The sequence below is a fragment of the Streptomyces sp. NBC_01171 genome (assembly GCF_045039805.1).
Lineage (GTDB): Bacteria > Actinomycetota > Actinomycetes > Streptomycetales > Streptomycetaceae > Streptomyces.
This window is the reverse complement of record NZ_CP108609.1, coordinates 6,319,180-6,433,059: the sequence shown is the minus strand read 5'-3', so window position 1 is coordinate 6,433,059 and position 113,880 is coordinate 6,319,180. Positions and strand designations below refer to the sequence as shown.

The window sequence follows — 113,880 nt, the reverse complement described above, 5'->3', positions numbered from 1 at the left end:
CTCGAGGTTCTGGGCGAAGGTGTAGGCGTTCGGGTCGTCGGAGTAGTAGCCGACGTGGCTGCCGATCGGTGTCAGGCCGTGGTCCCTGGCCAGGCGCCTGAGGCGCGCCAGGGTGATGGGGCCGGCCGAACCCTGGGCGTAGCCGGCGAACTCGATCTCGTCGTACCCGTACTTCTCCAGTTCGGCGAAGACGGGGGCGAAGCCGAGGGTGCCGACCTTGTCGCGCAGGCTGTAGAGCTGGATGCCCAGGCGGCCGGGGGGCAGGACGGGACGGCCCCGGCCGGTGACGGGCGCGGGGGCGGTGGTCGCGGCCGAGGCAGGACCGGCCGTACCCAGCAAGGCGGCGGCCGTGGCGCCGGCGGCGACGCCCAGCATGCCCCTTCTGGTGAGGCGGTGGGTCAGTTCGGGGTCATTGTGCGAAATGCGGCTCATGCGGGAACTCCGGGGTGTGGGAGGGCGTTGTCAGTGGTGAGTGCTTCACTGGGGACCAGGCACACGTGACGGGTCTCATGACGCTCGTCAGGTGAGGCCGGCGAGTCGGAGCAGGAGTGATTTCACATCGGTGGCCGCGACGCGGTCGCCGACGGCACGGGGGGTGGAGCAGATGAGGAGCGGACCGTCGTCGTCGCTCGCGGGAAGGCGGCCGTGGCTGCCCCGGATAGGTGACGGGTCCAGGGGTACGACCGCCATCCGGTAGCGCAGGCCGAGCTTCTTGCGGGCCAGCGCGGCCGCCGCCTTGACCTTGACGTAGGGGTCGAGGGGGTCCATGAAGAGTTCGACCGGGTCGTAGCCGGGTTTGCGGTGGATCTCGACGAGCCGTGCGAAGTCGGGTGCGCGGGCGTCGTCGAGCCAGTAGTAGTACGTGAACCAGGCGTCCGGCTCCGCCACGGCGACGAGTTCGCCCGCGCGCGGATGATCGAGCTGGTGGGCCTTCTTGCCCTCCTCGTCCAGGAGTTGGGCGATGCCGGGCAGGCCGGTGAGGGCGGCGCGGGTGGCGTCGAGGTCTTCGGGGCGGCGTACGTAGACGTGGGCGATCTGGTGGTCGGCGACCGCGAAGGCCCGTGAGGCCATCGGGTCCAGGTACTCCATGCCGTCCTGCTCGTGCACCTCCAGCAGGCCGGCGCGGCGCAGAGCGCGGTTGATGTCCACGGGCCGGTCCACGCGCGTGATGCCGTACTCGGACAGGACGACGACGGTACGGCCCTCCGCGCGGGCGTCGGTCAGGAGGGGTGCGGCCGCGGCGTCCAGGTCGGCGGCCGCCTTGAGGGAGCGCGCGTCGTCGGGGCCGTAGCGCTGGAGGTCGTAGTCGAGGTGGGGGAGGTAGCAGAGGGTCAGGTCGGGGCGGCGGGTGCGCTGGATGTGGCGGGTCGCGTCGATGATCCAGCGGCTGGAGGCGAGGCCGGCTCCGGGGCCCCAGAACTGGAAGAGGGGGAACGTGCCGAACTCGGCGGTCAGTTCGTCGTGCAGCTCGGGAGGGCGGGTGTAGCAGTCGGGTTCCTTGCGGCCGTCGGCGTAGTAGACGGGACGGGGGGTGACGGTGAAGTCGGTGTCGGCGCCCATGGCGTACCACCAGCAGATGTTGGCCACGGTGTAGCCGGGGTGGGTGCGGCGGGCGGCGTCCCAGAGTTTGTCGCCGGCGACCAGACCGTTGTGCTGGCGCCACAGCAGGACGTCACCCAGCTCACGGAAGTACCAGCCGTTGCCGACGATGCCGTGCTCGTCGGGCGTGGTGCCGGTCAGGAAGGTGGACTGGGCGGCGCAGGTGACGGCGGGCAGGACCGTGCCGAGGTGGGCGCGGGAGCCCTGGTCCGCGAGTGCGCGCAGGTGGGGCGTGTGAGCGAGGAGGCGGGGGGTGAGACCGACGACGTCCAGGACGAGCAGCGGGGTCGGGCGGCCTGGCGCGGGCCGGGGCGGGGCCGCCGGGTGGTCGGTCATGGCAGCTCCTTGAGGCCGAGGTCGGTGAGCAGGTCTCTGGCGAGGGAGAGTTCGGCGGCTATGCCGTCGGTGAGCTGGGCGCGGGTGCGGGGCCGTAGTTCCGTGGGGAGGGCGTGCCAGGTGTAGGTCTCGACCTCCAGGTGGCGGGTGAGGGGGTGCGGGCCGCCGACGAGCCGGGTCAGGGCGGTGGCGAGGACGGGGAGGGTTGAGGTGAGGGGCGCGGCGGGGGCCGCGTGCAGGGGGACGTGGACGTGGGTGCGCCACGGGGTGGAGTCGGGCAGGGCGCCGTTCTGGAGGGCCTCGCCCAGGTCGTCGGTGCCCTGTCGGCCCGTGGCGGTGAGGGTGCGGGTCTGGTGCAGGAAGCGGGGCTCGTCGAACGCGGTGAGGGCTTCGCGGACGTCCGGGCGGTGGGGGTGCTCGGCGTGGAGTGCGGCGGAGAGCTGGGATTTGACGATGGGGACGCCTGCGTGGGCGACGGCGTCCAGGGCGGTGCCGGGGTCTTCGAAGGAGGTGGCGAGGTGGCAGGTGTCCACGCAGATGCCGATGCGGGGGTGGGCGATGTCGGTGAGGGGGGTGCGGGCGTCGGCGGTGGTCTCGATGACGCAGCCGGGTTCGGGTTCGAGGCCGATGCGGAGGGAGCGGCCGGTGAGCTCCGCGAGGGCGTCGAGGCGGTCGCCGAGCGTGCGCAGGGCGGTCAGGGCCGTCTCCATGCGGGCGGGTGTGGCGACGGTGCGCCAGGCGAGCGGCAGGGTGGAGATGCTGCCTTCCACGATGTCGTCGGGGAGGAGGCCGGCGAGGATGCGGGCGAGGGCCGTGGTGTGGCGCAGGCGTTCGGGGTCGGCCCAGTCGGGTTTGTACACGCGGTACTTGACCTGCTGGGAGCCGAAGCCTTCGTACGGGAAGCCGTTGAGGGTGACGACCTCCAGGCCGCGCCGGTCGAGTTCGGCGCGGAGGGCGGCCAGTGCGCAGGGGTCGTTCTCCAGGGCGAGGGCGGCGTCCTTGGCGAGCCAGAGTCCGATGCCGAGGCGGTCGCGGCCCAGGCGGCGCCGAATGGGCTCGCAGTGGTCGCGGAGCTGGGCGACGACGGCTTCGAGGGTCTCGGCGGGGTGGACGTTGGTGCAGTAGGCGAGATGGACGAGGGAGCCGTCGGGGTGGCGGAAGCGCACGGGTCACTCCTGTCCGGCGGGGGCGGCTTCCTTGGGGGCGCCGCGCAGGATGGTGTTGCCCTCGTGGGTGGCGTCGGTCGCGGCGACGTCCAGGTCCAGCCGTCCGCTGAGGCCGTAGAAGGCGACGGGGTTGCGCCACAGGACGCGGTCGACGTCGTCCTCGGTGAAGCCCTCGGCCAGCATCAGGTCGGCCACCTTGCGGGTCTTCAGGGGGTCGCTCCTCCCCCAGTCGGCGGCGGAGTTGATCAGGACCTGTTCGGGGCCGTGGGCGCGGAGGACGGCGACCATGCGCTCCTCGTCCATCTTGGTGTCGGGATAGACGGAGAAGCCGAGCCAGCAGCCGCTGTCCTTGGCCTCCTTGACGGTGGTCTCGTTGAGGTGGTCGAGCAGGACGCGTTCCGGGGCGAGCGCGGACTCCCGGACGGCGTCCAGGGTGCGGCGCAGGCCGGCGGCCTTGTCGCGGTGGGGGGTGTGGACGAGGGCGGGCAGGCCGTGGTCGGCGGCGAGCTGGAGCTGGGCGGCGAGCGCGGTGTCCTCGGCCGGGGTCATCGAGTCGTAGCCGATCTCGCCCACGGCGACGACACGGTCCTTGACGAGATAGCGGGGCAGTTCGTCCAGGACGGGCGTGCAGCGGGGGTCGTTGGCCTCCTTGGGGTTGAGGGCGAGGGTGCAGTGGTGGGCGATGCCGTACTGGGCGGCGCGGAAGGGTTCCCAGCCCAGGAGGGAGTCGAAGTAGTCGAGGAAGGAGGCGGTGGAGGTGCGGGGCTGGCCGAGCCAGAAGGCGGGCTCGACCACGGCGCGGACGCCCGCCGTACGCATGGCCTCGTAGTCGTCGGTGGTGCGCGAGGTCATGTGGATGTGGGGGTCGAAGAGGCGCATCAGGACTCCTTGCCGTGGGAGGCGCCACCCTCGGGCGCGGGGCGCGGCGGGGCTGCGCCGGGGTCGGTCAGGGCCAGGACGTGGTGCAGGTCTGCGGGGACGGAGCGGCCCGCGGCGGTGCGTTCGGCGGCGAAGTCGGCCAGCATGCGGGCGAGTTCGGCGTCGCCGTGCGCGCGGGCGGCCAGTTGGGCGACGCCGGTCACGGGCACGCCGGTGAACAGGCACTTCAGGATCGCGTGCCGCCAGAGGTGGGCGCTCAGATGGCGGGCGGCGTAGGGGCCGAGGGCGGCGGTGAGGAGGCGGGTGTCGTTGGTGCGGAGGGCGTCCTCGACGAGGGGGAGGGCTTCGGGGCCCGGTACGAGGTGGGGCAGGGCGTGCAGGACGGCTCGGCGTTCGTCGGCGGTGCCTCGGTGGTAGACGCGGGTGAGGTCGGCGGGGGTGGGGTGGGCGGCTTGGAGGATGAGGACGCGGGCGGTGTCGGCGTGAGGGGGGCCGCAGCGGCGGGCGGCTTCGGCCAGGTGTAACTCCGTGGTGGGGGTGATGCCTTGGGCGGCGTCGGCCAGCACTCGGTCCAGCCAGTCTCGGGCGGGGGGTGTGAGATGGGGGCGCAGGTCATCCGGGAGGGGGCTCGTGTTGACGGGGGCCGGGGTGCTCGGGGCGGAGTGGGTCATGCGGTGGTCCCTTCCGTGGGGGCGGAGGGCTCGGGTGAGGTGATCGGGGTGGTGGCGGGGGCTGCTGAATCGTGCGGGCTGCTACGGCAACGGAGGGCTGAGGGGGGTGGAGGGGACGGCGTCGAGGAACGCCGAAGTCGGGGCCGACGACGCCTGGCCGCTCAAGGGCGCGGAGGAAACCGGGCGGGCGGCGGCTGTCCTGAGAAAGGGCAGGGAGGTTTCGGCGTAGTGGGGGCCCGCGTGGGAGTGGCGGGGCAGTTCGACCACAGTGAGGGCGTTGTAGCCGGTGGCGGCCAGCGCCGCGAGGACGGCGGGGAAGTCGATCTCGCCGTCTCCGAAGGGCAGGTGTTCGTGGTGACCGCGGCGCATGTCCTCGATCTGGACGTGGCGTAGCCAGGGAGCGGCGGCGCGGACGCAGTCGGCGGGTGGGACGGGTTCGAGGCACTGGCAGTGGCCTATGTCGAGGGTGAGGCCGAGGTGGTTGGGGTCGCCGAGGGCGTGGCGCAGGTGGTGGAAGTCGGCGAGGGTGGCGAGGAGGTGGCCGGGTTCGGGTTCGACGGCCACGGGGATGTCGGCGGCGGTGGCGGCTTCCAGGACGGGGGTGAGTGCCTCGGCCAGCCGGTTCCAGGCCGTTGCCTCGTCGGTGTCGGGCGGGAGGGTGCCGCTGAAGCAGTGCACGGCGTGGGCGCCCAGGTCGGAGGCCACCCGTACGGCTCGGAGCAGCAGGTCGGCGCGGCGGGACCGGTCGGCGGGGTCGGGGTCGAGGAGGGAGGGGCCGTGTTTGCGGCGGGGGTCGAGGACGTAGCGGGCGCCGGTTTCCACGGTGACCTCCAGGCCGAGCGCGGCCAGGCGGCGGCCGACCTGGCGGGTGCGGGCGGCGAGGTCCGGGGCCAGCGGGTCGAGGTGCATGTGGTCGAGGGTGAGGCCGACGCCGTCGTAGCCGAGGTCGGCGAGGAGGGCGAGGGCGTCGTCCAGGCGCAGGTCGGCCAGGCCGTTGGTGCCGTAGCCGAAGCGGAGGGGTGCGGGGCCGGGCTGCTCGGCCGGCTGGGGCGTGGGCGTCATGTCAAGCTCACCTTCCTGGCGAACCGGGCGGCCAGGGGGGCCAGGGCCGCGGTGATCAGTGCGCTGGCCGGGGCGCCGGCGCGGGCGGAGAGCGCGGCCTGGAGCGGGATGGTGGCTCGGATGCCGCCGCTGACGGCTCTCTGGGTGAGCGGGGGTGAGGGGTTGAGGGCGGCGTGGAGGTACGGGCGGGCGGCGGTCGCGGCGTAGGCGAGGGCGAGGGCTACGCGGAGGGGGTAGGCCGGTCCGCGTCCCGTACCGCTCAACTGTTGTGCGCCTAGCGTGACTTGAGCATGGCCGGACCCTCGACCCAGGCCGAGTGCCAAGGCTCCCGTGGAGGCGAGTGCCGTCAGGGCGGTGAGAGGGGAGCCGCCCTGGGTCTCGTGGCGGGAGACCGTGGTGAGGGCCAGGGTGTGGGTGCCCAGGAGGGCGGCGGAGGAGAGTGCGGGTCGGACGCCGCCGGACGTGGTGGCGGCGCCGAGCAGGAGGTCCAGGGCGCGGGCCGTCGCCATCGCGGCGGGGCCTGCCTGGGTGCGTTTGAGGCCCAGATCGTAGGCCCATACCGTCGCGGCGAGCGGCGTGGCGACGGCGAGCGCCGGGCGGCCGGCCCGCGCGGCGAGCGCCAGGCCGGTGGCGGTCAGGGCGCAGGCCGCGGTGAGTGCGGTGGCGGGGCGGATGCGGCCCGAGGGCAGGGGGCGGTGGGGGCGTTCGGCGGCGTCTTCGGCTCGGTCGGCCCAGTCGTTCAGGGCCATGCCCGCCTCGTAGAGACAGAGGGAGGAGGAGATGGCCCACAGGGTGCGAGGGCCGGGGCGGCCGGGAACCGTGGCCGCCCCCGCCAGGACGTCACCGGGGACGGTGAACAAGGCTGGTAGGCGCAGGAGTTCGACCCAGGCGGAGACACCACCACGCCCCTCCCCCGTCACCGCGTCTCCCCCACCCGCAGCCGAGCCGCGAGGTCGCCCAGGGCCGCGTACTGCTCCCCCAGCCCCGCAGCACCCTCCCCCACCGGGTCCTTGAAGTAGAACCCCAGCTCACCCACCGCCCCCGACACTCCCGCCTCGCGCGCCCGGAGCATCAGCCGGGCCAGGTCCAGCACCAGGGGTGCCGCGAGGGCCGAGTCGCAGCCCTGCCAGATGGTCTGGAGGATCATGCGGGTGCCGAGGAAGCCGTCGAAGGCGATGTGGTCCCAGGCGGTCTTCCAGTCGCCGAGGGCGGGGACGTCGTCGATGTGGACGTCGCCCTGGACCGGGGTGCCGAGGGTGTCGGCGAGGACGCGTTCCTTGCCCGCGTTCTTGGCGGCGGCCGCGGCCGGGTCGGCCAGCGCCGCGCCGTCCCCGCCGCCGAGCAGGTTGGTGCCGGACCAGGCCCGGACCGCGAGGGCGCGTTGGGCGAACATCGGGCCGAGTACCGAGCGCAGGAGGGTCTGGCCGGTCTTGCCGTCCCGGCCGGCGTACGGCAGGCGGCTCCGCGCCACGGAGGCGGCCAGGGACGGGTGGTGAAGGCCGGTGGAGGGGGTGAAGTTGACGTAGGGGCAGCCGGCGCGGAGGGCGGCGGCCGCGTAGAGCGAGCTGGGCGGGAGAGTGTCGCCGTCGGCGACGGGCTCGGTGGAGGCCACGTTGAGGACGACCGTTCCGGCCGGGGCCCGGCGGGCGGTGAAGTCGCGGATGTCGGCCGCGAACGCCTCGATCAGCTCCTGCTCGTCGCGGTCGTCGTGCGGGAGCGGGCCACCGGGGACGATCTCTGAGTCGGCGGCGGTGAGTTCGGCGGTCACCGCAGCGGGGAGGCCGTGTGGGAGGACGCCGCCCGCGGCGAGTTCCTCGGCGCGTTTCGGCAGCGGGCAGTCCAGTGTGTCGTGGCCGCCGAAGACCAGGGAGGACAGCCCCGGCAGGCCGCAGTCGGCGAAGAGGGCCGTCTCCGTGAGCATGCCGGTGGGTGGATGCAGGCCGGCCGACATCGCGGCGCAGCCCGCGACCACGGTGGTCGCCACCGAGCCTCGGGCACCGATGAGCCAGACGCCGGCGGGGCGGGACGTAGACATGGTCGGCCTCCTTGTGGACGTACTGATCAGGGACGGGAGACGGCGGGCGGGAGTACGGCGTCCCCCGCCCGCCGCCGCTTCAGCGCCCCCGCACCGGCAGTTCCTTGATCCGGACGTCGCGGAACGACACCTGGTCGTCGGCACCGTGGTTCTGGATGCCGATGTGGCCGTCCCGCAGGCTGCGGACGGGATCGGTGTTGGTGAAGTCGTTGACCGGGACCCCGTTGAGCCAGATCCGCAGGCGTTCGCCCTCGACCCGGATCTCGTAGGTGTTCCACTCCCCCGGCGGGTTCAGCGCGCGGTCCCGTGCGGCCAGGTCGGCGGACCGGAAGCCGTACACCGAGCCGGTGGTCTTCTCAGGGACGTCGGTGGCGTCGATCTGGACCTCGTAGCCGTTGTCCACGGCGGACCAGGGGTCGTCCGAGGGCGGGAAGCCGACGAACACGCCCGAGTTGCCGTCCCCGGTGATCCTCCAGTCGAGTTTCAGGGAGTAGGAGGAGAAGCCGGCGTCGGCGTACCAGAGCAGGCCCATGCCGCCCGACGAGGTGAGCGTGCCGTCGTCGGACAGGGTGAAGGAGCCCGGTCCCGCCTGCCGCCAGCCCTTCAGCGACTCCTCGGTGCCGTCGAACAGGCGGCGGTAGCCGTTCTCCGGGCGGCAGTCGGCCTGGGCGGCGCCGGTGGCCCAGCGGAGGCCGCCGAGCAGGTGGGCGCGGAAGGCGGCGTCGGCGTAGGACTCGCGGGTATGGCCACCGCCGGTGTAGAAGGCGCGGCCGCCCTGATAGGTCTGGCACCAGGCGATCGGGTGGTCGCCGTCCATGGTGCCGCCCGTGTACGAGGACTCGTCCAGCGAGGCCAGGACGTGGGCGCGTTCGCGCGGGTTGGAGCGGTAGTTGTACCACTCGTCGGTGCGCTCCCACCGGCCGGGCAGGCCGGCGGTGGCCGGGTGGGCGTGGTCCTCGACCACGACCGTGGCGGGCTGGATCGCGGGGTGCGAGTCGAACCAGGCTCCGGCGAGACCGCCGTAGAACGGCCAGTCGTACTCGGTGTCGGCGGCCGCGTGGACGCCGACGTAGCCGCCGCCCTGGCGGATGTAGCCCTCGAAGGCGCGCTGCTGGGCGGGGTCGAGGACGTCGCCGGTGGTGGAGAGGAAGACAACGGCGTCGTAGCGGCGCAGGTTGCGGGTGGTGAAGGCGGTGGCGTCCTCGGTGGCGTCGACCGTGAGGCCGTCCGTCGCGCCGAGCTGCTGTACGGCCGCGATGCCGTCCGGGATGGAGTCGTGGCGGAAGCCGGCGGTCTTGGAGAAGACCAGGACCCGTCCGGTCTCCGTGGGCTTCGCGGCGGCCGGGCCGGTGACGCAGCCGAGCAGCAGTGCGGCTCCCAGGGCCGTGGTGGTGAGCAGGCGTGTGGTGCGCATGGGGTGCCCTCCGCTCAGCCGGTGGTGAAGGTGAAGTCGTCCATGTCGAAGAGGGCGCCGGTGCCGCCCTTGAAGACCAGGAAGAGCGTGGTCGTGCCCTTCGGCGCGCGGGACAGGTCGGCGCTCACGTCCTGGAAGGTCTCCCAGCCGCCGGTCACCGGCACGGTGGCCTTGCCGAGCAGGGTGCCCTTGGCCGATCCGGCGCGGATCTCCAGGCTGCCGCCGACGCCGCCGGAGGAGACGCGGGCGGTGATCTTCTTGGCGTTGCCCAGCGCGTAGGGGGTGAAGGAGATCCAGTCGCCGTTGTGGATGTCGCCGACGGTCTTGCCGCCGTGGGCGGTGTCCTTGGACTGGAGGGTGACGCCGGAGGAGTCGGTGTAGTGCTCGGCCTGGCGGTGGCGGGGCTGGGCGACGTTCTGGTCGTGGGAGGTGAGCGGGGCCTGGCCGCCGCCTCCGGTGTCGGTGTACTCGGCGTCGAACACGCCGAAGATGTCCTCGTTCTCGTCGTGGCCGCCGTCGGCGCTGGTCTGGATGGTGCCGGAGCAGCCCTTGGCGGAGGTCAGCGGGTGCCCGTGGGTGTCGTGGCCGAGGATGAAGTGCACGGTGACCTGGGAGCAGTCGATGTCCTGGCCGTCCTCGGGGTCGGTGACCTTCACCGTGAAGGGGACCGCGTCACCGAAGCTGAACAACTGCCCGTCCTGCGGGAGTTGGAGGGTGACGGTGGGTGCGGTGTTGCCGACGACGACACGGACGGCGGCGCTGCCGGTGCGGCCGGAGGGGTCCTTGGCGGTCAGGGTGGCGGTGTAGGTGCCGTTCTGCCGGTAGGTGTGGGCGGGGTTGGCGGCGGTGGAGCTGGTGCCGTCGCCGAAGTCCCAGTGGTGGGTGAGGGCGTCGCCGTCCTGGTCGGTGGTGCCGGCCGAGGAGAAGCGGACCTTCAGCGCGGCCTGCCCGGAGGTCCTGTCGGCGGCGGCCCGGGCGACGGGCGAGTGGCCGTCGGTGGCGTTCTCGATGCGGTACAGGGCGGAGTTGTCGTCGCCGCCGAACCAGGCGGTGCCGTAGTCCAGGACGTACAGGGCGCCGTCGGGGCCGAAGGCCATGTCCATCACCTGGGTGCCGGTCCAGGGGAAGGCGTTGATCGACTGCACCGCGCCGTCGGCGCCGGTCTCGATGCGCTTGATCCAGCGGCGGCCGAACTCACCGGCGAAGAAGTCGCCGTCGTACGCCTCGGGGAACTTCACCGGTGAGTCGAGGGCTGGGTCGTAGTGGTAGACGGGGCCGCCCATCGGGGACTCGGAGCCGTCGCCGAACTCCGGTACGGACGCGCCGTCGTAGGGCAGCCACGCCGCCTGGGCCGGGGGCAGGTCGGTGAGGCCGGTGTTGTGCGGGGAGTCGTTCCTGGGGGCGGCGCAGTCGAAGGCCGCGCCGGAGGTCTTGGTGGCGAAGTCGTAGTCGACGTAGGCGTCGTTCTTGCCGGTGCAGTAGGGCCAGCCGAAGTTGCCGGGGCCGGTGACGCGGGCGAACTCGACCTGGCCGCCGGGCCCTCGGGCGGGGTCGGCGGCGCCGGCGTCGGGGCCGTAGTCGCCGACGTAGAGGACGCCGGTCTCCTTGTCCACGGTGAAGCGGAACGGGTTGCGGAAGCCCATGGCGTAGATCTCGGGGCGGGTCTTCGCGGTGCCGGGGGCGAAGAGGTTGCCGTCGGGGACGGTGTAGGAGCCGTCGTCCCGCACCTTGATGCGCAGGATCTTGCCGCGCAGGTCATTGGTGTTGCCGGCGGTGCGCTGGGCGTCGAACGCCGGGTTGCGGTCGGCGCGTTCGTCGATGGGGGTGAAGCCGTCGGACTGGAAGGGGTTGGAGTCGTCGCCGGTCGACAGGTAGAGGTTGCCGTCCCGGTCGAAGTCGATGTCGCCGCCGACGTGACAGCAGATGCCGCGCGAGGTCGGCACTTCCAGGATCTTCTTCTCGCTGGCGGTGTCCAGGGTGCCGTCGGTCTTCAGGACGAAGCGGGAGAGCCGGTTGACGCCGTCGAAGGGGGCGAAGTCGGCGGCGGTTCCGGTCTCGGGGGCGTCGCCGGGCGGGGTGTCCATCGGGGGCGCGTAGTAGAGGTAGACGAACCGGTTGTCGGTGAAGTGCGGGTCGACACCGACGCCTTGGAGACCCTCCTCGTCGTGGGAGTACACGGCGAGCCTGCCCGCGGTGCGGGTGGTGCCGGCGGCGTCGGTGAGGCGGAGTTCGCCGTCGCGGGAGGTGTGCAGGACGGAGCGGTCGGGCAGGACGGCGAGGCTCATGGGCTCGCCGACCTCCGCCTCGCCGCGGGCGAGGGTGACCTGCTGGAAGTCCTCGGCGGCGGCGCCGCTGCGGTCGGCGGCGGCTGCGCCGGGTGCGGTGAGGGCGGGGGTGGCGCCGATGAGGAGCGCACCGCAGGCGAGGGCGAGGGCGGTGCGCAGGCGTGGCCGGCGGCTTGGGGTACCGGTGGGGCGGTCGTTCCCGTGCACGGATGCCTCCAGAAGAAGCGGGTTGTACGGGCGGGTGGGGGTGCGCCGGGATGCGCCGTCATCCCGGTGGGGAGAGTCAGTGGCCGAACGCCGCGTCGAACGAGGCCGACGGCGGGTCGAAGTCGTACGCCTTGAGGCGGGCCAGGGCTTCGGGGGCGCCCTGGAGCCGGTCCATGCCGGCGTCCTCCCACTCGACGGAGACGGGACCCTGATAGCCGATGGAAGCCAGCATCCGGAACACGTCCTCCCACGGGACGTCACCGTGCCCGGCCGAGACGAAGTCCCAGCCACGACGCGGGTCGCCCCAGGGCAGGTGGGAGCCGAGCCGGCCGTTGCGGCCGTCCAGGCGCTTGCGGGCCTCCTTGCAGTCCACGTGGTAGATCCGGTCCCGGAAGTCCCACAGGAAGCCGACGGGGTCCAGGTCCTGCCACACGAAGTGGGAGGGGTCGAAGTTGAGACCGAAGGCGGGCCGGTGTCCCACCGCCTCCAGGGCGCGCTGCGTCGTCCAGTAGTCGTAGGCGATCTCGCTGGGGTGGACCTCGTGCGCGAACCGCACGCCCTCGGCGTCGAAGACGTCCAGGACCGGGTTCCAGCGCTCGGCGAAGTCCTGGTAGCCCCGCTCGATCATCGTCTCGGGGGCGGGCGGGAACATGGCGACGAGGTGCCAGATGGCGGAGCCGGTGAAACCGACGACCGTGTCCACGCCGAAGGCGGCGGCCGCCCGGGCGGTGTCCGCGATCTCGGCCGCCGCCCGCTGCCGTACGCCCTCGGCGTCGCCGTCGCCCCAGATCCGGGCGGGCAGGATCGCCTGGTGGCGTTCGTCGATGATGGCGTCACAGACGGCCTGGCCGACCAGATGGTTGGAGATCGCCCAGCACTTCAGACCGTACTTGTCGAGCAGGGCATGCCGGGAGGCCAGGTAGCCGGGGTCGGCGAGTGCCTTGTCGACCTCGAAGTGGTCGCCCCAGCAGGCGAGTTCGAGTCCGTCGTAGCCGAAGTCGCGGGCGAGGCGGCAGACCTCCTCCAGCGGCAGGTCGGCCCACTGGCCGGTGAACAGGGTGAACGTACGCGGCATGGCGGGCCCTCCTCGGAACACGGATTCAGAACACGATCGGGGTGTAGACGGAGTTCTTCGCCGCGCTCTCCTCCACGGCGGCGAGCACCCGCTGGACCTCCAGGCCGTCGGCGAACGACGGGACGGGCCTGCGGCCCTCGGCGATGGCGTGCACGAGGTCGCGGGCCTGGTGGACGAAGGTGTGCTCGTAGCCGAGGCCGTGGCCCGGCGGCCACCAGGCGTCCAGGTAGGGGTGATCGGGCTCGGTCACCAGGATGCGGCGGAACCCCGCGTGCGCGCCCGGCTCGGTGCCGTCGTGGAAGGACAGCTCGTTGAGCCGCTCCAAGTCGAAGGCGAGGGAGCCCCGTTCACCGTTCAGCTCGATCCGCAGGGCGTTCTTGCGGCCGGTGGCGTACCGCGTCGCCTCGAAGGAGGCCAGCGCGCCGGAGGCGAACCGGCCCGTGAACACGGCGGCGTCGTCCACCGTGACCGGGCCCGAGCCGCCCTCCGACAGGGGCCGCCTGCGCACGAAGGTCTCGGTGAGCGCGGACACCCCGGCGAGCTTCTCCCCCGCCAAGTACTGGGCGACGTCGATGACATGGGCTCCCAGGTCCCCGAGCGCGCCCGAGCCGGCCGCCTCCTTGCGCAGCCGCCAGGTCAGCGGGAACTCCGGGTCCACCAGCCAGTCCTGGAGATAGCTCACCCGGACGTGGCGCAGGGTGCCGAGCCTCCCCTCGGTGATCATCCGCCGGGCGAGAGCGATGGCGGGCACCCGGCGGTAGTTGAAGCCGACCATGGCCAACTGGCCTCGTGCGGAGGCCCTTTCCGCCGCCTCCGCCATGGCCTCCGCCTCCTCGACGGTGTTGGCCAGCGGCTTCTCGCACAGCACGTGCTTGCCGGCCGCGAGCGCGGCGAGGGCGATCTCGGCGTGGCTGTCTCCGGGGGTACAGATGTCGACCAGATCGACGTCGTCACGGGCGATCAGCGCACGCCAGTCGGTCTCGGTGGCCGCCCAGCCGTGGCGCTCGGCGGCGGCGCGGACGGCGTCGGCGTCCCGGCCGCACAGCACGGACAGGACCGGTTCGCGGGGCAGGTCGAAGACGCGGCCCGCCGTGCGCCAGCCCTGGGAGTGGGCGGCGCCCATGAAGGCGTAGCCGACCATCCCGATGCGCAGCGGCGGCTTGCCATCAGGGCCGGGACGGGTGACGTCCGTGCCGGTCCCCTCCCCTGCTGAACTCTGCGGCTCTGCCATGCGGTGGGTCCTCTCCTCGTCCTCGTACGGGGTGCCGTGCGGGTGGGGCGGGGGCCGGTCACCGGAAGCCGGTGGACATGTACCGGTCGACGTTGTCCTTGTCGACGACGGCGGAGTAGAGCGTGACGGAGGCCGGGATCTCGTACTCGGCCATGCCGCCCACGCCCTTGCCCTGGCCGAGGGCGCGGGCGAGGTCGATGGCGGAGGCGGACATGGTGGGCGGATAGAGGACGGTGGCCTTCAGTACGCCGTCGTCCCGCTTGATGGCCTGGAAGGCGGAGAGCGCGCCGGCGCCGCCGACCATGAGGAAGCCGTCCCTGCCCGCCTGTTCCACGGCGCGCAGCGCGCCCACGCCCTGGTCGTCGTCGTGGTTCCACAGGGCGTCGAACTTACGCTGGGCCTGGAGGAGTTGGGCCATCTTGGCCTGCCCGGACTCCACGGTGAAGTCGGCCGCCTGGCGGGCCACCTTGCGGATGTTGGGGTAGTTCTTCAGGGCGTCGTCGAAGCCCTTGGTGCGCTGCTTGGTCAGCTCGAGGTTGTCCAGGCCGGCCAGCTCCACGACCCGGGCGTCGGGGGTGTCCTTGAGCTTCTCGCCGATGTAGTGCCCGGCGTTGAGGCCCATGCCGTAGTTGTCGCCGCCGATCCAGCAGCGGTACGCCTGCGGCGTGTTGAAGACACGGTCGAGGTTGACGACCGGGATGCCGGCCCGCATGGCCTTGAGGCCGACCTGGGTGAGGGCCTTGCCGTCGGCGGGCAGCACGACCAGGACGTCGACCTTCTTGTTGATGAGGGTCTCGATCTGCCCGATCTGGGCGGCGGTGTCGTTGGAGCCCTCGGTGATCTCCAGGGTGACGTCGGAGTAGGTGCGGGCGCGGCGCCTGGCGTTGTCGTTGATGGCGTTGAGCCAGCCGTGGTCGGCCTGCGGGCCGGCGAAGCCGATGGTGACGTGCTTGCCGGGCTTGTCGTCGGCGGGCCTGTCCTCGGCGGCGGTCTTCTCTTCCTTCGGCTCGTTGCTCGTGCATCCGGCGAGGAAGGCTCCGGCGCCGACGGCGGCGGTGCCGAAGAGGAGCCCTCTGCGGCTTGTCTGGGGTGTCGGTGCGGTCGGTCGCATGGCGGTGAACCCTTTCCTCAGGTCGTGCTCGCGGTACGGCGCTGGACCAGCACGGCGGCGACGATGATCGCGCCCTTGGCGATCTGCTGGACGTCGCTCTGCAGGTTGTTCAGGGCGAAGATGTCGGTGATCGTGGTGAAGATCAGCACGCCCAGCACCGAGCCGGTGATGGTGCCCCGGCCGCCGCTGAGCAGGGTGCCGCCGATGATCGCGGCGGCGATCGCGTCGAGTTCGTAGAGGTTGCCGTTGGTGTTCTGGCCCGATCCGGCCAGGATGATCAGCAGGAAGGCCGCGATGCCGCAGCACAGTCCGGAGAGCAGGTAGAGGTAGAGGCGCTGGCGGCGGACGTCGATGCCGGCGAGGCGGGCCGCCTCCGCGTTGCCGCCGACCGCGACGGTGCGGCGGCCGAAGGTGGTGCGGTTCAGGACGAGCCAGCCGATGACGGTGACGACGGCGAAGACCAGGACCAGCGGCGGGATGCCGAGGACGTAGGCGTCGCGTTCGCCGAGGCTCAGGACCGAGTCGACGGTGACGATCTGGGTGCGTCCGTCGGTGATCTGGAGCGCGAGTCCGCGTGCCGAGGCGAGCATGGCCAGGGTGGCGATGAAGGGGACCATGCCCCCGTAGGCGACGAGCAGGCCGTTGACCAGGCCGCAGCCCACGCCGACGGCGAGCGCCGTGAAGAGGATGCCCGCGAAACCGTACTCCTGGGTCGCCACCGTGGTCGCCCACACCGAGGCGAGGGCGACGATCGCGCCGACGGAGAGGTCGATGCCGCCGGAGGTGATGACGAAGGTCATGCCGACGGTGACGACACCGATCACGGACGCCTGGGTGAGGACGAGTTGGAGATTTCGGGTGTCGAGGAACTCGTCCGGCTTGGTGACCCCGCCGATCACGACGAGGACGGCGAGGACGCCGAGCAGGGAGAGGGTGCGGACGTCGGCGCGGGCCGCGAGCGTGCGCCAGGCGGGGGGCCGCGCGGTGGTGGGCGCCTTGCCGCTGTCGTACCGGGGCGGGGAGACGGGCTGCGTCATGACGCCGGGCTTCCTTCCATGACGAGGTCGAGTACGCGGTGCTCGTCGAGTTCGCGGGCGGGTGCCTCGTGCACGACGTGGCCCTCCCGGAGCACCAGGACGCGGTCGGCGAGGCCGAGGACCTCGGGCACCTCGCTGGAGACCAGCAGCACGGCGAGGCCCTCGTCGGCGAGCCTGCGTACCACCGCGTACAGCTCGGCGCGGGCGCCGACGTCGACGCCCCGGGTTGGCTCGTCGAGCAGCAGCACCCGGCAGCCGCGCAGCAGCCAGCGGGCGAGGACGGCCTTCTGCTGGTTGCCGCCGGAGAGGGTGCGGACGGGGACGCCCGGGTTGTCCGGGCGCAGGGACAGCTCCCGGGTCGCGGCGCGCGCGGCGCCCAGCTCGGCACGCCGGTCGATCCAGCCGACACGCGCGAACCGGGAGAGGGTGGACACCGAGACGTTGCGGGTGACGGACTCCAGCATGAGCAGGGCCTGTGCCTTGCGTTCCTCGGGGGCCAGCCCGATCCCGGCGCGCACGGCGGCCCGTACGCTGCCGGGCCGGATCGGCCGGCCGCCGACCAGGACGTGGCCGGTGTCGGGCTTCCGGGCGCCGTAGACCGTCTCCAGGATCTCGGAGCGGCCGGAGCCGACGAGCCCGGCGATGCCGACGATCTCGCCGGGCCGCACCACGAGGTCGAGCGGGTCGAACTCACCGCTGCGGGCGAGGCCGTGTACCTCCAACGCCGGTTCGCCGAAGGAGGGTTCGGCCGGGCGCGGCGGGAAGACGTACTCGACGTCGCGGCCTGTCATCAGGGTGACGACCTCGCGGGTCGGGGTGGTCTTCGCGGGCAGTCCGCGGGCCACCGCCCGGCCGTCCTTCAGTACGGTCACGCGGTCGCCGATGCGGCGGATCTCGTCCAGCCGGTGCGAGATGTAGACGACGGCGACGCCCTCGGCGGTGAGTCCGGTGACCACGCGGAAGAGGTTGTCGACCTCGTCGGGGTCGAGCGCGGCGGACGGCTCGTCCATCACGATGAGCCGTACGTCGTGGGACAACGCCCGTGCCATGGAGACGATCTGCTGCTGCGCGGCGGACAACTCCCCGACCAGGCGCCCCGGTTCGATCTCGGAGTGTCCGAGTCTGCGCAGCAGCGCGGCCGTGGAGGCGCGTGCCGTCCGGCGCCGAACGACGAATCCGGCCCTGGTGGGTTCGTGGCCCAGGTGGATGTTCTCGGCGACCGACAGGTGCTCCACCAGGTCGAGTTCCTGGTAGATGGTGGCGATGCCGAGGCGCATCGCGGCCATGGGCGAGCGGAGGGTGACGGGTTCGCCGCGCCAGTGGATGGTTCCGGTGTCCGGCTGGTGGGCGCCCGCGAGGACCTTGATGAGGGTGGACTTGCCCGCGCCGTTCTGGCCGAGCAGGCAGTGCACCTCGCCCTCCTGCACGTCGAGGTCGACACCGTCGAGTGCCCGGACGCCGGGGAACGCCTTGGTGATGCCGGTCATGCTGAGCAGGGGTGGTTCTGGTGCCATGTGGATTCCCCTCGGCGGGCGTGCGGGCCTGTTTCAGGGCGGTACGCCGGCGGGTCGGGCGGACCGGGGCAGAGCGGAGCGGAGCGGTGGCGCTGTTTCCTGCGGGCCGTCCGGCGGGGTGCCGGACGGCGTGGTCACGCTGGGGAGAACAGGTGGTCGCTGATGAGGCGGGCTCCGCCGATGACTCCGGCGTTCTGGCCCAGCTCACCGAGCACGATGGGCAGGTTGCCGGTCGCCAGCGGCAGCGACTGGCGGTAGACCTGGGTGCGGATCGCGGCGAGCAGGGTGTGACCGAGGCCGGTCACACCGCCGCCGATCACCACGAGAGAGGGGTTGAAGAAGCTGACCAGGCCCGCGATGACCTGGCCGGTGCGGGTGCCGCCCTCCCGGATGAGGTCGAGCGAGACGGTGTCGCCGGCGGCGGCCGCGGCCGCGATGTCGACGGCGCTCAGGGTGCCGTGCCTCTCCAGGCGGGAGGCGAGTTCGGCCGAGAGCCCCTGGCCGGCCGCCTCCAGGGCATCGCGGGCGAGCGCCGCGCCGCTGAAGTGGGCCTCCAGGCAGCCCCGGTTGCCGCAGGCGCAGGCGCGGCCGTCGGGTACGGCCTGGATGTGGCCGATGTCGCCCGCGCTGCCCGTGGCCCCCCGGTACACCGCACCGCCGACGACGATGCCGCAGCCGATGCCGGTGCCGATCTTGACGCAGAGGAAGTCGGCGGCCGTGCGGGCGACGCCCGCGTGCTGCTCCCCCATGGCCATCAGGTTCACGTCGTTGTCGACCATGACGGGGCAGCCGAGTTCCTGGCTGAGCGCCTCCCGCACGGGGAAGCCGTCCCAGCCCGGCATGATCGGCGGGGCGACCGGCACCCCTTCCGGGAAGCGGACGGGGCCTGGTACGCCGATGCCGGCGCCGTCGAACCCCTCCACGAGTCCGGAGGAGCGGAGTTTGGCCGCCATGGCGAGGACGTGCTCGAAGACCGCGACCGGGCCCTCGCGTACGTCCATGGACTGGTTGAGGTGGCCCAGCACCTCGAGTTCGGCGTTGGTGACGGCGACGTCGACCGAGGTCGCGCCGATGTCGATGCCGAGGAAGCGCAGGTTCGGGGCGAGCCGCAGATTGTGGGAGCGGCGCCCGCCGCGCGAGGCGGCGAGTCCGTCGGCCACGATGAGCCCGGTCTGCAGGAGCCGGTCCACCTCCACGGCCAGCTTGGACCGGGACAGCTCGATCTGGTCGCCGAGCTGGGCGCGGGAGTTGGGGCCCTCGTCGCGCAGCATGCGGAGCAGCCGGGCCTGGTGGGCGTTGGCGGGTCGTGCCGTCATGCGTCTCACGAGTCCCTCCCCGCCTCCGTACCGGCTGTCTGTCGCGTTCTTTCGGGTGGAACGTAGCAGCGGCTGCCGAGGCTGGGAAGAAGTAGCGCGGGAATTCGTGCTCACTTTCTCCACTCACAGGACAAAGGTCGGGGGCGTCAGTGGGCGTGGTGCGCCGCGGTGTGGTGTCCCGTGTGGCCCGGTACGGTGCCGTCGGGCTTCGCCACCAGGAACAGACCCGCCATCCCCATGTCGGAGTGGCTCTGGACATGGCAGTGGTACATCCACGCGCCCGCGCCGACGTGTTCGCCCGCGATGACCTGGAAGCCGAAGGAGTCGGCGGGCCCGGTGATCTTGTTGTCCACGATCCGGCTGGGATCGTCGGGGCCGGTCAGCAGGCCCGTGCGGTTGTCGGCCCAGCGGTGACCGTGCATGTGGAAGGTGTGGTAGTACTCGCCGTGCGTGATCATGATGATCTCGACGCGATCGCCCACGGTGGCCTCGAAGTTGGGCGTCTCCCCTGCCGTCCTGTTGTTGATCGTCATGTCGTTGAAGACGATCGTGAACTGCTTGTCCGGCAGGAGGTCGCCCTTCCGGCGCACGACGACCGGGCCGTACAGCCCCTTGCGGATGCCGCCAGTTCCGTGGTCGGTGCCCACGACGTGGTCGTGGTAGTGCCAGTAACCGGCGCTGCCCGCCTGCCAGGTGCCGTCCTTGCGGCGGCCGGGGGCATGGGTGCGCCAGGTGTAGGTGCGGGTGCCGCCGGGTTCGACGTGGCTGTGGGTCATCCGGGTGCCGTCGTTGGCGATGTCGTAGTCGACGCCGTGGACGTGGAGGCTGGCGTCGGCGTCGGTGAGGTTCTCGAACTCGATGTGCAGGGTGTCGCCCTCGACCAGCTCGATGAGCGGGCCCGGCACGGTCGCCTTGCCCTTCTCCAGGCCGTAGCCGAGCTGTCCGCCCGGCAGTTTCTCGGCGTAGAGCTTGAGGTGGCGCACCTGGCCGCCGACCGGGGCGGTGGGCGGTGCGGGTTCCGCCGCCGAGGGGGCGGAGGCCAGCGACAACGTCGCCGTACCGGTGGCGGCGACCACACCGCCGGCCAGCAGCCGTCGCCCGAAAGTCCTTCTGTCCAGAGCCATACCGGTCTCTCCAGTCCTGTGCGGAGTGCTGTGAGGAGACGGGCGGGGGCGGGCCCCCGGGGACGGCCACGGTAGAGGCGCACCACCCGTTTATCCACACCCAGGACAAAGTTGGTGAGATTCCGTCCGTAGCTATTGGCGGGTCGTCAAAAGGCGTCTAGCTTCTGGCGCTGTTGCTGAGACCACGGAGGGTGGGTGACCCATGCAGAGCGCACCACATCACCGGTCGAGATCCCGGCGGGCAGCGGCGGCGGCCCTGGCGGCCGGAGCCCTGGCGGCATCCCTGCTGAGCGGCGGCACCGCCGCCACGGCCAGTCCGTACCCGGAGCCGAAGGCGTCGGCGCTGCCGTCGCCGCCGGGCGGCAAGAACGTCAAAGTGCTCGTCTTCCACGCCTCGACCACCGAGGAGTCACCGACCGTCGACGCGGGTATCGAGGCCATCGAGTCCATCGGTCTGACCGGGCCTGAGGATCAGCGATTCAAGACCGTGGCCACGGACGACGCCTCGGTCTTCACCAATGAGAAGCGGCTGGGCACCTTCAACGCCGTGGTGTTCCTGACCGGCGGCGGGGACGTGCTCGATCCCGAGCAGGAGGCGGGTCTCGAGGCGTACCTCAAGGCCGGCGGCGGCTTCCTCGGCATTCATGACGCGGCGAGGACGGAGCCGTACTCCGACTGGTTCACCGGTCTGATCGGCGCCCGTCCCGCGAGCGCGAGCCCGGCCGGCGTACAGCGGGCCACCGTGGAGATCCCGGACCGGAGTCATCCGGCCACGAAGAGTCTGCCGCTGGAGTGGAAGCGGCCCGACAAGTGGTTCAACTGGGCGAGCAACCCGACCGGCAAGGTGCACACCGTCGCCAAGGTCCGGGAGAGCAGCTACCAGCCGGGGACCGGCGCCAACGGTGTGGACCACCCGGTCTCCTGGTGCCGGGACTACTCCGGCGGCCGGTCCTTCTACACCGGCATGGGCGGCACGGTGGAGTCGTTCGCGGAGACCGACTTCCGCGACCATCTTCGGGGCGCGCTGCTGTGGACCACCCGGCTCTCGCGCGCCGACTGCAAGGCGACCATCGACGCCAACTACTCGGCGGTGCGCGTCACTCAACCGAACCAACCCGGCCGGCAGGACCAGATCGGTGAGCCGCACGGCCTGGTCGTGGCGCCCGACGGACGGGTGCTGTACATCGGCCGGGGCGGCGGCACGAACGAGGCTCCGGTCGTCACCGACTGGAACAACCCCGACATCGGCAAGGGCGTCGGCCAGATCCACGTCTACGACCCCGCCACTAGGAAGGTCACGCTCGCGGGCGCCCTCACCGTGTTCGGCAACAAGGGCGGCGGCGACGAACTCACCAAGGTCGAGGAGGGGTTGCTCGGCATCGAGCTGGACCCCGGCTTCGAGTCCAACGGCTGGGTGTACCTCCACTACACCCCGCACTCCGGCCTCGACCGTGACAAGCAGGTGGCCGAACGCCGCGTCTCCCGCTTCACGTTGGACCGCACCACGAACAAGCTCGATCTGACGTCGGAGAAGGTCCTGCTCAAGTGGCCTGTCCAAGTGCACAGTTGCTGTCACGCGGGCGGCGGTATGGCCTGGGACTCCAAGGGCAACCTCTACATCGCCACCGGTGACAACAACTCGTCCGGGTTCAGCGACGGTTACTCGGGCAACAACCCGCAGCCCACCTACAAGGGCCTCTCCTTCGCCGACGCCCGCCGCACCGCGGGCAACACCCACAACCTCAACGGCAAGATCCTGCGCATCCACCCGGAGCCGGACGGCACGTACACGCTGCCCGAGGGCAACCTCTTCACCGGCAAGGAGCAGGACGAGGGCGGCGGTAAGACCCGCGGCGAGATCTACGTCATGGGCGTACGGAACCCGGCGCGGATCTCCGTCGACAAGAAGACCGACATCCTCTACGCGGGCTGGGTCGGCCCCGACGCGGGCGCGCCGAGCACGACGTGGGGACCGGCGAAGTACGACACGTTCGCCGCGATCACCAAGGCGGGCAACCACGGCTGGCCGTTCTGCATGGGCAACAAGCAGCCCTACCGCGACCGCAATCTGCCGGACCCGACCAAGCCGCTCGGCTGGTACGACTGCGACGCCCCGAAGAACGAGTCGCCGAACAACGACGGCCTGGTGAACCTGCCGCCCGTCACCGGCAACACCATCTGGTACTCCCCGCAGGGCGGCGCCCCCGACTTCCCGCGCGACGCGGCGGGCGTGCCCAGCTACAAGAACGAGGAGGCCACCTACCTCCTGCCCTGGCTCAAGGGCGGCGGCCAGGCCACCATGGACGGCCCGGTCTACCGCTACGACGCGGCGAAGGCCGGTGCCGGGGCGTGGCCGGAGTACTGGGACGGCAAGTGGTTCGTCGGTGACTTCTACGACGCGGACAACCCGCGCCACGCGGTGCTCACCGACCCGAAGACGGTCGGCAAGGGCGGCCTGCCCGTCACGGCGGAGTCACTGAAGAAGATCATCCCGGTCGGGCAGGGCGGCATCCGCAACCTGATGGACTGGAAGTTCGCGCCGGACGGTTCGCTCTACGTCCTTGACTACGGCCGCGGCTTCTTCACCTCCGACTCCCAGTCCGCGTTGTGGCGCGTGACGTACACCGGCGGCGAGGCGACCCCCGCCGCGAAGGATCTGGCCAGGAAGGCGGCACAGTGAGACATCGACCTCTCCGCCTGTACACCGCGCTGCTGGGCGCGCTGCTGCTGATGCTGGGGCTCACCTCGACGGCCGCGTACAGCCGGGACGGCGACCGCGCGGCGGCCCAGGTGCTGACGTGGACGGCGAGTTCCCGCACCGACCAGTACGCGAGTTTCCCGACGACGGCGGTGGCCGGCGCGGCGACCCTCGTCTTCGAGAACAGCACCGCGACCGGCAACGACATCGGCATGCCGCACACGCTGACGTTCGACGTGTCGGACCCCGAGTACAACCACGACGTACCGGTGAACATCCTGGCCAACCCCGGTGACGACAGCGGCGGCAAGCACACCGTCGACGTGACGCTGACGCCCGGCCGTTACCGCTACTTCTGCAGCATCCCCGGCCACGGCCAGATGCAGGGCATCCTCACGGTGACCGAGCCCGGCGGCGAGGACACCACCGCGCCGACGGCCTCGGCGAAGGTCGAGGGGCAGCGGAACGCCGACGGCGCCTATGTCGGGTCGGCCAAGGTCACGGTGTCCGCGTCGGACGACGCGTCCGGGGTGAAGTCGATCGAGTACGCGGTCGGCGACGACGGTCCGTGGCAGGCGTACACCGCGCCGGTGGTGGTCGACCAGGTCGGCTCCCACACCCTGCGCTACCGGGCCACCGACCAGGCGGGCAATGTGGCCGCCGAGAAGTCCGTGACCTTCAGCGTGGTCGCCCCGCCGACGGACGACACCACCGCGCCGGAGACCTCCGCGACGGTGAGCGGCGAGAAGGACGCCGACGGCAACTACCTGACGATGGCCACGGTGACCGTGACGGCCTCGGACACCGGGTCGGGCGTCAACACCATCGAGTACGCGCTCGGCGCGGACGGCGCCTGGCAGCCGTACACCGCGCCGGTGATGGTGCACGAGGTCGGCTCGCACACCGTGCGCTACCGGGCCACCGACAAGGCGGGGAACGCGGCGGCGGAGAAGTCCGTTGCCTTCAAGGTCGTGGCCCCGCCCGCCGAGGACACGACCGCGCCGGAGACGTCGGCGACCCTCAGCGGCACCCGGAACTCGAACGGCGCCTACGTCACGAGTGCCAAGGTGACGGTCAACGCGTCGGACTCCGCGTCCGGGGTGGCCCGGGTCGAGTACTCCCTCGACGGGGGCCCGTACCTGGCGTACTCGGCGCCCGTCGTCGTGGACCGGCTCGGGTTCCACACGGTGGCGTACCGGGCGACGGACAAGGCCGGTAACACCTCCGCGGCCAAGAACGTCACCTTCACCGTCGCGCAGGGCGGTGGCGTCCCGGCGCCGGCCTGTCCCGAGTACGACGAGCGGCTCACGGTCATCGTCGGCACCGTGGACACGGGCGTGCCGAACCGGCTGACCCGCAGCCGGTGCACGATCAACGAGCTGATCGAGGACGAGAAGGACTGGTCGTCGCAGGCGCTGTTCCTCAAGCACGTCGACGGCGTACTCGACCGGCTCCTCGCGGACAACGTCATCGACCAGCGCGAGTTCAACAAGATCACCAAGGCGGCCAAGCAGTCGAAGATCGGCAAGCCCGGCCAGACAGAGGGCTACCGCGACCTGTTCGACGGCACTCAGGCGTCCCTGTCCAAGTGGGAGCAGGTCGGCGGCGGGCAGTTCACCCTGACCGGCGACGGCGCCCTCACCAGCAGCACGACCGTGCCGGGCATGGGCATGCTGTGGTTCCCGGAGCGCAAGTACGGCGACTTCTCACTGAAGCTCCGGTTCCGCGACGACGCTCCGGGCACGGGCAACGCCAACGGCGGGGTGTTCATCCGGTTCCCCGACGTCCACAACCACCCCGAGGAGTCCCGGCCCGAGTGGGTCGCCATCAACTACGGGCACGAGATCCAGATCCTGGACAGCCCGACCGGCGACATGTACAAGACGGGTTCGGTCTACGGCTTCGACCGGGTGGGTCTGGGCGGGGCGGGGGTCACCCCGAAGGGCACCTGGAACGACTACGAGATCCGCGCGGAGGGCCAGCACTTCACGATCCTGCGCAACGGTGTCGTCATCAACGAGTTCGACAACGTCGGGGGCCAGGTCTTCACCCCGCCCCGCGCGGGTGACCCCGGCACCGACGGCCGGCGCTATGCGACGGGGTACATCGGGCTCCAGGTGCACAGCACGTCGGACGTGATCTCGTACCGCGACATCCGGATCAAGGAGTTGTAGGCGACGGGACCGTGGGTCCTCACCGCTTCGGCGGTGGGGGCCCTTCTCGCTTGCGAGCCGCTTCTCTGAACGTCCGGGAACTCCCGTGCAGGGCACGGGCATTGAGGGTCATGGCCAGGTCAAGCCGTTCCCGCGCGTTGGCCACATGTTCACCGCCCTCCTCTGACGCGTCCCGCCCTGATGGGCGGAGAGTGAGCGGCGGCCCGGCTTCCCGGCCGGGCGGACCGACACTCCGCCGGAGCGCCCACCGCGCTCAAGAAGGGATGACCATGGCCGAGTTGACCCGCCGTAGAGTCCTGGGGTCGGCCGCGGGCGCGCTGGGTGGCGCCGCGGCTTTATCCCTGCTGCCACCGAGCGTCCAGAAGGCCGTCGCCGCCGGACCGCCCAAGGGCGGTTCGCTGCGCGACATCGAGCACGTGGTCCTGCTGATGCAGGAGAACCGGTCGTTCGACCACTACTTCGGCACCCTCTCCGGGGTCCGGGGCTTCGCCGACCCGCACGCCCTCAAGCTGGACAACGGGCGCAGCGTGTTCTACCAGCCCGACGCGCCGAACCCCAAGGGCTATCTGCTGCCCTTCCACCTCGACACGCACTCGTCCAGTGCCCAGGCCATCCCGTCCACCAGCCATGCCTGGTCCGTGCAGCACCGGGCGTGGAACAACGGCAAGATGGACCAGTGGCTGCCCGCCCACCGCGCGGCCGACGGCGTCAACGGCCCCTATGTGATGGGCTATTACACGCGCGAGGACATCCCGTTCCAGTTCGCGCTCGCCGAGACCTTCACCATCTGCGACAACTACTTCTGCTCGGTGTTCGGGCCGACCTGGCCCAACCGGCTGATGTGGATGACCGGTTCGATCGACCCCGGCGGCACGAAGGGCGGTCCGGTCATCAAGAACTCGGCGCCCGAGCCGTACCAGTGGACCACCTACGCCGAGCGGCTCCAGGCGGCCGGGGTGAGCTGGAAGGTGTACCAGCAGGACGACGACTACGGCTGCAACATGCTGGAGCAGTTCGCCGCGTTCAAGAACGCCGCTCCCGGCTCCGAGCTGTACGAGCGCGGAGTACGCCCGCAGCCGGAGGGCACCTTCGAGGACGACGCCCGCAACGACCGGCTCCCTGCGGTGTCCTGGATCATGCCGACCAGCTTCCAGTCGGAGCACCCGGACTATCTCCCGGCGGCCGGCGCGGACTTCGTGGCCTCGAAGATCGAGGCGATCGCGTCCAACCCGAAGGTGTGGCGCAAGACCGCGTTCATCCTCAACTACGACGAGAACGACGGCCTGTTCGACCACGTCCCGCCGCCGGTGCCGCCCGCGGGGACGCCGGACGAGTTCGTGCAGGGGCTGCCCATCGGGGGCGGCTTCCGGGTGCCGGCGATCGTGATCTCGCCCTGGACGGTGGGCGGCTGGGTCGCCACGGAAGCCTTCGACCACACCTCGGCGCTTCAGTTCCTGGAGCACTTCACCGGCGTGGAGGAGCCCAACATCAGCGACTGGCGCCGTTCCACCTTCGGTGACCTCACCAGCGCCTTCCGCTTCCGCTCCGGCCGCCCGCGCCCGCCGCGCCTGCCGGACGACACCGCGGAGCAGCTCGAGAAGGCGAAGGAGGAGGTGGCCACGCTGCCGAAGCCGACGCTGCCGGGCGCGGACCAGACCTTCCCGCGCCAGGAGCACGGGCGCCGACCGCACGTGTGAGCGATCCGGGCCGGTGCCGTTCGCGGTACCGGCCCTTCAGTACACCGGGTCGCCCGGCGCCACGCGGTGCGTCTCCAGCTCGCCGTCGGCCAGCAGCTCCTCGATCAGTGCCTCGCTGCCGCCCACATAGGTGCTGACCAGGTCCACGTCCCCGCCCACGCACCAGGCCCGGTCCTGCGGCCACCACAGGTCGGGCAGCTCGGCGAACTCGTCCCACGCCACCGGCGACACGGCGTCGCTGAGGGGTCCGGCGAGGAGCACCTCGCCCCGGTACGGGGTCTCGAAGGTGGGGAAGCGGGAGAAGTCCCACCGCCCGTACCCCTCCCACAGGCCGAACCAGCACCGGTCGGCGGTACGGGTGTGCCGGGCGAGGACGGGGATCAGCGCCTCGGCGACAGCGGGCGGCGTCGGCCCCTCCGCCGGATGCTCGTCCCAGACACCGGGCAGGCCGTACTCGGAGGCGTTCTGGTAGTCCCGGTCCATCCCGGCCACCTCGTGCCAGCCGACGTTCGGCACCACCGTCCGCCCGCGAGCCGCCGCCACGTCCCGCCACCGCACCGGTCGCTCCTCCAGTGCCGCGGGATGCAGAATCCGTACGTAGGCATCGAACCCCGGCACGGCGACCCCGGCCACCGTGCAGGTGTGATCGTGCCCGACGAACCGCTCGGTGAGCCGGCGGGCGGGCGCCAGGTCGGCGGCCTGGACGCGCAGGCGTCCGTACAGGTCGGGTGCGGGCCTCTGGCCCAGCGAGGGGTAGTCGTCCACTGTCGGCAGTCTGCCCCACCGGCGCGCTCAGTGCTCGACCGCCAGGGACAGCAGGGCCGCCGCCGCGCAGGCCGCCGCGAGGGCGAGCCACACCGGGTCGTACGTCCCGAACGCGTCGCGGGCCGTGCCGGCGAGGAACGCGGCCAGGGCGGCGCCGAGTTGGTGGGTGGCGTTCGTCCAGCCGAAGACGATGGCGCTGTCCCCCTCCCAGTGCACACGGCACAGGGCGATGGCCGGGGGGACGGTGGCCAGGTCCAGGAGGCCGAAGAGGACCACGAAGGCCAGCATCGGCGCCCGCACGGTCGCTGTCATGATCAGCGGAAGGACGAGCAGCAGCAGTCCGCGCAGCGCGAAGAAGACGGCGAGGAGCCTGCGGGCGTCCAGGCGGTCGGTGAGCCGGCCGGAGGCGACCGTGCCGGCCACGTTGAACACGCCGATGCCCGCCAGCAGCGTGGACGCGGTGGTCACCGGCATGCCGTGATCGTGGGCGGCCGGGGCGAAGTGGCTCCACATGATGCCGTTCGTGGACGCCCCGCAGACGGCGAACGCACCGGCCAGCAGCCAGAACGGCGCCGTCCGCCCGGCCTCCCTCAGTACCGTGAAAGTGCGCCGGGCCGCACCTGGCACCGGTGCGGGTTTGGCCACGAACCCCCCTTTGCCGTAGGGGTGTTGGCCGAGGTCGGCGGGGTGGTCGCGCAGTACGAGCACCACGAGCGGGATCACCGCGAGCGCGGCGAGGGTGAGGGTGACCAGGGCGGGGCGCCAGTGGTGGTGGTCGATGATCCAGGACAGTGCGGGCAGGAACACCATCTGGCCCAGCACGCTCGCCGAGGACAGCAGGCCGGTGACCAGGCCCTTGTGCCGGGCGAACCAGCGGTCGGTCACCGCCGCCCCGAGGGTCATCGACAGCGCCCCGGTGCCCGCCCCGACCAGGAGCCCCCAGAGCAGGGTGAATTGCCAGGCGGCCGTCATCGCGGTCGTCAGCCCCACCCCCGCCGCGACCGTCAGCAGGGCGGCCGCCACCACGCGCCGCACCCCGAACCGGTCCAGCAAGGCTGCCGCGTAGGGGGCGGTGAGACCGTAGAGGACCATGTTCACCGACACCGCCAGCCCGATGGACCCGCGCGACCAGCCGTAGTCGTCGCGCAACGGGCCCTGAAGGATGCCCGGCAGCGTGGAACAGGCGCCCGCGACGACGATCGCGGTGCCGGTGACGGCCACGACCCACCAGGCTCGGTGACCGGCAACGGATTTCGGAAGAACCTGAGTTGCCTCGCTCATGGTCATCCATGCTTCGCCGCGCCCGACCGCCCTCACCACTGACCGTCCGGACAGCAAGTGAAAGAATCCGGTCATGGACGGGGAGAGGCGGCACCAGGTGGTCGTCCTGGTGCGCGCCGGGCTCATTCCGATGGAACTCGGCATCGTGCACCGGCTGTTCACCACCGCCACCGACCCCGACGGTCGGCCGCTGTACTCGGTGCGCACCTGCGCGACCGTGCCGGGCGTGGTGGCGACGGACACCGACATCGGGATTCAGGTCCCGTACGGGCCGGAGATCCTCCGGGAGGCGGACACCGTCGTCGTCCCCGCCGCCGTCGAGGACTACCGGCCGCAGGAGCGCGGGCGGCTCGACCCCGAGGTGCGGCGGGCGCTCGCCCTCGTGCCCGAGGGGGCGCGGCTCGCGTCGATCTGCACGGGAGCGTTCGTGCTGGCCGCCGCCGGGCATCTCGACGGGCGGCGGGCCACCACGCACTGGAAGTCCTGCGCCGAGCTGGCCGCGCTGTACCCGGAGGCCGAGGTCGATCCCGGTGTGCTGTACACCGACGACGACGGGGTGCTCACCTCGGCGGGGGTCGCCTCCGGGGTCGACCTGTGTCTGCACATGATTCGTAGCGATCACGGGGCGGAGGTCGCCAACGCGGTCGCCCGCGACACCGTCGTGCCACCGCACCGGGAGGGCGGGCAGGCGCAGTACATCGAGCGGCCCGTACCCCGGGAGTCCGCCCCCTCCCCCACGGCGGCCGCCCGTGCCTACGCCCTGGAGCACATCGGCGAGCCGCTCACTCTGGACGACCTCGCCCGACGCGCCGGGATCAGCGTGCGCACGCTCAGCCGCCGTTTGCGTCGGGAGACCGGCGCGACACCGATGCGCTGGCTGGCCGAGCAGCGCCTCGACCATGCCCGGCGGCTCCTCGAACGCACCGACCACCCCGTCGACCGTGTCGCCGCCGACGCGGGGTACGGCACCGGTACGGCGATGCGGCTGCACTTCCGGGAGGCGCTCGGCGTTTCACCTCGCGCCTATCGGAACACCTTCCGCGTCAGGAGCGGGCCGACTCCGTGAGCCGGCGCAGGGACGCCTGGCCCGGCGGGCCCCAGGTCGGTTTGCCGCCTGGGCTTCCCTGGTCGCCCGCGTGGCCGATGCGGATGCCGGCCAGGGCGCGGAGGATCGCCCAGCCGCGGGCGCGGCGGAGGGTCGCGGGGTCCGGGGCGGGGCGGTAGGCAGTGTGGAAGCGGTCGAGGGCGCCGTCCGGGAGGAGAATCCATGCGGAGGCGAGGTCGAAGGCGGGGTCTCCGGCGAAGAGGTCGCCGAAGTCGATGACGCCGGAGAAGGTGCCGTCGATGGTGAGGATGTTGGCGGGGTGCAGGTCGCCGTGGAGCCAGAGGCGGGGGCCGGTCCAGCCGGGCGCGGCGGCCGCGTCCTCCCAGACCGCGCGGACGGCGTCGGGGTCGTGGACGAGGCCCAGTTCGGCGGCCCAGGCGAGCGAGCCGGCGAGGGCTTCCGCGTAGTCGGCCAGGCGGCCCCCTCGATCCCGGCCCACCGGTGCCTGCTCGGGGGCGGGGCGGTGAAAGGCGGTCAGGAAGGCGGCGAGGGCGTCGGCCGCCTCCTCGGGGCGGGTCGCCGGGGCACGGTCGCCGGGCTCGCCGGGTACCCAGGTGGTGACGAGCCAGGGTCTCGGGAAGCGTGCGGAGGGTTCACCGAGGCGCTGTGGCACGGGGACCGGGAGGGGCAGGCCCTCCGCGAGAAGGGGCAGCCAGGTGTGTTCCTTGCGCAGCAGCGCATCCGCCGACTCGGTGGCCCAGGGCAGGCGCACGGCGAGGTCGTCGCCGAGCCGCCACACCTGGTTGTCCCAGCCGAGCGCGCCGAGCTTCAGGGGGCGTTCCGCCAGGTCGGGGTGCTGCTCGCGCAGCAGATCCCGGATCAGGTCCGCCGTGATGTCCGTCCCGGTGACTGTCATGGGGAGCCACGGTAGCGCTTAGCCCGGATGCCGGTCCGGGATGCGCGCCCGCGCGGTCGCGCCCCAGGATTCTGATCATGCGGAACTCCACTGACACCCCGTCCTGTCCCCGCTACGCACGGCACGGTGGTGCCCGGCATGCCATATCCGCGGCGGCCCTCTGCGGTGTCCTGCTGGCGGTGACCACGGCCTGCGGGGACCCGGGCACCACGTCCCGCTCCGGCGGTGTGGCGGGCAACGGCAACCCGGCCGTGTCCGGCTCCTCCCGCCCGACGACCGCCGGCGGCGTCCCCGGCGTCGGGGAGCGGATGGGCAGGCAGATCCCGGACGACACCCGGCAACTGGTGGTCGTCTACGGCGACGACCGGGACTCGGCCGAGGGCACGGCCGTGCTGTACGAGAAGCGGGGCGCCCAGTGGAAGCAGTCCGCGAGCTGGCCCTCGCACAACGGCCGCCGGGGCTGGACGACGGACCATCAGCTCGACGACGAGCGCAGCCCTGTGGGCGTCTTCTCCCTCACCGACGCCGGGGGCACCCTGCGCAGCCCCGGCACCAAGCTGCCGTACTGGTACGACGACCACGCCTACGCCGCATCGGTGGTGGACCCGGACGACGAGGCGCACGCGCACGACTTCGACTACGTCATCGCCATCAACTACAACCGGATCAAGGGCACTCCGCCCTATGACTGGAGCCGGCCCGAGGGTGTGGAGAAGGGCGGCGGCATCTGGCTGCACCTGGACCACGGTGATGGCACGTCGGCCTGTGTGACTGTCCCGGAGGCCGGCATCAAGACTCTGCTGGGCGCCCTCGACCCCGCCGACCGTCCGATGGTGGTGATGGGCGACCGCGAACGCCTCAAGGGCTGAGCGGAACCCATCCGTCACACGCGTATCGGCCGTGGCGATTCGGCCACGGCCGCGCGGAGGCCCGGCGCGTTGAGTCCTACGGCGCCTTTCCGGGGCTCCCGGAACGACGGCGGTCGATGCGGACTCCGCTGCGGCCGAAACACGTGTGTTCGATATCGGTCTCCCTCTCGTTGACTCCGGTGCCGCACCTTCACCGGACTTCGCAACCTGAGGAGACGCGCAGTTGAGCACATCCACCCGCACCGTCCCACCGCCCGCACCGGCGGAGATCAACTACTCCGGGCACTACTCCGTCAACCCGCTGGGCGAGGCGAGCTTCCGCAGCCTGTGCGCCCAACTCCCGCGTGTGCTGGGCCGGATCACGGCCATGGCGTGGGCGATCGACCGCCGTGCCGTACTGCTGCTGCTCGCGTGCCAGGTGGCGACCGGGGTGTCGGCCGCCGTCCTGCTCACCGCCACGGCCCGGGCCATGACCCCGCTGCTCGGCGCGGGCGCGATGGCGGACCGGCTGCGCGCGGCCCTCCCCGCGCTGGTCGTCGTCGCCTGCGCGAGTGCCACGGCCCGGACCGCGCTGGCCGTGGCCCGCTATGCCGAGCGCCGGATCACTCCCCGGCTGATGACCGCCACGGACACCACTCTCGTCGAGGCAGTCTGCCGGGTGGAGGCGGCCGCCTGCGCGGTGGACGGTTTCTCGGACCGGCAGGAAGCCGCCGAGATGGGCGTGACGCGTACGCAGGTCATGGTGATGGACGCCCAGCGGTTCACATCGGCCCTGATCCGGATGGTCACCGCGGGCGCGGTCGTCACCGTGCTCAACCCGCTGGTGCTGCCGCTGCTCCTGCTGGCCGTCGCCCCGGCCGCCGTCGGCGCGGTCCTCACCGCGCGGGTGGACTACGACATCCACTACGCCAACATCGCGGACCGCAACGTCCGGGGCATGACCCGCTGGTGGGCGACGACCCCGAAGTACGGCGACGAGGTCCGCGCCAACGGCATGACCGACTACCTCCTGTACTGGTACCGGGCCCTGTCCGAGCGGGTCGACCGGCGCACCCTGGCCGCCGCCCCGAGGACGCTGCGGATCGCGCTGCTCTCCTCCTTCGCCGGAGGCGTGTTCCTCACCGCCACCTGGGGGATGCTCGCCTGGCTGGCCGTCACCGGCCGGGTCGCGCCGGCCGTCGCCGCCACCGCCGTGGTCGCGGTGCAGACGACGCTCTCCGCGCTGTCCCAACTGGTCATGGAGGGCGCGGCCGTCTTCCACACCAGCCTCTACCTCGGTGACATGCAGGCGTTCTTCGACCACGCCGCCGAGCGGGCGCCCAGGCGCGGGGGCACGGTCGTCGAGGCGCCGGTGGAGGAGATCCGGTTGGAGGAGGTCAGCTACCGGTATCCGGGCAAGGACAGGCCCGCCGTGGACGGGGTCTCCCTGGCGCTGCGGCGCGGCGAGATCCTGGCGGTCGTGGGGGTGAACGGCTCCGGCAAGAGCACCCTGACCCGGCTGATCACCGGTATCTACCTGGCGGACAAGGGCCGGGTGGTGTGGAACGGCACCGATCTCGCGACCGCCGATCCGGCGACCGTCTGGGACAACACCGGTCTGGTGCCGCAGATCTTCGCGCAGTGGCCCCTCCGGGTACGGGAGAACGTCACCCTCGGCCAGCCCCGCAGCCATGACGACGGCCCGGTGTGGGACGCGGTGGAGGCCGTCGGCATGCGGGAGGCGGTGGAGGAGCTGCCCGCCGGGCTGGACACGCTGCTCGCCCGCGAGATCTTCGGCGGCACCGAGCTGTCCGGGGGCCAGTGGCAGCGGCTCGCCTGCTCCCGCGCGCTGTACCGCCGTCCGCCGCTGCTGATCCTGGACGAGCCCACGTCCCAGATGGACCCGCACGGCGAGCACGCCATCTTCGAGCACATCAAGGCGATCTCCGCCGACCGGATCACGATCGTCATCACCCACCGCCTGGAGAACACCAGGATCGCGGACCGGGTCGTCGTCATGGACCAGGGCCGGGTCACCGAGCAGGGCACGTACGACGATCTCGTCCACGCCGGCGGCACCTTCGCCGACCTCCTGCGGCTGTCCCAGGACCGCTGAGCGCTTCGGCGCGGGTCCCCGGCCGAAAAGGGGGAACGCGTCAGGCGGAACGGACGGGCCCGTCGCGCCGGAGCGGGCGGCGGGCCCGGCAGGGACAGCGCGCGGTGCGAGCCGTGCGGCGAGGAGGCGACATGGGTGGCGACGGCAACAGCGCCTACGGCCACAAGCAGTTCAAGCGGTCCAAGAGCCATTTCACGGACCGGATCACCGCCGACGGGCGGGACGGCTGGCCGGTGGAGTCCGGGCGGTACCGGCTGGTGGTCTCGCGGGCCTGCCCGTGGGCGAGCCGGGCGGTGATCTCGCGCCGGCTGCTCGGGCTGGAGCGGGCGCTGCCCATGGCGGTCACCGACCCCCTCCAGGACGACCGGAGCTGGCGGTTCACCCTGGACCCCGGCGGCCGGGACCCGGTGCTCGGCATCCGGTACCTGGCCGAGGCGTACGAGAAGCGGGAGCCGGGCGCGCCCGGCGGGGTCAGCGTGCCGGCGATCGTGGACGTGCCGAGCGGCGAGCTGGTCACCAACGACTACCAGCAGCTCACCCTGGACCTGGCCACCGAGTGGACGGACCTGACCCGCGAGGGCGCCCCCGACCTGTACCCGGAGCACCTGCGGGACGAGATCGACCAGGTGATGGCGGAGGTCTACGAGGACGTCAACAACGGGGTGTACCGGGCCGGGTTCGCCTCGGACCAGGAGAAGTACGAGGAGGCGTGCGCCGGGGTGTTCCGGCGGCTGGAGGCGCTGGCCGAGCGGCTGGCGGGGCAGCGCTATCTGGTCGGGGACACGATCACCGAGGCGGACATCCGGCTGTTCACCACGCTGGTCCGCTTCGACCCGGTCTACCACGGGCACTTCAAGTGCAATCTCTGGAAGCTGACGGAGAACCCGGTGCTGTGGGCGTACGCGCGGGACCTGTTCCAGACGCCGGGGTTCGGGGACACGGTCGACTTCGACCACATCAAGCGGCACTACTACCAGGTCCACTCCGGCATCAATCCGACCGGGATCGTGCCGCTCGGCCCGGACCTCTCCGGCTGGCTGAGCCCGCACCACCGCGAGGAGTTGGGCGGGCGGCCGTTCGGCGACGGCGCCGCGCCGGGACCCGTGGCTCCGCACGAGCGGGTGGGACCACGAGGTCTGCCTGCATGAGGAGGGCGTGACGAGGAAGAAGCGTGACATGGCGAAGAACAAGACGAAGAAGAAACTCTCGCTCACCTACAAGCCGGTCGGCTTCGTGATGAGCTGGGCCGGCGGCGCGCTGGCCGGGCTGGCCTTCCGCAAGGCGTGGATGGCCATACGGCACGAGGAGGACGCGCCCGACGCGCTCGACCGGGACCGTGGCTGGGGCGAGGTGCTGCTCGCGGCGGCGGTACAGGGCGCGATCTTCGCGGTGGTGCGCAGTGCCGTGGACCGTACGGGGGCCAAGGCCATCGAGCGGTCGACGGGTGTGTGGCCGGTGGCCGAGAAGGGCGGCCGGGACTGAGCACACGAAGACCGGGGGTGGCGGGCCGATCGGATGCCCGCCACCCCCGGTCTTCGTGTGTGGTCAGCCCTGCTTGGGGGCGGTCGGTGGGGCGAGCCGCACCGTGAAGGAGTGGCCCGACGGGTCCGAGTAGCTGCGCTCCTCGTGCGGGCCCACCGCGTCCCGTGTCTCCAGGGGACGGCCGCCCAGCGAGACGATGCGCCGCTCGGCCCCGTCCAGGTCGTCGACCATGAACTCGAGGTGCGCCTGGAGGGAGTTCTCCGGGCGGGGCCAGCTCGGGGGCGTTGCGTTGACATCGCGGCGGAAGGCGATGCGGAAGCCGTCCGCACCTCGGATCTGCACCAGGTTGGCGGAGGCGACGGTCTGTTCGCCGTCCAGGAACTCCTCGTAGAACGCGGCCAGTTTCTCCGGCTCGGCACAGTCGAGCACCACCACGCCCGCTTTGACCAGGGTCATGCTTCCTCCCAGAAAGTCGCCTCCCCCTGCGACTGTCCCGGCCCGCCCGATTCAGTCGGTGTTCCTCGCGCGGCTCAGTCCGCGAGGTCGACGAGGAACTTCCGGGGCGGACAGAAGAAGGTGACGCCGGTGACCGCTCGTGAGTAGTCGAGGATGCGGTCGTGCAGCGGCGGCGGGTCCCCGATGAACATGCGCTCCAGCATCTTCTCGGTGACCCACAGATGCCGGGAGTAGCCGATGAAGTAGGTGCCGTACTCGCCCTTGCCGGGGGTGGCGAACGGCATGTTGTCGCGGAGGATGTCGTGTTCGCCCTCGGCGTCCTGGATGGTGCACAGGGTCTTGTGCGACTTCTGGCCTTCGGTCGCGTCGGGGAGCTCGATGTTGTCGAACTTGGTGCGTCCGATGATCTGCTCCTGCGTCTCGGTGGTCTGGGCGCGCCAGTCCTTGAGGTCGTGCAGGTACTTCTGGATGACGACGTAGCTGCCGCCCTCGTAGGCCGGGTCCTCCTCGCCGACCAGGGTGGACGCGGGAAGGGAGAGGCCGATCGGATTGGCGGTGCCGTCCACGAATTCCAGGAGGTCGCGGCCGTTGTAGTAACGGAATCCGCTGACATCGTCCACGGCCGTCACGGAATCACCGAATGCCTCGAGAAGGATCTTCTCGAATTCCACGACGAGATCAACCGAATCGGCGCGGGTGTGATAGAGGAGATCGCCCTCGGTGGCGACCGCCGTGTGCTGGGCGCCCCGGATCTCCTGAAAGGGCTTGAGTTCCTTCGGCAGCGGTTTCCGGGTCAGCGGTTCCCAGGCGTGGTGCGAGATACCGAGATTGCAGGTGAAGATCCCGGTGTTCACCTGGATCTTGATGTCCTTGAGCAGGTCCTCGATGCTCGCCACCACCGACCGCGCCTTGTCCATGGCCTCGTCGCCGTCGTTGATGGTCAGCACGAGGAAGGCGGCCGCGGCGGTCATCGGCGCGTCGATGTACTGCGGCTCGGTCCTCAGCGCGTGCTCGGCGGCGGTGTCATCCATGGCCTCTCCCGGTGTGCGGCCCGCGAAAGGATGCAGGCAGGGCGGTGCGTGGCGGACGGAATCCGGCCAGTCCAGCATCCGCCCCCGCAGCGCGGTGCGCCACTGGCACCGGCATAGGAGAGGTCCGCCAAACAGGTGATCCCGGATGGGCCGAACACCTGCGGCTGCCCAGAAACCACGGGCCCGCCGGGGCCTTCCCGGCCCACGGGTTGATCGATTCGAAGTGGCAGCCTGACCGTGCCGGGCCGAAACTGATTCAGCAGTTCGTGATCAGAGAAGAGCACGTGGCCGAGCCAGCGATCGAGACGTTCTCGCAGGAGATCACATGGTGGAACAGTCCTCGGGCGTCCATATAGAAGGAACGGACGACGAAACCCTCGTAGGGCGGCACGATGGCGGCCCGGCGGTGAGGGAGACCGAAATGCGGCTGGCGGATGCGCTGGCCGACGTCATCGGTGTGGAGAACGTTCCGGCCGATGCGCACTTCTTCGAGAGGCTCGGCGCCAACTCCCTGGTCATGGCGCAATTCTGCGCACGGGTCCGGAAGCGGGAGGATCTGCCCTCCCCGTCCATGAAGGACATCTACCGGTACCCCACGATCCAAGCCCTGGCGGAGGCTCTCACGGAGGCCGCCCCGGCTCCCGTCGATTCCCCGGCCGCCCTCTCCCCCACCGCTCTGGTGATGCCGACGGAGCCGGTGCGGCGGGCGAGCGGGCTTTCGCACACCCTCTGCGGCACGGCCCAACTGCTGATCTTCCTGGGATATTCACTGGTCGCCGGTTTCGTCACCGCGAGCGGTTATGAATGGGTCGCCACCGGATCGGGCGCCTGGGACGTGTACCTACGCTCCCTCGTCTTCGGCGGTGTCGGATTCGTGGCCCTGTGCGCGTTCCCGGTCGTCGCCAAGTGGCTGCTCGTCGGCCGCTGGAAACCCGGTGAGTTCCCGGTCTGGGGCCTCGCCTACCTGCGCTTCTGGGTCGTCAAGGCGCTGCTCCACGCCAATCCGATGATCCTCTTCATCGGGAACCCGCTGTACGTGTTCTACCTGCGGGCACTCGGCGCCCGGATCGGCAAGGGCGTCACGATCCTCTCCCACTCGGTACCGGTCTGCACGGACCTGCTGACGATCGGCTCCGGCACGGTCATCCGCAAGGACTCGTTCTTCCTCGGCTACCGGGCGCACGCCGGGTACATCCAGACCGGGCGGATCAGCATCGGCCGGGACGTGTACATCGGGGAGAAGACGGTCCTGGACATCGACACCTCGATGGGGGACGGCGCCCAGCTCGGGCACTCCTCGTCGCTGCACCGAGGCCAGTCGGTCCCGGCCGGCGAGCACCGGCACGGCTCCCCCGCGCAGGCGACGGACGTCGACTACCTGCGGGTGGTCCCCGCCCGGTGCGGCACCGGCCGCCGGGCCTGGTTCGGGCTGGCCTCGCTGCTCCAGTTGTTCCTGCTGTACATCCCGCTCGGTGTCGGCGGCCTGTACATCCTGTTCAACGCGGTACCGGCGGTCCGCAGACGGGTCGACCCCAAGACGGCGCTCCCCCTGGGGGAGCTGGTGACCGACGCGGTGGTCCTCTCCCTGGTGCTGTTCGTCGGCTTCGTGGTCCTGGGCCTCGTCCTGCTGTGCACCCTGCCCCGCCTGCTCCACCTGGTGGTGCCGCCGGACCGGGTGTTCCCGCTCTACGGGTTCCGGTACGCGGTGCACCGGGCGACCGCGCGCCTGACGAACATCAAGTTCTTCGCCTGGCTCTTCGGCGACAGCTCGTACATCGTGCACTACCTGCGCGGCATCGGGTACGACCTCTCGCACGTCGAGCAGACCGGGTCGAACTTCGGCACCGAGGTGCAGCACGAGAACCCGCTGCTGGTCACGGTGGGCAGCGGGACGATGGTGGCCGACGGGCTCTCCGTGATCAACGCGGACTACTCGGCCACGTCGTTCCGGGTGTCGCGGGCGACGATCGGGGCGCACAACTTCCTGGGCAACAACATCGCCTACCCCATCGGCGGCCGGACCGGCGAGAACTGCCTGCTGGCGACGAAGGTGATGGTGCCGCTCGACGGGGAGGTCCGCGAGGGGGTCGGGCTGCTCGGTTCGCCGTGCTTCGAGATCCCGAGGTCCGTGGAGCGCGACACCCGGTTCGACAAGTTCAGGTCCGGTGACGCGCTACGCCGGAGCCTCGCCAAGAAGAATCGTTTCAACCTGCGCTCGATGGCCTTCATGCTGTTCGTGCGCTGGCTGCACGTGCTCGCGCTCACGCTGCTGGCCCTGGCCACGGTGGAGCTGTACGGCGTGCTCGGGCACGTCGTGATCGCCACCTACATGGCGCTGACGCTGGCCCTGTCCACGCTCTACTACGTGCTGCTGGAGCGCTGCCTCACCCGCTTCCGCCGGCTGCGTCCCATGCTGTGCTCCATCTACGACCCGGCCTTCTGGGCGCAGGAGCGCCTGTGGAAGGTGCCGGACCGGCACCTGAACATCTACAACGGCACCCCCTTCAAGGCCCTCGCCTGGCGCCTGATGGGTGTCCGCATCGGCCGCAGGGTGTTCGACGACGGCTGCTACATGACGGATCGCACACTCGCCGTCATCGGCGACGACTGCACCCTGAACGCCGGCAGCAAGGTCCAGTGCCACTCGCAGGAGGACGGCACGTTCAAGTCCGACATCAGCACGCTCGGTGCGGGCTGCACCCTGGGCGTCGGCTCGCACGTGCACTACGGCGTGACCATGGGCGACGGCGCGCGGCTCGCGCCCGATTCCTTCCTCATGAAGGGCGAGGAGGTCCCCGCGCACGCGCGCTGGGGCGGCAACCCCGCCGCGGAGATGCCGGAGGCCGAGGTACGGCCCGCGAGTACCGCCCGCAGGACCCCACCCACCGTCGACAGCGCCGCCGCGGCGTCCGTGAACTGAGGGAGCAACCGATGGGAACGCGTGTGCTGGCCGACCGGGACTTCTGGAGCGGCGTGCTGACCGCCGGCGGATTCACCGCGGTACCGCGCTGGGCCGAGGCGCCGGTCGCCGGTACGGCCGAGCACGAGGTGCCGTTGCCCGACTCCTTGGGCGACCTGGCGCGTCGGCTCGACGTGCCCGCGGCCGCGCTGCTGCTGGCGGCCCACGCCAAGGTGCTCTCCGCCCTGGCCGGCGAGCGGGACGTGGTGACCGGGTACGCCGCCGAAGCCGACGGCGAGCCCCTGCCGTGCCGCGTCACCGTCTCCCCCGGCACCTGGCGCACGCTCGTCGGAGCGGCCCACCGCGCGGAGTCGGAGGTGCTGGCGCACCGGGACTTCGCCGTGGCGGACCTGCGCCGCGAACTGGGCCTGACGGAGCCGGCGTTCGAGGTGACGTGCGGCGCCGCGAGCCCTCTCTCCGGTGACCGTGTCCTGCACGTGCACTGGTCCGAGCCAGAAGGGCGCCTGGTCCTCCGGTACCGCACGGACGTCCTGGATGCCCGGAGCGCCGACCGCATCGCCGGGTACCACGTGCGGGCGCTGGAGCTGATGGCGGCCGACCCGGATGCCCAGCACACGCACCAGAGCCTGCTGTCGGCCGAGGAGCGGCACGAGCAGTTGGCGGGGCTGGCCGGTCCCGAGCGGGAGCTGCCGGACGCGCGGGCGCACGAACTGTTCGAGCGGCGCGTGCGGCAGTACCCGGACGCCGTGGCGGCGGTGCACGGCGGGGAGCGGTGGACGTACGGCGAGCTGAACCGCCGGGCCAACCGGCTGGCGCGGGCGCTGGCGGCGCGCGGGCTGGGCCGTGAGGACGTGGTGGCCGTGGTGACCGAGCGGAACCTCGACTGGCTGGCCGCGACGCTGGCCGTGTTCAAGGCGGGCGGCGCCTATCTGCCGATCGAGCCGCACTTCCCCCCTGGCCGTATCGCCGCGACGCTGTCGCGGGCCGGGTGCCGGCTGGTGCTGACCGAGTCGGGCAGCACGGGCACGCTCGACGAGGCGCTGACCGACGTGCCCGGCACCGAGCGGCTGCTCGTCGGGGACGCGTACGCGGAAGGGCATGCCGAGGACGACCTCGGTGTGGCGGTGGACCCCGGTCAACTGGCCTACATCTACTTCACCTCCGGGTCCACGGGCGAGCCGAAGGGCGCGATGTGCGAGCACGCGGGGATGCTCAACCATCTCTTCGCCAAGATCGACGACCTGGGTGTCGCCGAGGGCGGGGTGGTCGCGCAGACGGCTCCGCAGTGCTTCGACATCTCGCTGTGGCAGCTCGTCTCCGCCCTGTTGGTGGGCGGGCGGACGCTGCTGGTGGAGCAGGACGTGCTCATGGACGTGGAGCGGTTCGCCGACACGCTCGTGGGCGGCCGGGTCGGGGTCACCCAGCTCGTGCCCTCCTATCTGGAGGTCCTGGTCACCTACCTGGAGCAGCACCCGCGCGACTTCCCGGATCTGCGCTTCGTGTCCGTGACCGGCGAGGCGCTCAAACCGGAGCTGGTGCAGCGCTGGTTCGCCGTGCAGCCGGGCATCAAGCTGGTCAACGCCTACGGCCTGACCGAGACGTCCGACGACACCAACCACGAGATCATCGACGGGGTGTGCGACCGCGTCCTGCTGGGGCGCGCGGTGAACAACGTCCGCGTCCTGGTCGTGGACGAGCGGCTGGAGCTGGTGCCGCTGGGCGCGCCGGGGCTGATCGCCTTCTCCGGTGTCTGCGTGGGCCGGGGCTACGTCAACGATCCCGAGCGCACCCGTGAGGCGTACCGGGAGGACCCGTACCGGTCGGGTGAGCGGCTCTACCTGGGCGGTGACTGGGGTCGCTGGCATCCCGGCGGCAAGCTGGAGTTCCTGGGACGCCGGGACAACCAGGTCAAGATCCGGGGCTTCCGTATCGAGATCGGCGAGATCGAGAACGCGCTGCTGCGCGTTCCGGGGGTGCGGGACGGCGCGGTGGTCGTGGCCGAACGGGCCGGGCAGGGCAAGCAGTTGGTGGCGTTCTACGCGGGGCGCGAAGTGCCCGTGGACGAGCTGCGGGAGGCGCTGGGCGTGGGGCTGCCCGCCTACATGGTCCCCGCGGCCTTCCACCGGCAGCCGTCCCTGCCGCTGACGGCCAACGGCAAGACCGACCGCAAGGCACTCACCGCACTGGCCGAACGGACCACGCCGGCCGCGCACGACGACGCCGCGGACCGCGAGCCGCGTACCCCGGCCGAGCGGCGGCTCGCGGCCGCCTGGGCCGCACTGCTCGGCATCCCCGAGGAGCGCATCGGCCGTACGGACCACTTCTTCGACTCCGGCGGCACCTCACTGACGGCGGTGAAGTTGACCATCGCGCTGGACCGAGCGGTGTCCCTGAAGGACATCACCCGCAACCCGGTCCTCGCCGACCTGGCCGCCCTCCTGGACGGCGCGGCCGGGCCGGACGGGGAACTGCTCCAGCCGCTGGCGGAGGCCGACGGGACACCGGAGTGCGCGCTGGTGTGCTTCCCGTACGCGGGCGGCAACGCGGTCAACTTCCAGCCGATGGCCAGCGCGCTGGCGGGCGGCGGGATGCCGGTGCTCGCGGTGGAGCTGCCGGGGCACGACCTGGCAGGGCGGCAGGAACCGTTCGGGTCGATCACCGAGGTGGCGGAGCGGGTCGCGGCGGAGATCACCGCGCGTGGTCTGACCCGGGTCATGCTGTGGGGCCACTCCTCCGGCGCCGCAGCGGCCGTGGAGACGGCCCGCAGGCTCCAGGAGCGCGGGGTGGAGGTGGCGCGGCTGTTCCTCGGCGCACAACTGCTGGGCACGGCCGCCGAGCGGCATGCCGCGGTGGAGGCGCTGTCGGTCCGCAGCGACGCCGAGATCGCCGCGCGGCTGGCCGAGGAAGGTGGTTATGTCGAGCTGGCGGAGCTGTCGGCACGGCACGCCGAGCGGGTCGGTGCCGCCTACCGCCACGACTGCCTCTCCGCGCACCGGTACTTCTCCGACGCCCTGGAGAACCCGCCGGCCGTGCGCCTGTCGGCGCCGGTGTCGGTGGTGGTGGCCGCCGACGACCCGTACACGGCCGGGTACACCGGGGCCCACCGGGACTGGCTGCTGCTGGCCGCCCGCGTGGACCTGCACGAACTCCCCGACGGCGGGCACTACTTCCCGCGCCTGCGCCCCACCGAGGCGGCGAAGGCCGTGTTGACCGCCGTGGAGCCGCTGGCCTCCTCCTGACTCTCCTCCCCGAGCCCGATGACGGGCGACCGAAAGGAAATCCGAGATGTCGACCTCTTCCCTGGCAGCCCCGCTCGACGTGGAGCTGCGGCCGGGCAGACCGCCGGTGGCCCGTATCGACACCCCGCCGGACGTGCCCGGCTGGGCGGCGCAGTACCGCGACGTGCTGCGCGCCCAGGTCGCCGAACACGGGTCGCTGCTGGTTCGGGGCCTGGGGCTGCGGGACCCGGAGCAGGTCGGTGCCGTGTTCGCCCGGCTGACCGGCGGCCTGATGACGGAGCGGGAGTCCTTCGCGCCGCGCGAGACCTTCGGCGCGGGGCTGTACGCGTCCACGACCTGGCCGGCCAACCAGCCGATGTGCATGCACCACGAGCTGAGCTACACCCAGGAGCCACCCGGTCTGATGCTGTTCGCCTGCCTGACCGCGCCCGAGGACGGCGGGGCGACGGCGGTCGCGGACGCGGCCGAGGTGCTGCGGGAGCTGCCCGCCGAGGTGCGGACGCGCTTCGAGCGGGAGGGCTGGCTGCTGACCCGGTCCTACAACGACGAGATCGGGGCGTCCCTGGAGGAGTCGTTCGGGACCGCCGACCGCGCCGGGGTGGAGAGCTACTGCCGGGCACACGGCATCGACTTCGCCTGGCAGCCGGACGGTTCCCTGCGCACCACCCAGCGGCGCCCGGCCGTGGTCCGGCATCCCGTCACGGGCGAGGCGTGCTGGTTCAACCAGATCGCGTTCCTCAACCAGTGGACGCTCGCCCCCGAGGTCCGCGAGTACCTGGTGGACATCTACGGCGCGGACGGCCTGCCGTTCAACACCCGCTTCGGGGACGGCACTCCGATCGGCGAGGACGTCGTCGAGCTGCTCAACGCGACGTACGAGAAGCACACCAGGCGCGAGCCCTGGCAGGCAGGCGACCTGCTCCTCGTCGACAACGTGCGCACCGCGCACAGCAGGGAGCCCTACACCGGGGACAGGCAGGTGCTGGTCGGCATGGCCGAGCCGCGCCGACTCGACGCCGGTGCCACGACCTCGGAGGCGATGAAGCGATGACCGACCTGTTGCCCACCGCCGCGCAGCCGGCCACCCCCGACCCGGCCTCGCCGACGTTCGCGGTGATCTCCGGTGAGCAGGTGCAGAAGGCGCTCGCCGGGCGCGAGCGGGAGATCACGGACCTGGTCGAGGCGACCTACCGGTTGCACGGCGCCGGGGACTCGGTGAACCCGCCGTCCTACTTCCTGCGGTTCCCCGACCGGCCCAGCTCGCGGATCATCGCGCTGCCGGCCTCGGTCGGCGGGTCCGTGGGCGTCGACGGCATGAAGTGGATCTCCAGCTTCCCGGACAACGTCCGGTCGGGGCTCCCCCGCGCCTCGGCGGTGCTGATCCTCAACGACCCCACGACGGGCTATCCGTTCGCCTGTCTGGAGAGCTCCATCATCAGCGCGACCCGGACGGCCGCGTCCGCCGCGCTGGCCGCCGACTGGTTCAGCCGCAACCGGCCGCGCCCGACCCGGGTCGGGTTCTTCGGCACCGGGCTGATCGCCCGCTACATCCACACCTTCCTCGCGGGCACCGGCTGGGAGTTCGAGACGGTCGGGGTGCACGACCTGGCCGCCGACAGCGCCGCCGGCTTCTGCGAGTACCTGCGGCAGAGCGGGACGAGCGCCGAGGTCACCGTCCACGACAGCGCGGCGGACCTGATCCGCTCCAGCGACCTGGTGGTCTTCGCCACCGTCGCCGGACAGCCGCACGTCACCGACGCCTCCCTGTTCTCCCACAACCCCCTGGTCCTACACGTCTCGTTGCGCGACCTCGCCCCCGAAGTCCTCCTGGCGTCGGCCAACTTCGTCGACGACGTGGAGCACTGCCTGAAGGCCGACACCTCCCCGCACCTGGTCGAACAGCGCACCGGGAACCGGGACTTCCTCAACGGCACGCTGAACGACGTGATGCTGGGCCGGGCCGCACCGCCACCCGACCGGCCGATCGTCTTCTCGCCCTTCGGGCTCGGCGTCCTCGACCTCGCCGTCGGCAAGTACGTCTACGACGAGACGGCCGCCGCCGGAAACCTCGGCCTCATCGACAACTTCTTCCACGACCTGCGCCGGTATGGCTGAAAACGCTGCCCTTCCCCGGTAACAGGAGGCCCACCGTGCCCGTCATATCCGCTCCCCATGACTTCAACGAAGGCCATCTCTTCGTCGACCTCAAGTCGATCCTCGGGTGTCCCCTCTACCTGAAGTGCGAGGGCTTCAACTTCGCCGGCTCCATCAAGCTGAAGGCCGCGAACGAGATGGTGGAGAGCGCCGAGCGGGAGGGCATCCTCAAGCCGGACTCCGTCATCGTGGAGTCCTCCTCCGGGAACCTCGGCGTGGCGCTCAGCATGATCGCCGCGAGCAAGGGCTACAAGTTCCTGTGCGTGACCGACTCGCGCTGCAACCTGTCGACCCGGCTGCTGATGGAGGCCCTCGGCAGCAAGGTGCACATCGTGGCCGACCTGGACGAGAACGGCGGGTTCCTGGGCACGCGGATCGAGTACGTCCGCTCGCTGTGCGCCTCCGACGACCGGTACGTGTGGCTCAGCCAGTACACCAACCCCGGCAACTGGCAGGCGCACTACCGCACGACCGCTCGTCAGATCGCCCGTCAGTTCCCGAGCCTGGACGTGCTGTTCGTCGGTACGGGCACCGCCGGGACGCTGATGGGGTGCGCCCGCTACTTCCGGCAGTGGCACCGCCCGGTGCGCATCGTCGCGGTGGACAGCGTGGGCTCGGTCGCGTTCGGCGGGGAGCCCGGCCGCCGGATGATTCCCGGCCTCGGGATGAGCATGCGGCCGCCGCTGCTGGACGAGTCCTACGTCAACGAGGTGATCCGGGTGGAGGAGGCGGACACCATCCGGGCCTGCCACCAGATGGCCCGGCGCGGCTTCCTGTTCGGCGGGTCCACCGGCACGGTGGTCAGCGGTGCCGCGAACTGGCTGGCCCGCCACGACACCCGTGACTTGACGGCGGTGGCCATCGCGCCGGACCTGGGCGAGCGCTACCTCGACACCGTGTACCAGACCAACTGGCTCCAGGATCTGTTCGGCGACGAGGTCCTGGATCCGAGCCGGCCGGTCACTCCCTTCGAAACGGACGGTCCGGCCTCCCGCGAGCCGGACCGCTGGCCACAGCCGTAACACGTCCCCCGCTTGCCCCGTCCATCTCGGTGCCGCCCGTGTGAGGGCCCTGTGGAACAGGGCCCCGGCAGGCGTCTCTCCGCGTAACCGGGGCATCCGGATTTCCGGATACGCAGGAGGGGTGATGGTCATGTTCGAACCCGACCGCGAACAAGCGGTGGCCCGTGAGGAGCCGGTCGGCGAATTGGTGCAACGCGCCTCGCAGCAGCTCACCGAGCTGGTACGCGGTGAACTCCGCCTCGCTCAGGCGGAGATGAAGGAGAAGGGCAAGCGCTACGGCAAGGGCGGCTCGCTCTTCGGCGGCGCGGGGCTCGCCGGTTTCCTCACGCTCCAGGCCCTGGTGGCCACGGCGATCGCCGGTCTGGCCGTACCGCTTCCGGTGTGGGCCGCCGCGCTCATCGTCAGCGGCGTCCTCGGCGTGGTCACGGCGGTGCTCGCCCTGACCGGCAAGAAGGAGGTCGGCATGGCCGCCCCGCCCGCTCCGGAGCAGACCATCGACAGTGTGAAGGCCGATGTGGCCGAGATCAAGGAGAGTGCCAAGCGATGACACAGCAGCCGTTCGAGGAGTCCTCCTCCGCGAGCCCCCAGGAGCTTCGGGAGCAGGTCGAGCGGACCCGCCACGAGCTCGGGGAGACCGTGGAGGCGCTCACCGACAAGGCCGACGTCAAGGCCCGTGCCCAGCAGAAGGCGGCCGCGCTCAAGGTGCAGACCGCCGAGACCGCGCAGAAGCTGGCGGAGAAGGTGCCGGACCCGGTCAAGGAGAAGGCCGCCACGGCCGCGACCCAGGTCCGGGCCAAGGCCGGTCAGGCCGAGCAGCTCTGGCAGGAGCGGGCGCCCGAGCAGGTCCGCGACAAGCGCAAGCTGCTGGTCGCCGGCGCGGTCGCGGCGGTCGCGCTGACCCTGCTGAGCCGCCGGAAGCGCCGCTAGCGCGCGACTGCGGTGACGAACGGGCCCCGGCCGAGCGTAAGTGCGCTCGGCCGGGGCCCGTTCCCTCGTTTCGGCGGGGTGCGGGCGCGATCGTGGGGAAGGCGGGTGGCATGAGTGTCGATGAATCTTCCTTGAGCAACTCCTCCCTGCGAGCGGTGGGATGGGCACGGTCGCTGCCCGTCAGCAGCGGGGTGAAGGCGGCGCGGGACTGGACGCGTAGCCACCTGGAGACCCTGGACTGGGCGCAGAGCGCGCCGGACACGGTGGACGCGGTGCTGCTGACGGTGTCCGAGCTGGTCACCAACGCCCATGTGCACGCCCAGGCCACCGCACAGCTCGTGCTGACCTGGGACAGCGAGTGCCTGCATGTCACCGTGCACGACGCCTCGCCGGAGTTGCCCGAGCAGCGCAAGCCGACCACCGGGGCGACCGGCGGCCGGGGCATGCTGCTGGTGGACGCGCTGGCCGACAGTTGGGACGCCTACCCGTGCCCGCGCGGCAAGGAGGTCACGGCCTGCTTCCGGCCCGCGAGTTGAGGGTGCCGTTCAGGAGCGGGCGAAGTCCTCGGGCTGGAACTCGTGGTTCTTCAGGTGCCGTTCGATGTCCTCCAGGCTGTGCCCGGTCAGCTCCGGCATCTTCCACCACACGAAGAGCCAGGCGGCGACGTTGAAGAAGGCGTAGATCCAGAAGACCTGGCCCACGCCGAAGGCGCTGATCATGCTGAGCAGGGTGAGGGTGATCAGGAGGTTGGTGCTCCACAGGGTGGCCGACTGGACACTGGTGGCAGCGGCCCGCACGGTCAGCGGGTAGATCTCGGAGCCGGTCAGCCAGCCCATGAGCTGAAGGCCGCCCGCGTTGAAGAACATGAAGGCCAGCAGGCAGGCGACGATGGCGGGGACGTAGGCGCGGGTGCCGTGGCCGGTGATGTAGAAGCCCCCCAGCACGAACAGACTCACGGCCGCGCCGGGCACCATGATCAGAGTGAGCCTGCGGCGGCCGACCTTGTCGACGATCCACAGGCCGACGATCATCATCACCAGGTAGACCACACCGAGCGCCACGCTCACCCGGAGCGCCGAGGAGCGGGGGAAGCCGTTGTCGGTGAGGATGGTCGGGGCGTAGTAGATGATCATCTCGATACCGGAGAGCTGGGTGAAGACGGCGATGCCGCAGCCGACGACCAGTGCCGGACGCACCCACGCCTGCCGCAGCCCACGCCAGCCCCGGTGGCTCCGGTCGGTGCGCTGCTGACGGCGGGCCAGGGCGCTGATCTCGTCCAGCTCGGAGCCGACGTCGTAGCCCTCGGGGCGTACCTGCCTCAGGACCTTCTCCGCCCCCTCCACGTCGCCCTTGCGCAGGATCAGCCACCGGGGGCTCTCGGGGAGCCGCAACTGGCCCACCAGCATGACCAGGGCCGGTGCGGCGGCTGAGCCGATGGACACCCGCCAGGACACCGCTTCGCTGGCGCCGACGATGGTGGCGATGACGATGCCGACGCCGATGGCGAGCTGGAAGCAGAGCACCAGGCGGCCGCGGATCGTCCTGGGCGCCAGCTCGGCCACGTACATCGGGACGGTCTGGGTGGCACCGCCGACCGCGAAGCCCAGCAGCACACGGGCGAGGGCGAGGCCGACGGCGGAGGGGGCGACCGCGCAGGTCAGGCTGCCCGCGATGAAGACACAGCAGATCAACAGGATGGTGCGGTGCCGGCCGAAGCGCTCGCACAGGAGGCTGCAGCTCAGTGAGCCGATGACGGCGCCCAGCAGGATTCCGGCGGCGATGGTCTCCTTCATGGTGTTCCCGATGTGGAACTCCTCGGAGATCTGGAGCAGCGCGCCGGAGATGATGCCGGTGTCGTAGCCGTACAGCAGGCCACTGATCGCGGACACCACGGCCGCCATCAGCATGTGCCCGTTCAGGCCCTTGGTGGTGCGGGGCGCCTGACCCGCGGCTTGCGTCATGGTTCCTCCGGGGCGGTTTCGACCGTTTCCGCCGGTCGAAACCGTACGTCGGAGGGGGACCCGGAGCCCGGAGGGCTCGCTTCAGCAGGGCGAATCGGCTGAACGGGCGGCCGACTCCCGCCTCAGGCGGCGGAGCATCCGGGCGTCCTCGAAGCCGACCTCGCGGGCGGCGGACTCGGCGGTGGCGCCGTGGCTGATGAGGTGTTCGGCGCGCTCCACCCGGAGCGCCTGCTGGTACCTGAGCGGGGTGAGCCCGTCGGTGGCCCTGGTGAACAGCCGGGTCAGAGTACGAGCGCTGACGCCCGCGTGGGCGGCGAGGCGGGCCAGGGGCAGGGGCTCAGCGTAGCGGGCGTCGATGAGGTCCTGGACGCGGTGGGTCGTGTCGTCGAGGTGGGCGCGGTGCCGGAGCATGGCGCTGGTCTGCGGTTCGTCGCCGTTGCGGCGGGCGTAGATCACCATCTCGCGGGCGACCCGGGCGGCGAGAGCGGGGCCGTGGCGTACGGCCAGGAGGTGCAGGGCGAGGTCGATGCCGCTGGCGATGCCGGCCGAGGTGATGACCCGGTCGTCGGTGGTGAACAGCACGTCCTTGACGACGGTCGCCCTGGGGTGACGGGCCGCCAGTTCGTCCTGGAGCTGGTGGTGGGTGGTGCAGCGACGGCCGTCGAGCAGCCCTGCCTGTCCGAGGGCCTGGGCGCCCGCGCACACACTGGCGACGGTGCCGCCGGCGGCGTGGTGGGCGCCCAGCCGGTCGAGGATGTCGGGGGTGAGCACGGGGCCGGTGCGCAGGGTGCGGGCGCGCCAGCCGGGGACCACGACGAGGTCGCCGGGGCCGAGGCCGGGCCACTGGGTCTGTGCGGTGAGCATGAGCCCCTGGGCGCTGGGGACCTGCGGCTGTGCGGCGACGTAGTCGAGGGTGTACGGCTGCCCGAGGTCCGCCGCGGTGGAGAAGACCTGGGCCGGTCCGGCCAGGTCGAGCAGGTGGACCCCGGGCAGCAGGACGAAGACGACGCGGGTCATACCGGTGTGGCCGCCAGCTCGTCCACGGTGGCGATACGGGCGAAGCGGTCGCGCAGGACGGCCGTGGTGCGCTCGATGATCGCCTCGGCGCTGAGGTGGCCGATCGGGTTGGTCGCGGTGGCGTCGACGACGAAGACGACCTCGTACCCGAGGTCGCTGCCGAGCCGGGCGGTGGTCTCGACGCACTGCTCGGTCCGGATACCGCACACCCACAACTCCCCCACGCCCGCCTCGGTGAGCAGTTGCTGGAGATTGGTGGTGGTGAACGCGTTGTGCGAGGTCTTCCGCAACACCGGCTCCCCGGGCAGCGGCTGCTCCAGCTCCTCCAACAGCCGCACATGCCCCAGCTCCGGATCGAACACGTCCCCACTGCCGGGCGCGGTGTGCAGCACCCACACGACGAGGTCCCCCCGCTCGCGCGCGCCCCGCACCAGCCGGTTCACCGGCCGAGCAATCTCCGGATCACTGATCTCCTCCCACAGCGGCCGGGCCCGGAACGACTCCTGGACATCGATGACAATCAGCGCTCTCTTCATGCCCCTAGTCTGACCTGGGCCTGAGCCCACCCGACAGACATGATCGGGGCCACGCCCGGAACGATCCGGTCAGCGGCACACGAGCCTCTCCGCCTCGACGCTCGCCGGTTCCAGCTTCTCGTCGATTCCGCACTTGACGAGATCGCCGTACATCACGGGCGCCCAGGTGACCACGGTTCCGCGTACCGGAGCCGCGTCCGTCGGAGCGCAGTAGTACGCGAAGGACGCCTCGTAGGTGGTGGCGCCGACGTCGTAGAACAGAACGCCCGCCGACTTCTTGAACGACACCTCCTGCTCCCTGTCCGCCCCGAGGGTGAAGCCCGTTCCCGCGGCGGCCAGTTCGGTATCGGCCGCGCAGCCGCTCCCGGCCAGCACGACGGCGACCGCCACGACCCCTCGAACTCCACGCTTCATGTCCGACAGCCCCTCCCCTTGATCCAGGAGCGACAGTCTCCCCGACCCACTCCCCCACCCCGCGCCCGCCCGTAGCGACAACGTCAACTGGTCACCGGGGGACCCCGGTTGTGGGAGACGGAAGGGGTCCGCGATACGGGAGTCGTTCACTCGGCTTTGCGGAGCAAGTTTTTTGGGGTGGTTGCTGAAACGGTTCGTAGTGCGAAGGGACGGTGGCGGAGGTGCGGGTGCGCCCCCGATGCGACCCGGGCTGTGCCGAATGACCGGATTCGCACTTCTATGGCAGCTCATCCGGTCGGGACGATGGATCAAGTCTTCGGGACCGGCGTCATCCATGGCGGTGGCCGGAGGGCGGGATCAGGGGGAGTTTCAGGATGAGCGTGCGCAAAGTTCTGGCCGTGACGGCGGCCGCGGTGGCGCTGGCGGGAAGTCAGTTACTGGCCGGCAGCGCGTCGGCGGCGCCGGCTGGCGGAACCCAGGGCCGGATCGACAGCTATCTGGCCGCCCACCCCGGCGAGAGGCAGCTCGCGGCGGACAAGGCGACCATGCCCGGCGGGACGGTGACCTTCGCCGTTCCCGGCACCGCCGCGATCAGTTGCAGCGCCGGACACCTGTGTATCCAGGACGGGAACGGCAAGCGCTACGACTACTACTACTGCGGGTACTACGACTTCTACGGAATCGGGGACGGCTACTTCAACAACAGCCAGAGCACCGGCACCGTGGCCCGGTTCTACAACGAGAACGGCACCGAGCGGTGGAGCAGCCGGGCACCGCAGAGCGGTACGGCCTCCTGGACGCCGGTCTGGCACATCCGCCCCTGCTGACCGACAGGGACAACCACACTGCTCCCCGCCTTGAGCCGAGGCGGGGAGCAGCGCCGTTGCGGGGTGGATCAGAACGACGTCAGCGTGAGCGTGAAGCCGGAGGGCGCCGTGTCCTGGATGAAGGACGCGAAGTCGGCGACGTCGTCGAAGGCGAAGCCGTACGCCTTGCCGTCCTTGGTGGCCGCGTGGATGGCCTTGGAGTAGTGGTTGGTCAGCTCCCCCTGGTAGAAGGCGGCCGGGTCGGTGCTGGGCTGCGCGGTGTCGGTGAGCAGCGTCGAGCGGTTGAAGCCGGCGCCCAGGACGGCGGCGACCGGGCCGGTGGTGCCGTCGTTCGGGGCGGCGAGGTTGCCGTCGCAGAAGAGGACGTCACGGGTGGACGGCTTGGCGAAGGACACCGAGGCCGGGCCGTCGAAGGTGAAGCGGTCGCCGCGGACCCGGCCGGTGAAGGTGCCGGCGTTGGTCGTGATCTTCAGGTCCTTGCCGGTGAAGGTGCTCCACACCTCGTCGATGTACGGCGCGAAGTAGTCCTTGGCGAACAGCCCGGCGTCCAGCCCGTGACCCGGCGCGATGATGCGCTTGTCGTCCACGACCAGCTTGGAGAACTCCGCGACCTCCTTGACCGCGGCGAACGCGGCGGCGCGGCCCCCGTCACGGATGCTGCCGGTCGTCTGGTCCTTCTCCCCGGTGAGGCGGATGCTCATCGGCACGCTGAACATGTCGACCATCGTGGTGTTGCAGAACATGCCCGACGCGTTGTACGTGAACTCCGCGCAGTCGTGCAGCACACCGAAATTGGGGTCGGACTCGACCCAGCCGGCTGGGAACTGGAGTGCCGCGTTGCCGTTGCCGTCGGTGACGGCCTTCATCTTCAGCTTGTCGCCGAGCGAGACGTAGATACGGCCCGACATGAACGGCAGGGACAGCTTGGTCTCGCCGCTGCCCGCGAGCGGTATCGCGTAGTCGGTGAAGCCGTCGGCGCCGTTGTCGGAGACGGCGATGGGCGCGAGGGTGCCGTCCTGCTTGAGGCGGACCTGCTTGCCGTCGACGTTGCCGACGACGTAGACGTTCACGGACGCGTTGTCGAACGAGCCGCTGTTGTTGACGACGGTCACCGGCAGCGAACCCGACGCCGCGCGGGTCTTGTTGCCGCCGCTCTCGCCCGGCTGGTCGGCGAGGGCGAAGGGCGCGATGGCGGCGGCCGCGGGGACGGCCACGGCCGCGCCGCCGAGCGCGAACATCAGCTTGCGGCGGGTCAGGTTGCGCTGGTGACGAGGCGACATGCGGGGAACTCCTTGCAGTGGGGGAAGCACCCGGCCGGAGCCGGGACAACACGGGGACGGTCAGCGGGGCCGGGGGTTGGCGACTCCCGGCCCCCGGACCTCAGTTCTGGGCGGAGACGTGGACGTAGTCCACGGTCATCGTCTGCGGGAAGGACGTACCGGCGTCGGGGCCGCCGGGCCAGTCACCGCCGACCGCGAGGTTGAGGATGACGAAGAAGGGGTGGTCGTAGACCCACTTGTTGCCGTTGACGTCGGCCGGGGTGCGGGTCTGGTAGTTCTGGCCGTCGACGGACCAGGTGATGCCGGACGGGCTCCAGTCGACCGCGAAGGTGTGGAAGTCGTCGGCGAACGGCTTGCCGTCGGGCAGGTTGTACGCGGCGCCGATACCGCCCGCGCCGGAGTAGCCGGGGCCGTGGATGGTGCCGTGGACCGTGGCGGGCTCCTTGCCGACGTTCTCCATGATGTCGATCTCGCCGCTGCCCGGCCAGCCCGCGCTGCCGAGGTCGTCGCCCAGCATCCAGAAGGCCGGCCAGATGCCCTGACCGCGCGGGATCTTGATGCGGGCCTCGAAGTGGCCGTACTTCTGCGTGAAGGTCTGCGCCGTGTTCAGCCGCGCGGAGGTGAACTGACAGGGCCCGTTCCAGCAGTTCAGGTTGGGGTCGGTGTTCTTGCGGGCGGTGATGACCAGGTTGCCGTTGCCGTCGAGGGCCGCGTTGTCGGTGCTGTTCGTGTAGTACTGCAGCTCGTGGTTGCCGTTGCCGCCGCCGCCCGTCTCCAGGGTCCAGCGGGAGCTGTCCGGCGCGCTGCCCGCGGCGCCGTCGAAGTCGTCGGACCAACTGAACGCCGCCGGCGCGGCGTCGGCGCGGTGGGCGCCTGGTCCCGTGGTGTTGAGCAGCACACCGGCGGCGAGCGCGGCGGCGCTTCCGCAGATCAGTCCGCGGTAGGACCAGCGACGTAAACGATGACCAGCCATGACCAGAACACACCCTGTTCTCTGTGGGGGGGACGTACGGGGCACGCCCTCGACCGTGGGGGAAGGGACGAGCGCCGGAATTGCACACCGCACACACCGGACCCGAAGGTCTGAGAGCGCTCTCACGCGAACGGCGAGCACCACCGGCAGGCCCCGACCATACGCCTCGGTCCCACCGGCTCCAACCGCCCCGGCGACCTCTCAAATCGCCCATGAGCAACGGGTATCTGAACAAACGACAGCCTCACCGGGCGACGTTTAATCCTCGATTAACCTCCCCTTAAGTCCCGGTCAGGGAGGCGGAGTTGGCGTTCTGACATGCGAAGACCCCCCGTCGCCGCAGGGGCAACGAGGGGTCTCCCGGAGTTTCGGGGGCCTAGCCCCGATCCGCCGCCGGGCGGTCCTTCGCCAGGGCGTACAGCTCCTTGGACGTGGTGATCAGTTCACGCCGTTCCTCGTTCGAGCCGACCATCGGCTGGGAGCCGCGCAGGGGGACCTGGGCGCTCTCGGGGAGGAACTTCACCGTGATCAGACCGATGACGCCGGCCAGCATCAGGTAGTACGCGGGCATCAGGTCGTCGCCGGTGATGTCCACCAGCGCGGCGGTCACCAGCGGGGTCGTTCCGCCGAAGGCCGCGACGGCGAAGTTGAAGCCGATGCCCATCGCCGCGTACCGGACGGCCGTCGGGAAGAGGGCCGGCAGCGTGGCCGCGCTCGGCGCGGCGAAGCAGGCCAGCAGGGTGGAGAGGATCAGCACGCCGAGGATCGGCGCCCAGGTGCCCTCCGCCTTGATCAGCAGGAAGGCCGGGATCGCCAGCACGATCATGGCGACGGCACCCCAGCCGTACAGCGGGCGCCTGCCGATCCGGTCGCTGAGCCGGCCGAGGAACGTGATCAGGATGACGATCCACACCATGCCGATGAGCACCAGCACGTCGGCCGAACTGCTGGACCGGCCGAGCGTCTCGGTCTGGTACGTCGGCAGATAGCCCGTGACCATGTAGTTGGTGACGTTGTACAGCAGCACCAGGCCCATACAGATGAGCAGTGCGGCCCAGTGCTTCTTGAGGATGTCCTTGAACTCGCTGCCCGCCGACTCCTGGGCAAGGCTCTTCTCGTGCTCGTCGAGCTGCTGCTGGAACGCCGGGGACTCCTCCAGCTTCAGCCGCATGTAGAGGCCGATCACCCCGAGCGGACCGGCGACCAGGAACGGGATGCGCCAGCCCCAGGAGAGCATCTCGGCGTCCGACAGCAGCAGATTCAGCACGGTGACCAGGGCGGAGCCGAGCGCGTAGCCGACGAAGGTGCCGAAGTCGAGCCAGCTCGACAGGAAGCCGCGCCGCCGGTCGGGTGAGTACTCGGCGACGAAGGTGGTCGCGCCGCCGTACTCGCCGCCGGTGGAGAAGCCCTGCACCATGCGGGCGACCAGCAGCAGGATGGGTGCCGCGATGCCGATGGTGGAGTAGCCGGGGATCACGCCGATGGCGAAGGTGCCGATGGCCATCATGATCATGGTGGTGGCCAGTACCTTCTGCCGGCCGAGCCGGTCGCCGAGCGGTCCGAAGACCAGCCCGCCGAGGGGGCGCACCACGAAGGCGGCCGCGAAGGTGGCGAAGGAGGAGATCACCTGGGCGCCCGGGGAGGCGCCGGGGAAGAACACCTTGCCGAGCGTGGCGGCAAGGTAGCTGTAGACCCCGAAGTCGAACCACTCCATGCAGTTGCCGAGCGCCGAGGCGCCGACGGCTCGCCTGAGCAGGGGGGGTTCGACGACCTGGACGTCGTCCTTGCGGAAGGCGCCCCGATTGCGCCGCAGTCTGTGGGTCAGCTCCTCGCGGACCTGGTGGGGGAGGTCCGTCACGGCCTTGGAGGCCCTCTTCTTTATGCCTGAGGGCTGCTCTCCGTTGGACAGGGCATCACTCACTGCCGCTCCTTTCGCCGTCGGTGTCACCGGATGTGCTTTCTCCGGCCGCACCGGGCATCAGCCCCGTGTCCCATCCTGCTGCCCAACGCCACACACGTCACACCGGCCACGGGCACATGGGCGAATGCCGAGGTCAGCGGCGGGATGATTAAGAAACAAGGCAGCTCAATCCCATGAGGTACGGCGGTTGGACTTCGCGCTGCCGAGGGAGCAGGGTGGATCAGCCCCGCTTCCCGGGGGCACCCCTACGGCACCACCCGGAGATCACCCGATGAACCATGTCGCGGACCCCGCTCGTTACGACGGCACCATGCGCTACCGGCGCACCGGACGTTCGGGTCTTGACCTGCCTCTGCTGTCGCTGGGCTACTGGCACAACTTCGGTGACGACCGGCCCTTCGAGACCCAGCGCGAGATCGCGCTGCGCGCCTTCGACCTGGGGATCACCCACCACGACCTGGCGAACAACTACGGCCCGCCCTACGGCTCGGCGGAGATCAACTTCGGCCGGCTGATGAAGCAGGACCTCGCGCCGTACCGGGACGAGCTGGTGGTCTCCACCAAGGCGGGCTGGGACATGTGGCCGGGCCCCTACGGTCAGGGCGGTGGCTCGCGCAAATATGTGCTGGCCTCCCTGGACCAGTCGCTGAAGCGTATGGGCCTGGACTATGTCGACATCTTCTACTCCCACCGGCTGGACGCGAGCACGCCGCTGGAGGAGACGATGGGCGCGCTCGACACCGCCGTACGCCAGGGCAAGGCGCTCTACGTCGGCATCTCCTCCTACGACGCCGAGCGCACCCGGCAGGCCGCGGCGATCCTGCGCGAGCTGGGCACGCCGATGCTGATCCACCAGCCGTCGTACAACATGCTCAACCGCTGGATCGAGACCGAGGGTCTGCTGGACGTGGCCGAGGAGGAGGGCTTCGGCGTCATCGGCTTCACGGCGCTGGCGCAGGGCCTGCTGACCGGCCGCTACCTGGACGGCGTGCCGCAGGACTCGCGGGCGGCGGCGGGCAAGTCCTTCGACCAGTCCTGGCTGACCGAGGACATGCGCGGCCGGCTGCGCGCCCTGAACGACATCGCGGCCCGGCGCGGCCAGTCCCTCGCCCAGATGGCGCTGGCCTGGGCGCTGCGTGACGAGCGGGTGACCTCGCTGGTGATCGGCGCCTCGCGCACCGAGCAGCTCGAGCAGAACGTGGCGGCGCTGGAGAACCTGGAGTTCAGCGCCGAGGAGCTGGCCGAGATCGACAAGTACGCCACGGACGGCGGGGTCGACCTGTGGGCCGACGCCCGGCAGGGCAACCTCGGCGGCTGAAAACGGCACAAAGCATGACGTGACCCCCCTGAGAGACTGCTTCCCGCCTGGCCATGCACCGTCAAGCTACGGTGTAGGTAATGATTGCGCCAAGAAACAGTCAAAAGAGTCAGGGGGGTTGCCATGGGCACCGCACGCACGAGTAGGACGCCGCTGCCGGGGATCGGTGTCCGGTACGACCTCACCACCCGCGAACACCGCCGGCTGTCGGTGGTGGCCCACCGGGACGGCGCGCGGACGCTGAGCGCCTACCGCGAGGACGACCCCGACGCGTGCGCGCTGTCGGTGCAGTTGACCGGCGGGGAGGCGGAGGCCATCGCCGGGGCGCTCATGCCGACCCACCAGAGCCCCAGCCTGCTCTCCACGACCGAGCTGGGCCTGGTCGCCGAGCGCATCTCGCTGTCCTCCGTCTCGCACTGGAACGGACGGCTGCTCGGGGACACCCGGATGCGCACCGAGACCGGCGTGTCGATCGTGGCCGTGCTGCGCCGTGCCTACGCCATCCCCTCCCCCGGTCCGGGATTCCGGCTCGCGGGCGGTGACACGCTCATCGTGATCGGCACCCGCGAGGGCGTCGACGCGGCCGCCGAAATCCTCGGCAGGGAGTGATCCGGATGCATTCCTCCGCGGTCTTCCTCATCGAGTTCGGCGCCATCATCCTGGCCCTCGGCCTGCTCGGCCGACTCGCCGCCCGGCTCAGGTTCTCCCCCATCCCGCTGTATCTGCTCGCCGGGCTGGCCTTCGGCGAGGGCGGGCTGCTGCCGCTGGGCGCCAGTGAGGAGTTCGTGGCGATCGGCGCCGAGATCGGCGTGATCCTGCTGCTGCTCATGCTGGGCCTGGAGTACACCGCCGGTGACCTGGTCTCCAACCTGAAGACGCAGTACCCGGCCGGTCTGGTGGACTTCGCGCTCAACGCGGTGCCGGGCGCCGTGATGGCGCTGCTGCTGGGCTGGGGCCCCATCGCCGCCGTCGTGCTGGCCGGCATCACCTGGATCTCGTCCTCCGGCGTCATCGCCAAGGTCCTGGGCGACCTGGGCCGGATCGGCAACCGGGAGACCCCGGTCGTCCTCAGCATCCTGGTGCTGGAGGACCTGTCGATGGCGGTCTACCTCCCACTGGTCACCGCCCTGCTGGCCGGTACGGGCTTCGTCGCGGGCGGCATCACGCTCGCCATCGCGCTGGGCGTGGCCGGTCTGGTGCTGCTGCTGGCGGTGCGCTTCGGCCGGGTCATCTCCCGCTTCGTCTCCAGCGACGACCCGGAGAAGCTGCTGCTGGTGGTCCTGGGGCTGACCCTGCTGGTGGCCGGTCTCGCCCAGCAGTTGCAGGTCTCGGCGGCGGTCGGCGCCTTCCTGGTGGGTATCGCGCTTTCCGGCGAGGTCGCCGAGGGCGCGCACAACCTGCTGGCGCCGCTGCGGGACCTGTTCGCGGCCGTGTTCTTCGTGTTCTTCGGGCTGCACACCGACCCGGCGAGCATCCCGCCGGTGCTGCTGCCCGCGCTGGCCCTCGCGGTCGTCACCGCGCTCACCAAGATCGCCACCGGTTACTGGGCGGCGCGGCGCGCGGGTGTCTCCGTGCGGGGCCGCTGGCGGGCGGGCGGCACGCTGGTGGCGCGCGGCGAGTTCTCGGTGGTCATCGCCGGTCTCGCGGTCACCTCGGGCATCGACTCCCGGCTGGGCCCGCTGGCCACCGCGTACGTGCTGATCCTGGTGGTCGTCGGCCCGCTGACCGCGCGCTACACCGACCAGGTCGCCCTGGGGATCGCCAAGTGGCGCCGGGCCCGTACGGTTCCCGCGGAGCCGGCCGCGGAGCCGTCCGCCGCGGCGGAGGTGCGCGACCAGGACGCGGTCGGCCGGTCCTGAGCACGGCCCCGGGGCGGTCCTTCCCGCAGGTCAAAGGGGGGCGGGGGCGCGGCGCGGCGTACGGTGATGCCATGCCGCCTCCCCTCCCCGGCCCCCTGGCGCCGCTGGCCCCGCTGCTCGGTCACTACGGCTACTGGGCTGTCGGCGCGGTCATCTTCCTGGAGGACTTCGGGGTTCCGGCGCCGGGCGAGACGATCCTGCTCGCCGCCGGGGTCTACGCCGGTGCGGGGGAGCTGAACATCGTCGCCGTGGCGGCCATCGCGTTCGCGGCGGCGGTCGTCGGGGACAACGTCGGCTATGTGATCGGCCGTACCGGCGGCCGGGCGTTCGTGGAGCGCTGGGGCAAGTACATCCTGCTGACGCCGAAGCGCTTCGAGGCGGCGGAGGCGTTCTTCCGGCGGCACGGCGGCAAGATCGTGACGGTGGCCCGGTTCGTGGAGGGGCTGCGCCAGGCCAACGGGATCATCGCGGGCACCACCGGGATGGCGTGGCCCCGTTTCCTCGCCTTCAACGCGCTCGGCGCGGCCCTCTGGGTGGGCCTGTGGTCCTCGCTGGCGTACCTGGCGGGCAGCCACATCACAGCCGTGTACGACGAGATCGTCCGCTATCAGCGTTACGTGCTCATCGCCGTCGGATTGCTGGTGGCGGCGCTGGTCGTCCGGCATCTGGTGCGGCGCGGGAGGGCCCGTCGGAGCGACTCCGGTTCATGAATTTCGGCTTTTCCGGTTTGGGTGACGGCAATGGGGATAACCGGATGTCGACCACGCACCGAAAACGTTGGGATGTGAATACCCCATGGCTGGTGACCAGAAGGGCAAGGCCAAGGCGGAGCAGCTCAAGGGCAAGGTCAAGGAGACCATGGGCAAGGCCGTCGGGAACGAGCGCATGGAGGCCGAGGGCCGCGCCGGAGGCGCGAAGGGCGATGCCCGCGAGGCCAAGGAAAAGGCGAAGGACACGTTCAAACACTGAATCGGTGCGATGCCGTGCCGGGGCGGGCCCGGAAATCCCATTCGTGGATTTCCGGGCCCGCCGCTTTGTGCCCTGGTGTTTTACCCGGCCGTTCTCATACGTCCGAGGGATTCCCGCCCCGACACCCCTTGATCGGGGGCGCAGGGGGTAGCCGGGTGGGGAAGGGACGATCCTCCGCGATCGCACTACGGGGCCTGAACCAGCTACCACGGGAGAAGGGCGATTCCGCATGGACCTCCCCCTCACGGCAGACACCATGACGCGGACCATGCCGGAGGTGCCGCGCTACAGCCGCCGCTGGGACGCCGACACCGCGTCTCTCCCGGCCGCCAGGAACGCGGTCACCGACCTGCTCGCGCGGGTCCGCCCCACCCCCTCGGCCCGTACCGTGCAGGACGCGCAGCTCGTCGCCAGCGAGCTGGTGACCAACGCGCTCAAGCACGCGCCGGGGCCGTTCACCCTGCACATGGAAGTGACACCGGACCCGTCGGCGCTGCGGATCAGTGTCACGGACTCCTCGCCCCGTCCGCCCCGGCACCGCCCGCCCGATCCGGAGCGGGTGGGCGGGCACGGGCTGCGGCTGGTGAGCCTGCTGTGCGGCGCCCTGGAGGTCACTCCGGTGGGCCGCGGCAAACGGGTCACCGCCTCGGTCGCGCTGGCCTAGCGCCCCGGCGGCCGCGCGTCGTCGCCGGGCCGCAGCAGCGGGTCGGCGTCCTCGGGGGCCGGGCGGGGTGGCGGGGCCTCCCCCGCGGTGAGGTGTTCCAGCACCTCGACCAGTTCCTCGCACGCCCGCTCCACGGAGCGCCGGGTGTGCCGCTGCTCGGTGATCACGGCGGACAGCAGCAGGGCGGTCAGCGCCATGGCGCCGTTGAAGGCCTGGAGCTTGGCCATGACCTCGATGCGGCTCAGCCCCCGGAAGGCACCCGCTCCCCCGTTGGCGGCGACGGCGGCCAGCACCGAGGTGGCCAGCGCGCAGAGCATGCTGCCGAGCAGCTCGAAGCGCAGCGCACCCCAGATGATCAGCGGATACACCAGGAACAGCAGGCTGAGGTGGCTGTAGACGGCGGCCGGTACGACGCAGACGGCGACCACGGTCAGCGCGGCGGCCTCCCAGCGGCGGGGCGTGGGCCGCAGTCCCCGGGCGTGGCTCAGCAGGAGCAGGAGCGGGGTGATGAGCAGGACGCCCATGGCGTCGCCCACCCACCAGGCGAGCCACACCGTCCAGAAGGCGTGCGCGGGCATCCGGTCGGTCACCACGAGCAGGGCGACGCCCAGGGTCGAGCTGATCAGCATGGCGCCCAGCGCGCCGAAGAACACCAGCGCGAGCCCGTCCCGCAGCCGTCTCAGATCGGTGCGGAACCCGGCCCGGCGCAGCAGCACCACCGCCACCACGGGTGCCAGGGTGTTGCCGACGAGGTAGCCGAGCGAGTAGAGCACCGGCGTGTCCAGCGACAGGACGATGAGGTACGCGCCGATCGTGACGCCGGGCCAGTACCGCACCCCGAGGATGAGCAGGGCGGCGACGGCCACGCCGGTCGGCGGCCAGATGGGGGTGACGACGGCGCTGTCGACGGTGAGCTTGCAGAGCAGGCCGAGGCGTCCGGCCGCGAAGTAGCAGACCGCGACGGCCAGGCCCAGGGCGACATGGCCGCCCGGCCGACGCGCTTCAGGGAATGCCACCACCCGGAAACTCTCACACCGGTCGGCCGGCAGAGGCGAGGCGAACGGCGCCTATGGCCTAACGACGCGGGGCTGCGCGGGGGTGACGGTGTTCGGGCCGTCGTGGCCGACGACGAGGACGGCCGCGTCGTCGTCGTGGCCCACGTTGTCGGCGCCCTTGATCACGGCCGCTGCGAGCGCGTGCACCTTCAGGCCGGCGACGGCGGCGATGCCCGCGAGGCGGACCACCTGGGCGAGGCCGTCCTCGACGTGCAGCGAGGGCCCTTCCACCACGCCGTCGGTGAGCAGGACGAAGACGCCGCCGGTGGAGAGCCGGTGCCGGGTGACGCGGTAGTCCATGCCCGGCTGGATGCCCAGCGGCGGGCCGCCCATGTCGTGGACGACGCCGGACTTGCCGTCGGCCGTGGCCCAGACGAAGGGGATGTGCCCGGCCCGCGCGCTCTCCAGGACGCCCGTGACGGGGTCCAGCCGGAGGAAGGTGCAGGTGGCGAAGAGATCGCTGCCGAGGGTGAGCAGCAGGTCGTTGGTGCGGGCGAGGAGTTCGCCCGGCTCGCTGGTGACGGAGGCGAGCGCGCGCAGCGCGGCCCGGACCTGGCCCATGAAGGCGGCGGCCTCGATGTTGTGGCCCTGGACGTCGCCGATGGTGAGGCCGATCTTGCCGTCCGGCATGGCGAAGGCGTCGTACCAGTCGCCGCCCACGTTGAGGCCCTGGTTGGCGGGGGCGTAGCGCACCGCGAGGTGCAGGCCGGGGCGGCTGGGCAGGTCGCGCGGGAGCATGCCGCGTTGGAGGGCGATGGCCAGCTCGACCTGGCTGCGCTGCTGTTCCGCTCGCTCACGCGCCTGGGCGGTGAGCGAGCCGAGTCTGGCCAGCAGCTCGTCGCCGTCGTCCGTGGGGCGCTTGCGGAACATCGTTCACTTCCGGTGGGCGGTGATCCTGGCGGGCCGTTGTCTGGATTTTACCCATTCGGGCGCTTTCGGCGTCCGGGACGGCCCGCCACGGACCGTCAGTGCACCTGGGAGTCGATGCCGGTGATCACGGCGGGCCCGAGCGGCGCGGTGTTCTCGTCCAGCCCGACCGTGCGCAGGGCCTCGTCCGCGAGGCGGCGGGCCTCCTGCTCGGCGTGCTTGTTGTTGTCGGCCTCGACGGTGAGGTGGAGGGTGAAGGTGCCGTCCTCGTTCACGTTGAGGGTGTCGAGGTCCTCTGCGCTGCCCAGGTCGGTGCCGTGCGGGTCGGCGGGACGCAGGGCCCGGCCGAGCCGGGCGCGGGTGTCGGCCTCGATGTCCGCGGTGAAGGTGCCGGGCACGGTGATCACGTAGGTCGTCATGGTCGTCCTTTCCTCGAAGCCCCCGCCTACCCCCTTTCCCCGCCTTCGCACCGGCGCGGGTCACAGCGGCGCGTGGACGAGCACCGTGACGTAGGCGCCGTACAGCACGGAGACGACGGCCAGCGTGCCGCCGACCAGGCAGGCCGCGGCGGGGCGGGTGCGCCAGGTGCGGGTGAGGGCGCGCGCGGCCGGGATGAGGAGCGGGAAGGCCGGCAGCAGGAAGCGCGGCTTGGAGGAGAAGGAGCCGGAGCCGAAGACCACCAGCAGCACCAGGACACCGGCGAAGGCCGCCAGGGCCAGCGGGACGCGTTCCAGGCAGAGCAGCGCGAACAGCACCAGGCTGATCAGGACGAGGGCGAGGGCCACGGGGTAGATGACCTGGCCGCCGTGGGCGAGCAGCGCGCCGACGAAGCGGGCGGCCCCGGCGCCGAAGTCGATCCGGGAGCCCCAGGCGCCCTGCACGGCGAAGTAGCCGCCTGTCAGGTCGCCGGTGCACCGGCCGACCCAGAGGACGTAGCCGAGCCAGCCGAGTGGGGCGAGCAGGGCGGCCGCCCATACGCCGGGGGCGGTCTGTCCGCGCCGCGGCCGGAGCTGCCGCGCGGCGGCGGCGATGACGGCGGCCGCCACGGCGAAGCCGGTGGGCCGGGCGAGACCCGCCAGGAGGGCGAGCGTGCCCGCCCAGAGCCAGCGGTCCTTGAGCACGCAGTACAGGGACCAGGCGGCCAGGGCGGCGAAGAGGGACTCGGTGTAGGCGATGGTCAGCTCGACCGCGTGCGGCAGCGCGGCCCACAGCGCGACGAGGGCGGTGGCGGTGGCACGGCCGTACAGATGGTGGCCGATGAGATAGACCCCGTACGCGGCGACGACGGCGGCCGTCCAGGAGATGAGCATGGCCGCCGCGGCCGGGGTGAGCGGGAGAACGGTGTCGGCGGCCCGGACCAGGGCCGGGTAGAGCGGGAAGAAGGCCCAGTCGCTCTGTACTCCCCCGGTGGGGGTGATCCAGATGAGCCGGCCGTAGCCGTGGGCGGCGATGTTGAGGTACCAGCGCGAATCCCAGGAGTGGGCGAGGTTGCGCACCAGCGGGCGGCCGGTCAGCGCGTTGGTGGCGATCACGGCGGCGATCCCCGCCGCGCGGACCGCGGCGAACAGCGCGAGGGCGAGGAGGGCGCCGTGCGGTGCGCGGTGGCGGACGATCCGGGGCAGTGCGCGGTGGCGCTCCGGGCCGGGGGCGGTGGCCGCTCCGGGCCGGGGTGCGGAAGACGTGATCACGCTCCGACCATGGTCACGGGGTACGGGCGGTGCAATGCGGTGCCCGGGTGTCGCGCGTTTTCCACCCTGATTCAGGAACGGCGCCTCGACCGACCCCCCTGACAGGCGGTTCTGGTGATCAAAGTAGGGTGTGCCTACCATATGAGCGCCGCCTAGCTCGAAAGATAGATCTGTGACTGTCAACGACGACTCGTTCACGAACTGGAAGCACCGCGAGGAGATCGCGGAGTCGATGATCCCGATCATCGGGAAGCTGCACCGCGAGCGGGACGTGACCGTCCTGCTGCACAGCCGCTCCCTGGTGAACAAGTCGGTGGTCAGCATCCTCAAGACCCACCGCTTCGCCCGGCAGATCGCGGGCGCGGAGCTGTCGGTCACCGAGACGATGCCGTTCCTCCAGGCGCTGACCGCCCTCGACCTCGGCCCCTCCCAGATCGACCTCGGCATGCTGGCCGCGACGTACAAGGCCGACGACCGGGGACTGAGCGTGGCGGAGTTCACCGCCGAGGCGGTCGCCGGGGCCACCGGCGCCGAGAAGATCGAGCGCCGCGCGCCCCGCGATGTCGTGCTGTACGGCTTCGGCCGCATCGGCCGGCTGGTCGCGCGCCTGCTGATCGAGAAGGCCGGTTCGGGCAACGGCCTGCGCCTGCGTGCCGTCGTGGTCCGGGGCGGTGGCGCCAAGGCCGCCGGCGACCTGGTCAAGCGGGCCTCGCTGCTGCGCCGCGACTCGATCCACGGTCAGTTCCAGGGCACCATCACGGTGGACGAGGACGCCAGCACGATCATCGCCAACGGCAATGAGATCAAGGTGATCTACGCCGACGACCCGTCGGCCGTGGACTACACCGAGTACGGCATCCGCGACGCCATCCTGATCGACAACACCGGCAACTGGCGTGATCGTGCGGGCCTGTCGAAGCACCTGCGACCCGGCATCGACAAGGTCGTGCTGACCGCGCCCGGTAAGGGTGACGTGCCGAACATCGTGCACGGCGTCAACCACGACACCATCAAGCCGGACGAGCAGATCCTGTCCTGCGCCTCCTGCACGACCAACGCCATCGTCCCGCCGCTGAAGGCCATGGACGACGAGTACGGGGTGCTGCGCGGCCACGTGGAGACGGTCCACTCGTTCACCAACGACCAGAACCTGCTCGACAATTACCACAAGGCCGAGCGTCGGGGCCGGTCCGCGCCGCTCAACATGGTGATCACCGAGACCGGTGCCGCGTCCGCCGTGTCGAAGGCGCTGCCGGACCTGAAGGCGCCGATCACCGGCAGCTCGATCCGCGTGCCGGTGCCGGACGTCTCGATCGCCATCCTGAACCTGCGGCTCGGCCGCGAGACCACCCGCGAGGAGGTCCACGACTACCTGCGCGAGGTGTCGCTGACCTCCCCGCTCAAGCGCCAGATCGACTTCACCACGGCGCCCGACGCGGTCTCCAGCGACTTCATCGGCTCCCGCAACGCCTCCATCGTCGACGGCGGCGCCCTGAAGGTCGACGGCGACAACGCGATCCTCTACCTCTGGTACGACAACGAGTTCGGCTACTCCTGCCAGGTGGTGCGCGTCGTCCAGCACGTCTCGGGCGTGGAGTACCCGACCTACCCGGCGCCGGAGGTCTGAGCGACCCACGAGCCGCCAGAAACGGCCGCCGACCGCACTCCGGTCGGCGGCCGTCGGCGTTCCCGCCTACGCCTGGGCCATATTTGCCTAAAGCCTTTAGGCAAATACATAATCGGTCAGGTTCTTCGAGAGGCGGGTCCATGGTGCGTGCGGGGCTGAGTACGGAGCGGCTGGTCCGGGCCGGGGCGGAGCTGGCCGACGAGGCCGGGTTCGAGCAGGTGACGGTGTCGGCGCTGGCCCGGCGGTTCGACGTGAAGACCGCGAGCCTGTACTCGCATCTGCGCAACTCCCACGACCTGCGCACCCGGATCGCGCTGCTCGCTCTGGAGGAACTGGCCGACCGCGCCGCCGAGGCCCTTGCGGGCCGGGCCGGGAAGGGCGCCCTGACCGCGTTCGCCAACGCCTACCGCGACTACGCCCGCGCGCACCCCGGCCGCTTCGAGGCGGCCCGGTACCGGCTGGACCCGGAGACCGCCGCCGCGAGCGCGGGCGTCCGGCACGCGGCGATGACCCGGGCGATCCTGCGCGGCTACGACCTAGCCGAGCCCGACCAGACCCATGCCGTTCGCCTGCTGGGCAGCGTGTTCAGCGGCTATGTCGGCCTGGAGTCGGCGGGCGGGTTCGACCACAGCGCCCCTGGCTCGCAGGAGTCCTGGGAGCGCGTGCTCGACGCGCTCGACGCCCTCCTGCGCAACTGGCCCGCCACTCCCCCGCCCGCCCCTGACCCGACAGGCCACCGATGACCACCCCTTGGACCACCACCCCCCTCACCGCCGACCTCGTCCGGGGCGCCCTGGAGCTGGAGCGCACCGAGCGCGGTCTGCTCCCGCACCGGCTGCCCGCGCGGGCCCGCGCCCAGTGCGCCGATCCGCAACTGCACATGGTGGAGTCCCAGCCCTCCGGCGTACGGCTGGTGTTCCGCACCCGCGCCACCGCGATCGAGCTGGACACGCTGCCCACCAAGCGGGCCTACCTGGGCGCCCCGCCCCGCCCGGACGGCGTCTACGACCTGCTGGTGGACGGACGCCCGGCGGGCAGCGCCTCGGTCACCGGCGGCGACACGCTGACCATCGACATGACCACCGGCGCCGCCGAGCTGACCCCCGGCCCGCTCGGCACCGCCCGCTTCACCGGGCTGTCCGCCGAGGACAAGACCGTGGAGATCTGGCTGCCGCACAACGAGACCACCGAGCTGGTCGCCCTGCGCACCGACGCGCCCGTGGAGCCCGTACCCGCCTCACGCCGCCCGGTGTGGCTGCACCACGGCAGCTCCATCAGCCACGGCTCGGACGCCGCGAGCCCGACCGGCATCTGGCCCGCCGTCGCCGCCTCGCTCGGCGGGGTCGAGCTGGTCAACCTGGGACTGGGCGGCAGCGCCCTGCTGGATCCGTTCACCGCCCGCGCGCTGCGGGACACCCCGGCCGACCTGATCAGCGTCAAGCTGGGCGTCAACCTGGTCAACACCGACCTGATGCGGCTGCGCGCGTTCGGGCCCGCCGTGCACGGGTTCCTGGACACCGTCCGCGAGGGCCACCCCGACACGCCGCTGCTCGTGGTCTCCCCCATCCTGTGCCCGATCCACGAGGACACCCCCGGCCCCACCATGCCGGACCTCTCCGCCCTGAGCGAGGGCCGCCTCGCGTTCCGGGCGGCCGGGAACCCGGCGGAGACCGCCCAGGGCAAACTGACGCTGAACGCCATACGCAAGGAGCTGGCCCGGATCGTGGCCCAGCGCTCCGCCGAGGACCCGCACCTGCACCTGCTCGACGGACGCGAGCTGTACGGGGAGGCCGACTTCACGGAGCTGCCGCTGCCCGACGGCCTCCACCCGGACGGCGCCGCGCACCGGCGGATCGGCGAGCGTTTCGCCGCCCTCGCCTTCGCACCCGACGGCCCGCTGGCGCCCCCCGCCCGGTGAACGCGGGGCCTCAGACGAGGTGGCCGAAGACGACCAGGTTCTCCGTGTAGTCCTTGGCCGAGTGGTCGTAGTCCCCGGCGCAGGTGATGAGCCGGACCTCGGGACGCTTGGCGTTCGCGTACACCCGCTCGCTGGGGAAGTCGTCCTTGGCGAAGGTGTCGGCGCTGTCCACGACGAAGTTCGCGGTGTTGCCGTCGGCGCGCTCCACGGAGAACCGGTCGCCGGGCGCCAGGTCGTCGAGGCTGGCGAAGACGGCCGCCGAGGTGGTCGTGTCCACGTGGCCGGCGATGACCGAGGTGCCCTTCTCGCCGGGCGAGGCGCCCTTGCTGTACCAGCCGACGAGGTTGGTGTTGCCAGCGGGCGGGGGTTCCAACTGGCCGTCGGAGGCGAGCACCAGGGCGGTGAAGGGCGCGTCCACGCCGATCTTGGGGATGCGCAGCCGGGTCGGTGCCGAGCGGGGCAGCGGGGCTCCCGCCTGGACCGCGCCCGCCGTCGCGGCCTTGGTCCGGGCCGTGTCGGTGCCGTTGACCGTGCCGTGGTGGCCGCCGAAGACGCTGAGCGCCAGGACGACGATGGCCACCCCCCACAGCGTCAGCCGGCCGCCCCGGCCCGCGTTGTCACCGGAAGGGTCTGCTGCCATCGGACACCACCTCGCTCGGGCACGGCAGCACAGGGATCTGGATCGGGGGGCGCGGGCCGCCGACGCGGTACGGCGTCGACGGCGGCCACGGCCCCTGGGATGCGGGGACGGTCAGGAGGCCGACCCGGCGGCCTTCTTGCGGCGCAGCGCGTAGGCGCCGACGGCACCGGCGGCGAGGACGGCGACGCCGCCCGTGGTCACGCCACCGGAGCCGGCGAGGGCGCCGCCCCCGGTGTGCATGCCGCCGCGCGGCTCGTCGGAGTCGTCCTTGCCGCCGCTGTCCTTGCCACCACTGTCCTTTCCGCCACTGCCGCCGCCGTCGCCCTTGTCCTTGTAGCTCTCCGGGTCGAAACGGCTGTCGTCGCCGGAGTCGGAGCTCCAGTCGCCGCTGCTGACGGCGGCGAGGGCACCGCCGCCGGTGTGCATGCCGCCGCGCGGGCCGTCGCTGTCGGAGTCGTAGGAGTCACGGCCGGAGTCCTTGCCCCCGGAGTCCCTGCCTCCGGACTCCTTGTCACCGGACCCGTTGCCCTGGTCCGAGTCGCTGTCGTGCTGCTTGTTGTAGGAGGAGTCGTCCCGGCCTCCGTCGTCCCCGGCGAGCGCGGCGCCTGGGGCCAGGGCGAGGGCGGCGGACGCGGCCGCCGTGGCGAGCAGAATGCGGGCAGAGCGCATGTCGGTGTCCTTCCGCCGTGGCCGGGCAGCGGATTCCTCATCGGCTGACATGACCCGGCCTCGACATGATCCACCGTCGGACCGGCCGGCGCCGCGCACCATCCGGGCCGTCCAGCCGGGTCAGCTCTCCACCCGTCTGTCGCAGCGACACGCCGGTACGACCCCCGAACGGGCCAGCCGATTACCCGTCCGGCGGGTCGGCGCGGCCCCGGCCGACCCTCGGATGCGAAACGGACGTCACCGCCTGGCATTCCGGGCGAACTTGACCGAAAACCGTCGTAGCAAGGCTCGAAGTTCCTGACATGGCGGGGCTTTTGCGGGCCGTACCCTGGGGCCGTGGTCGAGCGAGTCGAAGATCCAGAGCTGACGGCGTCCCGGCTCACCGGGCGCCGGGTGACGGGCGGCCCGGTGGGGGCGGGATCGCCCGCCGAGGTGACCCTTGAGGACGGCACCACCGTGATGGTCAAGCGCGGCGACGGCCCCGGCGCGGTGCGTGCCGAGGTGGCCGGGCTGCGCTGGCTCGGTGCCGCGCGTGCGGTCCGGGTGCCGGAGGTGCTCGGGCACGACGAGTGGTCCCTGGTCAGCGAACGGGTGCCGACCGGCGCCGCCGACGCCGGGGCAGCGACGCGTTTCGGCCGCGCGCTGGCCAATCTGCACGCCGCGGGCGCCCCCGCGTTCGGCGCCGCCCCGCCGGGCGGGCCCGAGGAGGCGTACATCGGCCGGGCGCCGATGCGCAACGTCCGGGGCGACGACTGGCCCTCCTGGTACGCCGAGCACCGGGTGCTGCCGTACCTGCGGTCCGCCGTCGACGCGGGCACGGTCCGGCCGGGCGAGGCCCGGGTGATCGAGGCGGTGTGCGAGCGGCTGCCCGCGCTCGCCGGTCCCCCCGAGCCGCCCGCGCGGCTCCACGGCGACCTGTGGCAGGGCAACGTCCTGTGGGGCGCCGACGGCGAGGTGCGCGTCATCGACCCGGCCGCGCACGGCGGCCACCGGGAGACCGACCTGGCGATGCTCCGCCTCTTCGGCTGCCCGCATCTGGAACAGGTGCTCGGCGGCTACGAGGAGACCAGCCCCCTCGCCGACGGCTGGCGCGACCGGGTCGGGGCGCATCAGCTCTTCCCGCTGCTGGTGCACGCGGTGCTCTTCGGCCGGGGCTACGCGGAACAGGCCCTGTCCGCCGCGCGCGCCACCTTGGCCGGGTGACCCGGGCTCGCACCGAGGGCCTACGGGGCAGACGAATGTGCGGTGGGGCGCAGCCACCGCGCCCCGCGCGGCGTCCTTCCTGCTGACCCATCGGTTCACGGTGCCTCCCCCCGGACTCTGGTCACGGAGTGTGAGGAAACCAACCACTCGTTCGATTCGTATAAGGACGTGAAGGACGAAACAGGGGAGAGACCATGCAACCGTTCACGCTCAACTACGCACGGCCTGCCGACCAGTTGGACGTCACCGCTCCGTACGCGTACGACTCCGCACTGCAGTTGAACGTCCTGCCGGACGGGCGGATCGCCGCGACCGATCACGCGATCCTGCTCACCCTGGGGACGACCACCTCCACGGCGGGCTCCAAGACGCACTTCGACGACTGATCGCGGGCCCCGACGATGACCGTGCTCATCCTGACCAGTGACGAGGACGTCACGGCGGACATGGTGGTCCTGCGGCTGGGCGAGGCGGGTGTGCCCGTCGTCCGGTTCGACCCCGCCGACCTCACCAACGGGGTGGCGCTCACCGGCGAGTACGCCGGGGACGCCTGCGGCGGCCAGTTGTCCGTCGGCGGGCGCCTGGTCGAGGTGAGCGGCCTGCGCTCCATCTGGGTGCGCAGGCCGGGCGACGCGGCCGCCCGTGCCGCCCAGCCGTCCTCCTGGCTGACCCAGGAGTCGGCGCAGGCGCTGTACGGGATGCTGCGATGCAGCGACGCCCGCTGGATGAACCATCCGGACGCCGCCCGCAGGGCCCGGCACAAGCCGTGGCAGTTGCGGCTCGCCCAGCGCAGCGGGCTGCCGGTGCCGGCCACGCTGATCACCACGTTCCCCGACACGGCGCGGGAGTTCGCCGAGCGGCACCGGGACGTGGTGGTGAAGCCGGTCTCCGGCGCGCATCCGCAGGAGCCGCCGCGCGCGGTGCCGACCAGCCGGGTGGCGCCGGGCACCGACTTCAGTGCGGTGGCCTTCGGGCCGACGCTGCTCCAGCGACGGGTGGCCAAGCGGGCCGACATCCGGCTGACGGCGGTCGGGGACCGGCTGCTGGCGGCGCGCAAACCGGCCGATCCGGACGCGCACCCCGACCATGTGGACGTCCGTTTCGCCCCGTCCGTCTCCCCCTGGCTCGCCGCCGAGGTGCCCCCTCGGGTGGCGGTGTCGGTCCGCCGCTATCTGAAGGCCGCCGAACTGGCTTACGGCGCCTTCGACTTCGCGGAGGACGCCGACGGGACCTGGTGGTTCCTGGAGTGCAATCAGTCGGGCCAGTTCGGTTTCGTCGAGCTGGACACCGGTCAGCCGATCGCGGAGACGATCGCCCACTGGCTGGCCGGAGACGACCGGCCGGTGGAGCCGTATACCCATGACAAGAGGGACGCCGTCCCTTGATGCCGTGGACCGCGGCTGGGAGAAGGGAGCGCTCGATGCGCATCGGACTGCTGGGAACGGGCCCCTGGGCGCGCGCCGCACACGCCCCGGCGCTGGCCGGTCACCCCGGTGTGGAGTTCGCCGGGGTGTGGGGGCGCCGCCCGGAGGCGGCGGCCGCGCTGGCCGGGGAGTACGGGGTGCGGGCGTACCCGGAGGTGGACGAACTGCTGGCCGATGTGGAGGCGGTGGCGGTGGCGCTCCCGCCGTCGGTGCAGGCGGAGTTGGCGGTGCGCGCGGCGCGGGCCGGGCGGCATCTGCTGCTGGACAAGCCGCTGGCGCTGGGCGTGGCCGAGGCGCGGGCGGTGGCCGAGGCGGCGGAGCGGGCCCAGGTGGCGTCGGTGGTGTTCTTCACCACCCGGTTCCAGAAGGAGCCGGAGGCGTGGATCGAGGAACAGGCCGCCGAGGCGGGGTGGTTCACGGCGCGGGCGCAGTGGCTGGGCTCGGTGTTCACCAGCGACAGCCCGTTCGCGGCGTCGGCCTGGCGGCGGGAGAAGGGCGCGCTGTGGGACGTGGGCCCGCACGCCCTGTCGGTCCTGCTCCCGGTCCTGGGTGACGTACAGCAGGTGCTCGCGGCGGCGCACGGTCCCGCCGACACCGTACATCTGGTGCTGGACCATGCCACCGGGGCGTCGAGCACGCTGACGCTGAGTCTGTCGGCGCCGCCCTCGGCGGCCGGGGCCGATGTGGAGCTGCGGGGCGATTCGGGCGTGGCGCTGCTGCCGAGGAGCTCGGAGGGCGCGGTGCCCGCGCTTGCCCGTGCGGTGGACGCGCTGGCGACCGCCGCCCGCACCGGCCGCCGGCACGCCTGCGACGCCGCGTTCGGACTCAGGGTGACCGAGATCCTCACGACGGCACAGGCGCGCCTCAGCGAACCGGTCGACTAGGCGGCCGGTTCCTGGTCCGCCCGGAAGTTGACCCGCTCACGGACGACGGGATAGCCGGCCGTGGTGAAGTGGGCGGCCATCGGGAAGTTGCCCTGGTCGGTGGCGGCCGCGATGAAGTCGGCGCCCTCGGCGGCGAGGAAGCGGGTGCAGTCGGCCAGCAGGTCGTAGGCGTAGCCGTGACCGCGCTGCTCGGGGACGACGCCGATGAAGCCGACGCAGGGCCCGGAGGGGTTGCGGGCCGGGACGTGGATGCCGACGGTCTCGCCCTCGGGGGTACGGGCGAGGCGCCACCACTCCCTCGGCGACGGGCACCAGTGGAAGAAGTCCAGCTCCTCCTGGGCGGCCAGTTCGACACCGCCCTTCTCGATGGCACGGCGGGCGTGGGCGTCCAGGGTGACGGAGTGGATGCGGCGCAGGACGTCGAGGAACACGGCGTCGTCCGGTTCCGGGGCGAACTCCAGGCGTCCGGGCTGTTCGGGCAGGCCCAGGTCAGGGGTCCAGCGGTAGAGGAAGCGCTCCACGAGAGGCTCGTATCCGGCGAGGCGGGCGGCGGCGGTACGGGTGGCCACGGCGGAGGCCAGGGCCGGGTCGTCGCGCCAGCCCGGCGGGAGGTCGAGTTCGAGTTCCGGGGTCGTCCAGGGCGCGGTGCGCAGCAGCTCGGCGCCCGTCTCCTCCTCGCCCTCGGCCACGTCGAACCAGTTGATCAGCAGGGGGCTGGGGTCCTCGGCGCGGGCCCACCAGGCGGCGCGGGCCACGGGGCGTCCGTCGCGCAGGGCGACGCGCTGCCAGTCGGGGCGGTAGTGGGTGGCGCGGTGCCGCTCGCTCAGGCCGAGCGGGTCGGGCAAGTCGTGGAACAGGTGGGCACTGCTCGGGTCGAGCGTGCGGATGACCGGTGCGGTCAAGGTGTCCTCCGGGAGGTGAGCCTTCGTTTTCGAGGCGCTCCCGGTCCGGTCAGGCGTGGCACACCCGGATGACGGAGTTGAGGGAGCGCGCGTTCGGTGCGGTGTGCATGACGCTCGCCTCCTTCCTGGTCCGTCTCGGGCGTGCTCGCGCAACAGTAGGGGGACACCCGCGCGGGCGTCCAGGGGTTTTACGGGGCGGGCGACGGGGGCGGGCCCGGCGTAGCGTGGGCGTGTGAGATCGCTGCGTGGCTGGTCAACGGGCCGAACGCGGGAGCGGCGCGGCTGGCTCCGCGGTGCTCCGCCGCCGCGGTGGGTACGAGTCCTGCCGATCCTGCTGCTGGTCGCGGTCACGCTGGCCACCCTCGTCACCCCGCACGCCAGCGACCTGGGTTTCCTGCTCGGCGCGATCCCGCCGCTCGCGGTGCTGTCGTACGGGCCGCTGGCGACGGCGGCGCTGTGCGCGCTGGTGATCGTGTCGCTGCTCGTGCCGGTGACCCATCTCGACCGGCCGGGCGACACGGACCTGCTGACCATCGCCTTCGTGGCGCTGCTGAGCGTGTTCGTGTCCTACGTACGCAGCCACCGGGACGCCCAGTTGGACACCGAGCGGGAGATCGGCGAGGCGGTGCAGCGGGCGGTGATGCCGCCGCTGCCGGAGCGCGTCGGGGACCTGCGGTGCGTGGGGTTCAGCCGGGCCGCGCAGGACGGGACGCTGCTGGGCGGGGACTTCTTCGACGTGCGGGACGGCCCCTACGGGGTGCGGGCGGTGATGGGGGACGTACAGGGGCACGGGCTGTCGGCGGTGCGGACGGTGGTGGCGCTGCTGGGCGCGTTCCGCGAGGCGGCGCTGGACCAGCGGGCGCTGGAGGCGGTGGCCGCGCGGATGGACCGCAGGCTGGTGGTGGACTCGTCCGGGGTCCGGCACGCGGAGCTGTTCGCCACGGCGGTGCTGCTGGAGTTCTCCGCCGACACCCGCACGGTACGGGTGGTGACCTGCGGGCACCCGCCACCGGTACTGCTGCGCGCCGGGCGGACGCGGGAGCTGACGGTCGCACCGGGTCCGCCGCTGGGCATCGGCCTCCTCGGGGTCGAGCCGCCGAAGGAGGTCACGGTGACACTGGACCCGGGCGACCGGCTGCTGATCGCCACGGACGGGCTGTGGGAGGCGCGGGACACCTCCGGCAGCTTCTACCCCCTGCCCGAGCGCCTGGCCGCCCTCGCGGACACCGGCACCGCCGCGCTCCCGGACGCCCTGTGGGAGGACGTACGCCACCTCGGCCACCACGTGGACGACGACGCCAGCGTGCTGGTCCTGACGCCGGAGCCCTCGGTCCGCTGAGCCCCGGCGCTCACCCGAACGGCCGACGGGCGGGGCGGAAGAAGCGCTCCTATGCTGAGAGCCCCGGGCGTCAGCCCTGCCGCAGCTCCGGCTCTCATGTGCTTGGAGTCAGCCCATGCCCCGTTCCCCAGCACGCCTGCGCCTGAGGCTCGCCACCGCGGCCGCCCTCGGCGCACTCGTCGTCCCGCTCGCCGCGGCCCCCTCCCTGGCGGCGCCGCCCACCACGGCATCCCCGAGCCCCTCCCCCACGGGCCCCGATGTGCAGGCCCTCACCCCCGAGGTGAACCGGCAGATCGACGACGCCGTACAGCGAGTGATGCGCGAGGCGGACGTCCCCGGAGTCACGGTCGGGATCTGGACGCCCGACAAGGGCGATTACGTCCGCTCCTTCGGCGTCGCCGACAAGAGCAGCAAGCGCCCGATGTCCCCGGATCTGTACATGCGGATCGGCAGCGAGACCAAGACCTTCACCGTCACCGCGCTGCTGCAACTGGTCGACCAGGGAAAGGTGGACCTGGACGACCCGATCGGCCAGTACATCGACGGCGTGCCGAACGGCGACAAGATCTCGCTGCGCCGGCTCGCCGACATGCGCAGCGGGCTGTTCAACTACTCCCAGGACCCGGACTTCTTCAAGGCGCTCACCTCGGACCCGCAACGCTCCTTCACCCCGCAGCAGTTGCTGGACTACTCCTTCAAGCACCCGGTGCAGTTCAAGCCGGGCGCGAAGTTCGAGTACTCCAACACCAATCTGATCCTGCTCGGTCTGGTCGTGGAGCAGCGCAGCGGGCAGGGGCTCGGGGACTACATCCAGCAGCACGTGCTGGACCCGGCCGGGATGAAGCACACCTCGTTCCCCGAGGGCACCGAGTTCCCGAAGCCGCACGCGCAGGGGTACACCGACCAGACGGCGGACGGGAAGATCGCGGAGACGGCCGGCTGGAACCCGTCCTGGGCCTGGGCGGCCGGCGCGATGGTGTCGAACCTGGAGGACATGCGGGTGTGGTCCCGCACGGTGGCCACCGGGCGGTTCCCGGACGGCGAGCGGATGGTCTCCCCCGCCGCCCAGCGCCAGCGCCTGCTCACCCCGCCGACCGGCTACCCCGACGCGGGCTACGGGCTGGGCATCTTCGACGTGCACGGCTGGATCGGCCACAACGGCTCACTGCCGGGGTACGAGTCGCTGACGGTGTATCTGCCCTCGGCGCGCACCTCGCTGGTGGTGCTGCTGAACACCGACATCGCGCACGACGGCCAGGAGCCGAGCACCCTGTTCGGGCAGGCCGTCACCAAGGTCATATCCCCCGGCCACGTCTTCGACCTGCCCGCGCAGAACGCCCAGCACTGAGCCCACGACCGGGCCGGGGTGCGGGCATGCGAGAGGGGTACGACCGGCCCCCCGCTCCGGTCGTACCCCCGCTGGACTGCCGAACTTAACCGCGGGGCCCGGCGGTGACCATCGCAGCGGTGCCCGGTCCGCGCCGGTGAGCACTCACCCGTGCACAGGTGCGTCCGCTTGGTCCCCCTTCGCTCCGGCCTCGGGGGCGGCGAGAGTGCCGTCCGCCAGATGGGCGAGGACCACCTCGTACAGGTCGCTGCCGCCCGCGAGGAGCTGGCGTTCCAGTACGGGTTCGGCGGCGCGGACGTGTTCGCGGACCGTCTGGGCGTGCACACCCCGCTGTTTCGCGGCGCGTTCGGCGTTGGCCCCGGCCGCGATCCATGCGCTCAGGGTGCCCCGCAGGTCGCGCCCGTCACCGTCCAGCCTGCCGAGCAGATCGCGGGCCCAGCCGCGCAGCGCGGCGGAGTCGAGCAGGTCGGTGAAGCGGAGCCCGGTGTGCGGGGGCGGGACGGCAGCGGGGTCGTACGGACCGTGCGCCGCCTCGGTGAGCAGGGCGAGCCGGACGGCGGTGCGGGTGGTGAGGTCGGTCAGGTCGGTGTCCAGCAGGGTCTGGAGCCGATCCATGCGGGCGCGGACGGTGTTGCGGCTGACGCCGAGCACCTTGGCGGCGCTGACCGCGGTGAAGTCCAGGCCCAGCCGGGTGGTGGCCAGCAGCTCGGCGCGGGTGTGGTGGGGCAGGGTGTCCAGCGGGCGGAGCGTCCGGGCGGACCAGGTGCGCAGCGCGGCCGGGTCCAGCAGGCGTTCGGGGTGGGTGCGTTCGGCGTAGACCGCGATGCGGCCGGGACTGAACCGGGCGACGGCGAGGGCGCTGACGGCCTGGCCGTAGGCGGTCGCGGTCCGGGCGAGGCGCTGGTGCATGCTGCCGCCGAGGTAGGTGCCCGGGCGGTCGGCGACCAGGGTGCGCAGCCTCTCCCCCGGCGCCGAGGCGGGGCTGACGACGATGACATGGCCGTCCATGGCGGGGCAGCGCACGACCAGCGCACGGCCCTCGGTGAGGTCGGCGCACTCCTCGGCAAGGGCGTCGCGGCCGGCGGGCGAGCCCTCGACGACGTAGACGCGGGCGGTGTCCTGTTCGAGCAGGCCGGGCCAGAGTCCGGCGGCGACCCGGCGGGCGGAGACCACGTCCTCCACCATGAGCAGCTGCAGGATGGCCAGGCGCAGATCGGCGGAAGCGCGGCGCAACCGGCGTGCCGAGCGCGCGAGTTCGCCCTCCCGGAGCAGCAGGCCGAGGACTCCGGCGGTCCGGTGGACGATCTCGGCGGCGCGCCGGTCGAAGGGTTCGGGGCGGGCAACGGTGAGCACGGCACCGGCCGCGCGGCCCGGTCCGGGATGGCGGATGCCGACCAGGTGGACATGGCGTCCGCCGTCCTCGAGAGCGGCGGCGGAGATCCGTCCGGTGGCCACGTCGGCGCGGACCGTGGCGTCGGCGGGGAGGCGGTCACCGGCGAGGAGCCGGCCGTCGGCGTCCTCGAGGCCGACCGTGGCGTGCACGGTGCGGGCGAGCCAGGCGACGACCCGGCGCGGGTGCCGGACCGCGGGACGCAACTGGTCGAGCAGCTCTTCCGCCCAGGCGGCGGCGGTGTCGTGCGGCGGTGGGGCGTGGGTGCCCTCGCCGGCTCGGGCGGCCACGTCGTGCACCTCGTCCCCGTCTCGGCCTCGGCGTTCGACCGCCGACGTTACCCGACACCCCCGCCGCGCGTCGTCGGGTGAACACGGACAAAGCTCCGCCGGTGGCCTGGGGGGCGTTGGCCACCGGCGGAGACGGCGGGGCCCGGAGCTGGGGGGGAGTGCTCCGGGTGCCTCGACGTGCGGATGCCCCGGTTCTCACGTCCTACGCCTGGCCGGGTGGGGGTGCGCGAGTGACGGATGGGGACGGCTTAAGCTCGGCGGATGGCCAAGTACTTCGACGTGCACCCCGACAACCCGCAGCCCCGCGCCGTGGCGCAGATCGCGGACGCGGTCCGGTCGGGGTCGCTGATCGCTTATCCCACGGACTCGTGCTACGCGCTCGGCTGCAAGCTGGGCAGCAAGGAGGGCATGGAGCGCATCCGTGCCATCCGCCGGCTGGACGACCGGCACCACTTCACGCTGATGTGCCAGAACTTCGCGCAGCTCGGGCAGTTCGTCCGCATCGACAACGACGTGTTCCGCGCGGTGAAGGCGGCGACGCCCGGCAGCTACACCTTCATCCTGCCGGCCACCCGTGAGGTGCCGCGCATGCTGCTGCACCCCAAGAAGCGGACCGTGGGCGTGCGCATCCCCGACCATGTGGCGACCCAGGCGCTGCTGGCCGAGCTGGGCGAGCCGCTGGTCTCCAGCACGCTGCTGCTCCCGGACGAGGAGGAGCCGCTGACCCAGGGATGGGAGATCAAGGACCGGCTCGACCACGTGGTGGACGCGGTGGTGGACTCCGGCGAGTGCGGCACCGAGCCGACCACGGTGGTGGACTTCTCCAGTGGCGAGGCGGAGATCGTGCGGGTGGGCGCGGGCGACCCCGCGCGGTTCGAGTAGACCGACCCAGACAGACAGGGAAGCGTGCTGATCATGACCGACGTGCAGGGAACGACCGTCACCATCCCCACGCGGGACGGTGACGCCGACGCCTATCTCACCCACCCCGCCGACGGGCGACCGCATCCCGGAGTCCTCTTCTACCAGGACGCGTACGGGCTGCGGCCCTGGCTGAAGGGGATGGCCGACCGGCTGGCCGCCGAGGGGTACACCGTACTGGTGCCCAATGTGTTCTACCGGCAGGGGACGGCCCCGGTGGTGGAGCTGCCCGAGTTCATCGACCCGGCGGCCGACCCGGCGATCTGGGAGCGGCTCGGCCCCCTGGTGCACTCGCTGACGCCTCAGCGGGCGGAGGTGGACGCGGACGCGTTTCTGGGCTGGATGGAGGAGTCCCCGCTGGTCGCGGCCGGGCAGGTGGCGGTGACCGGGTACTGCATGGGCGCCCGGCTCGCGCTGCGCGCGGCGGCCACGCATCCCGAGCAGGTGGCGGCGGTCGCCGGGTTCCACGGCGGCAGCCTGGCCACCGAGGACCCGGACAGCCCGCACCTGGGCGCCGACCGCATCACGGCCGAGCTGTACTTCGGCCACGCCGACCAGGACTCCTCGATGCCCGAGGAGCAGATCCGCCGCCTGGACGACGCGCTCACGGCCGCCGGGGTACGCCACACCAGCGAGGTCTACGAGGGCGCACCGCACGGCTACACCCAGAAGGACACCTCGTCCTACGACGCGGCGGCCGAGGAGCGCCACTGGGAGGCGCTCAACTCTCTGCTGCGGCGCACCTTCTGACGCTTGCTCACTTGACGGAACGTGTTCGGTTCAACTGATTGACACGTCCGTGACACACAAGCACTCTGAGAGCGCTCTCAAAAAGGTACGGACCAGTATCCGTGCCGCCCCGAACCCCACACGGAGGTGGAGAGTTGACTCGAAGAATCGCTCGTTCCGCGCTGTCGGCCACGGCCACGGCCGCCCTGGTCGGCTCGGTGCTGACATTCGGCACCGCCGGCCAGGCCAGTGCCGCGGTGCCGGACACGATCCCGCTCCAGATCACCAACAACTCGGGCCGCTCCGAGCCGGTGTACATCTACGACCTCGGCACCCAGTTGTCCTCCGGGCGGCAGGGCTGGGCCGACGCGGGCGGCGCCTTCCACGCCTGGCCCGCGGGCGGCAACCCGCCGACCCCGGCGCCGGACGCGGCCATCGCCGGGCCCGGTCCTGGCCAGTCGACGACCATCCGGATACCGAAGTTCTCCGGCCGGATCTACTTCTCCTACGGCCGCAAGCTGGACTTCCGCCTCACCACCGGCGGTCTGGTGCAGCCGGCCGTGCAGAACCCGTCGGACCCGAACCGGGACATCCTGTTCAGTTGGTCCGAGTACACGCTGAACGACGCCGGGCTCTGGCTCAACAGCACCCAGGTGGACATGTTCTCGGCGCCCTACGCGGTCGGCGTGAAGCGCGGCGACGGCCAGGTCGCCACCACCGGCCACCTGAAGGCGGGCGGCTACTCGGCCGTCCTCAACTCGCTGCGAAGCAAGTCGGGTTGGTCCGGCCTGGTGCAGACCCGCTCGGACGGCACCGTGCTGCGCGCCCTCTCCCCGCTGTACGGCGTGGAGACCGGGGCGCTGCCGGCCAACGTGATGGACGACTACGTCAACCGGGTCTGGTCGAAGTACTCCTCGCAGACCCTGACCGTGACGCCGTTCACCGACCAGCCGAACACCAAGTACTTCGGCCGGGTCTCGGGCAACGTCATGAACTTCACCAACTCCTCCGGCGCGGTGGTCACCAGCTTCCAGAAGCCGGACGCCGCCAGCATCTTCGGCTGCCACAAGCTGCTGGACGCGCCCAACGACCAGGTGCGCGGCCCCATCTCCCGCACCCTGTGCGCCGGTTACAACCGCTCCACGCTGCTGAGCAACCCCAACCAGCCGGACAGCTCCGACGCCGGTTTCTACCAGGACGGGGTCACCAACCAGTACGCGAAGGCCATCCACGCGCAGATGGCCGACGGCAAGGCGTACGCCTTCGCCTTCGACGACGTCGGCAACCACGAGTCGCTGGTCAACGACGGCAATCCGCAGCAGGCGTACCTCACGCTGGACCCGCTGAACTGACGGGGAACGCGAAGGGTCCCGCACACCCGTGTGCGGGACCCTTGTCGTGCGGGGAGGTGCGGATCAGCCGGTCGTCAGGGCGGTGTCGTCGATGACGAAGCTGGTCTGGAGCGAGGAGTCCTCGACCCCGGTGAACTTCAGGCTGACCGTCGAGCCCGCCAGCGAGGACAGGTCGATGGTCTTCTGGACGTACCCCGTGGCCTTGTTGAGGTTGGAGTAGGTCGCCAGGGTGGTCGAACCGGCGGTGAGCGTCAGCTTGTCGTACTGGGTGCTGGTGGTGGTCTCCGCCGAGTCCACGTGCAGGTAGAAGGTCAGGGTCGCCTTGCAGCCCGCGGGGATCGCCACCGACTGGGCCAGGGTGTCGGTGTGCGCGGAGCCGTAGCCGTCCAGCCATGCCTTGTACGAGCCGCCGTGGCTGGCCTGGCCGCTGTCGGTGGTGATGACGCCGCTGCTCGCGGTCCAGCCGGTGTTGCCGGACTCGAAGCCGGGGTTGGCGAGCAACTGGGTCGCCGAGCAACCGCCGCCGGTGGCGCTGACCGTCCAGGTGAAGGCGGCCGTGCCGGTCTTGCCCGCGGAGTCGGTGACGGTGACCGTCGTGCTGGCGGTGCCCGCACTGGTCGGTGTGCCGGAGATCAGGCCGGTGGAGGCGTTGATCGACAGTCCGGCCGGGAGCCCGGTGGCGCTGTAGCTGAGCGCGCCGCTGTTGGTGCTGCTGGCCTGGATCTGGAGGCTGACCGCCTTGCCCACGGTGGCGGACTGGTTGCCGGGGTTGGTGACGGTCACCCCGCTGGCCGGCGGGTTGATGTGGCTGCCGACGTTGATCCCGGCGAAGGCGTTGCCGACGCCCGCGTACTCGGCGGAGTTGGTGCCGTACAGCGCGGCGGCCGCGTTGAGGGCGGCGGTGCGGGCGGCGGCGTAGTTGGTGCTGGACGTCATGTACGTCGTCAGCGCCTTGTACCAGATCTGGAGGGCCTTGTCCCGGCCGATGCCGGTGACGGCGACGCCGTCCGAGGTCGGGCTGTTGTAGGTGACGCCGTTGACGACCTTGGTGCCGCTGCCCTCGGAGAGCAGGTAGAACATGTGGTTCGCCGGGCCCGAGGAGTAGTGCACGTCGAGGTTGCCGACCCCGGAGTACCAACTGTCGGCGGAGCCGCCGTCCTTGCTGGGCTTGTCCATGTAGCGCAGCGGCGAGCCGTCGCCGTTGATGTCGATCTTTTCGCCGATGAGGTAGTCACCGGGGTCGGTGGTGTTGTTCGCGTAGAACTCCACACCGGTACCGAAGATGTCGGAGGTCGCCTCGTTCAACCCGCCCGATTCACCGGAGTAGTTGAGCCCGGCGGTGTTGGAGGTGACGCCGTGGCTCATCTCGTGGCCGGCGACGTCCAGCGAGGTGAGGGCGTGGGTGTTGCTCGTGCCGTCGCCGTAGGTCATGCAGAAGCAGGAGTCGTCCCAGAAGGCGTTGACGTAGGCGTTGCTGTAGTGGACGCGGCTGTAGGCGGCGACGCCGTCGTTGCGTATGCCGCTGCGCCCGAAGGTGTTCTTGTAGAAGTCCCAGGTCTCCTGGGCGCCGTAGGCGGCGTCGGCGGCGGCGGTCTGGGTGTCCGAGCCCGCGCCGGAGCCCCACACGTCGTCGGCGTCGGTGAACAGGGTGCCGGTGCCGGACGTGCCCTTGTTCAGGTTGTACGTCTTGTGGCCGCCGCGCGTGGTGTCGTAGAGCTGGTACGTCGACCCGGACAGCGTGGTGTTGAGGCTGACCGTGCCGCTGTACTGCGTCTTGCCGGTGCCGGTCTGCACCGCCTGATAGCGGTACAGCTCCTTGCCGGTGGTGGCGTCGGTGATGACGTGCAGCTTGCTCGGCGTGCCGTCGTCCTGGAAGCCGCCGATCACCGACTCCCAGGCGAGGGTCGGGGCGCCGGAGCCGGCCCAGATCACCTTGCGCGCGCTGTCGGCGGCGGGCTTCTCCGCCTTCAGGGCCTTGGCGGTCTTGAGCGCCGTGGACTGCGCCGCCGACCTGCTGACGGCCGGGGTGGTGGAGGCGACCTTGATGACCCGCTTGGTGTTGAAGGTGGTGCTCACCGTGCCCTTGGCCAGGGAGGCGGGCGGGGTGTGCACCACGAGGTCGCCGCCGAGGACAGGCAGGCCCGCGTAGGTGCGCTCGTAACGGGTGTGCACGGTCCCGTCGTTGTCCTTGACGACGTCCCGGACGACCAGCTTCTCCTTGGCGCCGAGGCCGAGGGAGCGGGCGGTGTCGTCGGTGCCCTGCTTGGCGGTCTTGATCAGCGCCGCGTGCTGGGCGGGGCTGAGCCTGGCCTCCAGGGCGCCGGTGCGCAGGGGGGCGTGGGGGGCGGCGGGCCGGGCGGCCGCGGGGGTCGCCTGGACTGCCACGGCGAGGAGCGCCGCCGTGGACAGCAGGGCGGCTCCGACCGTGGCTCCCTTGCGGGAAAGGGATCTGTGGGGAAGGCGTCTCACTCGTACTCCTCCTGTGAAGGGAGTGGGGAGGATGCGCGTACGGGGCGAGAATGGCACCTTGATTAGGTCATGTCACCAAGTGCCGGGGCAAGCGAGGGTTTTCCCTAGGGGGCCGCACGGGTTCCGGCGATTCGATTCGACCTCAAACCTCGCTGTGTAAAACCTTTTTGACAGCTCGACAAAGAAATTGCCATGGCTGTCCGCATTCCGGAGCGACGGTTTTCCCGGAGCGAATGTCCGAGGGGCACCCCGTGTCCCCCCTGAGGCGGACCCGCGAGAACCCCCCTGAGAGGGGACGACCGCGCACCCGCTCTCCGCCTACCGTCTCTTCCGTGACCGATACGACGCACACCCAGCCGATACCGCCGGGCCGGGCCGCGCGGCAGCGCAGCCCCGAGTTCCGGTTCGCCGCGGACGCCCTGCGCGGGCTGCGGCAGGACCTGTTCCACGACGCCTTCGCCTACCGCCCGGTGCCGCCCACGGAACCCGGCGGCCGCTTCACCCGGCGCGGCTCCGAGCGCATGAAGGAGTACGGGGCCTGGGCGCCGCACGCGGCCGTGGTCGCCCTCGCCGGGCTGGCGATGTTCGTCGCCCTGGTGAGCACGGACGGCGCCGGTCTGGCCGCCCTGCTGTGCGCGCTGCTGGCCGGGGCGCCGGTGCTGCTGACCCTGGTGCGTCCGGTGGGGGCGTTCTGGGTCTCCCTGGCGGCGAACACGGTCACTCTCGTCCTCACCGGGGGCTCCTCCGGCGACTCCCCCTGGCCGCCCGGCGGTTTCCTGGCGCACCTGGCCGTGGTGACGGTCGTCGCGGTGCGCACCCGCCCCCGCACCGCCGCCTGGATGTGGCTGCTGACCGCGGTCTACGGGTTCCTCGCCGACGGCCTGTTCGGCTGGAGCGACGACTTCGGGTACGGGTCCGACCTGGGGCCGCTGCTGTTCTTCGCCGGCGTGGCCCTGCTGACCGTGGCGGTCCGACAGACCTTGCGGCAGGCCCGTCGGGAGGTGAGCGTCCACCAGACGGTCACCGCGCACGAGCGTTCGCGGCGCACCCTTCTGGAGGAGCGCACCACCATCGCCCGGGAACTGCACGACGTGGTCGCCCATCACATGTCGGTGGTCGCCATCCAGGCGGAGGCCGCGCCCTACCGGGTGGAGAACCCGCCGCCGGAGTTGGAGAAAGCGTTCGCCACCATCCGGGAGAACGCGGTCGCCGCCCTGACCGAGCTGCGCCGGGTCCTGGGTGTGGTCCGCGCACAGGACTACGAGGCGCCGGACGCTCCCCAGCCCACCCTCGCGGATCTGGACGCCCTGCTCGCCAACGTGCGGGACGCCGGCCTCGATGTGACCAAGACGGTCACGGGCGCGGTGCGCGAACTCCCGCAGGGCGTGGAGCTGTCGGCGTACCGGATCGTGCAGGAGGCGCTCAGCAACACCCTGCGGCACGCGCCGGGCGCGGACGCCAGGGTGGAGATCGGTTACGTGCTCGGCGGTCTGGGCCTGCGCGTGGTCAACGGTGCGCCGCCCGCTCCGAGTCTCATCAAGCCCTCCCCCGGCGCCGGGCACGGCATCACGGGCATGCGGGAGCGCGTCTCCATGCTCAACGGCGAGATGACGGCGGGCCCCACGGCCGAGGACGGCTACGAGGTGGCCGTGTTCCTGCCGGTCCCCGCGGCCGCCCCGATCGAGGGTGAGGCATGACGATCCGCGTGGTGATCGCCGACGACCAGATGATGGTCCGCGAGGGCTTCTCGGTCCTGCTGAACGCGATGCCGGACATCGAGGTCGTCGGCGAGGCGGTCAACGGCCGGGAGGCGGTCGCGCGGGTACGTGAACTCGCCCCCGATGTGGTGCTGATGGACATCCGTATGCCGGAGATGAACGGCATCGAGGCGACGCGGGAGATCATCGCGGCGGACGCGGCGGCGAAGGTGCTGGTGCTCACCACCTTCGACCTGGACGAGTACGTGTACCAGGCACTGCGGGCCGGGGCTTCCGGCTTCCTGCTGAAGGACGCCTCGGCACGCCAACTCGCGGACGGCGTAAGGGTGGTGGCCTCCGGAGAGGCGCTGCTCGCGCCGACGGTCACCAAGCGGCTCATTCACGAGTTCTCCCGGCTCTCCGAGGCCCCCCGCCTGATGCCGGCCGCCCACGCGGCCTACGGCGAGCTGACCGATCGGGAGACGGAGGTGCTGGTGCTGATCGCGCAGGGCCTGTCGAACTCCGAGATCGCCGAGCGGCTGGTGGTGGCCGACTCCACCATCAAGACCCATGTGAGCCGCATCCTGGTGAAGCTCGGCCTCAGGGACCGCACCCAGGCGGCGGTGTTCGCGTACGAGGCGCGGCTGGTCACACCGGGGTGAACGGCGAGCTCACCAGCGCCCGGGTTCCGTCCCCACCAGCGGCTTGGAGGCGATGCCGTCCACACCCACCGGCACGTCGCCCTGGAGCATCACCCGGTGCATGATCCGGGGGTGGTCGACGTGGGCGGTGTCGCCGGGAGCGAGGTGGACGGTGGCCCGGTTGTCCCAGAAGGCGACGCTGCCGGGCTCCCAGCGGAAGCGGACGGTGTACTCCGGCCGCACCGCCTGCTCCAGCAGCATCTCCAGCAGGGCCGCGCTCTCCGGGCGGGAGACCCCGGAGATCTGCTCCAGGTAGTAGCCGTTGACGAACAGCACCCGCTCCCCCGTCTCCGGGTGCACCCGCACCAGGGGGTGCTCGGAGGCGACCTGGTGGTCCAGCAGATGCCGTAGGTACGCGTCGTCGCCGGGCCGGGGCTGGTAGCCGACCCCGAGCCGGTGCTCAGCCCGCAGCCCGTCCGCGAAGGCGCGCACCGGCGCGGAGAGCCCGGCGTAGGCGGCGGCCAGGTTGGCCCAGGTGGTGTCGCCGCCGTACGGGGGTACGGTCTCGGCGCGCAGGATGGTGGCGGCGGGCGGGTCGATGCGAGCGCCGTGGTCGCAGTGCCAGCCGCGCAGCAGGGTGTGCCGGCGCCGGCGCAGCCACTCCTCGTGCTCCATGCCGAACCGGCCGCCCAGCTCCAGCCGGTCGGCGGTGGTCTCCACCTCGGGGAACCCCTCCGGCGAGGCACTCCCCCGCTTGCGCAGCACCACGGGCTCGCCGAAGCGGCGGGCGAAGGCGACGTGCCCGGCGTGGTCGAGCCGCTGGCCGCGGAAGAACACCACCTTCCAGCGCAGCACCGTCTCCCTGATCAGCGCCACCAGGGAGTCGTCGAGCGGTGCGGCGAGGTCGACGCCGGTGATCTCGGCGCCGATGTGCCCGGCGACCGGTCTCACCGCCACGCCCGCGATGCGCTCGGGCCGCTCCGCCGAGGTGCTGTCCGTGGTCATGTGTGCGCTCCCGAAGGTCGTCGTACGGGCCTCGCCGTGATCGTGTCAGCTCGACGGCGCCCTTGGCGAGCGCCGACGGCTGACATCCGCCACGCAAGAACGGGGCTCAGCCCTTCGCCGCCCGCAGCGCCTCCAGCGCCCGGTCGGCGTGGGTGTTCATGCGCAGTTCGCTGCGGACGATCTCCAGGACCGTGCGGTCCTGCCCGATGACGAAAGTGACCCGCTTGGTGGGCGCGAGCGTGAAGCCCCGCTTGACGCCGAAGCGTTCACGGATCGTGCCGTCGGTGTCGGAGAGCAGGGGCATGCCGAGGGTGTGGCGCCCGGCGAACTCCTGCTGCTTCTCGACGGTGTCACCGCTGATGCCCACGGGCCGGCCCCCGGCGGCGGCGAACTCGCCCGCCAGGTCGCGGAAGTGGCACGCCTCGGCGGTGCAGCCGGCGGTGAGGGCGGCCGGGTAGAAGAACAGCACGACGGGGCCGTCGGCCAGCAGTTCCGTCAGCCGCCGTTCGGTGCCGGTCTCGTCCGGCAGCGTGAAGTCCTCGACGATGTCGCCGACCTGGAGGCTCATGACTGTCCCTTCGCGGTGCGGGCGACGCCCCGGGCCCACAGCACCAGCGGCGCCTGCAGGGGCAGCCGGGCGAGGGAGGCGGTGCGCTGCGGGGCGGGGCGGTGCCGCCAGTCGACGGCCATCTTCACGTTGGCGGGGAAGACCCCGACGAAGAAGGCGGCGGCCGCCTTCGCGGCCGGCGCGCGGGTGGCGGGCACGGCGACCCCGGCGGCGAGGGCGAGTTCCGCGACCCCGCTGGCGTAGGTCCAGGTGCGGGGCGAGCCGGGCAGGGTGCGGGGGACGAGCCCGTCGAACATCTTGGGGGCGGCGAAGTGGGCGATCCCGGCCGAGGCCAGCAGACCGGCGAGCAGCAGGGGCGAGCGTGGGGGCACGGTGTCTCCTTCGATGGCCTGCCGCCGGATATTACTTGACGGTAGGGTCCGGTCGGCGGCTCGGGTACGGGGGTGACGACGGCACACCCCTCTCCTCTGCCGTTCGGGCGAACCCGCGGCGCGGGGCGCGTGGTGGCGTCCGGCGTGGTCGAAATGTTCTGCCGTGACCGTCGCCCCGCTGCCGTTCGTCCGCCCCATGCTCGCCACCCCCGGCACCCTGCCGCCGCCCGCCCAGGACGCGCGCTGGGCGTACGAGACCAAGCAGGACGGGCAGCGGGTGATGGTGTACCTGCCCGGCGACGGAACCCTGCTGCTGCGCGCCCGCTCCGGCGAGGACATCACGGCCGCCTATCCCGAACTCGGCCCGCTGGCCGACGCCTTGGGGGACACGCCCGCGATCCTGGACGGCGAGGTGCTGGCGCTGGACGCGGAGGGCCGGGCCGACTTCCAGGCGCTCCAGAACCGGATGGGCCTCGCACACACCCCGGCCCTGGCGGCACACCGGGCCGCGCGGGCGCCGGTCCACCTGGTGCTGTTCGACGTGCCCTATCTCGCCGGGTCCCGGGTGGCGACCCCGTACGCGCGGCGGCGGGAACTGCTCGCGGGCCTCGACCTCAACGGTCCGCGCTGGTCGGTGCCGGGGGCGGTGGTGGGGCACGGTGCCGAGGCGCTGCGCATGACGCGGGAGCACGGTCTGGAGGGGGTGGTGTGCAAGCGGCTGGACTCGGTGTACGAGCCGGGGACCCGCTCCCGGAACTGGATCAAGATCCGGAACACCCGGAGCGTGGACGTGATCGTCGGCGGCTGGCTGCCCGGCAAGGGCCGTCTGTCCGGGCTGCCCGGCGCGGTGCTGGTCGGCCAGCGGGCCGGAGGGCGGCTGGTGTACGCGGGCCGGGTGGGCACGGGCTGGAGCGAGGGCGAGCGCACCGAGCTGGCCGCGCTGCTGGCGGCCTCGGCGAGCGAGCGGTGCCCCTTCGATCCCGTGCCCCGGATTCCGGGGGCGCGCTGGGTGCTGCCCCGGCTGGTCGGCGAGGTCGGCTTCAACACCCGGACGCGGGCGGGACTGCTGCGCCAGCCGAGCTGGCTGCGACTGCGCCCGGACCTGGCCCCGGAGGAGTCGGCGGCGGACCTTCCCGAGGAGCTGTGAGCACTCGGCTGACAGGATTTCACCTGGGGGACAGGTGGGACGGCTTCACAGCGGGCCCTTCGGCCGGGATGCTGAACTGCCCTGTCCCCCAACGCAGTTGGAGATTGAAGTGGGTTCGTCCACGTCCCGCCGACGGCGCGGCAGATGGCTCGCCACGCTCACCGGTGCCGCCACCCTCGTGATCGCCTTCCCGGCCGCGGCCTTCGCCGCTCCCCCGCTCGCCCTCCCGGTCAACGCCACGGCCGAGGAGCTGAAGTACCAGCCCGCCTTCGACTACGACACGGACGGCTGCTACTCGACGCCCGCGATCGGCCCCGACGGCACGATCAACCCCGGCCTGAACCCGACCGGCGCCCTCAACGGCAACTGCCGTGACGCCTCGGACCTGGACAACACCAACGGCTACTCGCGCGCCAAGTGCAACAACGGCTGGTGCGGCTATCTCTACGGCCTGTACTTCGAGAAGGACCAGGCGCTGCCCGGCAGCAGCATCGGCGGCCACCGCAACGACTGGGAGCACGTGGTGGTGTGGGTGCAGGACGGGCAGACGCGGTACGTGTCGACGTCCAACCACGGCTCCTTCACCGTGCACCCGGTCTCCGAGGTCCGCTTCGAGGGCACGCACGCCAAGGTCGTCTACCACAAGGACGGCATCGGCACGCACTGCTTCCGGCTGGCCAACAACAACGACGAGCCGCCGGAGAACCACAAGCACACCTGGCAGTACCCGGCGCTGGTCGGCTGGGAGGGCTACCCGCCCGGTCTGCGCGACAAGCTGAGCACTTATGACTTCGGCAGCGCCAACTTCGGCCTGAAGGACGCGAGTTTCGCCTCGCACCTGGCGTCGGCGAAGCCGGCCGGCATCCCCTTCGACCCGAACGCCTGACCCCTGAGGGCCGGCCCGGCGTCCGTCAGGCGGTGCCGGGTTCGGTCCGCTCCTCCAGGTACGCGGTGAGCTGGTGCGCCAGGCTGTCCGGCCCGCAGGAGGCGGTGGCCACCTGGGCCGTCTCGGTGAGGCCGATGCCGCCGGCCCACAGCCTGCGGTCGGTCCACTCGTCGTCCACCCGCAGGTGGACCTGGACGTCGACGTGGGTGAGCGCGTCCTCGGCGGCGGCCGCGTGCACCACGGCGGTGGCCCGGCGCAGCGGGTACACGTCGAAGCCCTCGATGAACTGCGAGTTGCGCCAGTCGATGAAGGCGCCCTCGCCGTCCGCGCCGACCCGGACGTCGATCTGACCGTCCTCGAGCTGGACGCTGCACGGGCGGGTGCCGCGGTTCTCGATCGTCACCCGGACGCTGAAGTACGTCAGCCCGGCCGCCGCGTCGTCGCGCCCCCGGGGCGGTTCGGCCGTCTCCAGACGGTGGACGCGGACCCGCAGACCGGCGTGCTCGCCGTATTCCTGCCAGTCACCGACCACGTTCGGCTCGTACACAGTGCCCCTCTCGACCATCCGCGAGCTGCTGTCTATCCGTGTGCTCAGCACACTGTCAAATGAGCGGAATGCCACATGGCCAGGCGGTTCGCCCGCTTCGCTCGGTGATCAAGCCGTGCCCAGGAGAAACCGTCCGGGCGGGTGCGCGGGCACCGCTCGCGCGCGTGCCGCACATCACTCCGGGCGACCGCCTCTCACGGCCCGCGTCCATGGAGCCACCCGGCCCAAAACCGGGTCAAGACCGACACGGGTTTCGCCCCTTATTGGCATGTTTGTTTGTTTTTGCCGCACACTGGGGAGGAGGGACTTCAGTGCTGAATGTGCCTGTTGCCCCAGCCCGCGAGAGAAGTGCACGCGATGTCTGTAACTGGCAGCACGAGAACCCACCCTCACGACGACGCCCCCGATACGGCCCATGCCTTCGAGCGCCTCGCCGGGCTGCCCGAGGGTCCCGAGCGCACGGCGCTCAGGGACGAGCTGGTACGGCTGTGGCTGCCCATGGCCGAGCGGATCGCCGTCCGCTTCCGCGGTCGCGGCGAGTCCCTGGAGGACCTGTACCAGGTGGCCGCCCTGGGCCTGGTGAAGGCCGTGGACCATTACGACCCCGAGCGCGGCCGGGCCTTCGAGGCGTACGCGGTGCCGACGATCACCGGCGAGATCAAGCGCCACTTCCGGGACCACATGTGGACCCTGCACGTGCCGCGCCGGGTGCAGGACCTGCGCAACCGGGTGCGCAGCGCCGGGAAGGAGCTGGCGCAGACCATTCCGGGCCGTCCGCCCACCGTGGCGGAGCTGGCGGCGCACACCCGGCTCAGCGAGGACGAGGTCCGCACCGGCATGGAGGCTCTGGAGTGCTTCTCCGCGCTGTCCCTGGACGCCGACGTGGCGGGCACGGACGGGTACGCGCTCGGTGACTCCCTGGGCGAGCCGGACCCCGGCTTCGACCTGGTGGTGGACCGGGCGGCGGTGAAGCCCTGTCTCGCGGCCCTGCCCGAGCGCGAGCGCACCATCCTCTACCTGCGGTTCTTCCGCGGTATGACGCAGAGCGGGATAGCCGAGCAGCTCGGCATATCGCAGATGCACGTCTCCCGGCTGCTGAGCGGCTGCTTCGACCGGCTGCGCGAGGAACTGCTCACCGAGTCCGGCTGAGCCGCCCCCGACGCCGCCGCCCCGCTGAAGCTTCACTCTTTCGGGTCAGAGTCGACCGGCTTCGTGGCGACCCGGACGCGCTGCGTGGCCGGGGGAAGTCACCGCACATCAGGGCCCTCCTCGGGGGTAGTCGAGAGGCAGCCGGCCCCCTTCCGGCCGGACACTGGACGAGACCGGTGGCCGCCGGGCCCCGAGAGCAGGACGCGACCGTCATGAATCACCACACATCCGTCAGCAGTGGCTTGAGGAAGAAGAAGGACGCCGTCTCGACGCACTCCGTCTTCGGCGCCCCCTGCTGGGTGAGCCTGACCAGCCGCGACCTCGACGCCACCGAGGAGTTCTACAGCGCCGTGCTGGGCTGGCGCTGGCGCGACGCCCGCCTCGGCGACCATTTCCGGATCGCGCTGGCGGACGGCGTGCCGATCGCCGGGATCGCCGCGGTCGCCGGGATGTGGCAGACGGCGGTGGCCTGGACCCCGTACTTCGCCGTCCCCGACGCCGACGTGGCGGTGGCCCGGGTGCGGGAGCGGGGCGGCACGGCGGCCGTGGGCCCGCTGTCCTTCCCGCCCGGCCGGGGCGCGCTGCTCGCCGACCGGGACGGGGCGACCTTCGGCATCTGGCAGGGCGAGCTGTTCTCCGACTGGGAGTCCTGGCGCCGCTCCGCCCCCGCCTTCATCCGCCTGCACACCCGCAACGCCTTCGACGCGGCGATCTTCTACGGCGAGGTGCTGGACTGGGCCACCGGGAAGCCGGGCTGCTGCGAGGTCGAGTACGAGGGCGGCGAGGTGGTGCTGCGCAGCCAGGGCACCGTGGTGGCGCGGATCGACTCCGGCGCGGTGGAGGCGGCCCCGGACCCGTCGGTTCGGCCGCACTGGCAGATCCATTTCTCGGTCGACGACGTGGCGCGCTGCGCCCGCAGCGCCGAGAAGCACGGCGGGAGCGTGCTGAGCGAAAGTGAGCGGGAGGCGGTCCTGCGGGACCAGGACGGCGCCCAGTTCACCGTGACCGCGCGCGACCCGCGCTGACGGACAGCGAAGAGGGCGCCCACCGGATTCCGGTGGGCGCCCTCTTCGCTGTCCCCGCTCAGCCGTCGCGGGACGGCCTGGACAGCAGGATCAGGCTCCGCGACTCGACCCGCAGCCGGGTGCCCGCCTTGCGCTCGCGTTCGTCGGGCACGCCCTCGGGGTCGGCGGTGTCGATCAGGGTCGTCCAGCGCTCGCCGTAGGACGCGGCGGGCAGCCGGAAGTCGACCGGCTCCCAGAAGCCGTTCAGGAGCAGCAGGAAGGAGTCGTCGACGACCCGGCCGCCGTAGGCGTCCCGCTCGGCGATGGCGTCACCGTTGAGGAAGACGCCCACCGAGTGCGCGTCGCCGCGCCGCCAGTCCTGGTCGGTCATCTCGCGGGCGTCGGGCCGCAGCCAGATCAGGTCGGGCAGCGGCTGCTTCCGCCTGGTCGCGGTCTCGCCCCGGAAGAACCGGCGCCGGCGCAGCACGGGGTGCTCGGCGCGCAGGCCGATCAGGCGCCGGGTGAAGTCGACGAGGGCGCGCTGCTCCTCGGTGAGGTCCCAGTCGATCCAGGAGACCTCGTTGTCCTGGCAGTAGGCGTTGTTGTTGCCGCCCTGGGTGCGGCCGAGTTCGTCACCGTGGCCGAGCATCGGGATGCCCTGGCTGAGCAGCAGGGTGGCCAGCAGGTTGCGCTGCTGGCGGGCCCGCAGGTCGAGCACGGCCGGGTCGTCGGTGTCGCCCTCGGCGCCGCAGTTCCAGGACCGGTTGTCGCTCTCGCCGTCCCGGTTGCCCTCGCCGTTGGCCTCGTTGTGCTTGTCGTTGTACGACACGAGGTCGCGCAGGGTGAAACCGTCGTGCGCGGTGACGAAGTTGACGCTGGCCCGGGGTCTGCGCCGGCTGGCCTGGTAGAGGTCGGAGGAGCCGGTGAGCCGGGAGGCGAACTCACCCAGCGAGCCTGGCTCGGCCCGCCAGAAGTCCCGTACGGCGTCCCGGTACTTGCCGTTCCACTCCGACCAGAGCTGGGGGAAGTTGCCGACCTGGTAGCCGCCCTCCCCCAGGTCCCAGGGCTCGGCGATGAGCTTGACCCGGCTGATCACCGGGTCCTGCTGGATCAGGTCGAAGAACGCCGAGAGCCGGTCCACCTCGTGGAACTGCCGGGCCAGGGTCGCCGCGAGGTCGAAGCGGAAGCCGTCGACGTGCATCTCGGTGACCCAGTACCGCAGCGAGTCCATGATGAGCTGGAGCACGTAGGGATGCCGCATCAGCAGGCTGTTGCCGGTGCCGGTGGTGTCGTAGTAGTGCGCCCAGTCGCCGTCGACCAGGCGGTAGTACGAGGCGTTGTCGATGCCCCGGAAGGAGAGGGTGGGGCCCATCTCGTTGCCCTCGGCGGTGTGGTTGTAGACCACGTCGAGGATGACTTCGAGGCCGGCCGCGTGCATCGCCTTGACCATGGCCTTGAACTCGTTGACCTGCTGGCCGCGCGAGCCGAGGGCGGCGTAGGCGTTGTGCGGGGCGAAGAAGCCGATGGTGTTGTAGCCCCAGTAGTTGGACAGGCCCCGGTCGCGCAGCACACCGTCCTGCGCGAACTGGTGGACCGGCATCAGCTCGACCGCGGTGACGCCGAGCGAGGTCAGGTGCTCGGTGATCGCGGGGTGCGCCAGCCCGGCGTAGGTGCCGCGCAACCGCTCCGGCACGTCCGGGTGGGTCGCGGTCAGGCCGCGCACATGGGTCTCGTAGATGACGGACTCGGAGTACGGGTGGCCCGGCGGGCGGTCGTCGCCCCAGTCGAAGTAGGGGTCGGTGACGACGCCCAGCATCGAGTGCCCGGCGCTGTCGGCGGGAGCCGGGCCGTGCGGGTCGCGCTCGTACAGCGAGGGGTCGTTGTCCATCTGGCCGTCTATGGCCCGGGCGTAGGGGTCGAGCAGCAGCTTGGCCGGGTTGCAGCGGTGGCCGAGCGAGGGCTGCCAGGGGCCGTGCACCCGGTATCCGTAACGGCGGCCGGGTCCGACCTCCGGCAGATACCCGTGCCAGACGAAGCCGTCGACCTCGTGGAGAGGTACGGGCGTCTCGGCGCCCGCGTCGTCGACGAGGATCAGCTCCACGCGTTCGGCGACCTCGCTGAACAGCGCGAAGTTGGTGCCCTGGCCGTCGTAGGAGGCGCCCAACGGATAGGGGTGCCCGCTCCACACGGGCACCCCCTTCCGGGACTTCCTGGCCGTCACCGGGCGCCCACCAGGGCGCCGGCGGGCACCTCGGCGACCCGTACGGGCACCGGGGCCGCGCGGGGTACACGCAGCATCCGGCCGATGTGCGGCGAGGGAGCGGTCGGGACCAGCGGGACCCGCTGGTCGGCACGGGCACGCTGTGAGAACCAGATGATCCTGGCCCCGGTCTCGGTGGCGCAGCAGCCCCACCCGTCGCTCATCGCGGCGATGTCCGCGAGGCAGGCGCGCAGACCCTCGTCCGGGCCGAGGTCGCGGTCGCCGCCGCCGATGGCGGTGATGAGGTGCTGGCCGTTCCACCACATCTCGATGGAGGTGGTGGTGTCCGGGGCGTGCTGGTCGATGGCGCGCAGCAGAATCTCGGTGCCGCGGCGGACGGGGTCCACGAGATTGTCGAGGTCCCAGTGGCTGAGGTGGGCGGCCAGGATGCGGCTGACCTGTCCCACCCGTTCCGGGCTGACTTCCACGTCGAGGTGGTAGTAGCGAGGCACTGCGGTCTCCATTGTCGCTTGCTCCTCACCGGCGAAGCTCCTGCTCCACGGCCGTCCGGCGGGATCACCGGACACTCAGCGTGAAAGCCAGTCGCTTCTGAGTCACCATCCACAGTGCGGCTGCTACGCCATTCGTGCAACACGAGCATCACGAACGGCGGGGTCGTTGAAGCTCCAACAGGACGGAGTGTGTTTACACGTGCACCATGGGTGAAAGCCCTCGATCGCCGTAACGGTTCCGCGCCCTCCCGTGCTCGGACACCACCCGACCGTCGGGAACGCGACGTCGAGAGCCGTGGAAGGTGAAGGGGACCATGCTGCTACCCGCCAAGGCCGAAGTGGCCCGGCAGTTGCGGCGTTACCGGGCGTGGGAGCGCGTGATGCTCGCCTCGCCCCACGACCGCACGGTCCGGAGCACCTTCGAGGACTCGGGCTACACGTTGTGCGTGTTGATGGGAAAACGCTGCGCCAGGGAGGCGGCGGACGCCGCGGAGCGGTATCTGCGCTCCACCCCGGCCGGTTGGCAGAGCGAGCAGGACGGGCGGCCGCAGCCCGGCCGGACGGCGCGACGCGCGCAGTCACCGGAGCGGCGATCCACGGCGCCAAGCCCCTGACCTGGCACCGTACATGGCGTTCCCCTACGGGACGGCACCTGCCGGCCCGTATCCAGGACCGCGAAGCCGGGCCCGTGTGCCCGGCTTCGCGCACGGCGGAGGTGAGATCCATGCGCAGGACCCCGGCCATCGGCCGCGTACCGGTACGTGATGTCCGGCCGGCCGTGGAGTGCGGCAGGCGCCCGGCGAAGGCGGTGGCCGGGGAGACGTTCCAGGTGACCGCGACCGTGTTCCGTGAGGGACATGACGCCGTGGGCGCCAATGTGGTCCTGCGCGGCCCCAAGGGCCGGCGCGGCCCGTGGACCCCGATGCGCGAACTGTCCCCCGGCAGCGACGTGTGGGGCGCGGACATCACCCCGGACGCCACCGGCCGCTGGACCTACCGCGTGGAGGCGTGGTCCGATCCGATCGCCACCTGGCGGCACGCGGCCGGCATCAAGATCCCGGCCGGGATCGACACCGGCCTGGTACTGGAGGAGGGCGCGGAGCTCTACGAGCGCGCGGCCGCCGGAGCACCCAAGGGCCCGGAGCGCGACCTCGTCCTGGCCGCCGCCCACGCCCTCGGCGACGACACCCTCTCGGTGAACCACCGTCTGAAGGACGCCCTGGGCCCGGAGGTGGAGGCGGTCCTCGCCCGATACCCCCTGCGAGACCTGGTGACCGCGTCGGACCCGATGCCGTTGCTGGTGGAGCGCGAGCGCGCCCTTTACGGCTCCTGGTACGAGTTCTTCCCGCGCTCGGAGGGGACGCTGGACGAGCCCCACGGCACGTTCCGTACGGCGGCGAAGCGGCTGGAGGCCATCGCGGAGATGGGCTTCGACGTGGTCTACCTCCCGCCGATCCACCCCATCGGGACCACACACCGCAAGGGCCGCAACAACACGCTCACCGCGACCCCGGACGACGTCGGTGTCCCGTGGGCGATCGGTTCCCCCGAGGGTGGCCACGACGCCGTCCACCCGGACCTCGGCACCCTCGAGGACTTCGACCACTTCGTGGGCCGGGCAGGCGAGCTGGGCCTTGAAGTCGCCCTGGATTTCGCCCTCCAGTGCTCTCCGGACCACCCGTGGGTGGAGAAGCACCCGGACTGGTTCCACCACCGCCCCGACGGCACGATCGCGTACGCCGAGAACCCCCCGAAGAAGTACCAGGACATCTACCCGATCGCCTTCGACGCCGACATGGACGGCCTGGTGACCGAGACCGTACGGGTCCTGCGGCACTGGATGGAGCACGGCGTCCGCATCTTCCGCGTCGACAACCCCCACACCAAGCCGGTGGTGTTCTGGGAGCGCGTGATCGGGGAGATCAACCGCGCCGACCCCGACGTCATCTTCCTGGCGGAGGCGTTCACCCGCCCGGCGATGATGCACACCCTCGCCCAGGTCGGCTTCCAGCAGTCCTACACGTACTTCACCTGGCGCAACAGCAAGCAGGAGCTCACCGAGTACCTGACCGAGCTGTCGGGCGAGTCGGCCGCCTACATGCGGCCCAACTTCTTCGCCAACACCCCGGACATCCTGCCCGGTTACCTCCAGCACGGCGGCCGTCCCGCCTTCGAGATCCGTGCCGTGCTGGCGGCCACGCTCTCTCCCGCCTGGGGCATCTACAGCGGCTACGAGCTGTGCGAGAACCAGGCACTCGCGCCGGGCAGCGAGGAGTACCTGAACTCCGAGAAGTACCAGCTCGAACGCCGGGACTGGGAGGCGGCCGCTCGCGAGGGACGGACCATCGCACCCCTCATCACCCGCCTCAACGAGATCCGCCGCAGGCACCCCGCACTGCACCATCTGCGCAATCTCAGCTTCCACCGGACCGACAACGACTCGGTCCTCGCGTTCAGCAAGCGCACCGGCGACGACACGGTCCTCGTGGTCGTCAGTCTCGACCCGCACCACACCCAGGAGGCCACGGTCTCGTTGGACCTGCCGCGACTCGGCCTGGACTGGAACGACGCCCTGTCCGTGCACGACGAACTGACGGGCGCGACCTACCACTGGGGCCGCGACAACTACGTGCGCCTCAGCCCCGGCCGCGCCCCCGCGCACGTCCTGCGTGCCGAGCCGGCGACGTCCCAGATCGGAGGGCCTTCAGCGTCATGACCGTGAACGAACCCGTGCCGGACACTTTCGAGGACACTCCGGCCAAGGACCGGGACCCCGAGTGGTTCAAGCGTGCCGTCTTCTACGAAGTGCTGGTCCGCTCCTTCCACGACAGCGACGGCGACGGGGTCGGTGACCTGAAGGGTCTGACCGCCAAGCTCGACTATCTGCAGTGGCTCGGCGTGGACTGCCTCTGGCTCCCGCCGTTCTTCAAGTCCCCGTTGCGTGACGGCGGTTACGACGTCGCGGACTACACATCCGTCCTTCCCGAGTTCGGTGACCTGGCCGACTTCGTGGAGTTCGTCGACGCGGCCCACCAGCGGGGCATGCGGGTCATCATCGACTTCGTCATGAACCACACCAGCGACCAGCACCCGTGGTTCCAGGAGTCCCGCAACAATCCCGACGGCCCCTACGGCGACTACTACATGTGGGCCGACGACGACAAGCAGTACCAGGACGCCCGCATCATCTTCGTGGACACCGAGGTCTCCAACTGGACCTTCGACCCGGTGCGCGGACAGTACTTCTTCCACCGCTTCTTCTCGCACCAGCCGGACCTCAACTACGAGAACCCGGCCGTGCAGGAGGAGATCCTGGCCGCCCTCCGGTTCTGGCTGGACCTCGGCATCGACGGCTTCCGGCTCGACGCGGTGCCGTACCTGTACGCGGCCGAGGGGACCAACTGCGAGAACCTGCCCGCCTCCCACGCCTTCCTCAAGCGCGTCCGGAGCGAGATCGACGCCCAGTACCCGGACACCGTGCTGCTGGCGGAGGCGAACCAGTGGCCCGAGGACGTGGTCGACTACTTCGGCGACTACTCCACCGGCGGCGACGAATGCCACATGGCCTTCCACTTCCCGGTCATGCCCCGCATCTTCATGGCCGTCCGCCGTGAGTCCCGCTACCCGGTCTCGGAAATCCTCGCCAAGACCCCCGCGATCCCCACCAACTGCCAGTGGGGCATCTTCCTGCGCAACCACGACGAGCTGACCCTCGAGATGGTCACCGACGAGGAACGCGACTACATGTGGGCCGAGTACGCGAAAGACCCGCGTATGCGCGCCAACATCGGCATCCGCAGGCGGCTCGCGCCCCTGCTCGACAACGACCGCAACCAGATCGAGCTGTTCACCGCCCTCCTGCTCTCCCTGCCCGGCTCGCCGATCCTCTACTACGGCGACGAGATCGGCATGGGCGACAACATCTGGCTCGGCGACCGCGACGCCGTCCGCACCCCCATGCAGTGGACCCCCGACCGCAACGCGGGCTTCTCCTCCTGCGACCCCGGCCGCCTCTTCCTGCCCACGATCATGGACCCGGTCCACGGCTACCAGGTCACCAACGTCGAAGCCTCCATGTCCTCCCCGTCCAGCCTCCTGCACTGGACCCGCCGCATGATCGAGATCCGGAAACAGAACCACGCCTTCGGACTGGGCTCGTTCACGGAACTCTCCTCGTCCAACCCGGCGGTGCTGGCCTTCCTCCGCGAATACGGCGACGACCTGGTGCTGTGCGTGCACAATTTCTCCCGGTTCGCGCAGCCCACCGAACTCGACCTGCGGACCTTCGACGGGCGGCACCCGGTCGAGCTGATCGGTGGAGTGAAGTTCCCGGCCATCGGTGAGCTGCCATACCTGCTGACCCTGGCGGGCCACGGTTTCTACTGGTTCCGGCTCACCCGACCCGCATCCCGCATCGGCCGCCGCCGCTGAGCGCCCGGCGCCGAGGAAAGGACGCGTCACCATGCCGAAGACCATCACCCTCAGCCCTCCGGCGGCGACCGGTGCCGACGGGCTCCTGGCCTCGCTCGGCGGCCTGCTCGGCGCATGGCTGCCCCGGCAGCGCTGGTTCGCGGGCAAGAACCGGCCGGCCACCGACCTGTCGGTGCTGTCCGTCACCGAGCTGTTCCCGGGCTGCCTGCACCTGCTGGTGAACGCCTCGCACGCACCCGTGCCCACGCCCGACGGCACTCCCCCGCCCGGCGACTGCTACCAACTGCTGCTCGCCCTGCGCGAGCGGCCCGCGCCGGGCCTCGAGCGGGCGTACATCGGGCGCGCCGAGCACGGCCCGCTGGCCGGACTCGGCGTGTACGACGCGCTGCACGACCCGGGCTGCGCGCACCTGCTGCTGGAGCGGCTGCGGCAGCCCGGCAAGGCGGGACCGCTGCGCTTCGAGGTGGACGAGGCAGCCGACGTTCCCGGCGGTCTCGCGCCCCGGCTGCTGACCAGCGAGCAGTCCAACTCGTCGATCGTGTACGGCGACGCGTACATCCTGAAGCTGTTCCGCCGTATCCAGCCGGGCGTCAACCCGGATCTGGAGGTGCCGCAGGCGCTGGCCGCGCAGGGGTGTGCGCGGGTGCCCGCGCCGGTCGCGTGGTTCTGCACCACCGCGCCGCGCCCGGCCACGCTGGGTGTGCTCCAGCCCTTCCTGCCGGACGCGGTCGACGGGTGGGAGCTGGCGCTGGGGGCGCTGGCCCGTGGCGACCACTTCACCGCCGAGGCGGGCGAGCTGGGCGGCGCCATGGCCGAGGTGCACCTGGCACTGGCCGGGGCGTTCCCGGCGGCCGGCGGGGACGAGAACGGCGTCATGGCCGACGCGATGTGCGTACGCCTGGACGCGGCGGCGCGGGCGGTGCCGGGGCTGCGGCCCTATGTGCCGGGCCTGAGGGCCGCGTTCGGGGCGCTGGCCGCCCGCGACTCCGGTCCGGCCGCCCAGCGTGTGCACGGCGATCTGCATCTGGGTCAGGTGCTGCGCGCCGGGGCAGACTGGTTCGTCATCGACTTCGAGGGCGAGCCCTCCCGTCCGCTCGCCGAGCGGCGGACCGCGCAGTCCCCGGTGCGTGACATCGCCGGGATGCTGCGCTCCTTCGACTACGCGGCCCGGCAGCGCCGCCCCTGGCGGCCCGAGTGGGCGAGCCGCTGCCGGGAGGCGTTCTGCGCGGGCTACGCGGCCCGTGCGGGCTGGGACCCACGCAAGGAGCACGCGCTGCTGCGCGCGCACGAAACGGACAGGGCGGTGTACGAGGTGCTGTACGAGGCGAGACACCGGCCGGACTGGCTTCCGGTCCCGATGGCGGCCATCGAGCGGCTCGCCGAGTGGAGAGGCTGAATCATGGCACTGCGCGACACTTCGCTGCCCGAGACCTCGGGCCCCGTCCGCACCTCTGGCGTCGCCCTGGAGGGCGAGGAGCGCGACCGTCTGCTGGGCGGCGCGCATCACGACCCGCACGCCCTGCTGGGCGCACACCCGGTGCCGGGCGGCGTGCTGTTCCGTGCCCTGCGCCCGAACGCGCTCGGCGTGAGCGTCCTGGCCGACGGGGTGCGCTCGCCGCTCGCCTCGGAGGGCGACGGTCTCTTCTCGGCCGTGCTGCCGTACCGGGAGATCCCCGCCTACGAGCTGGTGGTGGCCTACGAGGACGGGGAGCGGACGGTGCACGACCCGTACCGTTTCGCGCCCGCGCTCGGTGAGCTGGATCTGCATCTGATCCGGGAGGGCCGGCACGAGGAGCTGTGGAAGGCGCTCGGCGCCGAGCCGATGACCCACGAGGGGATCGCGGGCACCCGGTTCACCGTGTGGGCGCCGAACGCCCAGGGGGTGCGGCTGGCCGGGGAGTTCACCTTCTGGGACGGCAAGCAGTACCCGATGCGCTCGCTGGGCGCGGCCGGGGTGTGGGAGGTGTTCCTGCCGGGGATCGGCGAGGGCGCCAAGTACAAGTTCGAGATCACCTCGCGGTACGGCCACCGGTTCCTGAAGGCGGACCCGATGGCCCGGCTCACCGAGGTCCCGCCGGACACCGCCTCGGTCGTCACCTCCTCCCGCTACGCGTGGGACGACGCCGAGTGGATGGCGCACCGGGGCGACACCCCCGTGCACCGGGCGCCGATGTCGGTGTACGAGGTGCATCTGCCGTCCTGGCGGCCGGGGCTGACCTACCGCGAGCTGGCCGAGGAGCTGCCCGCGTACGTGCGGGACCTGGGCTTCACCCATGTCGAGCTGATGCCGGTGGCCGGGCACCCGTTCAGCGGGTCGTGGGGCTACCAGGTCACCTCGTACTACGCGCCCACCCCGCGTCTCGGTTCGCCGGACGACTTCAGGTTCCTGGTGGACGCGCTGCACCGGGCGGGCATCGGCGTGATCATGGACTGGGTGCCGGCCCACTTCCCCAAGGACGACTGGGCGCTGGCCCGGTTCGACGGGGACCCGCTGTACGAGCCCGGGGACTCCCGACGGGCGGAGCACCCGGACTGGGGGACGTACGAGTTCGACTTCGGCCGGACCGAGGTGCGCAACTTCCTGGTCGCCAACGCCGTGTACTGGTGCGAGGAGTTCCACATCGACGGGCTCCGCGTGGACGCGGTCGCCTCGATGCTCTACCTGGACTATTCGCGGGACTCCGGGCAGTGGGCACCGAACGTCTTCGGCGGGCGCGAGGACCTGGACGCGGTCGCGTTCCTCCAGGAGATGAACGCGACCGTGTACCGGCGCTGCCCGGGTGTGGTGACCATCGCCGAGGAGTCGACGGCGTGGGAGGGCGTGACCCGGCCGACCGACAGCGGCGGTCTCGGGTTCGGGTTGAAGTGGAACATGGGCTGGATGCACGACTCGCTGGAGTACGTGCAGAAGGAGCCGGTGCACCGCAAGTACCACCACCACGACATGACGTTCTCGATGGTGTACGCGTACAGCGAGAACTACGTGCTGCCCGTCTCGCACGACGAGGTGGTGCACGGCAAGCAGGCGCTGGTGTCCAAGATGCCGGGCGACTGGTGGCAGCGGCGCGCGAACCACCGGGCGTACCTGGGCTTCATGTGGGCCCACCCCGGCAAGCAACTGCTGTTCATGGGGCAGGAGTTCGCGCAGGGCGCGGAGTGGTCGGAGAAGCACGGGCCCGAGTGGTGGCTGCTCGCCGACGACTATCACTCGGCCGCCGACCACCGGGGTATGCGGGACCTGGTGCGGGACCTGAACACGGCGTACCGGCAGGCCCCGGCGCTGTGGCAGCGGGACACCGATCCGGGCGGCTTCCAGTGGTCCATGTGCGACGCGGCCGACGACAACGTCTTCGCGTTCGTCCGGTACGCCGAGGACGGCACCCCCCTGCTGGCGGTGTCCAACTTCTCGCCCGTGGTCCGGGAGGACTACCGGCTCTGGGCGCCCGAGCAGGTGCCCGCCTGGCAGGAGGTGCTCAACACCGACGCGGTCCGGTACGGCGGCAGCGGTGTCCAGGTGGGTGACGCGGGCAAGCTCTGCCCGGAGGACGGCCGGCTGCGCCTGACGCTGCCGCCGCTCGCCACGGTCTGGCTCACGCCCGCCCGCTGAGCCCGCCGGTACCGGCGCCCGACGAGGGGCGTCCGGGGGTCACGACGACCCCGGGCGCCCCTCCCGGTGTGCCCCGGCGGCCGCGCCGATACCCGTACGGAACGGCGGCACCCGGGACCCACCGGACAGCCGCAGGTCATCAGGGGATCACGACTTTCTCCTTCCCCGCACCGAAACCGCGTCCCCGCGCTACATTCGTGCACCGCCGACACAGAGTCGATCGGCGGGGTCACCCTCCGTACTTCCAGGAGCAGCGCATGCGCGACGTCGCCTCCGCTCCGGCAGCGTTCCCGCCGCCCACCGGCGGGCTCGCCGACACCGTCTTCGAGAGAGCCGAGGAGAACCCCCAGCTCCCGCTGCTCGCCCGGCACGCGGAGGGCGCGCCCGGCGGCTGGGAGACGGTCACGGCCGGCCAACTGCGGGACGACGTGCTCGGGCTGGCGAAGGGGCTGGTGGCCGCCGGGATCTCGCCGGGCCACCGGGTCGCCCTGATGGCCCGCAACCGCTACGAGTGGACGGTGCTGGCGCACGCGCTGTGGACCGTGGGCGCGGAGATCGTCCCGATCCACCCGACCTCCTCCCGGGACCAGGTCGAGTGGATTCTGCGGGACGCGGCCTGCGTGGCCGTGGCGGTCGAGGACGAGCTGGGCGTGATGACGGTCGGCACGGTGTGCGCCGCGCTCCCCCGGCTCAAGCATGTCTGGCAACTGGACGCGGGCGCGCTGCCCGAACTCGCGGAGCGGGGCGTGGACGTCCCGCTGACCACCGTGGAGTCGCTGCGCCGGATCGTGCTGCCGGACTCCACCGCGGCGATCACCTACACCTCCGGCGCCACCGGCCGCCCGATGGGCTGCGCGCTGAGCCACCGCGGTCTCGCGTACCCGTGCGACGTCCTGCTGGCCGGCTGGGGCCACACGGCCGCGCAGCCGGGCCAACAGCCCTCGGTGCTGGCGTTCCTGCCGTTCTCGCACGTGTACGGGATCATGATCCAGACGATGTGTCTGCGCGGCGGCATCCTGATGGCGCACGAGCCGGAGATGTCCGAGGAGGCGCTCACCTCGGCGCTGAGCACCTTCCGGCCGACCTATCTCTACGGCGTCCCGTCGGTGTTCGAGAAGCTGTACAAGACGTTCCTGAGGACGGCTCAGCAGGCGGGCCGGGGTGCGCTGTTCGAGCGGGCGGCGCAGACCGCGCGGGACTTCGCGGAGGCCGAGGAGCGCGGCCGGCTCGGCATCGGCACCGGCCCCGGCCTGGATCTGCGACTGCAACACGCCCTGTACGAGCGGACGGTGTACCGCAAGCTCCGCTCCGCGCTCGGCGGCCGGGCCCGGCGGGGCACCTCGGGCGGGTCGTCACTGAGCCGCGAACTGTCGCTGTTCTTCGAGGGCATCGGCCTGTACATCCACGACGGGTACGGGCTGACGGAGACCTCCGGCGGGATCACCATGCAGCCGCTCGGCCGGGAGAAGTCGGGGACGGTGGGCGTTCCGCTGCCGGGCACCGAGGTCCGGGTGGCCGAGGACGGGGAGATCCTGGTGCACGGCCCGTCGGTGTTCCAGGGCTACATCGGCGACGAGGCGCGTACCCGCAGTGTGCTGCGCGGGGGCTGGCTGTCGACCGGGGACATCGGGCGGCTGGACCGGGAGGGGTATCTGACCATCACCGGCCGCAAGAAGGACCTCATCGTCACCTCGAGCGGCAAGAGCGTGGCGCCCGCGCCGCTGGAGCAGCGGCTGCGGATGCACCCGCTGATCCACCAGGCGGTGGTCGTCGGCGAGGACCGGCCCTGCATGGGCGCGCTGATCACCCTGGACCCGGAGTTCCTCTCGCACTGGCGGGCCGCCCTGGCGCTCCAGGGCGACTTCGAGGGGCGGGAGGGCCGCGAGGAGAGCGCGCTGCGCGAGGAGCTGGCCCGCGCGATCGCATCGGCCAACAGCACGGTGTCGCGCGCCGAGTCCATCCGGGTCTACCGGGTCGTGCAGGAGCCGTTCGCCCCGGACAACGGTCTGCTGACACCGTCGCTGAAGCTGCGCCGGGACGTCATAACGCGGCACTACGCGGCCGAGATCGACGCGATGTACAAGGCGCGTTCGCGTGCGGCGCGGCGTGAGCGGAGCCCGGAACCGGCGGACTGGGACGAGCCCGACGACGTGTTCCGGTGAGCCCCTCGTCCGGCCCGTGCGCGTCGGATGGCACGACCACGCGTAATCCGCGTGGCGCTGGGAACCCGCCCTGGTGAACTGACCAGCGACGATGACCGCCCCGGAGCGCGAGGCCCGTACACGGGCCCGCTCCGGGGGACCGGGTCGGGGAATGCGAGATGGCGACAGAGCGGCGTTGGGACGGCACACCCCCCTCCGAGAGGGCGCACGAGCGTGCCTACTCCTTCCCCGGCGAACTTCCGAACGTCACGGGCGCGCGGCTGGCCGCGGAGGAGTTCCTGCGCAAGCTCGCCCGGGACGCGCCGCCCACCGCGCCGGAGTACTGGGACGACATCCTGCTGGTCGTGACGGAGCTGGCGGCCAACGCGGTCCAGTTCGCGCCGGGCCCGTTCGGGCTGCGGATGCGGCGCACCTTCGACGGGGTGCACGTGACCATGCACGACACCAGCACGGTGGTGCCCGAGCCGCGCCCGTTCAGGCCGAGTTCGGGCGGCGGCGGCATCGGCTGGCATCTGGTGCACACCCTGTGCGACCAGGTCAGCGTGGTGGTGGTCGAGGACGGCAAGGACATCCACGTCTTCCTGCCCTGGTGAGAGCGCCGGGAGGTGTACCGGTGCGGAATCGGGTTACTCCGGTGCGTGGAGGGGCAGGCTGCTGCCCACGCGTTCGCTGCCGGGCGCTTCCGACTGGCGGAACGGCTCGGGGCGCGGTGGGATCGGGTGTGGTGGCAGTGGTCCCGGGCATGCGAACGGCGTCCATCCGGACCGACGGGAGCCGCAGAAGGGAACAACACCGTGACACGACGACCCAGGATTCTGGTGATCGGCGCAGGCTTCGCCGGAGTCGAGTGCGTCCGCCGGCTGGAGCGCAAACTCGGCCCCGACGAGGCGGACGTCGCCCTGGTGACGCCGTTCTCCTACCAGCTCTACCTTCCGCTGCTGCCCCAGGTCGCCTCCGGCGTGCTGACGCCGCAGTCGATCGCCGTCTCGCTGCGCCGCAGCAAGAAGTACCGCACCCGGATCATTCCGGGCGGGGCGATCGGGGTGGACCTGGCGGCGAAGGTGTGCGTCATCCGCTCCATCACCGACGAGATCATCAACGAGCCCTACGACTACCTGGTGCTGGCACCGGGCAGCGTGACCCGCACCTTCGACATCCCCGGTCTCGCCGAGCACGCCTTCGGGATGAAGACGCTCGCGGAGGCGGCGTACATCCGTGACCACGTCATCTCGCAGCTCGACCTCGCGGACGCCAGTGACGACCCCGAGGAGCGGGCGGCGCGGCTGCAGTTCGTGGTGGTGGGCGGCGGATACGCGGGCACGGAGACGGCGGCCTGCCTGCAGCGGCTCACCCACGCGGCGGTCCGGCGCTATCCGCGGCTGGACCCGAGCCTGATCCGCTGGCATCTGATCGACATCGCGCCGAAGCTGATGCCGGAGCTGGGCGACCGGCTGGGCAAGCAGGCGCTGAAGATCCTGCGCGACCGGGGCATCGACGTCTCCCTCGGGGTGTCCGTGGCCAAGGTGACCGAGAACGAGGTCACCTTCACCGACGGCCGGGTGATCCCGACGCACACCCTGATCTGGACGGCCGGTGTGGTCGCCAGCCCGCTGATCGGAACGTTGGACGCGGAGACGGTGCGCGGACGGCTCGCGGTGACCCCGGAGATGACGGTGCCGGGGCACGACGGGGTGTTCGCGCTCGGTGACGCGGCGGCCGTGCCCGACCTGGCGAAGGGCGAGGAGGGCGCGATCTGCCCGCCCACCGCGCAGCACGCCATGCGGCAGGGCCCGAAGGTGGCGGACAACATCATCCACTCGCTGCGCGGCGAGCCGCTGGAGCCGTACGTCCACAAGGACCTCGGTCTCGTGGTCGACCTCGGCGGCAGGGACGCGGTGTCCCGGCCGCTCGGCATCGAGCTGCGCGGCATCCTCGCCCAGGCCGTGGCGCGCGGCTACCACTGGTCCGCGCTGCGCACCGGGGTCGCCAAGGCGCGGGTGATGGTGAACTGGCTGCTGAACGCCATCGCGGGGGACGATTTCGTCCGTACGGGCTTCCAGGCCCGCAAGCCCGCCCAGCTCAAGGACTTCGAGTACACGGACTCCTACCTGACGCCGGACCAGGTCCGCGACGAGGTGCGGAGGGCCGAGGCGGAGGGCAAGGTGCGGGGGAAGGTGACCGGGGGCTGAACCGGGTGAGCCGGGTTGCCGGAGGCCGCCGTCCCGTGGTGGGGGCGGCGGCCTCCGGCGGCTTCGGGCCCGTGATTCCAGGGGTCGCGGGCGCGCCGGGCGGATATCCGCTGGCCAGCGGCGAGCCGGGCGGGGCGTCGTGACATCCTGGGTCGTAGATCATGGTCCGGCACGGGAGAGAGAGCGCGGCGGCGTGAAGGCAAGGGGACGGGCGCTTCTGGTACGGCTGTGGGACCGGCTCGCCGCGTCCGATCCGGGACTGCTGCGGCTGATCGCGGGTCTGCGCATGGTGGCCGCGATCGCCCTCACCCTGATCCTCCTGGGTTCACTGCGCTTCCCGGTGCCCCAACTGGTCGCGGGCGCCATGGCGGCGATGTCGTCGACGTTCGCCGTCCGGGAGACCGACCGCGCCAAGCAGGCCGTCACCCAGGCGCTGTGCCTGCCGGTGGCGCTGGCCGCGGTGTCGCTGGGGGCGGTGCTGAATCAGTGGCCGCTGGTCAGCGACATCTTCTTCCTGCTGCTCATCTTCGCGGCCGTCTACGGGCGCCGGTTCGGCGAGCGGGTCACGGGGCTCGGCCTGATCGGCTTCCAGGTCTACTTCCTGTCGCTCTTCGTACGGGCGACGGTACCGATGCTGCCCTCGCTGTACGTCGTGATCGCGGTGGCGGTCGGGTGCAGCGCCTTCGCGCGGTTCGTGCTGATGCCGCAGACGGAGGCGGGCACGCTGGACCGGCTGCGGCGGGCCTTCCGGGCCCGGCTCGGGCAGTTGCTGAGCACGCAGATCGAGCTGTTGGACGCGGGTCCCGACGACATCGACAAGGTCGTGGAGGACCTGCGCACCGGTACCGCGCGGCTGCACGAGACGGCGCTGATGATCCAGGGCCGGCTGGAGCGCGGCACCTCCGACGAGGCGATGGCCCGGCTGTTGCAGCGCCGTATCGCGGAAGCCGAGATCGCCGCCGAGCGGCTCGGGCTGATGCTGCTCACCGCGCGCAGCGCGGAACGGACCGACACCCTCACCCTGCATCTGCCGGGCGCGCCGCTGCCGACCGGCCGGATGCTGCCGGTACGGGACCCCACGATGGAGATGATGCGCCGGGAACTGCGGGCGCTGCGGCTGCTGGTGCTGCGTCCGGTGGGCGAGACGTCGGGGACGGCGCTGGCCCAGGTGCGCAACCGGCTGCTGGGCTACCGCGAGGAGGAGAACCTGCCGCAGGCGTCCCCGGCCGTGCAGGACGTCTTCCGCGGCATCGGTGAGGCGGCGCGCGCGGTGCTGGGTCTGCGGACCGCGCTGGACGGCCCGCAGGACGAGTCCGACGACAGCCCGGCGACCAGCCGGTCCCGTGAGGAGCTGGACGCCGAGGACGCGGCGATCGAGATCAGCGAGGAGCCCGACGCGGAGAAGCCCGAGGAGACCGGGCTCCGGCGCCCCACGACGCGGGCGGCCATCCAGGTGACGGTGGGGGCGTCGCTGGCGATCATGGGCGGTGAGCTGCTGTCCCACCAGCGCTGGTACTGGGCGGTGCTGACCTGCTGGATCGTGTTCATCAACACCACCTCCACCGGGGAGATCCTGGTGAAGGGGTACCGGCGGCTGCTCGGCACCATCCTCGGCGTGGTGGCCGGCATCGGGCTCGCCGGCGCGGTGGGGCACCACACCTGGACGGCGTTCGCACTGGTGCTGGTGTGTGTGTTCGCGATGTTGTACACCGCTCCCCTGTCGTACACGTTGATGTCGTTCTTCGTGACCGCGGCGCTTGGGCTGCTCTACACGCTGCTGAACACGTACAGCATGTCGGTGCTGGTGCTGCGGGTGGAGGAGACGGCGCTGGGCGCGGCCTGCGGGGTGATCACGGCGGCGGTGGTGCTGCCGGTGCGCACCGACCGACGCACCAACGAGCTGCTGGTGAAGGTGCTGGACAAGCTGGCCGAGCTGACGCAGGCGGCCGTGGACCAGCTCAGCGGGCGGCCGCACTCGGATCTGGTGGAGCAGGCCCGCGAGCTGGACCAGGCGCTGGCCGACCTGCACGCCGCGACCAAGCCGCTGACCCATCCGGTCACCCCGCTGCGCTCCCGGCGGGACACCGCGCGGTACGTGGTGGCGCTGCTGGAGACCTGCGCGTACCACGGGCGGGCGCTGGCGGCCACGGCGGAGCTGCTGCCCAGCAACCCGTCGATCGCGGCCGACCCCCGGCTGCGCGGGGTGTGCAGCCGGATCGTGCACAACATCGAGGCGATCGCCGACCACGTCCGCGACCCGCACTCCTCGGCCGAGCTGGAGGCCGGCCCGAGCATCGCCTCCATGCTGGAACCCGGCACCCTCGCCACCCCCCGCTACGGCCGCGTCACCGACCGCGTCCTCCGCCACCTCCAACGCCTCGACGAAGCGGTCTCCGGCCTCGCCCGCCCCCTGGGCGTCCCGGTGAAGGTGGAGGCGGCGAAGAAGTGACGGCCGGCCCTACCGCTTGAGGGGGCCGTCGGCGCACGGGTCCTGGGCTTCGGCTCGGACTCGGGCGCAGATGTGGTGCAGGAGGCGGGAGACGTGCATCTGGGAGATGCCGAGGCGGGCGGCGATGCGGCTCTGGGAGAGGTCCTCGAAGAAGCGCATGTAGAGGATGTCCCGGTCGCGTTCGGGGAGGCGGCTCAGGCTGCGCCGGGCGGCCTCGCGGTCGACGACGACGGAGTAGGCGGGGTCGGGGACGCCGAGGGTGTCGGTGAGGGGGCTGCCCTCCCCGGCCGGTTCGGCGTCCAGGGAGAGGGTGTTGTAACTGTCCAGCGCCTCCAGGCCGGTGGTGACCTCTGCCTCGGTGAGTCCGGTGTGCCCGGCGATGCCCGCGACGCTGGGCGCCTGGCCGCCGGGCCGCTCGGTGAGGTCGCGGCGGGCGACGCGGACGCGGTTGCGCAGCTCCTGCACCCGGCGCGGTAACCGGAGCGCCCAGGTGCGGTCGCGGAAATGGCGCTTGACCTCGCCGGTGATGGTCGGCACGGCGTAGCTCTCGAAGGCGCCGCGTTCCGGGTCGAAGCGGTCGATGGCCTTGACCAGGCCGAGCGCGGCCACCTGCCGCAGGTCCTCCACGTTCTCGCCCCGGTCGCGGAAGCGGCCGGCGATGCGGTGGGCCATGGGCAGCCAGACGGTGGTGAGGTCGGCGCGCAGGGCGTCTCGTCCGGGGCCGACCGGCAGTGCGGCGAGGCGGGCGAAAAGGGCGGCGGTGTCGGGGGCGTCGTCGTGGCTCCGCCGAGGCCGTACGGCCTCGGCGGAGGGAGTGTGCGAGGGGTGGATCGGCATGAACGAGCGCTCCAGACGGTGGAGGGTGCGCGGCCGGGAAGGGGCCGTGTTCAGCGCAGGGGCACGAGGGCGGTGACGCACTTGCCGCCGTGCGGGAGTCCCGCCACCCGTACATCACGGGCGAGGTGGCTGACGATGGGCCAGCCTCGGCCACCGGTGCGGCTCCGGTCGGCGTCGGTGCCCAACTGGGCCGTGGTGTCCGGGAGTTCATCGCTGCGGTCGCTCACCGAGAGCCGCACACCGCAGGTGTCGACGTCGACCTCGAAGCGGGTGATGCCGCCGCCGTGCAGGATGGCGTTGGTGGTCAGCTCGGAGGCGACCAGCAGCGCGTCCTCGAGGGTCTCGTCGGGGCAGGTGAGCGCGCGGTCGCGACAGCGTTCGGTCACCGCGCGGCGTACGTCTCTGCGGGCATCGACCGGCCGGTACGCCATGGTCCTGCGGCTCTGCCGAGGCACGGCCGGGGTACTGGTCGCGTGCTGCTCGCCCATGGTGTCGTCCCTCCCTGGCGCGGTGCCCGGTCCGTCCCGGTGCGTTGCCCGGACGGCCGGGGTCTCTTCCTTGCGGCTGACCCCTCCTGGCGATGTCAAACACCGTCCGCGCCGGTGCCTTTACCGGTGCGCCGAGCGGGTAGGGGTCCCCTATGAGCGATGTCGTGGACGCCGATGAATTGTTGCGACGCATCCGGCGGGGCCGGGATCTGGCCGCCGAGGAGGAGCGGGTGTGGCTGGAGCGGGCACAGAGCCTGACGGCCACCGATCCCGACCAGGCACGGGAGGCGACCGAGCGCGCGCTGACGTACCAGGTGGTGGCCGGGGTGCTGTCGGAGATCGTCGCACCGGGCAGCCATCCGGTGGACGCCGGCGAGGCGGGAGTGACGGGAGTGAGGCACGTCACGTGACGCCGAGACCAATACCGGTCGGGCGCCCTGTGGTTTATCGTTCATCCATATCGGGGCGCGCCCGGACCGGTACCCGTGTTTTCCGCGCGCTTCCGCACCGACTGCCCTGGCTGGTTTCCCCCGTCCAGCCAGGGCTTTTTCCTGCCCTCGGCACGGCGGGCCCGCGCGCGGCCGTCTCTTCGAGGTGCCCCTCGCGGCGGCAGCGGCTCCAATGGATTGAGGGAACCACCCGAACGGCCGCCGGTGAGGAGCCCCGCGTATGACCAAAGCGATCAAATTGCCGACCGCCCTGCCACAGGCCCAGCGGGAACGGCTGATGGAGCTGGCCAAGGAGGTCTCCTTCCCGGAGGACACCCGCGTGTTCGAGGCGGGCGGCGTCGCGGACCGGTTCTGGGTGATCCGCTCGGGCGCGGTCTCCCTGGACCAGCAGGTGACCTCCCGGCAGTACATCACCGTCGCCACGCTCGGCGCCGGTGACCTGCTCGGCTGGTCCTGGCTCTTCCCGCCGTACGAGTGGGACTTCGGGGCGGTGGCGTTCAGCAACGTCCGTGCCTACGAGTTCGACGGGCCCTCCGTGCTCGCGCTGTGCGTGGAGGACCCGCTGCTGGGGCTGTCGCTGGTGCGCACGGTGGCCGAGATCCTGGCCCACCGGCTGGAGACGACGCGCGGCAAGCTGATGGACCAGTACGCGATCCGGCGGAGCACCCCGCTGTAGGGTCCCGCCGGTCAGATCCGGTATCGGCGCAACGCCGGTATCGCGGCGGCCAGCGCCAGCATGACGACGACCACCAGCGCGCCACCGCCCGCGACGGCGGCGCGGGGGCCGAAGACGGAACCGGCGGTGCCGTGCAGCACGTCGGCCAGGCGGGGCCCGCCGGCGACGACCACGGTGAAGACGCCCTGCATCCGGCCGCGCATCTCGTCGGTCGCGGCGGAGAGCAGGATGGCGCCCCGGAAGACCATGGAGACCATGTCGGCCACGCCTCCGGCGGCGAGGAAGGCGACGGCCACCCAGAGGTTGCCGCTCAGCCCGAACCCGACCACGGCGAGCCCCCAGCCGACCACCGATCCGATGACCATCCAGCCGTGGCGGCGGGCCCGCGAGAACACGCCGGAGAACAGCCCGCCGAGCACCGAGCCCACCGGGATGGCGGCGAAGAGCAGACCCAGCGCGAACCCCTCGCCCCAGGCGCCGTAGGTCTGCGCGGCCAGCTCCGGGAAGAGGGCGCGGGGCATGCCGAAGACCATGGCGACGATGTCGGCGAGGAAGGACAGCAGCAGCACCTTGTGCCCGGCGATGTACCGGAACCCGGCCGCGATCTCCCGCACCCCGGCGCGACGGGTGGCGGACTCGCCGAGCGGGGGCAGGGCGGGCAGCCGGAACACCGCCCACACGGTGAAGGTCAGCGCGAGGGCGTCGATGAGGTACAGCTCGGGCAGTCCGATGACCGGGATCAGCACACCGGCGAGCAGCGGGCCGGCGACCAGGCCGGTCTGCATGACGGTGGTGCCCAGCGCGTTGGCGGCGGGCAGTTCCTCGGCGGGGACCAGCCGGGCGACGGAGGCGCTGCGCGTGGGCTGGTTGAGGCCGAAGAACGCCTGCTGGGCGGCGAGCAGGATCATCAGCACCGGCACCGAGTCCAGCCCGGTGACGGCCTGGGCCCAGAACAGCAGCGAGGTCACCGCGATGCCGATGTTGGTGATCAGCAACAGCTTGCGCCGGTCCACGGTGTCCGCGACGGCCCCGCCCCACAGCGCGAAGACCACCATGGGCACCAGCCCCGCGAGGCTGGCGTAGCCGACCCAGGCCGAGGACTGGGTGATGTCGTAGATCTGCTTGGGTACGGCGACGGCGGTGAGCTGGCTGCCGACGGCGGTGACGATGGTCGACGACCACAGGCGCCGGTAGGCCGGGATGCGCAGGGGGCGGGTGTCCATCGCCCAGCGGCGCCAGCCGCGTGCGGGCGGGTCCCCTCCGGGCGTCCCGGTCGTGCCCGCGTCGGTGGTGCTGCTGCTCTCGCTCGTGTCCACGGAGGTCCTGGTTGCTCGATACATCTTTCGATTTCGAGCCTCACTATCGCAGCAACTCCGGCGCAGACCGAACCCTTTGCCCTTAAGCGCCGCCTCAGGGACCGATGAGCAGCATCGCCCCGAGGCCCAGCATGGTGACGGCGACCAGGCCGTCCAGCACCCGCCAGGCGGCGGGCCGGGCCAGGACCCGGCCGAGCAGCCGGGCGCCGAGGCCGAGGGCGGCGAACCAGCACAGGCTGGCCAGCGCCGCGCCCAGCCCGAA

The 113,880-nt window shown here is 71.6% G+C and carries 99 protein-coding genes and 1 pseudogene (2 of these 100 cut by a window edge); 52 read left to right on the top strand and 48 right to left on the bottom strand.

Annotation, left to right across the window (positions count from 1 at the left end):
* From OG448_RS29760 to OG448_RS29680, 17 genes are all read right to left on the bottom strand, one after another.
* Positions 1-432, bottom strand: partial view of a sugar phosphate isomerase/epimerase family protein gene (locus OG448_RS29760; RefSeq protein ID WP_405558423.1) — the 5' end (the start) only. Its footprint begins 606 nt before the window's first position; the window shows 432 of its 1,038 coding nt (coding positions 1-432); its start codon is at positions 430-432; its stop codon lies beyond the left edge, outside the window.
* Between the two features lie 87 nt (positions 433-519).
* Positions 520-1,935, bottom strand: a complete 1,416-nt coding sequence (locus tag OG448_RS29755; RefSeq protein WP_405558421.1) for a nucleotide pyrophosphatase/phosphodiesterase family protein — start codon at positions 1,933-1,935, stop codon at positions 520-522.
* The gene (eboE, locus tag OG448_RS29750; protein WP_405558419.1) at positions 1,932-3,101 is read right to left on the bottom strand and encodes a metabolite traffic protein EboE; all 1,170 of its coding nucleotides are present in this window, start codon (positions 3,099-3,101) and stop codon (positions 1,932-1,934) included. Before eboE ends, OG448_RS29755 begins: the two co-directional genes overlap by 4 nt.
* Before the next feature lie 3 nt (positions 3,102-3,104).
* A complete protein-coding gene (locus tag OG448_RS29745; protein WP_405558417.1) occupies positions 3,105-3,980 on the bottom strand; it encodes a TatD family hydrolase in 876 nt (291 codons plus the stop codon).
* Positions 3,980-4,651 (bottom strand): EboA domain-containing protein, encoded by a 672-nt coding sequence (locus tag OG448_RS29740; protein ID WP_405558415.1) that lies wholly within the window; start codon positions 4,649-4,651, stop codon positions 3,980-3,982. Before OG448_RS29740 ends, OG448_RS29745 begins: the two co-directional genes overlap by 1 nt.
* An 81-nt stretch (positions 4,652-4,732) precedes the next feature.
* Entirely contained in the window at positions 4,733-5,713 is a 981-nt protein-coding gene (locus OG448_RS29735; protein ID WP_405558414.1) for a sugar phosphate isomerase/epimerase family protein, read from the bottom strand.
* Positions 5,710-6,633, bottom strand: a complete 924-nt coding sequence (locus OG448_RS29730) for an SCO3242 family prenyltransferase (protein ID WP_405558412.1) — start codon at positions 6,631-6,633, stop codon at positions 5,710-5,712. The genes OG448_RS29735 and OG448_RS29730 overlap by 4 nt, the downstream gene beginning before the upstream one ends.
* Entirely contained in the window at positions 6,630-7,748 is a 1,119-nt protein-coding gene (locus OG448_RS29725) for an inositol-3-phosphate synthase (RefSeq protein WP_405558410.1), read from the bottom strand. Before OG448_RS29725 ends, OG448_RS29730 begins: the two co-directional genes overlap by 4 nt.
* Positions 7,749-7,827: 79 nt before the next feature.
* Positions 7,828-9,162 carry a ThuA domain-containing protein gene (locus OG448_RS29720; protein ID WP_405558408.1) on the bottom strand — a complete coding sequence of 445 codons (1,335 nt, stop codon included), beginning with the start codon at positions 9,160-9,162 and terminating at the stop codon, positions 7,828-7,830.
* A gap of 14 nt (positions 9,163-9,176) precedes the next feature.
* Complete coding sequence (locus tag OG448_RS29715) at positions 9,177-11,654, bottom strand: PQQ-dependent sugar dehydrogenase (protein WP_405558406.1); 2,478 nt, start codon at positions 11,652-11,654, stop codon at positions 9,177-9,179.
* A 76-nt stretch (positions 11,655-11,730) separates the two neighbouring features.
* On the bottom strand, positions 11,731-12,729 hold the full coding sequence (locus OG448_RS29710) for a sugar phosphate isomerase/epimerase family protein (protein WP_405558404.1): 999 nt from the start codon (positions 12,727-12,729) through the stop codon (positions 11,731-11,733).
* Between the two features lie 25 nt (positions 12,730-12,754).
* Complete coding sequence (locus OG448_RS29705; protein WP_405558402.1) at positions 12,755-13,960, bottom strand: Gfo/Idh/MocA family protein; 1,206 nt, start codon at positions 13,958-13,960, stop codon at positions 12,755-12,757.
* A gap of 58 nt (positions 13,961-14,018) precedes the next feature.
* Positions 14,019-15,071 carry a substrate-binding domain-containing protein gene (locus tag OG448_RS29700; protein ID WP_405558400.1) on the bottom strand — a complete coding sequence of 351 codons (1,053 nt, stop codon included), beginning with the start codon at positions 15,069-15,071 and terminating at the stop codon, positions 14,019-14,021.
* A gap of 17 nt (positions 15,072-15,088) precedes the next feature.
* Entirely contained in the window at positions 15,089-16,108 is a 1,020-nt protein-coding gene (locus tag OG448_RS29695) for an ABC transporter permease (protein ID WP_405558398.1), read from the bottom strand.
* Positions 16,105-17,622 carry a sugar ABC transporter ATP-binding protein gene (locus OG448_RS29690; protein WP_405558396.1) on the bottom strand — a complete coding sequence of 506 codons (1,518 nt, stop codon included), beginning with the start codon at positions 17,620-17,622 and terminating at the stop codon, positions 16,105-16,107. The genes OG448_RS29695 and OG448_RS29690 overlap by 4 nt, the downstream gene beginning before the upstream one ends.
* A gap of 134 nt (positions 17,623-17,756) precedes the next feature.
* On the bottom strand, positions 17,757-18,938 hold the full coding sequence (locus OG448_RS29685; RefSeq protein WP_405558394.1) for an ROK family protein: 1,182 nt from the start codon (positions 18,936-18,938) through the stop codon (positions 17,757-17,759).
* 146 nt (positions 18,939-19,084) lie between these two features.
* Positions 19,085-20,056 (bottom strand): multicopper oxidase domain-containing protein, encoded by a 972-nt coding sequence (locus OG448_RS29680; RefSeq protein ID WP_405559035.1) that lies wholly within the window; start codon positions 20,054-20,056, stop codon positions 19,085-19,087.
* 208 nt (positions 20,057-20,264) lie between these two features.
* On the opposite strand from OG448_RS29680, the gene OG448_RS29675 reads away from it, so the two are divergent.
* The 3 genes from OG448_RS29675 (at position 20,265) to OG448_RS29665 (ending at position 26,631) form a co-directional block, all read left to right on the top strand.
* Positions 20,265-22,742, top strand: coding sequence for a ThuA domain-containing protein (locus OG448_RS29675; RefSeq protein ID WP_405558392.1), 2,478 nt, complete (start codon positions 20,265-20,267; stop codon positions 22,740-22,742).
* 50 nt (positions 22,743-22,792) lie between these two features.
* Complete coding sequence (locus tag OG448_RS29670) at positions 22,793-24,934, top strand: OmpL47-type beta-barrel domain-containing protein (RefSeq protein WP_405559033.1); 2,142 nt, start codon at positions 22,793-22,795, stop codon at positions 24,932-24,934.
* Positions 24,935-25,203: 269 nt separating this feature from the next.
* Positions 25,204-26,631 (top strand): alkaline phosphatase family protein, encoded by a 1,428-nt coding sequence (locus OG448_RS29665; RefSeq protein ID WP_405558391.1) that lies wholly within the window; start codon positions 25,204-25,206, stop codon positions 26,629-26,631.
* A gap of 36 nt (positions 26,632-26,667) precedes the next feature.
* Here the strand turns inward: OG448_RS29665 and OG448_RS29660 are convergent, their stop codons facing one another.
* Together OG448_RS29660 and OG448_RS29655 are read right to left on the bottom strand one after the other, a co-directional pair.
* Positions 26,668-27,396: a hypothetical protein gene (locus OG448_RS29660; protein ID WP_405558390.1), complete on the bottom strand. Its 729-nt coding sequence runs from the start codon at positions 27,394-27,396 to the stop codon at positions 26,668-26,670.
* A gap of 27 nt (positions 27,397-27,423) precedes the next feature.
* A complete protein-coding gene (locus tag OG448_RS29655; RefSeq protein ID WP_405558388.1) occupies positions 27,424-28,683 on the bottom strand; it encodes an MFS transporter in 1,260 nt (419 codons plus the stop codon).
* A gap of 67 nt (positions 28,684-28,750) precedes the next feature.
* Between OG448_RS29655 and OG448_RS29650 the strand changes: the two genes are divergently transcribed.
* Positions 28,751-29,743, top strand: a complete 993-nt coding sequence (locus tag OG448_RS29650; protein WP_405558386.1) for a GlxA family transcriptional regulator — start codon at positions 28,751-28,753, stop codon at positions 29,741-29,743.
* On the opposite strand, the gene OG448_RS29645 is transcribed toward OG448_RS29650, so the two are convergent.
* Positions 29,721-30,638, bottom strand: coding sequence for an aminoglycoside phosphotransferase family protein (locus OG448_RS29645; protein ID WP_405558384.1), 918 nt, complete (start codon positions 30,636-30,638; stop codon positions 29,721-29,723). The two genes, OG448_RS29650 and OG448_RS29645, sit on opposite strands and share 23 nt — an antisense overlap.
* 77 nt (positions 30,639-30,715) lie before the next feature.
* On the opposite strand from OG448_RS29645, the gene OG448_RS29640 reads away from it, so the two are divergent.
* From OG448_RS29640 to OG448_RS29625, 4 genes are all read left to right on the top strand, one after another.
* Positions 30,716-31,507 carry a hypothetical protein gene (locus tag OG448_RS29640; protein WP_405558383.1) on the top strand — a complete coding sequence of 264 codons (792 nt, stop codon included), beginning with the start codon at positions 30,716-30,718 and terminating at the stop codon, positions 31,505-31,507.
* Positions 31,508-31,874: 367 nt separating this feature from the next.
* A complete protein-coding gene (locus OG448_RS29635; protein ID WP_405559031.1) occupies positions 31,875-33,602 on the top strand; it encodes an ATP-binding cassette domain-containing protein in 1,728 nt (575 codons plus the stop codon).
* Between the two features lie 131 nt (positions 33,603-33,733).
* On the top strand, positions 33,734-34,750 hold the full coding sequence (locus OG448_RS29630) for a glutathione S-transferase family protein (protein ID WP_405558381.1): 1,017 nt from the start codon (positions 33,734-33,736) through the stop codon (positions 34,748-34,750).
* A 28-nt stretch (positions 34,751-34,778) separates the two neighbouring features.
* Positions 34,779-35,084: a DUF4235 domain-containing protein gene (locus tag OG448_RS29625; RefSeq protein WP_031183373.1), complete on the top strand. Its 306-nt coding sequence runs from the start codon at positions 34,779-34,781 to the stop codon at positions 35,082-35,084.
* Positions 35,085-35,147: 63 nt separating this feature from the next.
* Here the strand turns inward: OG448_RS29625 and OG448_RS29620 are convergent, their stop codons facing one another.
* On the bottom strand, positions 35,148-35,540 hold the full coding sequence (locus tag OG448_RS29620) for a VOC family protein (protein WP_364818402.1): 393 nt from the start codon (positions 35,538-35,540) through the stop codon (positions 35,148-35,150).
* Between the two features lie 74 nt (positions 35,541-35,614).
* Entirely contained in the window at positions 35,615-36,571 is a 957-nt protein-coding gene (locus tag OG448_RS29615) for a Dyp-type peroxidase (protein WP_405558380.1), read from the bottom strand.
* A gap of 325 nt (positions 36,572-36,896) precedes the next feature.
* On the opposite strand from OG448_RS29615, the gene OG448_RS29610 reads away from it, so the two are divergent.
* From OG448_RS29610 to OG448_RS29575, 8 genes are all read left to right on the top strand, one after another.
* Positions 36,897-39,491 (top strand): Pls/PosA family non-ribosomal peptide synthetase, encoded by a 2,595-nt coding sequence (locus OG448_RS29610; RefSeq protein WP_405558378.1) that lies wholly within the window; start codon positions 36,897-36,899, stop codon positions 39,489-39,491.
* Positions 39,492-39,502: 11 nt separating this feature from the next.
* Positions 39,503-42,730 carry a non-ribosomal peptide synthetase gene (locus OG448_RS29605; RefSeq protein WP_405558377.1) on the top strand — a complete coding sequence of 1,076 codons (3,228 nt, stop codon included), beginning with the start codon at positions 39,503-39,505 and terminating at the stop codon, positions 42,728-42,730.
* Between the two features lie 46 nt (positions 42,731-42,776).
* Positions 42,777-43,781: a TauD/TfdA family dioxygenase gene (locus OG448_RS29600; protein ID WP_405558375.1), complete on the top strand. Its 1,005-nt coding sequence runs from the start codon at positions 42,777-42,779 to the stop codon at positions 43,779-43,781.
* Positions 43,778-44,845, top strand: a complete 1,068-nt coding sequence (gene sbnB, locus OG448_RS29595) for a 2,3-diaminopropionate biosynthesis protein SbnB (protein ID WP_405558373.1) — start codon at positions 43,778-43,780, stop codon at positions 44,843-44,845. Before OG448_RS29600 ends, sbnB begins: the two co-directional genes overlap by 4 nt.
* A gap of 35 nt (positions 44,846-44,880) precedes the next feature.
* Positions 44,881-45,906, top strand: a complete 1,026-nt coding sequence (gene sbnA, locus OG448_RS29590) for a 2,3-diaminopropionate biosynthesis protein SbnA (RefSeq protein WP_405558371.1) — start codon at positions 44,881-44,883, stop codon at positions 45,904-45,906.
* A gap of 130 nt (positions 45,907-46,036) precedes the next feature.
* Positions 46,037-46,453 (top strand): phage holin family protein, encoded by a 417-nt coding sequence (locus OG448_RS29585; RefSeq protein WP_405558369.1) that lies wholly within the window; start codon positions 46,037-46,039, stop codon positions 46,451-46,453.
* Positions 46,450-46,833 (top strand): DUF3618 domain-containing protein, encoded by a 384-nt coding sequence (locus tag OG448_RS29580; protein WP_405558368.1) that lies wholly within the window; start codon positions 46,450-46,452, stop codon positions 46,831-46,833. The genes OG448_RS29585 and OG448_RS29580 overlap by 4 nt, the downstream gene beginning before the upstream one ends.
* Positions 46,834-46,943: 110 nt before the next feature.
* Positions 46,944-47,369 (top strand): ATP-binding protein, encoded by a 426-nt coding sequence (locus OG448_RS29575; RefSeq protein WP_405558366.1) that lies wholly within the window; start codon positions 46,944-46,946, stop codon positions 47,367-47,369.
* Between the two features lie 9 nt (positions 47,370-47,378).
* Here the strand turns inward: OG448_RS29575 and OG448_RS29570 are convergent, their stop codons facing one another.
* The 4 genes from OG448_RS29570 to OG448_RS29555 all read right to left on the bottom strand — a co-directional run bounded on the left by OG448_RS29570 (position 47,379) and on the right by OG448_RS29555 (position 50,761).
* Positions 47,379-48,794 (bottom strand): sugar porter family MFS transporter, encoded by a 1,416-nt coding sequence (locus OG448_RS29570; RefSeq protein WP_405558364.1) that lies wholly within the window; start codon positions 48,792-48,794, stop codon positions 47,379-47,381.
* Positions 48,795-48,875: 81 nt separating this feature from the next.
* On the bottom strand, positions 48,876-49,811 hold the full coding sequence (locus tag OG448_RS29565) for a GlxA family transcriptional regulator (protein ID WP_405558362.1): 936 nt from the start codon (positions 49,809-49,811) through the stop codon (positions 48,876-48,878).
* Complete coding sequence (locus OG448_RS29560) at positions 49,808-50,347, bottom strand: cysteine hydrolase family protein (RefSeq protein ID WP_405558360.1); 540 nt, start codon at positions 50,345-50,347, stop codon at positions 49,808-49,810. Before OG448_RS29560 ends, OG448_RS29565 begins: the two co-directional genes overlap by 4 nt.
* A 69-nt stretch (positions 50,348-50,416) precedes the next feature.
* A complete protein-coding gene (locus tag OG448_RS29555) occupies positions 50,417-50,761 on the bottom strand; it encodes a hypothetical protein (RefSeq protein WP_405558358.1) in 345 nt (114 codons plus the stop codon).
* A 374-nt stretch (positions 50,762-51,135) separates the two neighbouring features.
* Here OG448_RS29555 and OG448_RS29550 point away from each other — a divergent pair, with 374 nt between their 5' ends.
* On the top strand, positions 51,136-51,588 hold the full coding sequence (locus tag OG448_RS29550; protein ID WP_405558357.1) for a hypothetical protein: 453 nt from the start codon (positions 51,136-51,138) through the stop codon (positions 51,586-51,588).
* A gap of 68 nt (positions 51,589-51,656) precedes the next feature.
* On the opposite strand, the gene OG448_RS29545 is transcribed toward OG448_RS29550, so the two are convergent.
* The 3 genes and pseudogenes from OG448_RS29545 to proP all read right to left on the bottom strand — a co-directional run bounded on the left by OG448_RS29545 (position 51,657) and on the right by proP (position 55,723).
* Positions 51,657-52,868: a beta-1,3-glucanase family protein gene (locus tag OG448_RS29545; protein ID WP_405558355.1), complete on the bottom strand. Its 1,212-nt coding sequence runs from the start codon at positions 52,866-52,868 to the stop codon at positions 51,657-51,659.
* Between the two features lie 103 nt (positions 52,869-52,971).
* A pseudogene (locus tag OG448_RS29540) lies at positions 52,972-53,841 on the bottom strand (family 16 glycosylhydrolase); the annotation flags it as partial.
* Positions 53,842-54,217: 376 nt separating this feature from the next.
* Positions 54,218-55,723, bottom strand: a complete 1,506-nt coding sequence (proP, locus tag OG448_RS29535) for a glycine betaine/L-proline transporter ProP (RefSeq protein ID WP_405559029.1) — start codon at positions 55,721-55,723, stop codon at positions 54,218-54,220.
* Positions 55,724-56,033: 310 nt separating this feature from the next.
* Between proP and mgrA the strand changes: the two genes are divergently transcribed.
* From mgrA to OG448_RS29505, 6 genes are all read left to right on the top strand, one after another.
* Positions 56,034-57,080: an L-glyceraldehyde 3-phosphate reductase gene (gene mgrA, locus OG448_RS29530; RefSeq protein ID WP_391301275.1), complete on the top strand. Its 1,047-nt coding sequence runs from the start codon at positions 56,034-56,036 to the stop codon at positions 57,078-57,080.
* 123 nt (positions 57,081-57,203) lie between these two features.
* Entirely contained in the window at positions 57,204-57,689 is a 486-nt protein-coding gene (locus OG448_RS29525) for a cation:proton antiporter regulatory subunit (protein WP_405558353.1), read from the top strand.
* A 5-nt stretch (positions 57,690-57,694) separates the two neighbouring features.
* The gene (locus OG448_RS29520) at positions 57,695-58,939 is read left to right on the top strand and encodes a cation:proton antiporter (RefSeq protein WP_405558351.1); all 1,245 of its coding nucleotides are present in this window, start codon (positions 57,695-57,697) and stop codon (positions 58,937-58,939) included.
* Between the two features lie 71 nt (positions 58,940-59,010).
* Positions 59,011-59,649, top strand: coding sequence for a DedA family protein (locus OG448_RS29515; RefSeq protein ID WP_405558350.1), 639 nt, complete (start codon positions 59,011-59,013; stop codon positions 59,647-59,649).
* 85 nt (positions 59,650-59,734) lie between these two features.
* Positions 59,735-59,908, top strand: coding sequence for a CsbD family protein (locus OG448_RS29510; protein ID WP_405558348.1), 174 nt, complete (start codon positions 59,735-59,737; stop codon positions 59,906-59,908).
* Positions 59,909-60,137: 229 nt separating this feature from the next.
* Entirely contained in the window at positions 60,138-60,572 is a 435-nt protein-coding gene (locus OG448_RS29505) for an ATP-binding protein (RefSeq protein WP_405558346.1), read from the top strand.
* Here OG448_RS29505 and OG448_RS29500 read toward each other — a convergent pair.
* The 4 genes from OG448_RS29500 to OG448_RS29485 all read right to left on the bottom strand — a co-directional run bounded on the left by OG448_RS29500 (position 60,569) and on the right by OG448_RS29485 (position 64,182).
* A complete protein-coding gene (locus OG448_RS29500; protein WP_405558344.1) occupies positions 60,569-61,591 on the bottom strand; it encodes an MASE1 domain-containing protein in 1,023 nt (340 codons plus the stop codon). The genes OG448_RS29505 and OG448_RS29500 overlap by 4 nt on opposite strands.
* 48 nt (positions 61,592-61,639) lie before the next feature.
* Complete coding sequence (locus OG448_RS29495) at positions 61,640-62,497, bottom strand: PP2C family protein-serine/threonine phosphatase (RefSeq protein WP_405558343.1); 858 nt, start codon at positions 62,495-62,497, stop codon at positions 61,640-61,642.
* A 95-nt stretch (positions 62,498-62,592) separates the two neighbouring features.
* The gene (locus OG448_RS29490; RefSeq protein WP_405558342.1) at positions 62,593-62,913 is read right to left on the bottom strand and encodes a hypothetical protein; all 321 of its coding nucleotides are present in this window, start codon (positions 62,911-62,913) and stop codon (positions 62,593-62,595) included.
* 60 nt (positions 62,914-62,973) lie between these two features.
* On the bottom strand, positions 62,974-64,182 hold the full coding sequence (locus tag OG448_RS29485) for a hypothetical protein (protein WP_405558341.1): 1,209 nt from the start codon (positions 64,180-64,182) through the stop codon (positions 62,974-62,976).
* Between the two features lie 172 nt (positions 64,183-64,354).
* On the opposite strand from OG448_RS29485, the gene OG448_RS29480 reads away from it, so the two are divergent.
* From OG448_RS29480 to OG448_RS29470, 3 genes are all read left to right on the top strand, one after another.
* A complete protein-coding gene (locus OG448_RS29480; RefSeq protein ID WP_405558339.1) occupies positions 64,355-65,809 on the top strand; it encodes a glyceraldehyde-3-phosphate dehydrogenase in 1,455 nt (484 codons plus the stop codon).
* Positions 65,810-65,949: 140 nt separating this feature from the next.
* Positions 65,950-66,552 carry a TetR/AcrR family transcriptional regulator gene (locus tag OG448_RS29475; protein ID WP_405558338.1) on the top strand — a complete coding sequence of 201 codons (603 nt, stop codon included), beginning with the start codon at positions 65,950-65,952 and terminating at the stop codon, positions 66,550-66,552.
* Positions 66,549-67,727, top strand: coding sequence for a GDSL-type esterase/lipase family protein (locus tag OG448_RS29470; RefSeq protein ID WP_405558336.1), 1,179 nt, complete (start codon positions 66,549-66,551; stop codon positions 67,725-67,727). Before OG448_RS29475 ends, OG448_RS29470 begins: the two co-directional genes overlap by 4 nt.
* A 10-nt stretch (positions 67,728-67,737) precedes the next feature.
* Here the strand turns inward: OG448_RS29470 and OG448_RS29465 are convergent, their stop codons facing one another.
* Complete coding sequence (locus OG448_RS29465) at positions 67,738-68,367, bottom strand: class F sortase (protein ID WP_405558334.1); 630 nt, start codon at positions 68,365-68,367, stop codon at positions 67,738-67,740.
* Positions 68,368-68,478: 111 nt separating this feature from the next.
* Positions 68,479-69,036, bottom strand: coding sequence for a hypothetical protein (locus OG448_RS29460; protein ID WP_405558332.1), 558 nt, complete (start codon positions 69,034-69,036; stop codon positions 68,479-68,481).
* Between the two features lie 336 nt (positions 69,037-69,372).
* On the opposite strand from OG448_RS29460, the gene OG448_RS29455 reads away from it, so the two are divergent.
* The 4 genes from OG448_RS29455 to OG448_RS29440 all read left to right on the top strand — a co-directional run bounded on the left by OG448_RS29455 (position 69,373) and on the right by OG448_RS29440 (position 72,547).
* Entirely contained in the window at positions 69,373-70,239 is an 867-nt protein-coding gene (locus tag OG448_RS29455; protein ID WP_405558330.1) for a fructosamine kinase family protein, read from the top strand.
* A gap of 194 nt (positions 70,240-70,433) precedes the next feature.
* Positions 70,434-70,625: a putative ATP-grasp-modified RiPP gene (tgmA, locus tag OG448_RS29450; protein WP_391301310.1), complete on the top strand. Its 192-nt coding sequence runs from the start codon at positions 70,434-70,436 to the stop codon at positions 70,623-70,625.
* A 15-nt stretch (positions 70,626-70,640) separates the two neighbouring features.
* Entirely contained in the window at positions 70,641-71,624 is a 984-nt protein-coding gene (tgmB, locus tag OG448_RS29445) for an ATP-grasp ribosomal peptide maturase (RefSeq protein WP_405558328.1), read from the top strand.
* 35 nt (positions 71,625-71,659) lie between these two features.
* Positions 71,660-72,547, top strand: a complete 888-nt coding sequence (locus tag OG448_RS29440) for a Gfo/Idh/MocA family protein (protein ID WP_405558326.1) — start codon at positions 71,660-71,662, stop codon at positions 72,545-72,547.
* Here OG448_RS29440 and OG448_RS29435 read toward each other — a convergent pair.
* A complete protein-coding gene (locus OG448_RS29435) occupies positions 72,544-73,449 on the bottom strand; it encodes a GNAT family N-acetyltransferase (protein ID WP_405558324.1) in 906 nt (301 codons plus the stop codon). The genes OG448_RS29440 and OG448_RS29435 overlap by 4 nt on opposite strands.
* A gap of 232 nt (positions 73,450-73,681) precedes the next feature.
* Between OG448_RS29435 and OG448_RS29430 the strand changes: the two genes are divergently transcribed.
* Positions 73,682-74,788 (top strand): PP2C family protein-serine/threonine phosphatase, encoded by a 1,107-nt coding sequence (locus tag OG448_RS29430; RefSeq protein ID WP_405558322.1) that lies wholly within the window; start codon positions 73,682-73,684, stop codon positions 74,786-74,788.
* A gap of 115 nt (positions 74,789-74,903) precedes the next feature.
* On the top strand, positions 74,904-76,136 hold the full coding sequence (locus tag OG448_RS29425) for a serine hydrolase domain-containing protein (RefSeq protein ID WP_405558320.1): 1,233 nt from the start codon (positions 74,904-74,906) through the stop codon (positions 76,134-76,136).
* Positions 76,137-76,280: 144 nt separating this feature from the next.
* Here OG448_RS29425 and OG448_RS29420 read toward each other — a convergent pair whose 3' ends face one another.
* Positions 76,281-77,816 (bottom strand): helix-turn-helix domain-containing protein, encoded by a 1,536-nt coding sequence (locus OG448_RS29420; RefSeq protein ID WP_405558318.1) that lies wholly within the window; start codon positions 77,814-77,816, stop codon positions 76,281-76,283.
* Between the two features lie 261 nt (positions 77,817-78,077).
* Here OG448_RS29420 and OG448_RS29415 point away from each other — a divergent pair, with 261 nt between their 5' ends.
* The 3 genes from OG448_RS29415 to OG448_RS29405 all read left to right on the top strand — a co-directional run bounded on the left by OG448_RS29415 (position 78,078) and on the right by OG448_RS29405 (position 80,818).
* Complete coding sequence (locus tag OG448_RS29415; protein WP_391301324.1) at positions 78,078-78,698, top strand: L-threonylcarbamoyladenylate synthase; 621 nt, start codon at positions 78,078-78,080, stop codon at positions 78,696-78,698.
* 33 nt (positions 78,699-78,731) lie between these two features.
* Positions 78,732-79,487: a dienelactone hydrolase family protein gene (locus OG448_RS29410; protein ID WP_405558317.1), complete on the top strand. Its 756-nt coding sequence runs from the start codon at positions 78,732-78,734 to the stop codon at positions 79,485-79,487.
* 134 nt (positions 79,488-79,621) lie between these two features.
* On the top strand, positions 79,622-80,818 hold the full coding sequence (locus OG448_RS29405) for a glycoside hydrolase family 64 protein (protein WP_405558315.1): 1,197 nt from the start codon (positions 79,622-79,624) through the stop codon (positions 80,816-80,818).
* 63 nt (positions 80,819-80,881) lie between these two features.
* Here OG448_RS29405 and OG448_RS29400 read toward each other — a convergent pair whose 3' ends face one another.
* Positions 80,882-83,287 carry a M4 family metallopeptidase gene (locus OG448_RS29400; RefSeq protein ID WP_405558313.1) on the bottom strand — a complete coding sequence of 802 codons (2,406 nt, stop codon included), beginning with the start codon at positions 83,285-83,287 and terminating at the stop codon, positions 80,882-80,884.
* A gap of 332 nt (positions 83,288-83,619) precedes the next feature.
* On the opposite strand from OG448_RS29400, the gene OG448_RS29395 reads away from it, so the two are divergent.
* Both OG448_RS29395 and OG448_RS29390 read left to right on the top strand, forming a co-directional pair.
* Positions 83,620-84,984, top strand: a complete 1,365-nt coding sequence (locus tag OG448_RS29395; RefSeq protein ID WP_405558311.1) for a sensor histidine kinase — start codon at positions 83,620-83,622, stop codon at positions 84,982-84,984.
* Positions 84,981-85,646 (top strand): response regulator, encoded by a 666-nt coding sequence (locus OG448_RS29390; protein WP_405558309.1) that lies wholly within the window; start codon positions 84,981-84,983, stop codon positions 85,644-85,646. Before OG448_RS29395 ends, OG448_RS29390 begins: the two co-directional genes overlap by 4 nt.
* A 9-nt stretch (positions 85,647-85,655) precedes the next feature.
* Here the strand turns inward: OG448_RS29390 and OG448_RS29385 are convergent, their stop codons facing one another.
* From OG448_RS29385 to OG448_RS29375, 3 genes are all read right to left on the bottom strand, one after another.
* The gene (locus OG448_RS29385; RefSeq protein ID WP_405558308.1) at positions 85,656-86,630 is read right to left on the bottom strand and encodes a TauD/TfdA dioxygenase family protein; all 975 of its coding nucleotides are present in this window, start codon (positions 86,628-86,630) and stop codon (positions 85,656-85,658) included.
* 106 nt (positions 86,631-86,736) lie between these two features.
* Entirely contained in the window at positions 86,737-87,198 is a 462-nt protein-coding gene (locus tag OG448_RS29380; protein ID WP_405558306.1) for a peroxiredoxin, read from the bottom strand.
* Entirely contained in the window at positions 87,195-87,569 is a 375-nt protein-coding gene (locus OG448_RS29375) for a hypothetical protein (protein ID WP_405558304.1), read from the bottom strand. Before OG448_RS29375 ends, OG448_RS29380 begins: the two co-directional genes overlap by 4 nt.
* A gap of 196 nt (positions 87,570-87,765) precedes the next feature.
* Between OG448_RS29375 and OG448_RS29370 the strand changes: the two genes are divergently transcribed.
* Together OG448_RS29370 and OG448_RS29365 are read left to right on the top strand one after the other, a co-directional pair.
* Positions 87,766-88,716, top strand: coding sequence for an ATP-dependent DNA ligase (locus tag OG448_RS29370; protein WP_405559027.1), 951 nt, complete (start codon positions 87,766-87,768; stop codon positions 88,714-88,716).
* Positions 88,717-88,825: 109 nt separating this feature from the next.
* On the top strand, positions 88,826-89,602 hold the full coding sequence (locus OG448_RS29365) for an NPP1 family protein (protein ID WP_405558302.1): 777 nt from the start codon (positions 88,826-88,828) through the stop codon (positions 89,600-89,602).
* A gap of 25 nt (positions 89,603-89,627) precedes the next feature.
* On the opposite strand, the gene OG448_RS29360 is transcribed toward OG448_RS29365, so the two are convergent.
* Entirely contained in the window at positions 89,628-90,149 is a 522-nt protein-coding gene (locus tag OG448_RS29360) for a hypothetical protein (RefSeq protein ID WP_405558300.1), read from the bottom strand.
* Positions 90,150-90,506: 357 nt separating this feature from the next.
* Here OG448_RS29360 and OG448_RS29355 point away from each other — a divergent pair, with 357 nt between their 5' ends.
* Positions 90,507-91,298: a SigB/SigF/SigG family RNA polymerase sigma factor gene (locus tag OG448_RS29355; RefSeq protein WP_391301346.1), complete on the top strand. Its 792-nt coding sequence runs from the start codon at positions 90,507-90,509 to the stop codon at positions 91,296-91,298.
* Between the two features lie 212 nt (positions 91,299-91,510).
* Complete coding sequence (locus OG448_RS29350; protein WP_405558298.1) at positions 91,511-92,323, top strand: VOC family protein; 813 nt, start codon at positions 91,511-91,513, stop codon at positions 92,321-92,323.
* A 58-nt stretch (positions 92,324-92,381) separates the two neighbouring features.
* On the opposite strand, the gene glgX is transcribed toward OG448_RS29350, so the two are convergent.
* A complete protein-coding gene (glgX, locus tag OG448_RS29345) occupies positions 92,382-94,496 on the bottom strand; it encodes a glycogen debranching protein GlgX (protein ID WP_405559025.1) in 2,115 nt (704 codons plus the stop codon).
* Positions 94,497-94,519: 23 nt separating this feature from the next.
* The gene (locus tag OG448_RS29340; protein ID WP_405558297.1) at positions 94,520-95,026 is read right to left on the bottom strand and encodes a pep a2; all 507 of its coding nucleotides are present in this window, start codon (positions 95,024-95,026) and stop codon (positions 94,520-94,522) included.
* Between the two features lie 302 nt (positions 95,027-95,328).
* Here OG448_RS29340 and OG448_RS29335 point away from each other — a divergent pair, with 302 nt between their 5' ends.
* From OG448_RS29335 to OG448_RS29295, 9 genes are all read left to right on the top strand, one after another.
* Positions 95,329-95,628 (top strand): DUF5133 domain-containing protein, encoded by a 300-nt coding sequence (locus tag OG448_RS29335; protein ID WP_405558295.1) that lies wholly within the window; start codon positions 95,329-95,331, stop codon positions 95,626-95,628.
* Between the two features lie 110 nt (positions 95,629-95,738).
* Complete coding sequence (locus tag OG448_RS29330; protein ID WP_405558294.1) at positions 95,739-97,730, top strand: alpha-1,4-glucan--maltose-1-phosphate maltosyltransferase; 1,992 nt, start codon at positions 95,739-95,741, stop codon at positions 97,728-97,730.
* A complete protein-coding gene (treS, locus tag OG448_RS29325; protein WP_405558293.1) occupies positions 97,727-99,445 on the top strand; it encodes a maltose alpha-D-glucosyltransferase in 1,719 nt (572 codons plus the stop codon). Before OG448_RS29330 ends, treS begins: the two co-directional genes overlap by 4 nt.
* 31 nt (positions 99,446-99,476) lie before the next feature.
* The gene (locus OG448_RS29320; RefSeq protein ID WP_405558291.1) at positions 99,477-100,841 is read left to right on the top strand and encodes a maltokinase N-terminal cap-like domain-containing protein; all 1,365 of its coding nucleotides are present in this window, start codon (positions 99,477-99,479) and stop codon (positions 100,839-100,841) included.
* A gap of 3 nt (positions 100,842-100,844) precedes the next feature.
* Positions 100,845-103,052 carry a 1,4-alpha-glucan branching enzyme gene (glgB, locus tag OG448_RS29315; protein WP_405558289.1) on the top strand — a complete coding sequence of 736 codons (2,208 nt, stop codon included), beginning with the start codon at positions 100,845-100,847 and terminating at the stop codon, positions 103,050-103,052.
* Between the two features lie 257 nt (positions 103,053-103,309).
* Positions 103,310-105,214, top strand: a complete 1,905-nt coding sequence (locus OG448_RS29310) for an AMP-dependent synthetase/ligase (RefSeq protein ID WP_405558287.1) — start codon at positions 103,310-103,312, stop codon at positions 105,212-105,214.
* A gap of 158 nt (positions 105,215-105,372) precedes the next feature.
* Positions 105,373-105,807, top strand: coding sequence for an ATP-binding protein (locus OG448_RS29305; RefSeq protein ID WP_391301382.1), 435 nt, complete (start codon positions 105,373-105,375; stop codon positions 105,805-105,807).
* A gap of 201 nt (positions 105,808-106,008) precedes the next feature.
* Complete coding sequence (locus OG448_RS29300) at positions 106,009-107,403, top strand: NAD(P)/FAD-dependent oxidoreductase (protein ID WP_405558285.1); 1,395 nt, start codon at positions 106,009-106,011, stop codon at positions 107,401-107,403.
* 226 nt (positions 107,404-107,629) lie between these two features.
* Complete coding sequence (locus OG448_RS29295; protein WP_405559023.1) at positions 107,630-109,852, top strand: FUSC family protein; 2,223 nt, start codon at positions 107,630-107,632, stop codon at positions 109,850-109,852.
* A 9-nt stretch (positions 109,853-109,861) separates the two neighbouring features.
* On the opposite strand, the gene OG448_RS29290 is transcribed toward OG448_RS29295, so the two are convergent.
* A complete protein-coding gene (locus OG448_RS29290) occupies positions 109,862-110,689 on the bottom strand; it encodes a SigB/SigF/SigG family RNA polymerase sigma factor (protein ID WP_405558284.1) in 828 nt (275 codons plus the stop codon).
* A 50-nt stretch (positions 110,690-110,739) separates the two neighbouring features.
* Positions 110,740-111,177 (bottom strand): ATP-binding protein, encoded by a 438-nt coding sequence (locus OG448_RS29285; RefSeq protein ID WP_405558282.1) that lies wholly within the window; start codon positions 111,175-111,177, stop codon positions 110,740-110,742.
* Positions 111,178-111,329: 152 nt separating this feature from the next.
* Between OG448_RS29285 and OG448_RS29280 the strand changes: the two genes are divergently transcribed.
* Together OG448_RS29280 and OG448_RS29275 are read left to right on the top strand one after the other, a co-directional pair.
* Positions 111,330-111,587, top strand: coding sequence for a hypothetical protein (locus OG448_RS29280; RefSeq protein ID WP_405558280.1), 258 nt, complete (start codon positions 111,330-111,332; stop codon positions 111,585-111,587).
* A 259-nt stretch (positions 111,588-111,846) separates the two neighbouring features.
* Positions 111,847-112,302, top strand: coding sequence for a cyclic nucleotide-binding domain-containing protein (locus tag OG448_RS29275; RefSeq protein ID WP_130336025.1), 456 nt, complete (start codon positions 111,847-111,849; stop codon positions 112,300-112,302).
* A gap of 11 nt (positions 112,303-112,313) precedes the next feature.
* Here the strand turns inward: OG448_RS29275 and OG448_RS29270 are convergent, their stop codons facing one another.
* Together OG448_RS29270 and OG448_RS29265 are read right to left on the bottom strand one after the other, a co-directional pair.
* The gene (locus OG448_RS29270; RefSeq protein ID WP_405558278.1) at positions 112,314-113,642 is read right to left on the bottom strand and encodes an MFS transporter; all 1,329 of its coding nucleotides are present in this window, start codon (positions 113,640-113,642) and stop codon (positions 112,314-112,316) included.
* 70 nt (positions 113,643-113,712) lie between these two features.
* Positions 113,713-113,880 carry the final stretch of a LysE/ArgO family amino acid transporter gene (locus OG448_RS29265; protein WP_405558276.1) on the bottom strand. 450 nt of this gene lie beyond the right edge of the window, so only the last 168 of its 618 coding nucleotides appear in the window; the start codon falls outside the window, past its right edge — the gene reads right to left on this strand; its stop codon occupies positions 113,713-113,715.

Bases quoted from the DNA above. Each gene is read 5' to 3' on its own strand.
- OG448_RS29335 (WP_405558295.1), top strand. From the start codon at position 95,329: ATGCTGCTACCCGCCAAGGCCGAAGTGGCCCGGCAGTTGCGGCGTTAC.
- OG448_RS29670 (WP_405559033.1), top strand. From the start codon at position 22,793: ATGCTGGGGCTCACCTCGACGGCCGCGTACAGCCGGGACGGCGACCGC.
- OG448_RS29605 (WP_405558377.1), top strand. From the start codon at position 39,503: ATGGGAACGCGTGTGCTGGCCGACCGGGACTTCTGGAGCGGCGTGCTG.
- OG448_RS29410 (WP_405558317.1), top strand. From the start codon at position 78,732: ATGACCGACGTGCAGGGAACGACCGTCACCATCCCCACGCGGGACGGT.
- OG448_RS29495 (WP_405558343.1), bottom strand. From the start codon at position 62,497: ATGTTCCGCAAGCGCCCCACGGACGACGGCGACGAGCTGCTGGCCAGA.
- OG448_RS29425 (WP_405558320.1), top strand. From the start codon at position 74,904: ATGCCCCGTTCCCCAGCACGCCTGCGCCTGAGGCTCGCCACCGCGGCC.
- OG448_RS29615 (WP_405558380.1), bottom strand. From the start codon at position 36,571: ATGGATGACACCGCCGCCGAGCACGCGCTGAGGACCGAGCCGCAGTAC.
- OG448_RS29270 (WP_405558278.1), bottom strand. From the start codon at position 113,642: ATGTATCGAGCAACCAGGACCTCCGTGGACACGAGCGAGAGCAGCAGC.
- OG448_RS29460 (WP_405558332.1), bottom strand. From the start codon at position 69,036: ATGCGCTCTGCCCGCATTCTGCTCGCCACGGCGGCCGCGTCCGCCGCC.
- OG448_RS29330 (WP_405558294.1), top strand. From the start codon at position 95,739: ATGCGCAGGACCCCGGCCATCGGCCGCGTACCGGTACGTGATGTCCGG.
- OG448_RS29490 (WP_405558342.1), bottom strand. From the start codon at position 62,913: ATGACGACCTACGTGATCACCGTGCCCGGCACCTTCACCGCGGACATC.
- OG448_RS29555 (WP_405558358.1), bottom strand. From the start codon at position 50,761: ATGAAGCGTGGAGTTCGAGGGGTCGTGGCGGTCGCCGTCGTGCTGGCC.
- tgmB (WP_405558328.1), top strand. From the start codon at position 70,641: ATGACCGTGCTCATCCTGACCAGTGACGAGGACGTCACGGCGGACATG.
- OG448_RS29520 (WP_405558351.1), top strand. From the start codon at position 57,695: ATGCATTCCTCCGCGGTCTTCCTCATCGAGTTCGGCGCCATCATCCTG.
- glgB (WP_405558289.1), top strand. From the start codon at position 100,845: ATGGCACTGCGCGACACTTCGCTGCCCGAGACCTCGGGCCCCGTCCGC.
- OG448_RS29550 (WP_405558357.1), top strand. From the start codon at position 51,136: ATGAGCGTGCGCAAAGTTCTGGCCGTGACGGCGGCCGCGGTGGCGCTG.
- OG448_RS29380 (WP_405558306.1), bottom strand. From the start codon at position 87,198: ATGAGCCTCCAGGTCGGCGACATCGTCGAGGACTTCACGCTGCCGGAC.
- OG448_RS29700 (WP_405558400.1), bottom strand. From the start codon at position 15,071: ATGCGACCGACCGCACCGACACCCCAGACAAGCCGCAGAGGGCTCCTC.
- mgrA (WP_391301275.1), top strand. From the start codon at position 56,034: ATGAACCATGTCGCGGACCCCGCTCGTTACGACGGCACCATGCGCTAC.
- OG448_RS29710 (WP_405558404.1), bottom strand. From the start codon at position 12,729: ATGCCGCGTACGTTCACCCTGTTCACCGGCCAGTGGGCCGACCTGCCG.
- OG448_RS29740 (WP_405558415.1), bottom strand. From the start codon at position 4,651: ATGACCCACTCCGCCCCGAGCACCCCGGCCCCCGTCAACACGAGCCCC.
- OG448_RS29640 (WP_405558383.1), top strand. From the start codon at position 30,716: ATGCGGAACTCCACTGACACCCCGTCCTGTCCCCGCTACGCACGGCAC.
- OG448_RS29620 (WP_364818402.1), bottom strand. From the start codon at position 35,540: ATGACCCTGGTCAAAGCGGGCGTGGTGGTGCTCGACTGTGCCGAGCCG.
- OG448_RS29285 (WP_405558282.1), bottom strand. From the start codon at position 111,177: ATGGGCGAGCAGCACGCGACCAGTACCCCGGCCGTGCCTCGGCAGAGC.
- OG448_RS29505 (WP_405558346.1), top strand. From the start codon at position 60,138: ATGGACCTCCCCCTCACGGCAGACACCATGACGCGGACCATGCCGGAG.
- OG448_RS29655 (WP_405558388.1), bottom strand. From the start codon at position 28,683: ATGACCATGAGCGAGGCAACTCAGGTTCTTCCGAAATCCGTTGCCGGT.
- OG448_RS29305 (WP_391301382.1), top strand. From the start codon at position 105,373: ATGGCGACAGAGCGGCGTTGGGACGGCACACCCCCCTCCGAGAGGGCG.
- OG448_RS29695 (WP_405558398.1), bottom strand. From the start codon at position 16,108: ATGACGCAGCCCGTCTCCCCGCCCCGGTACGACAGCGGCAAGGCGCCC.
- OG448_RS29725 (WP_405558410.1), bottom strand. From the start codon at position 7,748: ATGTCTACGTCCCGCCCCGCCGGCGTCTGGCTCATCGGTGCCCGAGGC.
- OG448_RS29720 (WP_405558408.1), bottom strand. From the start codon at position 9,162: ATGCGCACCACACGCCTGCTCACCACCACGGCCCTGGGAGCCGCACTG.
- OG448_RS29475 (WP_405558338.1), top strand. From the start codon at position 65,950: ATGGTGCGTGCGGGGCTGAGTACGGAGCGGCTGGTCCGGGCCGGGGCG.
- OG448_RS29650 (WP_405558386.1), top strand. From the start codon at position 28,751: ATGGACGGGGAGAGGCGGCACCAGGTGGTCGTCCTGGTGCGCGCCGGG.
- OG448_RS29510 (WP_405558348.1), top strand. From the start codon at position 59,735: ATGGCTGGTGACCAGAAGGGCAAGGCCAAGGCGGAGCAGCTCAAGGGC.
- OG448_RS29565 (WP_405558362.1), bottom strand. From the start codon at position 49,811: ATGACCCGCGTCGTCTTCGTCCTGCTGCCCGGGGTCCACCTGCTCGAC.
- OG448_RS29575 (WP_405558366.1), top strand. From the start codon at position 46,944: ATGAGTGTCGATGAATCTTCCTTGAGCAACTCCTCCCTGCGAGCGGTG.
- OG448_RS29470 (WP_405558336.1), top strand. From the start codon at position 66,549: ATGACCACCCCTTGGACCACCACCCCCCTCACCGCCGACCTCGTCCGG.
- OG448_RS29350 (WP_405558298.1), top strand. From the start codon at position 91,511: ATGAATCACCACACATCCGTCAGCAGTGGCTTGAGGAAGAAGAAGGAC.
- OG448_RS29585 (WP_405558369.1), top strand. From the start codon at position 46,037: ATGTTCGAACCCGACCGCGAACAAGCGGTGGCCCGTGAGGAGCCGGTC.
- OG448_RS29525 (WP_405558353.1), top strand. From the start codon at position 57,204: ATGGGCACCGCACGCACGAGTAGGACGCCGCTGCCGGGGATCGGTGTC.
- OG448_RS29320 (WP_405558291.1), top strand. From the start codon at position 99,477: ATGCCGAAGACCATCACCCTCAGCCCTCCGGCGGCGACCGGTGCCGAC.
- OG448_RS29370 (WP_405559027.1), top strand. From the start codon at position 87,766: ATGCTCGCCACCCCCGGCACCCTGCCGCCGCCCGCCCAGGACGCGCGC.
- OG448_RS29570 (WP_405558364.1), bottom strand. From the start codon at position 48,794: ATGACGCAAGCCGCGGGTCAGGCGCCCCGCACCACCAAGGGCCTGAAC.
- OG448_RS29600 (WP_405558375.1), top strand. From the start codon at position 42,777: ATGTCGACCTCTTCCCTGGCAGCCCCGCTCGACGTGGAGCTGCGGCCG.
- OG448_RS29645 (WP_405558384.1), bottom strand. From the start codon at position 30,638: ATGACAGTCACCGGGACGGACATCACGGCGGACCTGATCCGGGATCTG.
- OG448_RS29665 (WP_405558391.1), top strand. From the start codon at position 25,204: ATGGCCGAGTTGACCCGCCGTAGAGTCCTGGGGTCGGCCGCGGGCGCG.
- OG448_RS29440 (WP_405558326.1), top strand. From the start codon at position 71,660: ATGCGCATCGGACTGCTGGGAACGGGCCCCTGGGCGCGCGCCGCACAC.
- OG448_RS29275 (WP_130336025.1), top strand. From the start codon at position 111,847: ATGACCAAAGCGATCAAATTGCCGACCGCCCTGCCACAGGCCCAGCGG.
- OG448_RS29705 (WP_405558402.1), bottom strand. From the start codon at position 13,960: ATGGCAGAGCCGCAGAGTTCAGCAGGGGAGGGGACCGGCACGGACGTC.
- OG448_RS29385 (WP_405558308.1), bottom strand. From the start codon at position 86,630: ATGACCACGGACAGCACCTCGGCGGAGCGGCCCGAGCGCATCGCGGGC.
- sbnB (WP_405558373.1), top strand. From the start codon at position 43,778: ATGACCGACCTGTTGCCCACCGCCGCGCAGCCGGCCACCCCCGACCCG.
- OG448_RS29465 (WP_405558334.1), bottom strand. From the start codon at position 68,367: ATGGCAGCAGACCCTTCCGGTGACAACGCGGGCCGGGGCGGCCGGCTG.
- treS (WP_405558293.1), top strand. From the start codon at position 97,727: ATGACCGTGAACGAACCCGTGCCGGACACTTTCGAGGACACTCCGGCC.
- OG448_RS29755 (WP_405558421.1), bottom strand. From the start codon at position 1,935: ATGACCGACCACCCGGCGGCCCCGCCCCGGCCCGCGCCAGGCCGCCCG.
- OG448_RS29580 (WP_405558368.1), top strand. From the start codon at position 46,450: ATGACACAGCAGCCGTTCGAGGAGTCCTCCTCCGCGAGCCCCCAGGAG.
- OG448_RS29560 (WP_405558360.1), bottom strand. From the start codon at position 50,347: ATGAAGAGAGCGCTGATTGTCATCGATGTCCAGGAGTCGTTCCGGGCC.
- OG448_RS29675 (WP_405558392.1), top strand. From the start codon at position 20,265: ATGCAGAGCGCACCACATCACCGGTCGAGATCCCGGCGGGCAGCGGCG.
- OG448_RS29310 (WP_405558287.1), top strand. From the start codon at position 103,310: ATGCGCGACGTCGCCTCCGCTCCGGCAGCGTTCCCGCCGCCCACCGGC.
- OG448_RS29635 (WP_405559031.1), top strand. From the start codon at position 31,875: ATGGCGTGGGCGATCGACCGCCGTGCCGTACTGCTGCTGCTCGCGTGC.
- OG448_RS29415 (WP_391301324.1), top strand. From the start codon at position 78,078: ATGGCCAAGTACTTCGACGTGCACCCCGACAACCCGCAGCCCCGCGCC.
- OG448_RS29690 (WP_405558396.1), bottom strand. From the start codon at position 17,622: ATGGCACCAGAACCACCCCTGCTCAGCATGACCGGCATCACCAAGGCG.
- OG448_RS29290 (WP_405558284.1), bottom strand. From the start codon at position 110,689: ATGCCGATCCACCCCTCGCACACTCCCTCCGCCGAGGCCGTACGGCCT.
- OG448_RS29340 (WP_405558297.1), bottom strand. From the start codon at position 95,026: ATGGAGACCGCAGTGCCTCGCTACTACCACCTCGACGTGGAAGTCAGC.
- tgmA (WP_391301310.1), top strand. From the start codon at position 70,434: ATGCAACCGTTCACGCTCAACTACGCACGGCCTGCCGACCAGTTGGAC.
- OG448_RS29685 (WP_405558394.1), bottom strand. From the start codon at position 18,938: ATGACGGCACGACCCGCCAACGCCCACCAGGCCCGGCTGCTCCGCATG.
- OG448_RS29545 (WP_405558355.1), bottom strand. From the start codon at position 52,868: ATGTCGCCTCGTCACCAGCGCAACCTGACCCGCCGCAAGCTGATGTTC.
- OG448_RS29355 (WP_391301346.1), top strand. From the start codon at position 90,507: ATGTCTGTAACTGGCAGCACGAGAACCCACCCTCACGACGACGCCCCC.
- OG448_RS29515 (WP_405558350.1), top strand. From the start codon at position 59,011: ATGCCGCCTCCCCTCCCCGGCCCCCTGGCGCCGCTGGCCCCGCTGCTC.
- OG448_RS29735 (WP_405558414.1), bottom strand. From the start codon at position 5,713: ATGACGCCCACGCCCCAGCCGGCCGAGCAGCCCGGCCCCGCACCCCTC.
- OG448_RS29610 (WP_405558378.1), top strand. From the start codon at position 36,897: ATGGTGGAACAGTCCTCGGGCGTCCATATAGAAGGAACGGACGACGAA.
- OG448_RS29390 (WP_405558309.1), top strand. From the start codon at position 84,981: ATGACGATCCGCGTGGTGATCGCCGACGACCAGATGATGGTCCGCGAG.
- OG448_RS29625 (WP_031183373.1), top strand. From the start codon at position 34,779: ATGGCGAAGAACAAGACGAAGAAGAAACTCTCGCTCACCTACAAGCCG.
- OG448_RS29745 (WP_405558417.1), bottom strand. From the start codon at position 3,980: ATGCGCCTCTTCGACCCCCACATCCACATGACCTCGCGCACCACCGAC.
- OG448_RS29630 (WP_405558381.1), top strand. From the start codon at position 33,734: ATGGGTGGCGACGGCAACAGCGCCTACGGCCACAAGCAGTTCAAGCGG.
- OG448_RS29280 (WP_405558280.1), top strand. From the start codon at position 111,330: ATGAGCGATGTCGTGGACGCCGATGAATTGTTGCGACGCATCCGGCGG.